Raw genomic sequence first — 113,379 nt, forward strand, 5'->3', positions numbered from 1 at the left:
GCTTTTCGTGGTTCTTGCGATGCACTTGCCATGGGATGCGATGATTAGCGGATTAAATGATACGAACAAGCAAGAAAACCGCGTGGGCACAGCTAAAAGCATGGTGCCGGGAAGCAAGAGCCTGTTTTGAGGAAACAACGTATTCCGGAACACCTTGAGCAGATCGCATTCTTCGGGAGAGCGCGATCTGCCTGAGTGGCAGCCTTTTATCGTTCCAGACGCGCCAGAAGCGAAGACGTATCCCAGCGATTGCCGCCCATGTCCTGCACATCTTTGTAGAACTGGTCGATCAGGGCCGTCACCGGCAGCTTTGCGCCATTCCGGTCGGCTTCATCGAGGCAGATCCCAAGGTCCTTGCGCATCCAGTCCACTGCAAAGCCAAAATCATATTTGCCTTCATTCATGGTCTTATGGCGATTTTCCATCTGCCACGAGCCTGCCGCGCCCTTAGAGATGACGTCGACCACCTTTTCGATGTCGAGACCGGCCTTCTTGCCGAAATGGATGCCTTCTGCCAGTCCCTGCACCAGTCCCGCAATCGCGATCTGATTGATCATCTTGGTGAGCTGGCCGGCGCCCGCCGGTCCCATCAGGCCAACCATTCGGGCGAAGGATTCGATCACCGGGCGAGCACGGTCGAAAGCGGCTTGCTCGCCGCCGACCATGACTGTCAGCACGCCATTTTCAGCGCCGGCCTGACCACCGGATACGGGAGCATCGAGAAAGGAAAAGCCGGCTTTTTCCGCGTGATCGGCGAGCTCGCGTGCCACCTGCGCCGACGCCGTGGTGTTGTCGATGAAAACAGCACCCTTCTTCATGCTCCGGAATGCGCCGTCGGGGCCGATCGTTACCGAACGGAGATCATCGTCATTGCCGACGCAGGAGAACACAAAATCCTTGTCGTGCGCGGCTTCGGCCGGTGTGGCGGCGAACCTGCCGCCATGCTCGGCCACCCAGCGCTCCGCTTTGGCCCCCGTGCGGTTGTAGACCGTGACGTCATGGCCTCCCTTGTTTTTCAGATGGGCGGCCATTGGATAGCCCATGACGCCCAGACCGAGGAAAGCCACTGTTGCCATTGTTCAATATCCTTTCATGCGAAGCGATGCCGTTCGCGGGCCGCGTCGATGCGTGGGAGAATCAGCGCTTGAGATGTCGTGTAATGCGTTTTTCGATCCATTCCACCGCGTGGCGCAATGTTTCAACGATCAGCAGATAGATGATCGCAGCCCAAAGATAAGACTGGAAATCGAAAGTACGCGAATAGACGAGACGGGTCACGCCCATGAGGTCGTACACGGTGATGATGGCGACGATGGCCGACCCTTTGATCATCAGGATCAGCTCGTTGCCGTAGGGACGCAGCGCAACGATCAGTGCCTGAGGCAGGATGATCTTGCGCAGCGTTACCAGCCGCGGCAGACCAAGAGAGTTCGCGCCTTCCCATTGGCCCTTCGGCACGCTGGCTATGGCGCCGCGCAGGATTTCCGCCTGATAGGCTGCGGTGTTGAGCGAAAAGGCGAACAGGGCGCAATTGAAGGCGTCGCGGAAGAAGAACCACAGGCCGACCGCCTCGAACTGCGCGCGGAAGGAGCCGAACCCGTAGTAGATCAGGAAGGCCTGTGCCAGCAGCGGCGTGCCGCGGAAGAAATAGACATAGGCATAGGCGAGGGCAGCGATGAACGGATTGCGCGAAGTGCGCGCATAGGCGATCGGCACCGACAGCACCGCGCCGATAACTACGGACAGTCCGACCAGTTTGAGCGTGACCCAGACGCCGGAGACATAGCTGGGTGCATAACGCCAGAACATGTCCGGTTTCCACGCAGACACCAGATACGCGATCAAGCCGATGAAAACCACGATCCACAGCGATACGAGCGCATAGCCGATGATGCGCTGCCGCGGCCATCCGCGTGCAGGCGGTGGCGGACGCAGAACTTCTTTGGTGCTCCTGCTCGTCATGATCATCGCTGCACCTCCTGGCGGCCGACACGACGCTCGATCAGGCCGATGCCGATGGAGGAGATGATGGCGAGGCCGAGATAGATCAGCGTCGCGAGACCGAAGAAGAGAAATGCCTGCTTGCTCACCCGCGCCGCGACGCCTGCCTGCCGCAATATGTCAGTAAGCCCGATGGCCGAAACCAGCGACGTATCTTTCAGCAGGATGAGCCAGAGATTGGCGAGGCCGGGCAGGGCAATGCGGATAAGCTGCGGCACAACGACAAGCCGCATGGTCTGGAACTTCGACAGGCCGATTGCATATCCGCCTTCATACTGGCCCTGAGGGATGGCCCTGAATGCGGAAAGGAAAACTTCGCTGGCATAGGAAGAAAACACCACGCCAAGCGCGATCATGCCGGATACGAAGCTGTTCACCTCCACGCTGGCGCCGGGGCTGAAGAACTTCACAACCTGCTGTATGCCGATCTGAGCACCGTAGAAGACCAGAAACAGCGTCAGCAGTTCGGGCAGGCCGCGGAAGATAGTCGTGTAGATGTTGGCTGCCAGCCTGAGCGAGCGCTCCTGAGACTGCTTGGCAACCGCGATCAGAAAACCGATCAGCAATCCGAGCGGCAGAGTGGCCAGAGCAAGGCTGACAGTGATGAAAACACCATAGGCAATCTCGTCCAGCCAGCCTTCCGGCCCCCAACTGAGCAGCGTCCAAACGCTTTGCATTATCCCGCCCGTGCCTGCTGTTTGAATGGTCTGTTATCATGCCAGCCGGATCGAAGCCGGCAAACATATCTCAAAGTGTCAGCAGGCTTGCCCGGTTTCCGTTTCAGGGAAGTGAGCACGCCTGCTGATGATGAAGCTCAATAAGCCGGATATAACAAGAGGAAACCAGCGGCGGGCCTGTCTACGACTGCCTGAAGCGTATTTCCGGCTGCTGCCGGACAGCTTTCGTCCGCTGAGGCCACCTGCACAGTTTCCATAAATCGCATAGTGTTCCCTGTCGTTATTGTGAATGCCTGTCCGGCATCTTCGCGTGGCTCTCGCGGCCGCTGGGTGGCAAGATATTCCCATTGTTTTTGCTGGAAAAGCAACCGCTAAAACCAGTGATGCAGATTGCAGCGCAACACGTTGAGGGGCGGATCGGAGACGTGCTGGAGGGAGGTAGGCGTCAAGGCTTCAGGCCGGTAACTTTCTCGATGAAGCTCGCGATGGCCGGGATGTCGTCGATGCCGAATACCGGCAGTGTCTCGCCGGGCTGGGGATGATCTGCGGCGATGGCCACGATGTTGGGATCGTTTACGGAAAGCGGCGTGTGTTCGCGCGCACCGCGTCGGCGTGCCTCGATCTTAAGCTGCGATTCGCGCTTGTAGCCCTCCACAAGCACGAGGTCGCATTCTGTCAGCCGTTCGAGAATGTCATCGAGCGATGGCTCCTCTTCTCCGGCCAGCTCGTGCATCAATGCCCAGCGCAGGCCCGATACGATGGCGACTTCACCTGCGCCGGCGGCGCGGTGGCGATAGCTGTCCGTCCCTTTCTTGTCGATGTCGAAGCCGTGATGTGCGTGCTTAATGGTGGAGACTTTCCAGCCGCGCCCGACGAGTTCCGCCACAAGCCGTTCCGTGAGGGTCGTTTTCCCGGAATTCTTCCATCCGGTAATACCCAAGACACGGTGTTTCATGCGCTGCCTTCTCCGACGATCCGTTCCGCCTCGGCAAGATTTTCCGGCGTATTGATGTTGAAGAAGGGATCGGTCCCGCCATCGGACTGGAAATCCACCGCAACGCTGGACCGCGCCTCAATGAAGCCGAACACCCTGCGCCCGCCCTGAAGCAGATAGGATCGCAGCGACGAGGCCATGGTCTTGGGCCAAAGGGCAAATGTCGGGTGATCACGCTCACCGGCGCGCGCAACGGCGATCGTATCTTCCGTGGTGTCGGCAGCGAGGGCGAGGCGGCTGACCAGATCACGTGGAAAGAACGGTGTATCGCCAGCGACAGTGACCAGCGCGCGGACCGAATCCTGCTTCTCTATCCAGTCGAGGCCGGCCAGAACGCCTGCCAGCGGCCCGACATAGCCCTCGATGGTGTCGGGCAATATGGGCAGGCCGATCTGAGAAAAACGGGTCGGATCGCCATTGGCGCTAAGGCCGAGCATGGCGACTTGCGGCCGGATCCGTTCAATCACATGGCGCAGAATTGGCTTGCCGGACAATTCCAGCAGGCATTTGTCGCCGCCGCCCATGCGGCTCGACAATCCACCAGCCAGAATGATGCCTGCAATGTTCTGCACCATGGTTTTCAGCTGTCCTATATGCCGTCGGGTCCCATGCTGGGGCCGGCGCTCTTGGCCGCGGTCTCGTATCGGCCGACCGTGCGCTCGCGGTAAAGCGTATAGAGGCCGGAGGCGACGATGATCGTTGCGCCGAGAATCATCAGCATATCCGGCAGTTCGGAAAAAATGATGATCCCAAGCAGGATGGATGACAAAAGCGAGGTGTAGCGGAAGGGAGATATGAACGACACATCGCCCACCCGCATGGCCATGATGATGAAATGATAACCGAACAGCAGGAGCATGGCGCCCAGCGCCATCAGTGCCAGATTGCGGGGTTCTATCGGCGTCCAGCCCCCCATCGGCGCGAGGAGAAGTGCGCCCGTGGCCATGACCACGATCGACGTGACCGTGGATACGAGCAGGGTCGGGATATTGTCGGGCAGCTTGCTGGTGGCCAGATCGCGCACCGTGCAGCAGAACACGCTGGCGAGCGCATAGAAGGAATAGGAGCTGAAGCCTTCATATCCGGGGCGGACGGTGATCACCACGCCTATGAAGCCGGCGCATATCGCTATCCAGCGCCTCCAGCCGACAGTTTGTCCGAACGCCAGCGCCGCCCCCATGGTCACCGCCAGCGGCAGCGCCTGCAGAATGGCTGACACATTTGCGATCGGCAATTGGGACAGCGCCATAAGAAAGGTGACGGTAGCTGCGACTTCACTGACGGCCCGCAGTGCGACCAGCGGCTGAAGCAGCAGGCGCATCTGTGAGAACGCACCGCTTCTCCAACTTATGAGCGTGATTGTCGTTGATGCGAAAATTCCGCGCACGAGCATAACTTGCGCCAGATTCATGGATTCTGACATCAGCTTGGTGACGGCGTCGTTGATGGTGAAGCCGATCATCGCGACGACCATGTAAAGCGCGCCACGCATGTTGTCAGAAAGATTCAAGAAACCGATCCCCTCATACTCCCGCGCCCACGCTAGCAGGCGTTGCCGGCACGGCAATGGCCCATGAGGGGGAAACTTACCGGTCAGCCACCGGTAACGCTCATGTGTCGGGAAACAGAGGGACGGTTGGTGCGGCGGTCGATGATGAAATCATGCCCCTTCGGCTTGCGGCCGATGGCTTCATCGATAGCGGCGGAAAGCAGCTCATTGCCCTCCGAAGCGCGAAGCGGTGCGCGCAAATCCGCTGCGTCGTCCTGACCGAGGCACATATAGAGGGTGCCGGTGCAGGTGAGGCGCACGCGGTTGCAGCTTTCGCAGAAATTATGGGTCATCGGCGTGATGAAGCCCAGCCTTCCGCCTGTTTCGGCCACCTCTACATAGCGGGCAGGGCCGCCGGTCTTGAATGGAATGTCGGTGAGCGTGAACTGCCGTTCAAGCTGCGCGCGCAGAACCGAAAGGGGCAGATACTGGTCAGTGCGGTCTGCCTCGATCTCGCCCATCGGCATGGTCTCGATGACGGTCATGTCCATGCCGCGCCCATGCGCCCAGCGCAGCATGCCAGGCATTTCGATGTCGTTGAAGCCACGCAACGCCACGGCGTTTATCTTGACCTTCAGGCCGGCAGCCTGCGCGGCATCTATGCCGGCCATGACCTTGTCCAGATGACCCCAGCGCGTGATCGCATGGAATTTTTCCGCGTCGAGCGTATCCAGCGACACGTTGATGCGGCGCACGCCGGCATCCGCCAGTTCACCGGCGAAGCGCGACAATTGCGAGCCGTTGGTCGTCAAAGTCAGTTCTTCAAGGGCGCCGCTTTTCAGATGTCGCGAAAGCTCGCGCACCAGATGCATGATGTTCTTGCGCACCAGCGGCTCGCCGCCGGTAAGTCGTAGCTTACGCACTCCCTTTTCGATGAAGACGGTGCAGAGCCGGTCCAGTTCCTCCAGCGACAGCAGATCCTTTCGCGGCAGGAATGCCATGTCCTCGGCCATGCAGTACACGCAGCGGAAATCGCAACGGTCTGTCACCGATATGCGAAGATAGCTGATATGGCGACCGAAGGGGTCGATCATGTCCATTGCGCATTCCCATCTTCCGCTCGCGCGGCAGTTCTCGTGGCCGGTGCAGGCGTTATATACTCCTATGTGATACGAAGCGGCTTGCCATTCAAGGTGAATTGGCTTGCCTGCGGGACTTAATCTTCAGCTGTGGCGGGCCGTACGCGGTTATTGTAGACGGATGCGTCCCAAAGGAGAGAGGCTGCCATGACCGCCCCATCGGAACTCAGGGTCTCGAAGGACCGCAAAACGCTGTTCGTGACATTTCCGGGCGCGGGGCCGATCGAGCTGCCAGCGGAGATGCTGCGGGTGCTGTCGCCTTCGGCCGAAGTGCAGGGACACTCGCCCGAGCAGCGTGTCACGGTTCCCGGCAAGCGCGAAGTGACAATCACCCGCATCGATCCTGTCGGCAACTATGCCGTCCGCATCACCTTCGACGATTTCCACGATACCGGGATCTTTACCTGGATCTACCTCGCCGAACTCGGGCGGGAAAAGGAAACCCGCTGGCAGGCTTATCTGGACGAACTCGCCGCGAAGGGGCTTTCTCGCGACAGAAGATAATCGAAATCATTGATTATCAGTATGTTGAGGATGACCCTTCACGTTTCAGGGAAGAGTTCAGCCTTCTCGGGCCTTATCCAGAACCTCGGTGATACGCCGCATCTGGTCGCCCATCATGTCGCAGTGTTCCGGCGAGGTTCCGGCCATCGCGATCTCGATGAGTCCCGTGTAGATCCTGAGCGATTCCATGAGCAGCGCCGTGCCGTCTTCGGTCAGGGAAAGGCGCAGGATGCGCTTGTCTTTCGGATCGCCCTCGCGCCGCACCAGACGGCGCTTTTCAAGCTGCGGCAACAGCATCGTGATGTTGGAGCGGCCGACGAGCAGCTTGCGCGCCAGATCGTGCTGCGACATGCCGGGATGGCGATAAAGGTTCATCAGCACGTCGAGCTGGGCGGGCTTCAGGTCGAGCGGGGCCAGCCGGGCAGCCAGCGTGCGTTCCAGCGCATGACACGCGCGTGCCACCGCCACCCAGTTGCGAAAGCGGGGGTTGTCCCAGGGAAGCTCTTGTTTATTGTTCATTCTTGAACTATCATTGTTCATCATTGAACCAGTTTTGGATTTTGCACTATGGCACCAATTCAGCCGAAGGTCATCCGGTGCATGTTCGGTATCGGTGAGAGAGTGGCTCCCGGTCTCACTGGCCGCGCCGCTTTTGCACTGTTTTCGAGAACACCCAACCCCGGCAAGCTGACCGCGGGTGAGAGCAGGGCAGTGAGCAGTGCCGCCGGGTTCATGCAGGAGGCGCGCCCCCATATGCTGGAAACGCGCACGGGGCGCGTCGCGGCTTATGAATTCAGCCCTCGGCTTTCATCGGCCGGACAGGATACGGTTCTGGTCGTGCACGGCTGGCGTTCGCGCACTGAATATATGCGATGGCTCATCGCCGGCTATCGCGATGCCGGTTACCGGGTGGTGTCGCTCGATCTGCCGGGGCATGGGCGGTCGGAAGGGCGCAAGCTTACCATGTTTAATGCGCTCGATACCGTAAGGGCGGCCTCCGACCGTTTGGGCCCGTTCGCCGCGGTTGTCGGCCATTCTTTTGGCGGGGCCGTTGCCCTGAATGCAATAGCCGGCTCCATTCCGGGCATTGCGCCTTTGTCGGTTAAGCGCCTTGTGCTGGTTGCCGCTCCGAATTCCATTCCCGCTGTGTTTGAAGGTTTTAGTCAGGCCCTCAATGTCGGACCGAGATCGCAAAGTGCGATGTCGCAGCGCCTGCACCGGATGGCAGGTCGCCCGCTCAGTGATTTCATCGGCGACCGGCAACTGGCGGAGTTACAGGTGCCCACGCTTGTCGTACATGCGCCGGATGATCGTGAGGTTCCCGCCGAACAGGCGCAGGCCTTCACGAAGGCCGGGCCGCATGTGCAGATCTACTGGGCGGAAGGACTGGGACACAGGCGGATCCTCGCCGATCCGTCAGTTGTCGAACGGTCGGTGGATTTCGTCGCCCGCGCGGAGCCCGTACCTGTCGCGCTGGCAAACTGACGCTCAGGTTCCGGCCTGATGATCAGGCTTTGGCCGGGGCCGGCTCGACCGGCAGTCCTGCCTTTTTCCATGCCCCGAAACCGCCTTCGATGTGCTTGACCGGCTCCAGTCCCATATCCTGCGCGGTCTTGGCCGCCAGAGCGGAGCGCCAGCCGCCGGCGCAGAAAAACACGAAGGTGTTTCCGGTTGCGAAGAATGGCTTGTGATACGGGCTTTCCGGATCGATCCAGAATTCCAGCATGCCGCGCGTGCAATGCCGCGCGCCGGGAATGTTGCCCTCCCGCTCGATCTCGCGGGGGTCGCGCAGGTCGACGAATGTGATTCCGTCCGACGATAGAAGCTCGGCGGCGGCCTCTGGCGAAATGGCTTCCACCTCGGCATTGGCCTCGTCCAGCAAGGCGCGGAAACCCTTCTTCATGCAAATCTCCTCCCGAATGTGCATCAGTCTGGATTGATGGCACAGCAAGCCGGTGCTGGCCACCCATGTCCGGATGCCAGATAAACAGGAATTTCAGATAAATTTAACCAAATCGCCGTGAATCATTATAGTCGCGAACAGGCGCCGGGCTGCTCTCGCAGTTTGGCGCCGCGGTGATGTTGTCAAAACAGGTGGTCATTCATGCAGCGATCGGGAACACGGATGCGGCTTGTTCCGGCATGTCTGGTCGGGGCCGGTCTTGTGCTGGGAGCCTCGCCGGCAAATGCCCAGAACCTGCTGGACATGCTGTTCGGAGGTCCGGCCAAACGCCATTCCGCCCCTTTAAAGGGTGAATTTCCGCCGCCGCCGAAACCCAGACAGGCGGCCCCGATCACCAAAATATCGAGCCCGGGCTACAACACCTACAAGGCCGACAAGCTGACGCGCGTGGATTTTTCCGCGCTGACCGAAGCGCCGCAAAAAGCCTCGTTCACGCCGGTAGCGGGAAAGGACGATTTTCGTCAGGCTCTTGCGGGCCTCGAAGGCTATAATCTGCTGGCCGAGCCGGCCATAGCGAAGGCCCTGATCGAGCATTACAACGCGCATCCGGATTTCATCTGGATCTCGAATGGCGCTATTGATGACAAAGCCCGCGAAGCCATCCGCGTGCTGAGCGAAGCGGAGAGCCATGGCTTCTCGTCTGCCGACTATTCCGTCGCGGTTCCGGTGGTGGAGGCCGGCGCCGACGAGGCCGCGCGGCGGGCCGATCTGATCCGTTTCGAGATGGCGCTGTCGGCAAGGGCGCTGCGATATGTGCGGGATGCACGACAGGGGCGTGTGCAACCGAACCGCATTTCCGGTTATTACGATTTTCCGGAAAAGCCTATAAATCTGAAGGGTGTACTCGGAATTCTTTCCAACACGCGCGAGGTGCGCGCCTATCTGGAATCACGGCATCCGCAAAATCCGGAATATGAGGCGCTGCGGGTCGAGCTTGAGACGCTTGAGGCGAGCGCGGAAAACGAGATCCTCGTCGATCCAGCATTGCTGTTGAAGCCGGGCCAGTCCAGTCCTGAACTGCCGAAGCTGCTGACGCTGATCGGGCGCGGGCATCTCACCGATGACATGCGCGCCAGCTATGGCGAGACGATCGCGCGGCTGGGCGGCGGCGAAACCTACGATCCCGAGCTCGTGCCGCTGTTCAGGGAAGTCCAGAAAAATGCGGGGCTGAAGCCGGATGGCGTCATCGGATCGCGCACCGTGGCTGCGCTGGCGGGCGAATCCAGGGCCAGCCGGCAGGAAAAAGTGCGGATCGCGATGGAGCAGATCCGCTGGCTGCCTTCCGATCTCGGCAGCCCGCGCGTGTTCATCAACCAGCCCGCATTCACGGCCAGCTATATCGAGGGCGGCGAGGAGAAGCTGAAGACGCGAACGGTCATTGGCGGAACCGGCAACCAGACCAGCTTCTTCTTCGACGAGATAAAGCAGGTGGACTACAATCCTTACTGGGGCGTGCCGCAGTCCATCATTGTCAATGAGATGCTGCCGAGGCTGCGCAACGATCCCGGCTACCTCGACCGCGCAGGCTACGAAGTCACCGATTCCAAGGGAAAGCGCATCCCTTCCTCTTCGATCAACTGGTCGCAATATGGCGGAAAGGTTCCGTTCAACGTGCGGCAGGCGCCCAGCGAGGCCAATGCGCTTGGCGAACTCAAGATCCTGTTTCCCAACAAGCACGCCATCTACATGCATGACACGCCGCAAAAATCCTACTTCGAGCGTGACATGCGCGCCCTGAGCCATGGCTGCGTGCGTTTGCAGGACCCGCGCGGCATGGCCGCCGCCGTGCTCGGCACCTCGGTGGAGCATGTGGCCGAAAAACTCGGCAAGGGGCATTCCACCGAGAAGGTGACGCGCAGGATTCCCGTCTATGTCGCGTACTTCACCGCATGGCCCGACATGGCTGGCAAGGTGGAATATTTCGGCGACGTCTATGGGCGGGATGCGCGATTGCGTCAGGCGATCGAAGCAACCGAGGCAGTGCGCGCGCCTGCCAGCTGATCGCTATGGCCAGCTAATCGCTATCCTTCTTCGCCGGACGCCCGGCCAGTATCCGGCGCATGGTTTTCAGCAGCGGCCACAGCGTCGGGCTCTGCTTGAGGCGTGTCTTGAGGCGGACCTTCTGCCTGTGGGCGAATGCATAGGCCTTGCCGGCGGCTGTCAGCGGGATCAGCGTTTCCAGATAACGGATTTCGGTATCGCACCATTGCCGCTTGTAGGGTTCGTCGCCGATGGAAAAATCATAGATCGTGAAACCCTGTTCGCTCGCTTCCCGGATATTGTCGAAGAACAGGAAGTTGCCGGGGCTCAGATGACGGAGCTCATCTTCCGAGATAGAGCCGAACTCGCAGATCAGTCGATTTCCGCAGCGGCTCGACCCGGTGATGGCGCGCAGCTTTCCGGCCACTTCGAGCCCGTGCAACACGAAAGGCGGGGAGGGCTCCCGAAGCGAATCGGCAAACAGGTTACGAAAGAACGCACGCACATCGGGCGGCGCAAACACATCGGTAATACCCATGCTGGCAAAGCGGGCCGCCTTCATCTCGAAAAAGGCGTCAAGAAGCCGGTCCACTTCCTCTGAATTCGTTGCTTCGAACCGCCGGCAGGTCCCCGCGGCCGCGAATTTGCGTGCCTGCGAGCGGTATCTCTTGTGTTTGCCCCGGCCTTCCGGGCTGGCGATCATCGCTTCGAAGCCGCCGGAGAGGTTCACGGCCAGTGAAATATCGGGGCTGTCGAACGGGCGAAGCGCACGCAGCGGATTGGGTCGGGACAGGGGCATTGCATCGCTTGCCGGGAGAAGCCGGTCGAGCAGCACCACGTCGATTGCCGGGCGGAAGCCGGCCAGCGCATCGAACAGCGCGGCAAATGCCGCGGGGCTCGCCTGATCGAGGAAGGCGGCGTCGGTCGCCGGAAAATTGCCATTAGCATGACAACCGCCCATGAATCTTGCAATCCGCAGCGGCCCGAGGGCGACCATCTCCAGAGCCAGCGCAAACACCGGGCGCCCGTCAACGTTCAGTGTTGCTATGATGCTGGTGTCCGGATGGTGCCGGCTCCAGTTCCGTACCCACAGCCGTCCCTGCGGCGGTGCATGAACAGCCACGTCGCAAAGTTGCTCATAATCGCGAAGAGCGCTCTGCGAGGCCAGCGAGACGGAAGCGGTTTCTCTCCGAGGCTGGCCATCCTTGCTGAATGGCGCTGCTGCGTCCATCAGTTCCCCGTCCCTGTTCGCGTCACCATTCTGCACGCAATGCAGGCAATCAATGCACGAAATGTTGAAGAACCGGGAAACCGGCTTGGCAAGCGGAGCAGCGAGGGATGAGCGTCAGCTCCGTTTGGGTTCGCTGACCATCCATTTTATGATGACCATTGCCGGCAGGATCCAGACGAGGCCACCGATCAGGAAGAACAAGAGATGTGCGACCGGGCCGGATTGCGAGAGCTGCGCGACCGCGATCATCGTGGCAAGCAGGGAATAGACCACGACGAGAAGCACCAGAAGAATCGTTCCGATCAGCTTTTTGAGGCGAACTGGCATCTGGTCGTCCTTTCCGTTGCATTCGCATAGGCCCTGCAGGAAGCTGACGCAAGATGAAGTGGCGCGACGGCGTGCCGCGCCGCCCGGTCTTGCCAGCCAACGCGCCATGGTCCACCAATCCGCCGCTCGGGCACGGTGATGCGCGTCGTCGTCGACACGCCACCAGAGCCCCGACGTTTTGACTGGCCATCGGAACAGGCTGGAAGCCGGTTCGATTTTCTGTCCGATGCGCTGAAACTGCTGGAGAGACGCAATGGCTGTCGACGCCGATTACGCATCTGCCTTGCCTGACCGGAAACGCCTCTTGCGAAACCGGGCGCAGGTGCGTTTCTGGCTCTACAGCATTCTGGTGGTGCTGTTCGCGCTGATCCTTGTCGGCGGCGCCACGCGCATGACGGGTTCCGGCCTGTCGATCACCGAATGGAAGCCCATCCATGGCGTCATTCCGCCGCTCAATGTGGAGGAGTGGCAGGAGGAGTTCCTGAAATACCAGCAGATTCCCCAATATGAGAAAATCAACCATGGCATGAGCCTCGATGAGTTCAAGACCATCTTCTGGTGGGAATGGGCGCACCGGCTTCTGGCCCGTGGCGTCGGCTTCCTATTCGCCATTCCGCTGATCTTCTTCTGGGCAACGCGGCGGGTGGAGCGCAGGCTGACGCCGAAGCTGATTGGCATACTCGCTCTGGGCGGACTTCAGGGCGCAATTGGCTGGTGGATGGTCGCGTCGGGACTGGTCGAGCGGGTCAATGTCAGCCAGTACAGGCTCGCCACGCATCTGACGCTGGCCTCGCTGATATTCATGGCCACGATGGTGGTGGCGCGCGGACTGGCACCGCATTCGCAGGGGGCTGCCGACCGCGGAACCAAGCGGATGGCCGGCATCCTCGTTCTGCTGATCATGGTGCAGATCTATCTCGGCGGTCTGGTCGCCGGGCTGCATGCGGGACTGAGCTACACGACATGGCCGCTGATGGACGGCAGGATCATCCCCGGCGACCTGCTGATCCTGGAGCCGGTGTGGCGCAATTTCTTTGAAAGCCCCAAGACCGTGCAGTTCGTGCACCGCATCGGCGCCTATACGCTGTTCGTGGTGGCGCTGTGGCACATGATCTCCACCGGGCGACGCCTTCCGGGCACTACGCATTCGCGTCGTGCGGTGTTCCTGTTCATTCTGGTCCTGATACAGGCCATCATCGGCATCGCCACGCTGGTTCTGGAAGTGCCGATGCATGCGGCCCTGACGCATCAGGGATTCGCGCTGGTGGTGCTGGGCTTCGCCGCCGCGCACTGGCGCGGCACTAAGGGCGCTTACCCGCTGCCCGGCGAGGTCAGAACCGTTTCCTGACCTCGCGGACCGCAGAGGCGACAGACAGTTCCCGGTTTTCGTCGGCCGCATTGTCGTCGCCATGATGCCATGCGGCCGAGAGGCAGCCATAGGCGAAGGCATGGTCGAGAAGCCGGCGGGGATCCTGCCGCATGGCCTGCGCAAGCTGGCCGGCCATGCGCCCGATGCGTTCGCGGTCGAGGCACAGATCGTCCCGTTCCAGCGGGTTGAAAAACAGGTTTGCGGCATCGAAGCCGGGTTCGCCCAACACGCCCTTCGGGTCTATGGCGAGCCAGCCGCGAGGCCCCTCCAGAATGTTTTCGTGATGCAGGTCGCCATGCAGAGGGCGCACGTCGCCTGCGGTGTCGAGAAGCCGCTGCGCCAGTTCCGCTGCCTGCGCATAGATCGAGTCGATGCCGGCTGCGCGATCCTGTTTTGCCCTAGTAAACAAGGCTTCATAACGCTCGGCCAGCGGCTGCAACTCCGGCGGAGCAGGGTGCGCGCCGGGTGTGTGCAGGCGGGCAATGATGTCGGCTGCGATGTCGGTGGCTGCCGCATCGCCCTGAGCGTCGAGCACATCGGTCAGATGCCGCTCGCCGGCATATTCGATCAGCATCCGATGCCCGTCCTGATCGATCAGGCGGACAAGCCCGACGCCATTGCGCCAGGCAAGCAGATGTGCGCCGCGCAACTCGTCGTCCACATCGTCAAAGGACTTGAGGTCCTTGACGACGGCAACCGAACCGTCGCCAGACGTGATCTTCCAGACGCGGCTGCTGAACGTATCCGCGATCAACCGCGCCGTTCCGATGTTCCAGCGATCGGGAAATGCCGGCGTCTGTGTCAAACGCCCTTGCCTGTCATCGGGCCGATCATCAGGTCGAGATTCTGCACGGCAGCACCCGACGCACCCTTGCCGAGATTGTCGTAGACGGCAATCAGAAGGGCCTGTGCGCGGTCGTCATTGGCGAAGACATAGACCTTCATCATGTTGGTGCCGTTGTAGCGCTCCGGATCGATGTCCGGAACGCGCTCGACCTGCTCGTAAGGCGCGACTTCCACCACGGAGCCCGGAATGGCCGCGTAGTGGTCGGCGATGGCTGCGTGCAGCTCTGCACCGCTCGGAATGTAATCCAGCGTTCCCAGCTGCAGCGGCACGACGGTGATCATGCCCTGAGCGAAATTGCCGATCGCCGGTTGCAGGATCGGATCGCGGCTGAGGCGGCCATAGGTCCTGATCTCGGGAATATGCTTGTGCTGAAGCGAAAGCCCATAGGGGAAGAATTCGCAGGCGCTTTCGCCCTTCGCCTCATAATCCTCGATCATGGTGCGGCCGCCGCCGGAATAGCCGGTGATGCCGTTGATGGTGACCGGGAAATCGGCGGGCAGGAGCTCTGCCTCCACCAGCGGCCGCAGCGTGGCGATGGGGCCCTGCGGCCAGCAGCCCGGATTGGCGACGCGCTTTGCCGTGGCGATGCGGGCTGGCTGGTCCTTGTTCAGTTCAGCGAAACCGTAGTCCCAGCCTTCGGCCACCCGGTGGGCGGTCGAGGCATCGATAACGCGCGTGGTGTCGTTGGCAATCAGCGACACGCTTTCGCGCGCCGCATCGTCCGGCAGGCACAGGATGGCGATGTCGGCGGCGTTGAGATACTCCGCGCGCGCTTCCTTTTCCTTGCGGCGTTCGGTGGGCACGGAAATGATGTCAAGATCGCCGCGCCCGGCCAACAGCGTGCGGATCTGGAGCCCGGTGGTGCCGTGTTCGCCGTCAATGAAGATTTTCGGTTTCATTCCTGTTTGCCTGCCCGTATCCGCCTGAATGCCGGCAGGACTAAATGTCCTGCCCGTGATGGATGTTGTTTGCGACGTTGTCCTGTTTTGCCTTCCGTTCCGCCAGCAGGCCGAGATAGTGCATGGCGATCATGGAACCGGCGATAGAGGTAATATCGGCATGGTCGTATGCCGGCGCAACCTCTACGACATCAGCACCCACGATGTCGACCTGTCCGAGCTTGCGCAGGGTGGAGAGCATGCGCGCGGAGGACGGGCCACCGGCGACCGGCGTTCCCGTCCCGGGCGCATAGGCCGGGTCGAGACAATCGATGTCGAACGTCAGATAGGTCTTGCGGCCGCCCGTGCGCTCCACGATCGCGTAGGCGATCTCGGCGGCGCGCATTTCCTCCACCTCATAGCCGTGCAGGATCTTGATGCCGAACGTTTCCGGCGCATGGGTGCGGATGCCGATCTGAATCGAGCGGTCCGGGTCGATGATGCCTTCTTTCACCGCGCGGCCGACGAAGGAACCGTGATCGATACGCTTGCCGTCATCCGGCCAGGTATCCTGATGCGCATCGAACTGCACCAGCGCCAGCGGGCCGTGAATGGCGGCATGCGCCTTCAGCAGCGGCCATGTGATGAAATGATCGCCGCCCAGCGTAAGCAGGAAGGCGCCCGATTTCAGGATTTTTGCGGCTTCGCGCTCGATTGTGGCCGGCGTTTTATTGTGGTTGCCGCTGTCCAGCAGGCAATCGCCATAGTCCACCACGGCGAGATCCTCGAACAGATCGCGCGAGAACGGATATTGCGGGTCGTTGTCGAGTATGGCCGAGGCGCGGCGGATGGCCTGCGGTCCGAATCGCGCCCCGGGGCGGTTGGTGACGGCGGCATCGAAGGGAATGCCCCACACCACCGCATCGGCGCCCGACACGTCCTTGGTGAATTTGCGGCGCATGAAGGACAGCGCGCCGGCATAGGTGGGATCGGAAGCGGCGCCCCGCCTGGTGCGCGCCGTGAAAGCGTGGTCGATTGTCCTCGAAGACATGCTTGCTCCTTGAACTTCTTTTTCGCAGTGCAACAACTACAGAAACGAAGTGCAACTTGCCAGCGCCTCGGTTGTTTAGGGTGCAGACACGATTTGTGAAAGATTGCCCCTCTACCCTTTGCCTGCCGCCCGCAGGCAGGCGCACGCACGGCGGGAAAAAACGGAACCCTGAAGCGATGACAAATCCCACAGCAGATATTTTGCGCGATGGTCCGGTTACGGAGGAAGCGGCGAAGATCGCTGCCCTGCGGCGCACGAAATTCGTGGCCGCAATGGCCCTGCTGTTTTGCGTGGCGCTGTTTGCCGTGGCGAAGCTTCTGCAACCGGCCTATCCGGCGATGGGCGTGGTTGCCGCTTTCGCTGAAGCGGCAACCATTGGCGGGCTGGCAGACTGGTATGCGGTGGTGGCTTTGTTCCGGCGGCCGCTTGGGCTGCCGATCCCGCACACGGCGATCATCCCTTCCAATCAGACCCGCATTGCCGACAATCTCGGCCGGTTCATCGAGGTCAATTTCCTGGCGCCCGGACCGGTTCGCGAGAAACTGAAGGAGGTGGATTTCGCGGAACTCGTCGCGGACTGGCTGGCGGACGAAAAACGCTCGGCCGGCCTGTCGCGATTTGTCGGCCGGCTGGTGCCGCAAATGCTCGCCGCCGTCGAGCAATCCGGACTGCGGGAATTCGTCGGCAAGCGCTTGATGAACGAACTGGAGAAGGTGAAGGTGGCGCCGCTCGCCGCAGACCTTCTGTCCGCCTTCACCCATGATCGGGGCCACCAGAAGCTGTTCGATGAACTGGTGCGGGCCGTTTCGGGCTTTCTCGCCGATGAGCGGGCGCTGGAAGCCATGCGCGAAAAGATCCGCGCGGAATTACCTACGCTTTTCAACCTCTTCCGCGCGGACGCTTATCTTCTGAAGAAGATCGTGGCTTCCGCGGTGACCCTTCTGGAGGATGTTCAGGCCGACCCGGCGCACCCGCTGCGCGACGAGTTCGACCGCTTCGTCGAGGGTTTCATCGTTCGTCTGAAAACGTCCGGGGACTATGCCGAGCGCGCGGAGAAGCTGAAGCGGGATCTGCTGGCGCGGCCGGAAATGCGCGGACTGATCTCCACCACGTGGGCCAGCCTGCGCGATTTCATCGAGCAGGGAGCGGATGGCAAGGGAGGGGCGATCCAGTCGCATCTCACCAACATGTTCGTGGAGATTGGGCGCCATCTGGCCGAAGATCCCAAGGTAAAGGCGGATATGAACGCAGGCTTCGTCGTGGCGCTCGCCGCATTCGTGGAAAGCCAGAAGAGTGGCGTGTCGACCTTCATTGCCGATCAGGTCAAGCGTTGGGATCTGGCGCAGCTTACCCGCCTGATCGAGATAAACATTGGCAGGGACCTGCAATATATCCGTTTCAACGGCATGATCGTCGGAGGTATTGCCGGCATAGCGCTTTATGTGTTCGAGAGTATTTTTCTTTCATAGGGCAACCAAATCCATCCGTATGGTTTTAGAAGAATCTGATTCTTCGGGAGTTCGATCCTCCGGAATGGATCGATAGATTCGATAGCGTTTCCAAAATTGCCACACTGAAGCGCTTATAGTAGCCATAACCGGATTTGATGAAGGCATATGCTGGAAAGGCGGAATGGACAGACGGCCACCGACATTCGATGAACTGAAGACCATGATCGGTCAGGAGCTTGGCGTTTCCGGCTGGACGGTTGTGGACCAGTCGCGGATCGACCAGTTCGCCGATTGCACGGGCGATCGCCAGTGGCTGCATACGGATCCCGAGCGCGCGAGGCGGGAAAGCCCGCTGCGCGTCACCATTGCCCATGGCTATCTCACGCTGTCGATCGTCGGAGCGCTTTGCCATGAACTCGGCGCGATCCCGGAAAACACGCAGGCGGCATTCAATTACGGGCTCGACGAGGTGCGTTTTCTTGCGCCGGTGCGGGTCGGCTCGCGTGTTCGCCTGCGCGCGACCTTGCTTTCCATGGAAGACAAGGCGCCGGGGCAGTATCTGATGAAGTTCCTCAACACCATCGATATCGAGGGCGAGGAAACACCGGCGCTGACCGCAGAAACGCTTGTGATGTTCTATGAGAGGCGCCGAAAGCCGCGCCGGCGTCCTTCATCGTAGCGGACGGCCTTTATCGCCGGGAGGCGATTTCCAGATCGACCACACCAATGTTTTCGATCTCGCCGCTGAGGCGGTCACCCGCAACGACAGGGCCGACGCCGGATGGCGTGCCGGTGAAGATCAGGTCTCCGGGCTGCAATTCCACTGCCTGACTGCAAATCGCCACGATATCCGGCACAGGCCAGATCATCTCGGCCAGATCTCCCTGCTGGCGCGTTTCTCCATTGACGGAAAGCCGGATCCGTCCGCTGTGCGGAATGCTGTCGCGAGCCGCCGGGATAAGTGGGCCGCAGGGGGCCGAATGATCGAACGCTTTCGCCCAGTCCCACGGCCTGCCGGCCTTCTTCGCCACATCCTGCAGGTCACGGCGGGTCAGGTCGATCCCGGCGCCATAACCCCAGATATGGTCGGCCGCAGCATCGTGGCCGATATTCACGCCTCCCTTGCCGATGGCGACCACCAGCTCGATTTCATGATGAAGGTTTTCTGTCGCAAGGGGGTAGGGGATCACGGTGCCGGAATCCACGACCGCGTCGGCCGGCTTGGTGAAGAAGAAGGGCGGGGCGCGCTCGTCATTGCCCATTTCGCGGATATGGGCGGCATAATTTCGCCCCACACAAAATATGCGCCGGACCGGAAAACGCTGCTGACTGTTCCTGATGGCGACGGAAGGAACGACAGGCAGGGGAAGCGGGAAATCAGTCATCTTTTGGTGCAGCTTTCTATTGCGAGGTGATTCTTTCAGGCGGGTATCGACCCTTGATAGATTTGTCCCGATTGCCCGGACGGGCAAGAAGTGATGGCGGGAATTGTGCCAATGCGCGAAAATTTGACCCGCTTGCAGGTCCCAAGCTTGAAACGTCTCCGGATGCGGTTTAGGCCCATGACACTTCACCAAGGAACGGCCTGCCATGCTTGACATCAAGTGGATTCGCGAGAACCCCAACGCTCTGGTTGAAGCGCTGAAGAAGCGCTCCTGGTCGCAGGCGGATGCGCAGTCGACAGTCGATGCGATCGTTGCCGGTGACGAGGCGCGCCGCACGCATGTGCTGAAGCTGCAGCAGGCGCAGGAACGCCGCAACGCCGCCTCTAAGGAAATCGGCAAGGCCATGGCCGCAAAGGACATGGAACTGGCCGGGAAGCTGAAAGCCGAGGTCGGCGACATCAAATCCTTCATTCAGGATGGCGAGGCGGAGGAGCGCCGTCTCGACAAGGCGCTCAACGACGCGCTGGCGGTGATCCCGAACCTGCCGCTGGACAATGTGCCGGTCGGCAAGGACGAGAACGACAATGTCGAGCTGCGCAAGGTCGGCAAGGTGCCGGTGCCTGCGAACTGGGCGCGCGAGCATTTCGACATCGGCGAAGGGCTCGGAATGATGGATTTCGAGCGCGCCGCGCGTCTTTCCGGTTCGCGCTTCACCGTGCTGAAGGGTCAGCTTGCGCGGCTGGAGCGTGCGCTTGGCCAGTTCATGCTGGATCTGCACACTACCGAGCACGGCTACACCGAGGTTCAGGTGCCGCTGCTGGTGCGCGATGACGCGCTGTTCGGAACCGGCAATCTGCCGAAGTTCGAGGAAGACCTGTTCTTCGTGCCACATGGCGATGGCAGGCTCGGCCTCATTCCCACCTCCGAGGTGCCGCTCACCAATCTGGTGCGCGAGGAGATCACGGCGCACGAAAAGCTGCCCCTGCGTTTCACCTCGCTGACGCCCTGCTTCCGTTCAGAAGCCGGGTCGGCCGGGCGTGACACCCGCGGCATGTTGCGCCAGCACCAGTTCTACAAGGTCGAGATGGTGTCGATCACCGATGCCGACAGCTCGATCGAGGAACATGAGCGCATGACGGCCTGCGCCGAGGATGTGCTGAAGCGGCTGGACCTGCCGTTCCGCACCGTGGTTCTGTGCACCGGCGACATGGGCTTTGGCGCACGCCGCACGCACGACATCGAGGTGTGGTTGCCGGGGCAGAAGACTTATCGTGAAATTTCGTCCTGCTCCGTCTGCGGGGACTTTCAGGCGCGCCGCATGAACGCCCGCTACAAGGACAAGGATGGCCAAGGCAACCTCTTTGTCCATACGCTCAATGGTTCGGGGGTGGCGGTGGGCCGTGCGCTTATCGCTGTCATGGAAAATTACCAGAACGAGGACGGCTCGGTCACTGTCCCTGACGTTCTGCGGCCCTATATGGGCGGCCTCGAAAAGATAGAAGTGAGATAGATGCGTATTCTGCTTACGAACGACGACGGTATCCACGCCGAGGGTCTTCAGTCACTGGAACGCGTCGCCCGCACATTGTCCGACGACGTGTGGGTGGTGGCACCTGAAAATGATCAGTCCGGCTACGCGCACTCGCTGTCGATTTCGGAACCGCTGCGCCTGCGCAAGATCGGCGAGAAGCGGTTTGCCGTGCGCGGCACCCCCACCGATTGCGTCATCATGGGCGCGCGCAAGGTGCTGCCGGGCCTGCCCGATCTTGTTCTGTCAGGCATCAATTCCGGCTCCAATATCGCTGATGACGTGACCTATTCGGGAACGGTGGCCGGTGCGATGGAGGGAACTTTGCTTGGCATCCGTTCGATCGCGCTCAGCCAGTCCTACACGCATGATGGCGAGGAGCGCGTCGTGCCGTATGAAACCGCCGAGGCGCTGGCTCCGGATCTTTTGAAGAAGCTGCTGGCGATGCCGCATCAGGAAGGTGTGCTCATCAACATCAACTTCCCAAAATGTGCCGCGCAGGATGTGAAGGGTACGCAGGTGACATCGCAGGGCAAGGTCGTCCACCGCCTGTGGATCGATGAGCGCCGCGATGGCCGGGGGCTCCCTTATTACTGGATGCGGTTCGGCAGGGGCGAAAGCAACGGCAAGACCGGTACCGACATTCATGCCATCGAGAATGATTATGTTTCGGTCACTCCGCTGCAGCTTGATTTCACCGCATATGAAATCCGCGATCAGCTGACCAAGGCGCTTGCATGACAGATGAGGATCGCGAGGGGTTCGCAGCCTTCCTGCTTCGCCTGCGTGGCAAGGGAACAGTCCCGAAAGCTCTGATTGCCGCGATAGAAGCCACACCTCGCCGTGGTTTTCTGGCTCCACAGTTCAGCAATGTCGCCTGGTCGGAACGCATGTTGCCGATCGAGTGCGGCGAGGCGATCGAAGGCGCGGACATACAGGCAGCCATCCTCGCGGCCATGGGGCTGGAGCCGGGCATGCGGATCATGGAGATCGGCACGGGCTCGGGCTACACGGCAGCCGTGATGTCCAGGCTGGCGGGCCGCATCATTACAGTCGAACGTTACAAGACGCTGGCCGAGCAGGCGCGGCAGCGTTTCGATGCGCTGGGCATTTCCAACGTCATCGTGCGCCACGCCGACGGTTCCAACGGTCTCCACAATGAAGGTCCTTTCGACCGCATCGTGGTGTGGGCTGCGTTCGAGAGCATCCCGCGTTTCCTGCTTGAACAATTGTCGAGCGGCGGGCTTGTCATAGCGCCGGTCGGGCCGGCGGAAGGCGAGCAGCTCGTCGCCAAACTCACCAAGGTGGGCAGCCGCTTCGAGCGCGAAGACATCGGCGTGGTGCGTCTGCAGCCGCTTATCCCCGGAATTGCCTCTGTCATCTGATCAGCGTTTTTTAGGAAAATTTTACGCTGAATTGAATGGCTTAACCGACCAGTAACATTAACGCGCTTTAATCGTACCCAGTTCGTTCCGGGTCAGCGCGGGTCAGTGTCATGCAATTCAGCATTTTGAAGGCAAAAAGGCGCAATCTGGCGCGCGGATGCGCCATGTTCTTGGTCGTCGCCGTCGTGTCGGGTTGCAGTTCGGGTGCCATGCGGTTTACCGATGGTCTCGACGGGATAACCACCGCATCCACACCGCAGGCCAATGTTGGCGGATATGGCAATGTTTCCCAGCCATATCCGGGCGATGTTGCCGCCCAGCAGCCCGTCTATACAGGCGGCGGCTACGGTTCCGGATCGGTCGGGCGTTCTTCGCTGCCACCGCCGTCGCAGCCCGCCGCAGTAGCACAGGCTCCGGCTCCTGCCGCAGTTCCCGCTGCGCCAGCTCCGGCGCAGGTTGCGACCGCGCCCCGCCTCGATACGACCACGACCGCTTCCGTGGCGCAGCAGCAGGTGCCGGTTCCTTCCAACAAGCCGTTCCAGACGGCAGGGCAGGAAGCGCAGCGTCTTGCCGACCGCACTACCCAGCCGGTTTCCCAGCCCCAGCAGGTCGCGGCAGTGCCGCAGCCGGCCAGCCCGGCCAAGCCCGCACCGGCAGTCGCTGCCGCAGCAGGAGCCTACACGGTTCAGCAGGGCGATACGCTTTCGGCAATATCGCGCAAGACCGGCGTCAGCGTCGCTGCCCTGCAGCAGGCGAACGGCCTTGCTGATGGCAATATTCGTATCGGTCAGAGCCTGAAGGTGCCGGGCGCGACAGCCGCCGCAACCACGGCTGTCGCTGCGGTGAAGACCCCGGCCAATGTCGATCCGGTAAAGACCGCCTCGACGCCGCCCGCTCCGCAGCAGACCGCGAGCGAGAAGGTCGCTTCCTACACACCGCCCAAACAGGCAACGAAGGCGCTCGATCAGGTTCAGGACGATGGTGCGCAAGCTCCTGATTCCACCGGAATCGGCAAGATGCGCTGGCCGGTCAAGGGTCGGGTGATTTCGGGCTTTGGCGGACCTGGCGGAGACGGTATCGATATTTCCGTTCCGAAGGGCACCCCTGTGAAGGCGGCAGAGAACGGTGTGGTGATCTACGCCGGCGACGGCCTCAAGGAATTCGGCAACACGGTTCTGGTGCGTCACGACAACGGCCTCGTGACTGTCTATGGCAATGCCAGCGAGCTGAACGTCAAGCGCGGCCAGACCGTCAAGCGCGGCGAGCAGATCGCGCTTTCGGGCATGAGCGGCAATGCGAATGCGCCGAAGCTGCACTTCGAGATCCGCAAGAATTCGGCCCCGGTCGACCCGTCAACCTATCTGGAATAGGCAACAGGAACTGTTGGCGGGTCTTCCTGACCTCCAGTCTGCCCCGCCACTTCACCCGCCCCTGCGATGGGGCGGGTTTTTCGTCTTTGGAAAGCGCATTTGCGAAACAGCGATTGCGTCAGCATTCACGCAGTTGCGGCGTGAATGCCGCGACAGGATCAGATCTTCGACAGAGGCTTGCCGATCCGGCCTGCCAGATCCTGAATGAACTGCCACGCCACGCGACCGGAGCGGCTTCCGCGGGTGGTTGCCCATTCAAGTGCCTCCGCACGCAGCGAGTCCTTGTCGGCATCCAGCCCGTAATGGCTGGCATAGCCGTCCACCATAGCCAGATAATCATCCTGCGAGCATTTGTGGAAACCGAGCCACAATCCGAATCGGTCGGAGAGGGAAACTTTTTCTTCGATCGCTTCGGACGGATTGATGGCCGTCGAGCGCTCATTGTCGATCATGTCGCGAGGCAGCAGATGGCGACGATTGGACGTGGCGTAGAAGATCACATTGTTCGGTCGTCCCTCGACGCCGCCTTCCAGCGCTGCTTTGAGAGATTTGTAGGACGTGTCGTCATGGTCGAACGACAGGTCGTCACAGAACAGGATGAATCGGTGCGGCGCTGCCTTTAACAGGCTCATCAGCTTTGGCAGCGTGTCTATGTCTTCGCGATGAATCTCGATGAGCTTGAGCGGCGAGGTGGCTTTGCCGGATGCGTTGACCGTAGCGTGCGCCGCCTTGACCAGCGATGATTTTCCCATGCCGCGTGCGCCCCACAGGAGCACATTGTTGGCCGGAAAGCCGGTTGCAAAGCGTTCGGTGTTGTCCACCAGAATGTCGCGCACCCGGTCGACTCCCTTGATGAGGTCGATGTCCACCCTGTTCACGCTGTGAACCGGCTCCAGAAACGACAGTTCTGCCTGCCACACGAAGCAATCGGCGGCATCGATGTCGCTTTTCGGAACCTCTGCGGGAGCCAGACGGCTTACCGCTTCAATCAGGCGATCGAGCTTGCTGTTCAGGGCATCGAGTGGAGTGTCGGTCATGGTTGGCGTATTTCTTCTGCTATCCAATGGGTTTGAGAAGGCTGTATCATGGGTCGATTGGCGCGAAAAGCGCGGGATTGGGCGCGCAGCGCGGTTGCAATGGCTGCTTGAGCGACTATATTCCGGCCGGATTTTCTGGCCGGAATACGGCTTTCCTTTTTATCCAGGAGTTATTCATGTTCGTGACCCCGGCATATGCGCAGGCCGCAGGCGGCGCACCCGATATGTTCATCAGCATATTGCCTTTCGTTCTTATTTTCGTGGTAATGTACTTTCTGATCATCCGCCCGCAGCGCGCGCAGATGAAGAAGCGTGGCGAGATGCTGCAGGCTATTCGTCGGGGCGATACCGTTGTCACCGGCGGTGGCTTCATCGGTAAAGTGACCAAGGTCATCGACGATAATGAGCTGGAAATCGACCTCGGCGGCATGAAAGTGACGGCGCTGCGTTCGACCATTGCTGACGTTCGCGTCAAGGGCGAGCCGGTCGCGAACCAGAACGCCAAGAAATAACCGTAATGGGGGCCGATGGCCCTCATCACATGGCCCACGGGCACGCCAACAGGTTTTCGACAGATGCTTTATTTTTCGCGCTGGAAGACGTTTTCGATCTGGGCCGTCGTCCTGCTGGGCGTGCTGTTTTCGCTACCCAACCTCTATCCGCAGTCTCTGCTGTCCTCGCTGCCGAACTGGTTTCCGACGCGGCAGATGACACTCGGGCTCGATCTGCAGGGTGGCTCGCACATCCTGCTCAAGATCGATACGAACGACCTGATCAAGGCGCAGCTCGAAAGTGCGCGTGATGAAATCAGGACGCAGCTTCGCGATGCCCGCATCGGCTACACCGGCCTGTCGGGCACCAGCAAAGTGGTGCAGGTGCGCATTCGCGACGCCGGACAGGTGCCGGCAGCGAAGGAAGCGCTGAAGTCGCTGACCACACCGGTTTCTTCCGGCCTGTTCGGTTCCGGAAGCGTGACCGAAATGTCGATGGACGAGCCGGAGCCCGGCCTGCTCCGCTTCACCATGACCGATTCCGGCATTCAGTACCGTACGGCGACTGCACTCAACCAGTCGATCGAGGTGGTTGGCCGCCGCGTCAACGAACTGGGCACGACCGAGCCAATCGTTCAGCGTCAGGGTGACGATCGCATTCTGGTTCAGGTTCCCGGACTTCAGGACCCTGAACGCCTGAAGGACATTCTGGGCCAGACGGCCAAGCTGACATTCCAGATGGTCGATCAGAGCGTTCCGGTTCAGGAAGCCATGGAAGGCCGTCCGCCTGCCGGTTCGACCGTGCTGTTCTCGCGCGACGATCCGCCTGTTCCTTACCTCATCGAAAACCGTGTGATCGTTTCCGGCGAAAGCCTCGTCGATGCGCAGGCCACCTTCGACCAGCGGACCAACGAGCCGGTGGTGTCTTTCCGCTTCGATTCGAAGGGCGCATCGCGCTTCGGTCAGGCCACGCAGCAGAATACCGGCAAGCTGTTCGCCATCATTCTCGACAATCAGGTGATTTCCGCCCCGCGCATCAACGAGCCGATCCTTGGTGGTTCGGGCCAGATTTCCGGGTCCTTCACACCACAGACCGCCAATGATCTGGCTGTTCTCCTGCGCGCCGGCGCTCTGCCCGCGACGCTGACGATCGTGGAGGAGCGCACGGTCGGTCCGAGCCTCGGTGCGGACTCCATCAACGCCGGCAAGTTCGCCTCGCTGGTGGGTGGCACGCTCGTCATCATCTGCATGTTGCTGGTCTATGGCAAACTCGGTCTTATCGCCAATCTGGCGCTGGCGGCCAACGTTGCCATGATGATCGCCATTCTGACGCTGCTTGGCTCGACGCTTACGCTGCCGGGTATCGCGGGTATCGTGCTGACAATGGGCATGGCCGTCGATTCCAACATCATCATCTTCGAGCGTGTGCGCGAGGAGAGGGCGTATGGAAAATCCATTGTCCAGTCGTTCGATCAGGGCTTCAAGCAGGCGCTGGCAACCGTTGTTGATGCCAACCTGACCACCTTCATCGTCGCCGTCATCCTGTTCTATGTCGGCACCGGCCCGGTTCGCGGTTTTGCGGTAACCCTCGGCATCGGCATCATCACCACCGTGTTCACCGCTTTCACGCTGACGCGCTGGATGGTGGCGTTCTGGATCAAGCGTTCCAAGCCGACCGAATATCCGAAGGGGCTTGTGCATTACCTGCCTCTTGAGCCTTCCCTTCCTTTCATGAAGCTGCGCAACTGGGCCTTCGCGTTGTCCGGTGTCGTGTCGATCGCCATTATCGGGATGATGTTCGTCAAGGACTTCAACTACGGCGTCGACTTCAAGGGTGGCTCGGTTATCGAGATACAGGCAAAGTCGCATCAGGCCGATGCGGCGGATGTCCGTTCGCGCCTTGAGCAGCTCAATCTGGGCGACGTTCAGGTTCAGGAATTCGGAGATCAGGGCGAACTGATGGTTCGCGTCGCCGCGCAGGATGCCGGCGACAATGCCGAACAGTCTGCTGTCGAGAAGATCAAGGGCGAATTCCTTGACGATTACGACTTCCGGCGTGTCGAGACCGTGGGTCCAACCGTTTCCAGCGAACTGGCACGCACAGGCACCCTGGGTATTCTCGCTTCGATGCTGGCGTTGCTGATCTACATCTGGTTCCGGTTCGAGTGGCAATTCGGCGTTGGCGCCGTGGTGTCGACGGCGCATGACGTGATCGTGATCGTGGGCATCTATGTCTTCTTCGGACTGGAGTTCAATCTGTCGTCCATTGCGGCGATCCTCACCGTGGTCGGCTACTCGATCAACGATACCGTCGTTATCTACGACCGCATCCGCGAGATGTTGCGGAAGTACAAGAAGATGCCGATCGAGCAGATCATCAATCTGGCTCTGAACCACACGCTGTCACGAACGCTGCTGACCGGCCTGACGGTGCTACTGGCGCTCCTTGCGCTCTATTTCTACGGTGGCGAGGTCATTTCCTCCTTCGTGTTCGCGATCATCATCGGCGTGTTTGTTGGCAGCTACTCGTCGGTGTTCATTGCCGGCCCCATGCTGATCCTGTTCAAGCTCCGGCCGGACATGTTCGAGAAGGAAGAGGGCACCAAGAAGAGCGCAGGCTCCGCTCCTGCGCCGGCGTCAGGGGCGTGAATGACGGGCGTGGCTGAATCCTTTGAGCAGCGGTGAGAGCCGATGGGACAGGGTATCGTCATGCGCAAGGCGCATTTCCCAGGCCGCGCTCCCATCGAGGCGTACGGCAATGGCGGTTTTCGCTTTGCCGACATGTCGCACAAAGGCTCGATCCTGTGCCTCCCATCCGGTATTTACGGGTGGGAGCCGGCTGATCCCCTGAGCCTGACGGTCGCAGACTTCGATCGACTGCTCGCTGAAGCTGCCGATGTGGAAGTTTTTCTGGTCGGTATGGGACCCGATCTGCGGCCGTTGCCCAAGCCGCTGCGGGAAGCGCTCAAACAAGCCGGAATAGCCTCGGACCCGATGTCGACCGGAGCGGCCGTGCGCACATACAATGTGCTGCTTGCGGATAATCGTGCAGTCGGCGCTGCCTTCATCGCTGTCGATTGACAGCCATGGATACCACCCATCCACTGGTTACGGAGGCTGTAAGAGAGGCCGACCATGACCGCTATCTGGCTGCACTTTATGCCCCGCCGGAGAAACGCGATGCGCTGATGGCGCTTTACGCGTTCAATGCAGAGGTGGCGGGTGTGCGGGATCGCATTCGAGAGGCTTTGCCCGGTGAAGTGCGCCTGCAGTGGTGGCGTGATGCTCTTGGCGCGCCCACAGGCAGCCCGGAAACGGGCCAGCCCATCGCAGATGCCCTGCGCGATGTGATCAGCACATACAATCTTCCGATCGATGCATTCGAGAATTATCTCGAGGCACGGATATTCGATCTCTATGACGATCCCATGCCCTCCCGCACGGATCTGGAAGGCTATTGCGGGGAGACTGCATCGGCACTGATCCAGCTTTCATCCATCATTCTGGATGCTGAGAAGGCGCCCGGCTTTAGCGAGCTGGCAGGCCATGCCGGTTGCGCGCAGGCGATAACGGGCCTGCTTCTGCTGCTGCCAAGGCACCGGGCGCGAGGGCAATGTTTCATTCCGGCGGATATTCTGGGCGCCGTAGGCACATCGGCCACGGAGTTCATCAAAGGGGAAAACCGGGAAAGTGCTGCCGGTGCCGTCGCGGCGATGATTGCGCTGGCGCGTGAGCATTTGCTTGCCTTTCGGAAAGGCGCGGTCTCGCTTCCTGTCTCACTGCGGCCCGCTTTTCTGCCGCTTGCCCTGACGGCCGGCCTGCTGCATCGCATGGAAGGCAGGGAGGTCGCCGTGCTGGAAGGGCGAGTTTCGCTCTCGCATCTGCGACGCCACTGGTTGTTGTGGCGCCATGCGATGAGAGGATGGCGGTAGTCACTCCACCGAAAGCGGCTACCATTTGGGGGCCAACGGCAGGCGAAAACCAAGCGATATCAGGCGCGCCGCCTGATTCTGCATAACGCGACTAATTTGGGTGCGCTATTCAGCGGCTGCGGCAGCCTTGGCCGTCTCAAGCCATGCGGCGCAATCCTGCAAGGCACGTGCCGACATTGCCTGCTTTTTGGCAATGGTCTTTTCCTTGCCGCGCAAACGCTTGCCCTCCACCTTCGGCACCTCCGCCAGAGGGAAAAGTCCGAAATTGATGTTCATCGGCTGGAAAGAACGCTTGCCGGGCTCATCATCCGACAGGATGTGTCCGCCGGTGATGTGATTGAGAAGCGCGCCAAAGGCTGTGGTAACGGGCGGTACGGAAAGCGGGCGGCCAAGACGCGCAGCAGCGGCAAACCTGCCTGCGAGCAGGCCGATGGCAGCGCTTTCCACATAACCCTCGCAGCCGGTGATCTGTCCCGCAAACCGCAAGCCGGGCCGGGCCCTGAGCTGCAGCGTGTCGTCCAGCAATTGAGGAGAGTTGATGTAGGTGTTGCGGTGCAGCCCACCCAGACGCGCGAATTCCGCATTCTCCAGCCCGGGAATCGTGCGGAAAATTCGCACCTGCTCGCCATGTTTCAGCTTCGTCTGGAAGCCGACCATGTTGTAGAGCGTGCCAAGCGCATTGTCCTGCCGCAACTGCACGACTGCGTAGGGCTTGACCGCGGGATTATGTGCATTGGTCAGCCCCATCGGCTTCATAGGGCCGTGGCGCAGGGTTTCGGGTCCGCGCTCGGCCATCACCTCGATCGGCAGGCAGCCGTCGAAATAGGGCGTACCTTCCCACTGCTTGAATTCTGTCTTGCCGCCGGCAATCAGCGCTTCGATGAAAGCGTCATATTGCGCCTTGTCCATTGGGCAGTTGATGTAATCCTTGCCCGTGCCGCCGGGACCAACCTTGTCATACCTCGACTGGAACCATGCCACGTTCATGTCGATGGTTTCGAAGTGGATGATCGGGGCAATGGCATCGAAGAATGCCAGCGCATCGGCGCCGGTCTTTTCGGCAATGGCAGCCGCGAGTTCGGCTGATGTCAGCGGGCCGGTGGCGATGATTGCCTGATCCCAGTCTTCGGGCGGCAATGCCGTCATTTCTTCCCGGGCGATGGTGATGAGCGGGTGTGCTTCCAGCTTTGCCGTCACGGCCTGCGAGAAGCCGTCGCGATCGACGGCAAGCGCGCCGCCCGCCGGCACCTGATTGGCATCGCCCGATTGCATGATGAGCGATCCGGCCAGCCGCATTTCGGCATGAAGAAGCCCGACCGCGTTGGTTGCGGCATCGTCGGAGCGAAATGAATTGGAACAGACCAGCTCGGCCAGCCCGTCGGTCTTGTGCGCGTCCGTGCCGCGAACCGGACGCATTTCGTGGAGGATGACCGGCACGCCGGCCTGCGCCACCTGCCATGCTGCTTCCGATCCGGCAAGACCGCCGCCGATGATGTGAATGGGCTTGATTGTCATGCCGCGCACTTAATCCGTTGCAGCGTGGAATGCAATGTTCGGGCTTGGGTCCCCACAAACGACAACACCCGCCGGGGGAGGAGGTCCGGCGGGTGTCGTTAGGGTGGTCGATCAAGGGAGGAGGAGAAGATCGACCAATCGTCGTCGCCCGGGAGGAGGTAGGCTTCGACGAAACTTCTTGCTCTTTGAAGAGCTGAATTCTTAACAACGCCCGCCGGGGGAGGAGGTCCGGCGGGCGCCGTTAGGGTGGTCAGCCTTATTGGGAGGAGGAGGGCTGACCTTATCCGTCGAAGCGGGGAGGAGGTCGCTTCGACGAAATTCCGTTTTAGAAAACCTTACGGCTCAGATACGCCAGTTCGTGACGCGCTATGCCAAGGTCTTCAAGCTGGCGATTGGAAAGGCGACCCAGTTCAATCACAGCGCTGCGGCATGCGCGCCATCTGCGAAAGTTTTGGATCAGCCTCATCGCCATATTCCCAGAATTTTCTTCGGGGTGAGATGATCACCCCGAAGAAATCAGACCGACTTGCGGGCGACGAAGTGGATGTCGCTGCGGCTGATGCCGAGATCGGTCAGTTCACGGTTGCTCAGGCGGCTCAGCTCGGAAACCGTTTCACGATAGCGGCGCCAGTTGCGGTAATTGCGGATCAGGTTCATGGTCGTTCTCTTTATTGTTCTTGCGAGTTCGTTCGTCTTGGTACACAGCCTAGATAGGATGACCCGTCCCGCTTTGAAAGAGCAGATGGCGCATGGCAGCAATGCAATTTGTGCAATGCAATATCTTGGCTCCTTCACGGGTCCGACATAAAAAGGTCAAATTCGAAAAAGCACGTTCGAACAACGCTTTGGAATGCATGCTTGGTAATCCCACTCTTTTAATGGAAAAAGCATATGGCGCGCTATGTCGTGCGGCTGCGACAGGATGTTGAGCGCTGGGTCTCGAATGGGCTGATCGATACCGGAACGGCCGGAAAACTGCTTGCCGACGCCGAGAGCCGTGACCGCCAGGGCTTCGGGTCGGGAACTGTCCTTGCGATGATGGCGGCGCTGCTCCTTGGTGCGGCAATCCTCATCTTCGTTGCCGCCAACTGGGAAGCCTTTCCCAGATTGCTGCGCGTCGGCGCGCTGTTTTCCGTGATAGCCGGCGGCTATGTGGGAGGCGCCACCTTCAGAAGCAGAGGGCACGGGGCAATCGGCGAGGCGCTGTGGATCGTCGCGGCTGCAGCCTTCGGCGGCTCCCTCGCCCTTATCGGCCAGATGTATCATATTTCCGGCGACGAATCCGCCGCTATGCTGACCTGGTGCGCGGCAACGGCTCTGGCGGCCATCGTCCTGCGTTCCGGTCCGCTTACCGTTGCCGCAGTCGGCATTATTGATGCGTGGCTTGCCGGTCTGCTCACGGGCGGCCTGTTCAGTTTCTCCCATGTGGCCACGCCGCATCTGTTCCTGCCGGTTGCAGCGGTTCTGTTCGCCATTTCCTACTGGACGCAAAGTGCCACGGCCCGCCACCTCATTTTGCTGTCGGTCATCGCCTATGCAAGCTGGCTGGTGGTGGACGGAAACATCATCGAGAACGGCTTTGTCATGGCCTGCGTTTCGGCTGGGTTGTTTGCCGTCGCACATGTCGCGCCGCGCGAGGTGGACAATGTCGTGCGTCTTGGCGGGCGTTTGCCTGTTCACGCACTTATCGGCTTTCTGGTCGCAATGGCCCTGCTTCAGATCGAACTTGAAGGCGAGGGCACTTTTGTCGTTGCCGCTGCGGTGACGCTGGCCGGCATCGTCGCAGCGATCGTTCTGCAGGGAAGGACCAGCCGTGGGCTTCGCTGGATTGCCTATCTCGCCTTTGCTCTCGAACTGTGCCTGATATATGGGGTCACCATGGGCACGATGCTGGGCACCGCCGGCTTCTTCCTGTTCGCCGCTGTGCTGCTGGGATTGCTCGCCGTAATCATCCTCAGGCTTGAAAAGCGGATGGGGCAGACCCGGACGGATGGGGGCCGGGCATGACCAGCGGCAGAAAGCTGATATTCGCCTCCGTTGGGCTGGCGCTTGTGCAGATCATATTTCTGGGCTGGATGATCGTGGACCGCGCTGCCGTGCTGCGGGATGGCCGCGAGGTGCTCCTGAAAGTCGAACCGGTCGATCCGCGCGATCTTTTGCGCGGCGACTATGTGATCCTCAGTTACGGCATCTCGCGCATTCCGCTTTCGATAATTGCGGATATCGATGAGCTTGACGAAGAGCTTGCAACGCGCACCACCATTACCGTGCGCCTGCACAAGGCGGGGGATGGATATTGGGAAGCTGCAAATGCATGGGTGAAGCCACCGCCAGCACCTGCTGACGCCGATGAAGTGGACATCGCGGGGCAGATACCTGCGCTGAACCGCGTTCATATGCAGGGAGAGGTTCGTGTGACCTACGGTATTGAGCGCTTTTATCTGCCCGAGGGCGAGGGGCGCGCTATCGAGCGGGACATGGGCACCCGTCCCTTCGCCGTGCGTGTCGCCGTTTCAAAGGCTGGAAAATCGCAGGTGAAGGCGCTGATGGATGGCGACCAGCTGCTGTTTCAGGAGCCTCTCTACTAAACCTCTGGGACCGTGCTCAACGACAGGATGGGGCAGCCGGACTGTCGGCCATGAAGCTTCGCACTCCGCGGATGAGCTGTGAGTGCAAAGGTTGCCGATCTCCTGCGCGGGAGTGTCTGAGGATCAGCCGCTTCCCTTTGCCAACACAAAGATGCCCGGTTGCCGCCACAATCGGTTAATACGCCGCTAAGAAATTCCTGCGCAAATGACTATGAGCGCAAGCAGGAAACCGTGCTCGGGATCGGCGCGAGCAGCGAGCGATCTCTTTTTTTGTGCCCTTCTTTGTTGTCGGTCAGGGGGTTGTGTTAAATGCAGGTCGTGACGCGCAGGGGCTTTCGCCGCACCCTTACCATCATGTCCTTTGCGGTTTCGGCCATTGCTCTTGCAGCATGCGGAACGCCACAGCCAAAGCAGCAAACCAAGCCGCGTTCAAAGGAATATTTTCCCGAATCCAAATATGGCGTTAAGGCCAGCCCGCGTGTGGCGCAGGGCTCCAAGATCAGGCGCGGCGGTGGTCGCGATCAGGTCGGCAAGCCCTATCAGGTGGCCGGCAAATGGTATCACCCCAAGGAAGACCCGAAATACTCGAAAACGGGAGCTGCTTCCTGGTATGGCGACGCCTTTCACGGGCGGCTGACTGCGAATGGCGAGGTTTACGACACCGAGCATCTGACCGCCGCTCATCCGACAATGCCGCTCCCGAGTTATGCCCGGGTCACCAATGTGGCCAATGGCAGTTCCGTGATCGTCCGCGTCAATGACCGCGGTCCTTATCACGGCAACCGCATCATCGACCTGTCGAAGCGCGCGGCCGATATGCTGGGTTACCGCACTGCCGGTACGGCCAACGTCAAGGTTGAGTATGTGGGGCGGGCGCCGCTGAATGGCGACGACGAGCCTTATCTGATGGCTTCTTATCAGCCCGGAAACGGCGCCCCCGATCCATCGGTTGGCCTGCCGACAGGCGTGATGATTGCGATGAACGGCTCGACCCCGAGCATGGGCGGTGCTTCACGGGGCGTGCCGTTCCCCGGCCGGAGTTCCGATGCGCAGCAGGCATTTGCCTTTGGAGACGGAAGTCTGCCGGAATACGGGCCAATCGTCCCGATACGCCCGGACAGCGGCATGCCTGCGGATTCGCCCTTCGCGCTTGCATCGCTTTCCTACGCGGACGAACGCATTCAATCTGCCGCCGGGGCCTTTTCCGCCGTCGATCGCGGTGCAATGACGCCGCGGGCGGTCGTGGATTCGTGGAAGCGCGCCAATCCGGCGCAGAACGTAGCGGGCGATTACATCGCCGCCGGCGCCTACCGCAGTGAAGCAGAGGCACGTCGCGTCGCGAAGCGTCTGTCCGGTTTGGGGAAGGTGGTCATCAAGCGCACAGAAGGCGAGGGAGCCGAATGGCATGCGCTAGAGATTTACACTGACGGTCATGCGGATCTCGACGCCATCCTGCAGGCGGCATGGGAAAATGGCGCGCCCGATGCTCTCGTCGTGCGCAACTGATGGCGACGGCCGCAATCGAAGCGCATGCACGGCTGTTGATCTGCCCGCCTGCGGCCTGATAGCCTGAAGTTCATTCCTTACGGGCAGGCGTCTTCATGTCATTTTTTCTGCGCGTTCCGCTCATTGCCCTGACGGTACTGGTTTGCCTGTGGTTTTCCGGCGCCGGCGCTTTCGCGCAACTGTTTGAAACAAAGGCCCCACAAGCCTTCATGATCGATGGCGAAACGGGAAGCGTGCTCTACGCCAAGGATGCCGACGCTGCCATTCAGCCGGCTTCTCTGGCCAAGCTGATGACGCTGGAGATGGCTTTCGACGCGGTGAAATCCGGCCGGCTGACGCTGGATGACACATTCGTGGTCAGCGAGAATGCATGGCGCACCGGCGGCGCGCCCTCGCGCACCTCCACCATGTTCGCGGCTGTCAGGTCCAGCATTCGCCTTGAGGACCTCATGCGCGGCATTGCCGTGCAGGCCGCCAATGACGGCTGCATCATCATTGCCGAGGGCGTCGCCGGATCGGAAAGCGGCTTTGCCCTCCAGATGACGGAGCGCGCCCGCAAGATCGGCCTGCAAAAGTCCGTTTTCGTCAATGCGACGGGACTGCCAGCGGATGGCCAGATGACCACGGTGCGCGAGCTGGTGCTGCTTGCCCGTCACCTTCAGCAGACCTACCCGGATCTTTACCGGCTGTTTTCGGAAACCGATTTCACCTGGAACAAGATCAACCAGCGCAACCGCAACCCGTTGCTGGCGATGGATATCGGTGCGGAGGGACTGGCCGTGGGCGCCAGCGAGCAGAACGGTTTTGCCATTGTCGGCGCGCTATCGCAGAACGGCCGGCGCGTGATTGCGGCGCTTGCCGGCCTCTCTTCCGATCGTGAGCGTGCGGAAGAATCGCGCAAGCTTCTGGAATGGGGGCTGCGCTCCTTCGAGAAAACCGAAATTTTCGCTGCGAATGAAACGGTGGGAACCGCGCAGGTCTATGGTGGCAGCAAGGGCGGTGTCGCGCTTACCGCAACAGGGGCGGTCGATCTGCTTTTGCCTGTCGCCAACCGCGACAAGCTGACGGCGCGGATCGTCTATCAGGGGCCGCTTCGGGCGCCCGTCGAGCAGGGGCAGGCGGTTGGCTCGCTGCGCATATGGATAGGCGACACGCTGAGCCAGGAAGTGCCTTTGCAGGCAGCGGAGACGGTCGAGGTTGGCAAACTCCACAACCGGGCCTTCGATGCGCTCAAGGAACTGGCCATAGGCTGGCTGCGCTGATAAGCGAAGGACTTGTCGCGACAACGGAACGAAACATCAGCCAGTGCGCCAGGGATTCTTCATAAGCTTCGAAGGCGGGGAGGGCGCCGGAAAGTCCACCCAGATCGAGCGGCTTGCGAGCAGGCTGCGCGCCAAGAAGTATGATGTCGTGGTCACGCGCGAGCCGGGCGGTTCACCCGGAGCAGAAGCCGTGCGCCACGTCATTCTTTCGGGCGCGGCAGAGGCATTGGGGCCCAAAATGGAGGCGATGCTGTTTGCTGCTGCCCGTTCCGATCATGTCGAGCAACTGATCAGGCCGGCAATCGAACGCGGTGCGATCGTGTTGTGCGACCGGTTTGTGGATTCGTCGCGTGTGTATCAGGGCGTGACGGGCGGGCTGCCCCCCGAATTCATGGAGACGCTGGAAAAGGTCACCGTGAATGGCATGATGCCCGACATGACGATCATCTTCGACATCGATCCGACTGAAGGCCTCAGGCGAGCCGATGCGCGGCGCTCCAACGGCGATGCGCCGGACCGTTTCGAGAAGGAAACCGTCGAGATGCACAGGCAGCGGCGGGAGGCCTTCCTCGCCATAGCCGAGGCGGAGCCCGACCGCTGCGTGGTGATCGATGCCGCATCCTCTCCTGACGACGTCGACAATGCGGTGACGGAAGCCGTGTTCAGCCGGCTGGAAGCGTGCGCGATCACGAACGGCAAGAAGCGCGAAGAGGTGCCATGATGTTCGAGCGTCTGGCACCCGAGCAGCATGACACTCTGGAAGGCGTGCCTGAACCGGCGGAAACGCCTGTGCTGGTCGGCCATGAAGAGGCCGCCGGCATGCTGATCAATGCCTACCGCTCGGGCAAGTTGCCCCATGCGCTGATGTTTGTCGGCCCGGTCGGGATAGGTAAGGCAACGCTGGCCTTTCATCTTGCCCATCATCTGCTGAAATATCCGCGCCATCAGGAAGCTCCTGCACAGCTTGCGGTGCCGGATCCTGCTTCACCGCTGTTCCGGCAGATCGCACAGGGTGCGCATCCTTCGGTGCTGCACCTGACACGGCCTCTCAACGAGCGCACCAAGGCCTACAAGTCTGTCGTCACCGTTGACGAGATTCGCAAGGTCAGCAGCTTCCTGTCCCTGACCTCGCATGATGGCGGCTACCGCGTGGTCATCGTCGATCCGGCTGACGACATGAATGCCAATGCGGCGAATGCTCTTCTGAAAAACCTTGAGGAGCCGCCGGCGCGCACGCTTTTCATCCTCATCGTGCATGCGCCGGGTTCGCTTTTGCCAACCATCCGCTCCCGCTGTCAGGTGGTGCGCCTGTCGCCGCTGGAGCCTCTGCAGCTTACCAGTGTTCTGGACGCCGTGGGGCAGTCTTCCGCCGGGGGCGAGGTGGCGAAGCGGGCAGGTGGCAGCGTGCGCAATGCCATCATGCTCGCCCAATATGGCGGGCTGGAAATAGCGCAGGCCCTCGATGATCTGGTGCATTCGCCACGCTATGAGGTAGGGAGCGCCCACAGGCTGGCGGATGTGGTCGCAGGCCGCGACGGGGCCGTGCCGTTCGACATATTCAATCGTCACGCGCTCGATCTGCTTTCCGGTCAAGCGCGGCAGGCCGCCCTTGGCGGAAACCTTGCCCGCGCCAAATCGCTCACCGATGCTTGGCAGGACGCGCGCAATGCGATAATCGAGATGGAAACCTATAACCTCGACAAGAAGCAGCACGCGCTTTCGATGATTGATCGCCTGAACTCTGCATTTCGAATGTGAAGCTCTGCCTTGCCGCGGGATGGCAATCGCCGTTCCGATGCTATATCCACCGCACATTCTTCCTTTGCAGACTTCGAGACGGTCCCTTCATGTCGCGCGATAGTTTCTACATCACCACTGCCATTTCCTATCCCAACGGCAAGCCGCATATCGGCCATGCCTATGAGCTGATCGCCACGGATGCGCTTGCGCGTTTCCAGCGCTGCGACGGCAAGGATGTTTTCTTCCTTACCGGAACGGACGAGCACGGCATCAAGATGCTGCAGACGGCGAAGAAGGAGGGCATTTCGCCGCGTGAACTGGCGGATCGAAATGCCGCCGCGTTCCAGCGCATGGCCGTGGCGCTGAATGCCTCCAACGACGATTTCATCCGCACCACCGAGGAGCGCCACTACAAGGCCTCGCAGGCGATCTGGAAGGCCATGGCCGACCGGGGCGACATCTACAAGGGCGGCTATGCTGGCTGGTATTCAGTGCGCGACGAAGCCTATTACGGCGAAGAGGAAACCGAAGTGCGCGAAGATGGCGTGCGCTACGGACCGCAGGGTACGCCCGTGGAATGGGTCGAGGAGGAAAGCTACTTCTTCCGCCTTTCCGCCTATCAGGACAAGCTGCTGGAGCTTTATGAAAGCCGTCCCGATTTCATCGGACCGGCTGAGCGCCGCAACGAAGTGACGAGCTTCGTTCGCTCGGGCCTGAAGGACCTGTCCATCTCCCGCACCACCTTCGACTGGGGCGTTCCGGTGCCGGGCGACGAAAAGCACGTCATGTATGTGTGGGTGGATGCGCTCACCAACTACATCACTGCGCTTGGCTATCCTGATGAAAATGAAGAGAAATGGAAATTCTGGCCGGCCGATGCGCACATCATCGGCAAGGACATTGTGCGCTTCCACGCCATCTACTGGCCGGCCTTTCTGATCTCGGCCGGCATCGAGCTTCCGAAGCGGGTGTTCGGCCACGGCTTCCTGTTCAACCGCGGTGAAAAGATGTCGAAGTCGCTCGGCAACGTCATCGATCCCTTCACCATGGTTGAGCATTACGGCCTCGATCAGGTGCGCTATTTCTTCCTGCGCGAAGTGCCGTTCGGGCAGGACGGCAGCTACAGCCACGAAGCCATCGTCAATCGCACCAACGCCGATCTTGCCAACGATCTTGGCAATCTGGCGCAACGCTCGCTGTCCATGATCGCCAAGAACTGCGGTGGCGTGGTGCCGGCGCGTGGCGAGCTGGCGGAAGCCGACAAGGCTATTCTGGCGCAGGCGGTGGATGCGCTGGCGACCGCGCGCAGGACCATGGCCGAGCAGGCTATCCATCAGGCGCTGGCCGCGATCTTTGGTGTTGTCGCCGAAGCAAACCGCTATTTCGCGGGGCAGGAGCCGTGGGCGCTGAAGAAGACCGATCCGGCGCGCATGGAAACGGTTCTGTGGACGACGGCCGAGATAATCCGGCGCGTCGGCATCCTGTGCCAGCCTTTCATTCCCGGTTCCGCCGCCAAACTGCTCGATCTTCTGGCCGTGGGCGAGGATCAGCGCGATTTCGGGCATGTCGACACACTCGACGCTCTGGTGCCCGGCACGCCACTGCCGGCGCCGCAGCCCGTGTTCCCGCGCTATGTGGAGCAGGAGCCTGCCGCCTGATGCTGGTCGACAGTCACTGCCATCTCGATTTCCCGGATTTCGCCGAGGAGCGGGATGCGATCATCGCCCGCGCCCGCGAAGCTGGCGTGAGGCGCATGGTGACGATTTCGACGCAGGTGCAGAAGTTTGACCGCATCCTTGAAGTCGCCGAGGCGTATGATGAGGTCTATTGTTCGGTCGGCACGCATCCGAACAGCGTGGCGCAGGAACCCGTTGTTTCTGCGGAAGACCTGATCAGGCTCAGCAGCCATCCCAGGGTGGTCGCCATCGGCGAGTCGGGTCTTGACTATCATTACGACTATGCCACGCCGCAGCTTCAGGCCGCGTGCTTCCGCAATCACATCGCAGCCGCACGCGAAACCGGCTTGCCGCTGGTCATCCATGCCCGTTCTGCCGATGATGACGTAGCGGCCATTCTGGAAGAGGAGATGGGGAAGGGGGCTTTCCGCTTCGTCCTGCATTGCTTTTCCTCCGGCAGGCGGTTGGCAGAGGTCGGCGTTGCGCTTGGCGGATATGTCTCCTTTTCCGGCATTCTGACATTCCGGAACTCGCAGGACATTCGTGACATCGCGGCTGCCGTGCCGCATGAGCGCTTGCTGGTGGAGACGGATGCGCCTTACCTCGCCCCGGTTCCACATCGCGGCAAGCGCAACGAGCCTGCCTTCGTGGCCCATACGGCAGCGGTTCTGGCCGAAACCATCGGCGTCGATGCCGAACAGGTGGCAAGGCTGACCACGGAAAATTTCTTTCGTCTTTTCAGTAAGATGCCTCGACCCGATGAAGTGGCGATAAAGGCGTGAGCGACCGGCTGCGCGTCACCATACTGGGGTGCGGCTCATCGCCCGGCGTGCCGCGCATCACCGGTGACTGGGGCGCCTGCGATCCCGCCAATCCGAAAAACCGACGCATGCGCGCCTCCGCCATGTTCGAGCGTATCAGGGTCGACGGGCGCCGGACTACAGTGGTGATCGACACCGGCCCGGATTTCCGCGCCCAGATGCTGATGGCGAAAGTCGGCCATATCGATGCCGTGCTTTATACGCATGCCCATGCCGATCATATCCATGGCATAGACGATTTGCGCGGCTATGTGCTCGAGCAGAAGCGCCTCATCGACATCTATGCCGACGCAGCGACCATGGTGCGCCTGCGCGAGGCTTTCGGTTATTGCTTCGAAACGCCGCCCGGCAGTTCCTATCCGCCGATCCTGTGGGCGCGCGGCATCGATCATGACCGGACGGTCACTGTGGACGGAGAGGGCGGTGCCCTCACCTTCGAGCCTCTGCCGCAAGTGCACGGCGACATCACCTCGCTCGGCTTCCGCGTTGAAAACATTGCCTATTGCCCCGACGTCAGCGGTATTCCGGAAACCACTGCATTGCGGCTGAACGGCCTTGAACTGCTGATCGTCGACGCCTTGCAATACCGCCGCCATCCCAGCCATTTTTCGCTCGGCGAGGCACTGGAATGGATCGACCGGCTGAAGCCCAGACAAGCCGTTCTGACCCATATGCACATACCGCTGGACTACGAGACGGTGCGGGCTGAAACGCCGGACAATGTTCAGCCGGCCTATGACGGACTGGTGCTGGAATTTCCACTCCAGCCGGCCTGATGCGCGCTGCACACTCATTCTGTGCGTGTGCATCTGGGATCACACGATAACGTCCGGGCTTCGATAAAGGCGCAAGTCGCGCACTACATTGCCGATATAGTTCCATAATCTATCTTATGCGACTAACTCACCGCAGTGAATGGAACGCAGCTACGCACATATTGATCCGGATGAACGCCGCAAGATCGCCCGCTGGCGCGCCGCAAACCTCTCCGTTGATATTATTGCCGAGAAACCTGGACGACATCGATAAACCGTTTTCCGCGAGTTGAAACGCAATCGATTTGTCGACGGTCAGATCACGGATCTAACCGGCTATTACGGCATGGTTGCCGATCAGAAATCCCGTGAACGTCGCTCGAAACAACGCAAGCTCATCCGGTTTGATCATTTGCGTCAATCCGTGATCAAGCACATCAGCGATGGATGGTCGCCGCAGCAAATTGCCGTGAGAATGCAGATGGAGCGCCACCCCATCGCTGTCAGTCATGAAACGATCTATCAGTTTTTTTATTCCGCCGACGGTCGAAAAGAAGGGCTTTGGGAGTATCTGCCTGAACGTCGTGCCAGACGACGTCCACGTCATGCCCGGCGCCGTCATGGAAATTGATTTCTGCCGGAACTGAGCATCTTACATTGCCCGGACATGATCGCCAGGCGCAAGCAGTTTGGACATTGGGAATGCGATGCCAATGTGACGTCTCTGGTTGAGCGGGTAAGCCGTTTCACAGTTGTGTTGCGCAACAATTATCGTCAGTCACGTGCGGTAATGGATGGTGTGATTTGCGTACTGCAACCCCTGCCCCAAATAGCCCGGCGCTCGATCACCTTTGATCGCGGCACTGAATTCACGGAATGGGCTTACCTGCAGGGCGGGATCAGAACAAAAGCATGGTTCTGTGATCCGCAGTCCCTCTGGCAAAAGGGAACGGTCGAAAACACCAACAGGCGAACAAGACGATGGCTCCCCAGAGACCTTGATCCGCTAACGTTGAGTGACCGAGATCTCGTATTCATCTTTCATCGCCTCAACAATACGCCGCGCAGATGTTCGGGGTACAAAACACCGGCGGAGATTTTCCGTCAGAAACTTGTCGCAAACAGACATCGCTATGAATAAACTCGAACTGTAAAAGTCGCGGTTCGGCCTGAACTCACACACCCAAAAAGCAGGCATGTCGCCCTGATTCACAACTGTACTTTCGTGTGTACAGCCAAAGAGGAAAAGCCTTTGCGGCCGTTGGAAATCAGAGGTCGTGGCGGAGGGAGTGGGATTCGAACCCACGGAGACATCACTGCCTCGCCGGTTTTCAAGACCGGTGCCTTAAACCGCTCGGCCATCCCTCCTGCCCGACTGCCGCCTCACAGTAAAGGCATGCAATACACGCACGGCTTTAGCGCCGAGCATGGTCGGCAGTCAACAGATGAGACGGTTGCTGCAATTCTTATTTCCTGAAGTGCGCTCAGGGTGTCCCACCGCTGGGCTTTCGCAGGTTGCAGGACGATGGAGACGACAACCCCTGACGGCCCAACAACCCTTGACTGCATTGCCGGCTTGGGCGTAGGCCTCCGGTGTTCCCACGACATGGATAGGCGATCTGGCGATGGAAATTTTTACCGCAGCTGGCTTCACTGCGCTCCTTCAGGTGATTTTCATCGATCTGGTTCTGGCCGGAGATAACGCCATCGTCATCGGTCTCGCGGCCGCTGGCTTGCCGGCTGACCAACGCAAGAAAGCGATCCTGATCGGGGTTCTGGCTGCAACCATTCTGCGTATCGTGTTTGCGGTGATAACCGTACATCTCCTTGCAATACTCGGCCTGCTTTTGGTTGGCGGCATCCTGTTGCTATGGGTTTGCTGGAAAATGTGGCGCGAGCTGCGCACCTCTCATGAGGATGAAGAGGAAGCCACGCGGGTTCTGGCCGATGGCGCGGAATCTTCTCCCTCGAAGGCCCCCCGCAAAACGCTTCTGCAGGCGGCGATCCAGATCGTCGTAGCCGACGTTTCCATGTCGCTCGACAATGTGCTTGCCGTAGCTGGTGCAGCGCGCGACCACTTCACCGTACTCGTCGTCGGCCTCGTCTTTTCTGTCGCCCTCATGGGACTTGCCGCGTCGCTGATTGCACGGCTTCTCCACCGTTATCGCTGGATCGCCTATATCGGCCTGCTGATCATCCTCTATGTCGCACTCGACATGATCTATCGGGGCGCCCTGGAAGTGTGGCCGCATGTCAGCGATTATCTGGTTTGAGGCACATCCAGCGCATTTTCTGAAAGGCGCACCCTCCCCCGAACAAGCAGAAAAAAGGGCGCCCGAAAGGCGCCCTTCTCTGCTTTCGCTCCGCTGACGATTACTGCGGAAGCTTGTCGTCGATGCCCTTCACATAGAAGTTCATGCCCAGAAGGGTCTGATCATCGGCAACCTCGCCGTCCTTCAGCCATTCCGTACCATCCTGTCTGGTGATCGGGCCGGTGTAGGGATTCCATCCGTCTGTGATTTTCTGAACGGTTGCCTTGGCAGCCTCTGCAACCTCATCCGGCACGTTGGTGTAGGGTGCCATATAGAGGATGTCGTCCTTGAAACCTTCCCACCGGCTTTCCGCCTTCCAGCTGCCATCAATGACAGCCTTGACGCGGTTCACATAATACGGGCCCCAGTTGTTCACTGCGGCGGTGAGCTGTGCCTTGGGAGCGAACTTGGACATGTCGGCCGCTTGACCGAAGCCGTGCATGCCGCGCTCTTCGGCAATCTGCAGCGGAGCCGTCGAATTGGTGTGCTGGGCAATGATGTCGGCACCCTGATCGAACAGCGCCTTGGCTGCGTCGGCTTCCTTGCCCGGATCGAACCAGGAGTTGATCCACACAACCTTCAGCTTGAAATCCGGATTGACGGACTGGGCGCCGAGCATGAAGGCGTTGATGCCCATCACGACTTCAGGAATGGGGAACGAAACGATGTAACCGGCCACACCGGTCTTCGACTGCCTGGCCGCGATCTGGCCGCTGACATAACGGCCTTCATAGAAGCGGATGTTGTAGACGCCCATGTTGTCGGATGTCTTGAAGCCGGTGGCGTGCTCGAACTTCACGTCGGGGAACTTGTTCGCCACTTCGAGTTCGGCATCCATGAAGCCGAAGGAGGTGCCGAAGATGATCTTGCACCCGTCACGCGCCATGCGCTCAAAGGAACGGGCAGCGTCCGGACCTTCCGAAACGTTTTCGAGGAAGGCGGTCTCGACCTGATCGCCAAGCTCCTTTTCCACCATCTGGCGGCCCTGATCGTGCTGGAAGGCAAAGCCGAAGTCGCCGATGGAACCTGTGTAGATCCAGCAGGCCTTCAGCTTGTCCTGCGCCTGAGCGGGCGCAGACAGGGCAAGAGCTGCCACCGCTGCCATGAGAGCTGTCATGGTTTTTTTCATATGAGTGTTCTCCATCTGAGGTTTAACATCTAACGCGCTGAATTTCTTAGCGTTCAGGCACGAAGGGCTGGGCCAGGGAAGCTGGCGTGTTCATCATGGTCAGGCGCTTGTTACGCGAAATCACAACCAGAACCAATATCGTCGCGAGATAGGGCAAGGACGACAGGAACTGGGATGGCAGGGACTTCAGCAGCGCCAGCGGCTGGTAGATCAGCCACGACGAATTGCTGAACGCCGACAGGTCGATGGCCTGCACATGCAACTGTCCTATCCAGATCGCGCCGAAGATGTAGGCGCCGGCCAGAACCCGCCATGGCCGCCACGAGGCGAACACCACCAGCGCCAGCGCGATCCAGCCGCGTCCGGCGCTCATGTTTTCCACCCATTGCGGCGTGTAGACGAGTGAAAGATGCGCGCCGGCAAGCCCGGCGCAGGCGCCGCCGAACATCACCGCCAGATAGCGGTAGCGGATAACGTGGATGCCGAGGGCATGGGCGGAGCCGTGGCTGTCGCCGATGGCACGCATGGTAAGCCCCGTACGGCTGCGGAACAGGAACCAGGCGACGGCAATGACCAGCACGATCGACAGGTAGAAGATCGGATCCTGCCCGAAGATCAGCTTTCCGACCACCGGCAGCGAGGTGAGGCCGGGAATGTCGAGATTCTGCAACCGTACGCCCGGCTGGCCGACAAAACTGGTTCCAATCATGCCTGAAAGGCCGAGCCCCAGAATGGTGAGGGAAAGCCCTGTCGCAACCTGATTGGTCGCCAGCGTGAGCGTCATGAAAGCGAAGAGCAGGGAAAACAGAACACCGATGATGATGGCAGCGAGCACGCCGATCCACGGAGATCCTGTCAGATATCCAGCCCCGAAACCGCCAACCGCGCCCATGATCATCATGCCCTCGACGCCAAGGTTCAGGACACCGGCGCGCTCGGCAACCAGTTCGCCGATTGCGGCGATGAGCAGCGGCGTGGCGGCAGTGGCGATGGTAAGAAGGATGCTGATCCAGATATCCATCAGTTTGCCCCTTCCTGTGCTGCAATCGTGTCAGCTGCCGGATTTGTCCTGCCGACAAAGCGAATGCGGTAATGAATCAGCGTGTCGCAGCCCAGCACGAAGAACAGCAACATGCCCTGGAACACGCGCGCCAGCTTGTCCGACACGCCAAGCGAGGATTGTGCCGCCTCGCCGCCGAGATAGGTCAGCCCCAGCACGAGACCTGCCGCGATAATGCCGAGCGGATTGAGCCTGCCCAGAAACGCGACGATGATGGCGGCAAAGCCGTAACCGGGTGAAATCGTCGGCTGAAGCCTGCCGATAGCGCCGGAAACCTCCGAAATGCCGGCCAATCCCGCCAGCGCACCGGAAAGCATGAAGGCGAAGAACACCATGCGGTTCATGCTGAAGCCGGCGAACCGCCCTGCCCGCGGGCTGGAACCCATCACCCGCACTTCAAACCCCTTGAGCATGCGGCTCATCATCAGCCAGATGAGCACAGCCGCAACGATCGAGAAGATGAAGCCCAGATTGGCCCGGCCGGAATCCAGCAGTTCGGGCAGGCGCGCGGCCCGGCTGAACTGAACCGTCTGCGGGAAATTATAGCCCATGGGATCACGCCACGGGCCTCGCACAACCCAGTCGAGAAACAGTTGCGAGACATAGACCAGCATCAGGCTGGTGAGGATTTCGTTGGTGTTGAATCGTGCCTTGAGAAAAGCAGGAATGCTCGCGAATGCCGCTCCGCCGATCATGCCCATCAGGAGCATCAGCGGGAGAAGGTATGCGCCCTGCAGATCAGGATAAAGAACGGGCAGAAGCGAGCCGGCAATGGCACCGACCGTAAACTGGCCTTCCGCACCGATGTTCCAGATGTTGGCGCGGAAGCAGACGGACAAGCCCACCGCAATCAGGATAAGGGGTGCGGCCTTGATCGCCAACTCGTGCAACTGCCAGACTTCGGTGAGCGGTGAGATGAAATAGGCGTAGAGCGCCCTGGCGGGGTTAACGCCCAGAACCGCAAACATGATCGCGCCCGTAATCACGGTCAGCGCGAAGGCGATGAAGGGAGAGAGCATCGAAAACAGCGCCGAGCGCTGCGGACGTTTGACGAGCTCGATGCGCATCATGCCACCTCCGCCGTTTCGGTTGCATGGGCTGTGGCGGCATGCCCCGGCTCGGCGCCGCCCATCAGCAGGCCGATCTTCTCGTACGTCGCTTCGGCTATAGGCAGTGCGGGTGACAATTCGCCATTGTGCATCACGGCAATGGCGTCCGACATTTCAAAAAGCTCGTCCAGATCCTGGCTGATCACCAGCACGGCGGAGCCATTCCGGGCAAGGCTGATGAGCGCCTGCCGGATATGAGCCGCAGCCCCGGCATCGACGCCCCATGTCGGCTGGTTGACGATCATCACCGAGGGATTGCGGTCGAGCTCGCGCCCGACGATGAATTTCTGCAGATTGCCGCCGGAGAGGGACGCAGCTTCCGGATCAGGCGCGCTCTTGCGCACATCCATGATCCCGATAATGCGCTGTGCGGTGTCGTAGATCGCCTTGCTTTCGATCACGCCGCCTTTGCCGACGAATTTTTTGCCGTCCGTGGCGTGCCGGGAAAGGAGAAGATTTTCCGACAGCGTCATGCGCGGTGCAGCACCATGGCCGAGGCGTTCCTCGGGAACGAAGGCAGCGCCCAGCAGACGCCGGCCCGTTATGTCGAGCCCGCCCACATCGGCGCCGCCAATGCGCACCGACGCCCGGTCCTGCTGAAGCACCTCACCAGACACAGCTTCGAAAAACTCTCCCTGCCCGTTACCGGCAACGCCGGCGATGCCGACGACCTCCCCTGCCCGAACGGAAAGATTGATGTTTTTCAAGGCAATGGCAAACGGTGTTGCCGGCTTTCGGTTGAGATTGACGATCTCCAGCAGCGGCCTGGCCTTTTCGATTCCCGCAGCCGGCGTGCGCTCGACCGCGCGAACCTCGGTGCCCACCATCATCCGGGCCAGAGAAGACGCCGTTTCCTCGCGCGGGTTGCAGTGTCCCACCACCTTGCCGTGACGCAGCACGGTGGCGCGGTCGCAAATGCGCTTCACCTCTTCGAGGCGATGCGAAATATAGAGGATCGACTTGCCCTCGGCCCGGAGCCGCTCCAGCGTTTCAAACAGTTTGTCGGCCTCCTGTGGTGTCAGAACCGACGTCGGCTCATCGAGAATGATGAGTTCAGGCGTCTGCAACAGGCAGCGGATGATCTCGATCCGCTGGCGCTCTCCAACCGACAGATCGCCCACCAGCGCATCCGGATCGAGCGGCAGGCCATAGCTGTAGGACAAGGCGCGGGCCTTGGCCGCAATAGTGCTTATCGGCGCGCCGTCATTGAGCGAAAGAGCAATGTTTTCGGCTGCGGTCAGCGCCTCGAACAGCGAAAAATGCTGAAACACCATGCCGATACCGAGTTTCTTCGCAACGCCCGGACTGGTGATGCGCACCGGCTGGCCGTTCCACAGAATTTCACCGGAATGTGGCTCAAGAGAGCCGAATAACATCTTGACCAACGTGGACTTTCCAGCCCCATTTTCTCCCAGAAGCGCATGTATTTCGCCTTTGGCAATGCCAAGGTCGATCGTGTCGCAAGCTTTCAGGGAGCCGAATATCTTGGTCAGGCCACGAACCTCGAGCAGGTCCGCAGCGCCTTGATTTAAACTCACAGTGCCTCCCATCTGTTTAACAGATATGTTCTGTGTTCCCGATGGCATCGTAGGCACTGGCGCGTTTCTGCGCAAACCGATGCTTACTTTGAAAGAGCTTCAATAATTTCGATGGCATTCGCAGCGATGATTCAGGGAACGAGAACGGTTGTTCCCGTGGTTTTGCGCCCCTCCAGATCGGAATGGGCACGCGCGGCATCCTTGAGGGCATAGCGCTGATTGACCATGATTTTCACGGCCCCCGACAGCACCACCTCGAACAAAGCCGCTGCCGACGCTTCAAGTTCCTCGCGCGTGACATTGTAGCTGAAAAGCGTCGGGCGGGTCAGGTACAGCGATCCTTTCCGGGCGAGAATGCCGATGTCGAAAGGTGGGATCGGACCTGAAGACTGACCGAATGAAACCAGTGTGCCGAGCCTCTTCAGGCAGTCCAGTGAGCCTGCAAACGTGTCGTTGCCAACCGAATCATAGACGACATCGCATTTCCTGCCGTCGGTGATGCGTGCCACTTCCTGCACGAAATCCTCCCGGCGATAGTCGATCACGTGATGGAACCCGTGGGCTCGCGCGAGTTCGGCCTTTTCCGGCGAGCCGGCCGTTCCGATGACGGTGGCGCCAAGATGATGCGCCCACTGACCGAAGATCAGTCCCACCCCGCCGGCCGCTGCGTGATAGAGCACGGTGTCGCCGGGCTTCACCCGGAAGGTACGGCGCACAAGATATTCCACCGTCATGCCCTTGAGCATCATGCCGGCAGCCTGATCATCGCTGATCCCATCGGGAATGCGAACGACCCGATCGGCACCTACAACGCGCTGCTCCGCATAGGCACCTAGTTGAACCACATAGGCGACACGGTCTCCCGCTGCCAGCCAGTCAACCCCCTCGCCCACTTCGAGAACCACGCCGGCAGCTTCTCCGCCTGGCGTGAAAGGCAAGCCGTTCGGTGCTGGATAGAGGCCGGTGCGATGGTAGACATCGATGAAATTCACGCCGATCGCGGTGTGGCGAACGAGAACTTCACCCGGAGCGGGACGGCCGGGATCCGCGTCCTCGAAAACCAGCACCTCGGGGCCCCCATGCTTGTGAATGCGGATTGCCTTGGACATGTGAATTCAGGCCTTCTTCGCGCCGAGACTTGGAAAAAGCTGCATGATACCGCCGATACAGAACAGATAAAGCCCCGTGACGGTGATGCCACCCTTGGTGAACAGACTGACGTTTTCCGCCAGAATGCCGATCTGGCTGTAGAATTCGGCAAGGGCGGATTCTGCCAGCGCCAGAACCCCAAACGCGCACCACAAAAGGGTGATGGCGAGATTGATCGGGCGCAGGCGCTTGACCCGCACCGGATGCAGGAAATTGATCGGCACGAAGGTCAGCAGTCCGCAGATCACCACCACGGCGAATGACACCCATTCTCCCGGCCCGACCACGAACAGCGTGAACACAACCATGTTCCAGACCACCGGGAACCCCTTGAAGAAGTTCTCCTTGGTCTTCATGCCGGTATCGGCATAGTAGATCGCGCTCGAAACGACGATGATGGCGGCGGCGATAAACGACAGCCCCTCGCCCATTAGTCCGAACTGATACAGCGCGAATGCAGGAATCAGCACATAGGTGACATAGTCGATGATGTTGTCGAGTAGTTCGCCCGACCATGTCGGCAGGATTTCCTTGACCTCCAGCTTGCGCGCGATCGGGCCGTCTATGCCGTCCACGAACAATGCCAGTCCCAGCCACCAGAACATCGCAGTCCAGCGCTCTTCGCTGGCCGCAACGAGAGAAACGAAAGCAAGGAAAGATCCGGACGCCGTCAGAAGATGGACGGAAAAGGCTCTTGCCTGTGGCCAGGTCACCTTCTTCCTCGGTCTGGGAATACGGTCCCTGATCTTCCTGCCGGTCGGTTTTTTATCCACGGCCACCAGTCCACCTTGCATGGCATCCATAATCCCTCTTGATCAACCACCTGTCCGCCGGGGTCAATGCGGGAGCGTGGATTAGACATAAGGCCACACAGGATTTCTTGTCCGTAACAGGCGCAAAAGCGTTGTTTTTCTTGCAGCGGCTGAAAGGTCGCGTTGATGGGCCAGTGGGGAAAGGCGTATAGCTCGGGCGACAAGGAGGCTCCGATATGCCAACGACCGCCATCCCTGCTGAAACCGAAGCAAAGATCCTCGTTGCCGGAACCGGCCCTGCCGGTCTGATCGCCGCGCTTTCCTTTGCCGGAGCACGCTTTGCGGTCACGCTGGTCGGTCCTGAGCCCAATATCGAGGACGGGCGCACCACGGCATTGATGAATCCCGCCCTCGAAACGCTGGAACGGATCGGCGTTCTGACAGCGCTGTCAGATCAGTCCGCCCCGCTGAAGATCATGCGTATCGTGGATGCGACGGACCGGCTGATCCGCAGCACGCCCGCAACTTTCCATGCCGGTGACATCGCTGAAGAGCGCTTCGGCCTCAACATACCCAACAAGGTGCTGGTGGCGACGCTGGCGCAGGCCGTGGCGGCAAACACGTCGATCGCCTGGAAGAAGACACTGGTGGAAAGCTGGAACCTCGGTTCCGACGAGGCTGTGGCGCGGCTTGCAGATGGCAGCGAAGTTTCAGGAAAACTGGTCGTCGCTGCGGATGGGCGCATGTCGCCGGCTCGCCAGGCCGCCGGCATTTCGGTATCATCGCATCCGTTTCCACAGGCGGCGCTGGTTCTGAATTTTGGCCACACGCTCGATCACAACTTCACCTCCACCGAATTCCACACCCAGACCGGGCCATTCACGCAGGTGCCGCTTCCCGGCGGCCGCAGATCGAGCCTTGTCTGCGTCGTGCGTCCTGAAACCGCCAGCGAACTGGCGGCACTGGACGACGATGCCCTGTCACTTCACATTGAGCGGCGCATGCAATCCATGCTGGGGCGAGTGGCGGTGGAGCCAAAGCGCCAGATCTATCCGCTGTCGACCTCCACACCGAAGCGCTTTGCACGGAACCGGGTGGCGCTGGTGGGCGAAGCGGCTCATGTGTTTCCGCCCATCGGCGCACAGGGGCTGAACCTCGGCATCAGGGATATCGTCGATCTCGTTGATGTTTCATCACAAAATCGATCCGATCCCGGATCGGACAAGGCAATGATCACTTACGATCTCCGGCGCAGGCCCGACGTCGTGGCCCGCACCAGCGCGGTCAATCTCCTCAACCGGTCGCTGCTGTCGAATATGCTTCCTGCCCAGATCGCCCGCAGCGCCACGCTCGGGCTGCTCGGGCGCTTTGCGCCGCTGCGTGCTTTCTTCATGCGTGAAGGGCTGCATCCCGGTAGCGGTTTTTCCGCACTGGGCAGCGCGTTACGGGAACAGATCCAGCGGTAGGATCCCGGCCCGGATCATGTAAAGCAGGCCGGTGACGGTCATGATCGAGGCGCAGGTCGTGACCAGTATCGTGGCCGAAGCCCGCTCGACCCACACCCCATATTGCTGGGCAATGACGAAGACATTGGTGGCTGTGGGCAGAGCCGCCAGCAGAACGGCGGAAAAGAGCCAGACCTCTGAAAAATCTCCCATCAGGCTCAGCATCACGTAGCAAAGCAGCGGATGCACTATGAGCTTGAGCAGGCTGATCGGCACGATTTCGACAGGTATGCGCCGCAGCGGCCGCAGGGCAAGCGTCACCCCCATGGCGAACAGGGCGCAGGGAGCGGCCGCGTTCGCGAGATAGCCGAGCAAACGGTCGAGCGGCAGTGGCGGGCTCCATTCGAAATAAGCCGCCAGAACGCCAAGCGCAGTCGCGATGATGAAGGGGTGCAGCACAATGCGGCTGACGATGCCTGTCACAAGCTGCGGCCATGACCTGCGGTCGTCACCGCCAAGCGCCATCATCATCGGGGCAATGGTGAAATGCATGACGTTTTCGAAACAGAAGATCAGAGCGACGGGCACAGCGGCCTTCTCTCCGAAGGCGAGCACCGCCAGCCCCGGCCCCATATAGCCGATATTGCCGTAAGCAGCCGCCAGCCCCTTCACGGTGGATTCCGCGATATTGCCGGCTACCAGCAATGAGCCCGCGAACATCATCATGAAAATCAGAAAGGTGGAGAACACCGATCCAAAGATGAAGCCCCATTCCGTCAGCTCTTCAAACGGCGTTCTGGCCAGAAGCTGGAAGAACAGGGCCGGCAGCGCGACATAGATGATGAAGGTGTTCAGCCAGCCAAGCGCTTCGAGAGGCTGGCGCGTGATGCGTGCGACGGCGAACCCGACGAAGATCAGCCCGAAGAACGGAAGAACGAGGCCGGCAATATCGGACATGATCGTTTCGTCTCTTAACCGGCCAGCAGCCTTGCGCGCGGCGCACAGCCAGCTTTCAGATTCGCCCCCTGAACTTCAACCCGCTGTGAGAGATTTCGGATTTCCCTTCAGCCCTGCGGCCCAACCCGCAAACAGGCTCACATGGCTGTGTAACCTGTTCAGCATTGAATTAACCGGTGTGATGAGCCAAATAAGAAGCATGGACAGACTGGCGATCAAAAAAGCAAAGTTTTCAATCGGACAGGTTGTGCGCCATCGGCTTTTTCCGTTTCGCGGGATCATTTTCGATGTCGACCCGGAGTTTGCCAATACCGATGAATGGTATGAGGCAATTCCTGTTGGCGTTCGCCCCAGCAAGGACCAGCCTTTCTACCATCTTCTGGCTGAAAACTCCGAAACCGACTACATCGCCTATGTTTCCGAGCAAAATCTGGTTGAAGATGTTTCAGATGAGCCTGTGCGTCATCCGCAGATCAGAGAATTGTTCCTGAAGACACCAGATGGACATTACGAACCCAGATATCAGGTTCGTCATTAGAGCAATTCCTGCAAAAGTGCGCAGCTGTTTTGCGCTCGTAATTGCGTAGAAAAGAGCGCTTCTGCCTTTACCCGAAATCACACAAAGAAAAGCCCCGCACGCTTCATAAGCGGCGGGGCTTTTCTGTAGCCTGATCGCTCAGGCTTCCTTTTTCTGCGGCATAACGCGCAGTTCCAGTTCGCGCAGCTGCTGCGGCGTAGCCGGCGCTGGCGCCCCCATGAGCAGATCGAAGGCCTGCTGGTTCATCGGGAACATGGTGACCTCGCGCAGGTTCTTCGCACCGACGAGCAGCATGACCACACGGTCGATGCCGGCCGCCATGCCGCCATGCGGCGGCGCGCCATACTGGAACGCGCGATAAAGACCGCCAAAGCGCTCTTCCACCGTCTGCCGGTCCAGTCCCGCGATCTCGAAGGCCTTGACCATGGTTTCGGGAAGATGGTTGCGGATACCACCGGAAGCGATCTCGAAGCCGTTGCAGACCATGTCGTACTGGTAGGCCTTGAGGCTCAGCGGGTCCTGACCGCTCAGCGCCTCGATGCCACCCTGCGGCATCGAGAACGGATTGTGGGCGAAATCCACCTTCTTCTCGTCTTCGTTCCACTCGTAGAACGGGAAGTCGACAATCCAGCACAGTTCGAACCGCTCACGATCGACGAGGTTCAGTTCCTCACCGGCACGGGTGCGCGCGGCACCGGCGAAAGCAACGAACTTCTTTGGATCGCCCGCAACGAAGAAGGCAGCATCGCCATCTTCAAGCCCCAGTTGCTGGCGCACGGCCTCCGTACGCTCCTCGCCGATGTTCTTGGCGATCGGTCCGGCGCCTTCGAGCCTGTCGCCTTCCTTGCGCCAGAAAATGTAGCCCAGACCCGGCTGCCCCTCGCCCTGCGCCCATGAATTCATGCGGTCGCAGAATGCGCGCGAGCCACCGGTCTTCGCCGGAATGGCCCACACTTCGGCCTTGGGATCGTTGGCGAGGATGTTGGCGAAAACCTTGAAGCCGGAACCGCTGAAATGCTCGGACACGTCCTGCATCTCGATGGGGTTGCGCAGGTCCGGCTTGTCGGACCCGTATTTGCGCATGGCTTCGTCATAAGGAATGCGGCGGAACTCCTGCGTCACAGGCTTGCCGTCGGCAAACGCCTCGAACACGCCGCGCATCACCGGCTCCATGGTGGCCAGCACATCGTTCTGCTCGACAAAGCTCATTTCGAGGTCGAGCTGATAGAATTCGCCCGGCAGGCGGTCGGCGCGCGGATCCTCATCGCGGAAGCAGGGCGCGATCTGGAAATAGCGATCGAAGCCCGACACCATGATGAGCTGCTTGTACTGCTGCGGAGCCTGCGGCAGCGCGTAGAAAGTGCCCGGATGGATGCGCGACGGAACCAGGAAGTCGCGCGCGCCCTCGGGCGACGACGCGGTCAGGATGGGGGTGGAATATTCGGTGAAACCCACCTCGCCCATGCGCTTGCGCATCTCGGCGATGATCTTCGTGCGCATCACGATGTTTCTGTGCAGCGTTTCGCGGCGCAGATCGAGGAAGCGATACTTCAGGCGGATATCTTCCGGATAGTCCGGCTCGCCGAAAACCGGCAGCGGCAGTTCCTTCGCTGCGGAAAGCACTTCTATCTCAGTGGCGAAAACCTCGATCTCACCGGTTTCGAGATTGGGGTTCACGGCATCGGCTGCGCGCGCCTTGACCTCGCCGTCGACGCGAATGACCCATTCGCCACGTACGGTTTCAGCCGTCTTGAAAGCCGGCGAATCCGGATCCGCCACGATTTGCGTCAGCCCGTAATGGTCGCGCAGGTCGATGAACAGCAGGCCGCCATGATCGCGAACGCGATGCACCCAGCCCGAAATACGGATATTGGAGCCGACATCGGCCTTTCTCAACTGCGCGCAGGTGTGGCTGCGATAACGATGCATTGCCTGATTTTCCGCCTAACAATGGTTCAATGGGGCCGAAGCACTTGCCCGACCGCAAAATTGGCGCGAAAAGCGCATGGGCAGGCCCTTTTGTCAAGGCAAGAGGGCCGTAAGCCGCCTTTCGGGGCCCGTCTTGCCACCCGTTTCACATCCGATGGCTTGACGCGCCGGTCTGCGGCTGGAATTGAGAAACGAGTTTGATCTGAAAAGCGATTTGATGAACCTTATTACCACGCAGAGCGAACTCGAGAGCGCCATTGAAAGACTCGAGCAATCGGACTTTGTCACCGTTGACACGGAGTTCATTCGGGAAACAACGTTTTGGCCGGTGTTGTGCCTGATCCAGATGGCGGTTCCGGGCTTTACCGCGCTTGTTGATCCGCTGGCGCCCGGCCTCGACCTGAAACCCTTCTTCAGGCTCATGGCCAATGAGAATGTGGTCAAGGTCTTCCACGCAGCGCGGCAGGATATCGAGATCATCGTTCATCAGGGCGATCTGGTGCCCTCCCCGATTTTCGACACGCAGGTGGCTGCGATGGTGTGCGGGTTCGGTGATGCCGTCTCCTATGATCAGCTCGTCCAGAAGATCACCGATGTCAGGCTCGACAAATCCTCCCGCTTTACCGACTGGCGCTATCGCCCGCTTTCGGAAAAGCAGCTGGAATATGCCCTCGCGGACGTCACACACCTGATCGACGTCTACAAGCATCTGACGGCCCAGCTTGAGCGCGAGGACCGCGCACACTGGCTGAAGGAAGAGATGCAGGTTCTGACCTCGCGCGAGACCTATGATCCGCATCCGGACGATGCCTGGAAGCGCCTGAAGATGCGCGTGCGCAAGCCGCAGGAACTGGCGATCCTGAAATCGGTCGCCGCATGGCGCGAGCGCGAAGCGCGCGAACGCGACGTGCCGCGCGGCCGGATCATCAAGGATGACGCCATTTACGAGATCGCCCAGCAGGCCCCGCGCGACAGTGATGCGCTCGGTCGCCTGCGGACCATTCCCAAGGGCTGGGAACGCTCGTCGACCGCCGTGGCTTTGCTGGCAGCGGTGAATGCCGCCCTTGCCGTGCCGAAGGATGAATTGCCAAAGCTGCCGAAACAGCAGCAGCAGCCGGAGGGCACCAATGCCGCGGCCGAATTGCTGAAAGTGCTTCTGAAGATCATCGCCGAACAACAAGGCGTTGCCGCCAAGGTGCTGGCGTCGAGCGATGACATCGACCAGATCGCCGCTCATGGTGAGAAAGCGCAGGTACCAGCTCTGCAGGGCTGGCGGCGGGCAGTGTTCGGCGATAAGGCGCTGCGTCTCGTGCGTGGCGAAATCGCCATCAAGTTCGAAAAGCGCAAGATCGTGCTGCTGGAAGTCTGAGCCGGATACTGCCGGATCAGGATACGGTGGTCTGAACTCTCTCAGACTGCTCCGGCCAGATGCAGGGCAAACCACGCCCACAAAAGCACCAGCACCAGAAAGCCGCCGCCGAACAGCATGCCGCGCCGCGAAACGCGGTTGCTGGTTACATGCTCGAACGCGTGCGCGTAGCGCAGCAGCACGAACAGCCAGGCCAGTATCACGGCAATCCATGACACGCCCGCCGTCACATAAAGCGCCAGACAGACGGCATGGAACAGAACCGGAAGCTCGAACTGGTTCATGATGTTGTTCGACACGGCGGCGCTGACTTCCGGCTCGCCGCCGGAGCGCAGCTTCCACTGGCCGCGTGCCACTGAACCGTTCAGCATCGCCTGCCGGCGGCGCATGCCCAGCAACGCATACATGATCGCCACCAGCGCGAAATGCGCCACCATCGGCCACAGAATTGCGATCGGGTTCATGTCGTCAAATCCACGTTGCGGGCCGCGCCCGGCTGGCATGCCCAGTGTCAGGATAATTCAGTTTGCCTTCTCACATCTAATCACAGCTCACCGGATTATAAAAGAAATCCTCATTCATCCTTCGGAGCGTTGTACTCCGCCGATTTTGATAAAGACGGATTTTAAATTAAAACAAATATTGTTCATGTATATATAATTACTAATGATATTTTTAATGCAAAAATGAATGAAAATTACGCGAAAATCCCAATGATAACCGATTTCTGATTTTAAAATTTTATATGTTGTTCTGAAATATGGAGTTGGCGGCAGATCAAGAGACATTCTTGCATCGACGACACACCGTATAGCTCTGTCATGGGAGTGTTATCTCGCGGCGTTAGGTGCCGTTGCAGCGTAACTGCCAGCCTAAAGCGAGCCCCATGACCATCCTTCAACGACGCCAGTTTATTGCCGGTACGGCAGCGGCTCTCATGGCCCCTGCGGTCTTTGTGAACCGCACCGCCGCTCAAACGCCTGCGGCGTCCTTCTTTCCGTTTTCGGTGGCCAGCGGTGATCCGACCGCCAACAGCGTGGTGCTATGGACGAAACTGGCCAGAGCCGCCGATGATCTCGAACTCCTCTCCGGACTGCCGATCGATGTGGAATGGATTGTGGCCGAGGACGAGCGCCTGTCGACGGTCGTTCGCAGCGGTACAGGCAGCGCATTGCCGGAATATGGGCATTCGGTCCATGTCGATGTTCAGGGTCTGCGCCCCGATCGCTGGTATTGGTATGCGTTTCGCATTGGCGGTGAGATGAGCCCCATCGGCCGGACGCGCACATTGCCGGCCGCGGATGCGCTGGTGTCACGGTTTCGGTTCAACGTCGTCTCCTGCCAGCACTGGGAAAACGGCTTCTTCGACGCCTATGACGGCATGGCCGACGACGATTCTTCGCTGGTGCTGCATCTGGGCGATTACATCTACGAAGTCGGCCGTGGTGGCGTACGTACGCACGAGACCGACAAGCCGCTCAGAACGCTCGACGACTATCGCCGTCGTCATGCGCTCTACAAGACCGATGCGGCTCTGCGGCGCGCGCACGAGCGATTGCCGTTCATGGTCACGCTCGACAACCACGATGCGCTGACCGAAGACTCCAGCGACGCCGGGGAACTGGCGCGTCGCGCCGCCGCGTATCATGCCTGGTACGAGTTCCAGCCGGTGCGCCATGCGCCTGCCCTGCACTCTCCGACCATGCCTGTCTTGCGGGGTCTCAATATTGGCGACCTGCTGCGGGTCAGTATTCCGGATACCCGCCAGTTTCGTGATTCCGAAAGTGTCTGCGCTGCCGGATCCGACAAGGATTTCGCCTTTGGCGTGTTCCAGAAGCCGTGCGAGGCAGCCGAAGATCCGCAACGTTCCATGCTGGGCGTCGCGCAGGAAAACTGGCTGGATGCGCGCCTTTCGGGTTCGCAGGCGAAATGGAACGCCATCGCGTCAACCGTGATGATGAGCACCTTCGACATGGATCACGAAGGCGAGCTGTATCGCTATTTGCAGTCGTGGGACGGCTATCCGGCCGCCCGGCAACGCATTCTGGATCGCATTGAAGGTTCCAGGGTCTCAAATCCGGTTTCGATCGCAGGTGACATTCATTCAACGCTGGTTTCGGAAGTCACCCGCCGCGCGGGCGAGGAGCCCGGCAGGTCGCTGATGACGGAATTCGTCGGCACCTCGATCAGCTCGCTCTGGCCGGAACCTCTGGCCAGGCCGATGCATGATGCCCTGCCCGCCAATCCTCAGGTTCGCTACTATGAGAGCCAGAAGCGCGGCTACATGCATTTCGACGTAACGCCGGAAAGCCTGAACGTACAGATGCGCGCAATCGACCGCACCGACCAGCCCGGCGGCACCGTCCATACCGACAGGACATTTGTTGTCGAGAATGGGCAGGTGGGCGCAAAGTCTTAAAGCGCGCGGCAATGGAGCTGGCAGTGCGTACTACCGCGCCAGCCAGCGCTCATAGTCCGAAACCAGAAGGTGAACCGGCTCTACATCTTCCTCGATCTCGGAAAACCGGCCGATAGGGTCGCGGAAGATGTTGTCGGTGAGGTCGTCGTTGACGGTGGAGACCTCGCCGATCAGAATGTCGCCGCCCTCGCCCCAGAACGCGTGCCATACGCCCGGCAGCAGGGTCACGCTCTCACCGGGATCGAGCTTCAGAAGACCGCCGGGGGGAAGCCTGCGAATGGTGCCGTCGACGGGAACGGACACTTCGGCATGTGCATCTATCCCACCCTCGGTGTCGGGCATGAACAACTCCAGCACGAGCTTGCCGCCGCCGCGGTTGATGATGTCCTCCGCCTTGATGACATGGCGGTGCATGGGTGAGATCTGGTCCCTGCGCGAGATCATGATCTTTTCGGCATAGAGCATGCCGGCACCCTTGCTCATATCCTCGAAGCAGCCATTGCGGACCGTGAACAGGAAGAGCCCTAGCTCGTCGAATTTCCCCTGTCCGTAATCGGTGATGTCCCAGCCCAGCCGGGCATCGAAGACACCAGCAGATTCCGCCCCGCGCCGCTTCATTTCTTCGGGGGACCAATAGGCGAACGGCGGCAGGACATAACCGAAGGAGCGGATGAAGGCGTCGCCCTCACGGATGATTTCATTCACTCCAGAGCGCTTCATGATCCCTCCCCGTCAGTGTTTTTTGCCAGCGTCCCGAAGGTCAGCGCTCTCCGCGAGCAGCCAGCCTTCGCATGGAAGCGATACGCCGTCGGCTGATCTCGGTGCGCATGGCCATCATGTGCAGTGTGAAGAAAAGCAGCGTGAAGCCGATCGCCATGATCAGAAGGGGCCTCAGCAGGCTCCCGTCAATGGTCGGCCCGTCGACACGGAACACGGAAGCCGGCTGATGCAGCGTGTTCCACCAGTCCACCGAGAACTTGATGATCGGAATGTTGACGAACCCGATCAATGTGATGATCGCCGCCGACCATGCCGCCTTGCCCGAATCTTCCAGCGCGCGCGTCAGCGCGATGATGCCGAGATACATCAGGAACAGCACGAATACGGAGGTCAGGCGCGCATCCCACACCCACCATGTGCCCCACATGGGCTTGCCCCAGATGGACCCGGTAATGAGCGCCAGCGCGGTGAAGCACGCACCGATGGGCGCTGCCGACTTCAGAGAGACATCGGCGAGCGGGTGGCGCCATACCAGCGTGCCTATCGCGGAGGCAGCCATGAGCGCGTAGCACATCATGGAAAGCCAGGCGAACGGCACGTGAATGTACATGATGCGCACCGTCGTGCCCTGCTGGTAATCCTCGGGTGCGGCAAAGCTCATGTAGAGGCCGATCGCCAGAACAAGGCATGCTGCACCCGCCAGCCATGGAACAGCTCTGTTCGCAAAGCTGACGAAACGCGTCGGATTGGCGAGGTCCATCCAGCTGGCAATGCGGGTGCGTGAAACTGTCATGACAAGCTACATAACCTTGCCCTGCGCCGCGGGCAACTGCGACGCAAAGGCCGGTGCTTCGTCAGGCAGCAGCGTCCTCCTTCACCGGCGATATCCGGGACAGACGACGCACCTCCTCGTCATTGAGCAGTCCGCCTGCCCGCAGCAACGAAGCGAAGCGGCCATTGCGCAGGGACAATTCCGCAAAGCCGCCCATCTCGACGACCCTGCCCTTGTCCATGAACACCACAAGATCGGCATCCCTGACGGTGGTCAGGCGGTGGGCGATGATGAAGGTGGTGCGGTCACGGCGCAACTCGTCGATCGCCTGCTTCACACGCTCTTCCGTTTCCACGTCAAGCGCGCTGGTGGCTTCGTCCAGAACGAGGATCGGCGCATTTTTCAGCACAGCCCGGGCAATGGCGATGCGCTGGCGTTCGCCGCCCGACAATTGCCCGCCGCGCTCGCCGACAATGGTGTCGTAACCTTCGGCCTTGGAAAGAATGAAATCCTGTGCCGCCGCTGCCTCTGCCGCCGCGTGGATTTCCTGATAGGTGGCGTCAGCCTGCCCGATGCGGATGTTGTCCTCGATCGAGCGGTTGAGCATGCCGGCATCCTGAAAAACCGTGGCGATGCAGTTTCTGAGCGACGACGTGGAGACGCTTCGCGTGTCGATGCCATCGATCAGGATGCGACCTCGCTGCGGCGTGAACACGCGCTGCAGCATATTGATGAGCGTGGTCTTGCCCGCACCGGTCGGCCCGACGATCGCGACTGTCTGGCCGGCGCCCACCTCGAAGGTGACATTGTCCAGCCCCTGCCCCGAATTCGGAAACTCGAAGCCGACATTCTCGAAACGGACATGACCGGAAACCCTGCCGATATCACGCAGGCCTTCCGGCTCGCGGATTTCAAACGCTGAATCCTCCATGCCATAAAAATCCTCGAGCTTGGCGCGAGCCTCCGAGATCTGGTTCACGAAAGTGGAAACCTGATCGAGACGGGCAATGAGCAACGTAGCGAAGCCGGTGAAGGCGATGACGTCGCCGATCCGCAACTGGCCGTTCATGACCAGAAACGAACCAATCAACAGCACAACCATCATCGAGATCGTGGACGAGAGGCGATGCAGCGCGCTGGCCAGGGCCCACCAGTCCAGAACCGGATACTGGGCGTCGAGGAGCTCGCCGACAAACCGCTTCAGGGCTGCCGTTTCGTGGCCGATACGGTTGTAGCTCTGCAGCACCGCAACGTTGCTGACCGAATCGGACACATGCGCGAACACCTTGTGGTAGTGGCGTTCGACGCTCGCCTGCCCTTCGCGGGTCTTGCGCATGACCAGACGGCCGACGCCGTAATACACCACGCCAAGCACCAGCAGGACCATCGACATGCGCACATCGAGCGACAAAGCGGTGGGCACGAGCAGCATCAGAGCCACCGCAGTGGACAGATGCTGGCGCATGAATTCCAGCCACAGCGAAAACAGCGTTTCCACTGCGCGCAGCAGCGTATGCAGCGAATTGGACGTGCCACGCGTGTGGTGCCAGGCCAGCGGCATATTGATGATGCGCTCGAACGACTGCGAAAGCACTTCGCCGCGCAGCTTGTGAGCCATGCGATCGGCGCCGCGCGCCACGAGAACGAATGCAACGATGTTGAAGGCGCCAAGGCCGGCCCAGATCACCAGTGGCGGGACCACGTTCACGCGCTCGGAAATCGCATCAATGACGCGACCGAACATGATGGGCTCAAGGATAGCGACGATAGCCAGGGTGACATTGGCGGCACAAATAAGCGCAACGCGCTTCCTGTCTGCCGCCATATAGCCGAGCGCTCTCCAGTAGACTTGCAGAAGGGACACTCGTTTACTCCGCGAAACCGTTCATTGTGCGATGCACCATTTCTGGAAACATATGAACCGATGTGAACCAGAACAATGTTCCCTTAACGCGGGAGTTCCCGTTTCGCGAACAAAACATAGCTACGAAACGAAATCTGGCGTGATCGACTAACGGTTTGAGATCAAACGTAAAATGTCCTTCTGAAGGCGAAATTGCGGCAATCCCGCAAGGAGACTGCCGCAATTTTAGCGGGAAAGCACATGTCACTGGCAGGACAGCGGGCAGGCCGCCCTTATTTAAGGCTTCTTACTGACGCCCACACGCGGCTGAGCACCATTAGCCGGCAAGGTTACGACAACTTCTGTCTGGCCTTGCGACAGCGGAAATGTGGTGCCGTCCAGCTTCCTGCCGTTTACCTCCAGCGAAATCGCTTTTGCAGCCCGGTTGCGCACGACCCGGATGGTCTGGGAGCCGCCGCCCAGAGCCAGTCTGGCCGTATAGCCGTCCCAGTGCGCGGGAATGCGCGGGGTGATCTCGATCGCGTCACCACGCCTGTTTATGCCGAGTATGGCTTCGACAGCCGCGCGGTAAAGCCATCCGGCAGAGCCCGTATACCATGTCCATCCGCCCCGGCCTGCCTTGTCGGCCGCATAGACATCGGCGGCCACGACATAAGGTTCGACCCGGTAATGTTCGGCAGAGGCCTCGTCCGTGGAATGGCTGACGGGATTGAGCATGGAGAAGCATTTATAGGCTTCCTCGACGCGCCCCATTTCGGCCAGCGCAATGACGAACCACGTCGCCGCATGGGTGTACTGGCCGCCATTCTCTCGGACGCCGGGCGGATAGCTCTTGATGTAACCGGGATCCTTGTCCCAGTTTGCGAAGGGCGGCGTGAACAGCTTGAGTATGCCGTGCTCCTCGTCGACCAGCATTTCTCCCGCGTTGTCCATGGCCGTACGGGAGCGGGCCGGATCGTCCTCGCCTGAAATCACGCTCCAGGACTGGGCAATGGAGTCGATCTTGCACTCCTGCGACTCGCGGGAGCCCAGCGGTGTTCCATCGTCAAATGTTCCGCGGCGATACCACTGGCCGTCCCAGCCACTGTTTTCGAGCGCGCGCTTGAGCACATCCGCATGGGCCTGCCACGCCTTTGTACGCTTTGCATCACCCTGTTCACTGGCGATCGGAATGAAATCGTTAAGCGTCCTGAGCAGGAACCAGCCGAGCCAGACGCTCTCGCCCCTTCCCTCGTCACCCACGCTGTTCATGCCGTCGTTCCAGTCACCGCCAAGGATAAGCGGCAAGCCCGAGGGACTGCTGCGCTTCACCGCAAGGTCCAGCGCGCGGGCACAATGCTCGTAAAGCGGGACAATTTCGGCGGAAGGCTCCGGAGTGAAGAAGGCATCGTGCTCGCCCTCCCCAAGCTGCGACCCCTGAAGGAAGGGCAGCATTTCGTGCAGAATGGCCCGATCGCCTGAAACCTCGATGTAGTAGGCGGCGGCATGGGCGAGCCACACAACGTCGTCCGATATCATGGTGCGAACGCCTGCACCCGTGCGCGGAAGCCACCAATGCTGCACGTCGCCCTCGGCAAACTGACGTCCGGCCGCATTCAGTATCTGCGCCCGGGCAAGACCGGGATCATGGGCCATCAGCGACAGCGTATCCTGCAACTGGTCGCGGAAGCCGAAAGCGCCACTTGCCTGATAGAACGCGGAGCGTGCGCGGATGCGGCAGGAAAGGCTCTGATAAGGGAGCCAGTGATTGACCATGAAATCGAGCGTCTTGTCGGGCGTCTCTACCTGAATGGTGTCCAGGAAATCACGCCATCCAGCCTCGGTTTGTGCAAGGCGGCCATCGAAATCGACGTTGCGGTGTCGCTCGATAAGTGCGGCTGCTTCCTGTGGGCTTTCAGCATCGCCAAGCAGCCACAGGAGCGTGACCTCGCCATCGGCGACGAGTTCGACATCGCGGGAGAGCGCCGCGCAGGGATCATCGCCTGCCTCGATACGGCCCGAAAGCGGGCTGCCGGCGAGCACGGCGACGGGCTTCTCGCTCGAACCTCCCCTGCCTATGAATTCGCCGCGATCGGCTGTGACCGAGTCCGGCCTTTGATCACCGGCAAGGAAGGCGACCCGCCCGCCAAAATCGAGATTGTACGGGTTGGTTGCGAGCATGGCGCCCGTCGCGGCGTCCTGCGAGGGAATGATGGTGCCGGCGGTTCTGGAACGATGAGTGCCGAGAACCCACTCGGCATAGGCATAGACACGCAGACGCGCCGTGCCGGCCCCCGTGTTGCGGATGCGCAGGCGCGATATCCGCACTGGATCTGCAGGGTCGACAACGTGGGTAAGCTCCATGTCGAACGCCCCACGTCTGGCGCGGAAGGTCGTAAAGCCCTGCCCGTGGCATGTCTCGTAAAGCACGCCCGGATCGCGCACCACCGCTGCCAATGGCGAAAATGAAGCGCCGCTGTCGAGGTCATGAACGTAGATGCCCTCACCCGGCCGGTTGGTGACCGGATCGTTCGACCATGGGGTGAGCTGATAATCGCGACTGTTGCGGCTCCAGCTGAAGGCCGCGCCTTCAGCGGAGGTGTGGAAGCCGAAAGCGTCGTTCGAGATCACGTTGATCCATGGCTGCGGCGTAACCGTACGCCCCGCCAGCCGCACCACATAGCGGCGGCCATCGCCCTCGAAACCGCCAAAACCGTTCCAGTTGGACAGCCCTTTGCCATCAGCCGTCTTCGGCTTGAGCGGGACGCTCGGCTCCGGTGCTGCCGTCGCCACCGCGCCGATGGCGACACCGCTGGCGGTTTCGCGTGCCTGAAGCGCTGTTATTTCCGCGCGTTCGATCTGGTCGCTGATCGTACCGTTGCGCGTATGCAGAACCACGCGCGCCGAGGCCAGCAGCGTGCGATAGGTCGGCTCGTCCATCAGATCGCGGCGCACCGCGAAAATATGCTGGCGCGGGCCAAGCTCGGAACCGCGAAGGCGGCTGTTTTCGCACAGATAGTCGATGGCCTGCTGCAGATCCTGCACATAGGATGAGGACTGCTCGTTGACGATGACCAGATCGGCGGTCAGTCCGCGTGCGCGCATATATTCCTGATAGCGCAGGCCCTGCGCCACGATCTCCAGATCGGCAAGATCGTCGATGCGGATGGCGAAGATCGGATAATCACCCGAAATGCTGGTCGGCCACAGGCTGGACTGCTTGCCGAGACCTGCCGAAATCGCCTCCGACGGTAAGCGCATATTGGCGTCGGGATAGATCAGATAACGCGCCAGGCTTTGCCCGATAGCGGCTTCGGCGAGGCTGAGGCCGAGATGGCGGGTCTGCACCTGCGACCGGGTCCACGACAACATGGCCTGACGGGCGAAGCTTTCGGGATGATCGAGGCGGTTGATGGCGTCGTCCAGCTCTTCCCGGTTGGCTCCCACGCAGGTCCAGAAGGTGAGCGACACCTTCTTGTTCGCCGGCACGCGCACTTTCCGGCGCAGCGCGGCGATGGGGTCTAGCGTGAAGCCGGCTTTGCCTTCCAGACGTGCCCCTGTATCCATCGCGGCAGGATCGGCGATGGTGCGCCCGCGCCCGATGAAGGCGCGCCTGTCGGTTTCGGCTTCCGTATCGCGGGCAAGGCCGGTCGGGTCGGTCACGAAATGCACGGCGACGATGTCAGCCTCGCGCTGATCGCGCTTGCGCCGCTTCGCGAAGATCGCGCCATTGTCGTCGGCGATCTCGGTTTCCACGAACATCTTGGAGAAAGCCGGATGCGCATTGTCCGAGACTTCGGGTGCCAGAACCAGTTCCGCAAACGATGTCACTTCGATGTAGCGATCGCTCGAACCGTCATTGTGAAGCGTGACGCGGCGGCCCTCGCCGTGGCCTTCGGAAATGACGATGCATTCCACTTCCGAGCGCAGCGACTGCACGACCTTGGCAAAAGTGGCCTTGTCGTCGGAGAAGTAAGTCTGTGACACCTCGCCGGGCGCCTGCTTCGGCTCCGCCGTGGCGGACCACCAGTCTCCCGTATCGACGTCGCGCAGGAAGATGTAGGAACCCATGCGGTCTTCCACCGGATCCGGCTGCCATCGCGTGACCGCCAGATCGCCCCAGCGGCTGTAGCCGGAGCCAGTCGCCGTCACCATCATGGAATAGCGCCCGTTTGACATCAGGCTGGTCGCGCGCAGCGCGTTGGCGGGGTCTGGTACGATGCGGGTGTCGAGGCTCTGGACTTCCTGCTCGTCGAGCAGCGGCCGTTCCTCCGCCTCTGTGCGGACCGTATCGGCCGGAATTTCGCGCGGTGCCTTTTCCTGAAGCAGAAGCTCGGCCGATTCGATCACTGGGTCGGAGTGGAACCGGTCCCGCAGGCGACCCTCGAACACGACGTTCGCCACGGCGGCAATGGTCATGCCGGAATGGTGCGCATAGTAGTTCAGCACCACGGCATGGTTGGCGCCTTCAGGCACACGCTGCGGCGTGAAGTCCACGGCGTCATGATAGCCATAACGCCCCAGCGCACCGATGCTTCTCAGGCGCTTCAAATTCTCAACCGCTTCGCGCGGCATGAACTGGGCGGCGAGAATGGTCGCATAAGGGGCGATGACGAGATTCTGCGCGAGGCCCCGCTTCAGGCCAAGGCCTGGCACGCCGAAATTGGTGTACTGGTAGGTGAGCTCACGGTCGCGCGCATTGTATGCCGCTTCCGAAATGCCCCACGGCACGTTTCTTGAGCGACCATACTGTATCTGGCGCTTGATGATCAGATTGCTGGTCTGGTTGAGCAGGCTGCCGTGCGGCTCCTTCATCACCAGCGGCGGCATCAGATACTCGAACATCGAGCCTGACCATGACATCAGGGCACCACGGAAGCCGATCTCGACAATCGGGCGGCCGAGCTTGAACCAGTGCTCAGTCGGCAGATCGCCCTTGGCGATGCCGAACAGGGAGGTCATGCGCGCTTCGGAGGCCAGAAGATCATAGCAGCTCTCGTCCAGCTGATGCTCATCGACGCGATAGCCAATGGAGAGCAGCTTGCGCTCGTTACGCATCAGGAACGAGAAATCCATTTCGAACGCGTAACGGCGCGCCCTTTCCCGCAACTTGAGCAGACGGGTCCGCAATTCCTCGACCGTGCGATCGTCGGCATGGGAATCGTGGACATGCGCTTCGCAGGTGGCTTCGAGCCTTGCCGCCCAGTCGACCAGGATTTCGGAACGGGCGGAGCCCACTTCGGTATGCATGGCGACCGCAAGCTTGCGGATTTCGCCCGACAGCACCGACAGGTTGATGGTGCGGATGGACGCCATCTCGGGCTGTTCCTTGATGGTCAGAACAGCGCGGCGCATACCATCCAGCCGGTCGGCCAGACGCTGGCGCAGCGGCCGCAACTGGCGCCTGTCGTCGGGCAATTCGTCGAGGCTTTCATCGATGATCGCCACAACGTCGAGCACGCCTTCGAAATCGCCGTGCAAGTGAACCGAAGGCGCTTCCGCCCACTCGGCGCAGGCCGCGGCCACGGTTACGAGGTGGCCGGCGAGATTGCCGCTGTCCACGCTGGAAATGTAGAGCGGGTGCAGGGGGGCCAGCGTTCTGGTGTCATACCAGTTGAAGAGGTGTCCCCTCTCGCGCGGCATGATCTCGATGGTTGAAAGCGTGACTTCGATCCGCGAGACGGCATCCGCCATACTGATCCAGCCGAAATCCCGGGCTGAAACCACCGAAAGCAGATAGACGCCCACATTGGTCGGCGATGTGCGGGGCGCCACCACCGGTGCGGGGCTTTCCTGAAAATTGTCTGGCGGAAGATGATGGTGCTCTTCGGTGACGAAATTTTCGAAATAGTGCCAGGTCCGCCGCGCGGCGATCCGCAGTTCGTGCATGTCGCGCGGTGCGAGGCGAAGCCGGTCCTCGGTTTCGGCCGAGCGGCTGATCAGCCAGGCGAAAGCCGGCGAGCCAACCCAGAAAAGAGCAAAGAAGAATGCAACGAAAGCGCCGGTCGAATCGTTGAAAACGGGAATGGCAAGGCCGACGACGCCGATGATGACGGCCCCGTACATGGCCGAATAGTACGAGCCGAGATCGTTGGCTCCGCTCTTATGGGCCTGCGAGGCAGTTCGCCATTCGAGCAGGTTCTTTCGTGAAACGAAGAGCCTGTAGAGCGTGCGGATGATCGCGTCGCCCATCATCCATGCGGAATGGGCCATCAGCACCACGCGCAGCGCTACATTGGCCGTACCAAAAGCGATGTCCCGCGCCAGTGCGGAAAAATGGCCGCGCGGCGTGGTGTCCAGGCTCTTGGGGAAAAGACCGTTCACGATGTTGAAGGTAGGCGCCATGAACAGCGTCAGGATCAGCAGCGCCTGCCACTGGGCGGCTTGCGTGAAGGGTAGCAGCGTCCAGCCGGCAATGGCCGCCATGACCCAGAAGATGGGTGTCAGCGTGCGCCTGAGATTGTCCACCATCTTCCAGCGCGACAGCGCCGGCACGCCCGAAAGCGGATTGAGGATGAAGCGCAGAAGTTGCCAGTCGCCCCTCGCCCAGCGGTGCTGGCGCGAGGCGTCGACGGAATAACGGGTGGGATAATCCTCGACCAGTTCAACATCCGTGACCAGCGCGGAGCGCGCGAACGAGCCTTCGAGGAGGTCATGGCTGAGGATGGCGTTCTCGTCGAAGCGGTCCTTGAGCGCGGCTTCAAAAGCATCGATGTGATAGAGGCCCTTGCCGGTAAAAGTGCCGTCGCCGAAGACATCCTGATAGAGATCGGAAACCGCGAAGACGTAAGGGTCGAGCCCCCTGTCGGACGAGAACACACGTTGCAGGAATGACGCCTCCTCGCCGGTGGTGAGCGACGGTGTGATGCGCGGCTGCAGAATCGTGTAGCCGGCGCTCACCTTCTTGGTCGCCGCATCGAAATGCGGGCGGTTGAGCGGATGGGCAAGCTTGCCGATGAGCTTGGAAACCGCATCACGTGTCGTGCGGGTATCCGCGTCCAGCGTCATCACATAGACGACGCCTTCGGGAAGCGGTGCGTCCAGCGGCAGAAATGTCGTGTCGCCGTCGCCGCGCAGCAGCAGATTAAGCTCGTGCAGCTTGCCGCGCTTGCGCTCCCAGCCCATCCAGACACCCTGAGACGGGTTGTAGAGGCGGCGGCGGTGAAGGAGGTGGAAGCGGGGCGTGCCCTGCGAGGGGTAACGCTGGTTGAGGCGGTTGATCTCGGCTCTGGCGAAATCAAGGATTTCCGTGTCGGACTGGCTCAGCTCCCTGTCGCTGTCCGGCCAGTCGGATAAAAGCGCGAAATAGAGTTCATCGGAAACATTGGCGAGATGATGCACCTCGATGTTGCGGATGTTTTCTTCCACATCATCGCGCGAGCCAATCAGTGAAGGTACGACGACAAGCGTGCGCGATGCGGCAGGTATTTCTTCCTTGTAGTCATAGCCGATCAGCCGCGTAGGCTTCAGGAACAGCAGCACTACCGTGTTGAAGAACCCGAGAGCGCCTTCGCTCGCTGGTACAGCGAACAGGATCAGCATGATCGCGAGCGCCCAGCCGGACAGACCAAGGGCGGCGAGCGCATTGCCACTCATGTAAAGCAATAAGGCGGTGAGGGCGAAGACGGGAACCGCTATGCCGGGCCAGCCCGCCTTGCGGAAGGAACGCTTCAGCGACAGGCCGAATGAGGGACGAAAACCAATCTCCCGCTCCAGCACCTCGCGGCGCGGCCCAACCAGATAAAAACCCACATCTGCTGTTTCGCCGGCCGATTTTTCCGCCAGTGCCACTGCGGTCTCGGCAACGTCATATTCCGACCGGCCCGAGCGACGGGCCAGTTCCTCGATGGCCGTCCGGTACTGGTCGCGTGAGGCAAAATCGAGCGCTGCGTAATCGCCACGCTGGCGAAGCAGTTCGTCAATGCGGCTGACTTCCTCGAACCACACCGTCCAGTCGACATCATTGATAAGGCGCAGGCCCCTGATGATGTTGCCGGTAGTGACATTACCGGCCGACAGCGTCTGATGCTCGGCCATGATGATCTGTTCGGCGTCGGAGCCGGATTTCTCAAGCTCTCCTTCAAGCCACAGAAGCGCCCTGCCCGCATTCTGCGATCCGTCGCGGAGGCGATACAGAAGCTGGGTGGCGAAGGTCGTGTCGCGGGCATAGACGCCGTAACGGTCAATGGTCTGCTCACGCTCGCTGCCATCGGCAGAGGCGAGAGCCGTATCGGCAACCTCGTTCGCCACCAGACGCATCTTCCTTGCGCGCTCCACGCGCACCGCAAGACGTCTGAGGTTTTCGATGAGCACGAAACGAAGCAGCGAAGGCAGCGCCCATATCTCGCCGATCTTCATCGGCTCGACAGCCTGAAAGCCCTCCACGATTGCCTTGAATGTCTGGGCGGAAACAGAACTGTCGGAATGCGCCACATAGGCCCAGGCGATCGCCAGCGCGCGCGGCACGGTTGTCCCGTCTTTTAGCGGCAGCGTGGGAAGCTGCTGATAAAAGCGGCGCGGCAGGTCGCGCTTGATCTGATAGATCGTTTCTTCGACCAGATAGTTGTTATCGAGCAGCCACTGGGCTGCTGGCGTGATCGTCTCGCCTTTCGCCTGAGCGGCATTGGTTGAACGGTACACTTCCAGAATTTTGGCCGCACTTTCGCGAATGCGGTTCTGGAAGTCGAAAGCGCCGAGCCCCGCAAGACTGTGCGTATCGCCCTCGGCCATCTGCCGTCCGAGCAGCCTGAGCCTGTCTTCCTGATAAAATTGCGACCTTATCGGTTCCTCCGCAGCCGAAGGAATGGATGCTGGCTCGATTGTCAGTTTATCCGGGCTGGTCTGAATATTCATAAAAAATCCGCAAGGCCAAAAAGAACCGTGGCTCGATCATGAGCAGTTCAATTGTAAACCGTTTTAAATGCAAATGGTTGCATCCGGCAGCAAATCCGGTTTTCCGAAGATCGTACCGCAGCACACACGAGCCAGCCTCCCCCCAATTCCGGTTGCAGTGACCGGAGCGAAAGGAGAGAAATCAGGCTTTTTCGTGTTTTGCGAGCAATGGGGCGGTGCTGGCGACGCAGCTCCAATAAAGCTTTGCGACAGACCTTAACAAAGCTGCCGAATGGCGTGATGCGGATGCATCCGGTATCGCTGCGCGCCCTCTCTGCAGGTGGCGCGCAAGCGACGTGTCACGTCAGATCGCGGCGGTAACGATCATTTCGACCTTGTACTGGGGCGTGGCAAGTTTTGCCTCGCCGGTGGCGCGGGCAGGCGTGTGGCCCTGCGGAACCCACTCGTCCCAGACCTTGTTCATCTCGCTAAATGTCGACATGTCCGACAGCCAGATGATGGTCTGGAGGATCTTCGTCTTGTCCGAGCCCACCTCGGCGAGCAGCTTGTCGACCGTGGCCAGAATATCGCGCGTCTGCGCCTCAACGGTCTCGCCTTCGCCTACCTGACCGGCGAGATAAACCGTGTTGCCGTGCACGACGATGTCGCTCATGCGCGGACCCACTCCAATTCGACGAATGCTCATTCTGTCTCCATTCCTGAAATTCTGACCGCCCATTATGGGCGGTAACTGTGTAGATAGCACATCAGATCCGGGCAAGCCTGAGAAATGCCGGAAGCCGTCGGTTGCGTAAAAAGCTGGCCGAAGGGTGGTCCATATCTTGTCCGCGAACTTCAGCTTTGGCATGAAGGTCCGGACGCCGCAGATCCCGCGGCATATTCTGCACAGAGGTAGCCATGGAAATCCGCCAGATCAGCGAAGACTATTCGGTAACCGGCCAGATTGCGCCAGAAGATATAAAACAGATCAGTGACGCCGGCTTCAAAAGCGTGATCTGCAACCGGCCCGATGGCGAGCAGCCCGACCAGCCGGGCAATGACGCCGTGCGCAACGCCGTTGAAGCGGCAGGACTGACTTTCCGCTACATTCCCGTCATCAGCGGCCAGATGACTGCGGAAAATGTCGCGGAACAGGCCAGTGCTCTGGCGGAACTGCCCTCCCCGGTTCTTGCCTACTGCCGTTCCGGAACCCGCTGCACCAATCTCTTCATTGCCATTCAGCAATCAAAGGGCTGAGTTTCGCCCAGTCCCGTTTCCCGCTGGATGGCTATTCAGCGGGAGCGGCAAAGCATTCCAGTTCGCTTAGCCGCCAGCCGTTGGTCTTTGATGCAATGTCGGAGATTTTCCAGCTTCCGCCGACCTTCTGCAAGGTCCAGACCATCTCGCGCGAACCGTCTTCTTCATCGGCAAACAGCCTGAAGGTGGCCGTCACTTCGGCGCGATCGCCGCTGACGCTTTCCGACAGTTTCAGGGTGCGGGCAAGTTCCTCATCATCGAAATCCTGCGCATCCAGCGCGGGATCGGAATCAATGCAGGGAACGCCGTCTTCGCTGTCCAGCGCCGCGTCATTCTGGTCAAACAATGTCTTGACGGGCTCGATGAACCTGTCGCGATAGTCGGTATCTCCGACAAAACGGCCCTGCGTGTAGAAGAATTTCACGGCATCGGAAGCCGGCCCTGCCATCGCGACGGAGGGAACGAGAGCAGTAAGTGCAGCGGCAAGCAAAGGCAGTTTCATTGCGATCCTCCAGCGATGAACGGTCCCGTCAATATCACGCATTTATCCGCTCGTCGTGGGGTCGGGCAATGAATTCAGAGATTATCCGCATTGGCATTCGCACCGATTTGGCTGGGGGTGGAAGGGCTGGATCGCTTTCGCTGCAGGGAAGAATCCGGCTATCATGCGGGCATGCGCATTCATCAGCTCCCCGAAACCATGATCAACCAGATCGCTGCCGGCGAGGTGATCGAACGCCCTGCCTCGGTGGTCAAGGAACTCGTTGAAAACGCACTCGACGCGGGTGCTGCCCGTATCGAGATCGTCACCGGTGGCGGCGGGCTCAACCTGATCCGCGTCACCGATGACGGATCGGGCATGAGCGAGCAGGAACTGCCTCTGGCCATCGGCCGCCACTGCACCTCCAAGCTTGCCGACGACATCCATGACATCCGCTCGCTGGGCTTCCGGGGCGAGGCGCTGCCCTCCATCGGATCGGTGGCCCGGCTTTCGATCCGCTCGCGGGCACAAGACAGCGAAAGCGGCGCGGAAATCGCAGTCGAAGGCGGCCGCATCGCTCCGGTGCGCCCGGCCCCGGCCAATCGCGGCACCACGGTGGAAGTACGGGACCTGTTCTTCGCCACCCCTGCCCGGCTCAAATTCATGAAGACCGAGCGCGCGGAAAGTTCCGCGACGAGCGACATCATCCGGCGCATTTCCATTGCCTTTCCTGCCGTGCGCTTCACACTGGCAGGCGCTGACCGCTCGACGCTCGACCTGCCGGCCACCGGCGATACGCTAGAGGGCCGGCTGGAGCGTATCGCGCAGGTGATGGGGCGTGAGTTCGCAGAGAACGCCATTCCCATCGATGCCATGCGCGAGGGCGTGCATCTTCAGGGCTATGTTTCCATACCCTCCTACAGCCGGGCCAACGCGCTCCAGCAATATGCCTATGTGAACGGGCGCCCGATCCGCGACAAGCTGTTTGCAGGTGCGATACGCGGTGCCTATGCCGATGTTCTGCCACGCGACCGACACGCCGTGACCGTGCTTTTCCTCAGCGTCGATCCCGCCACAGTGGACGTTAATGTTCATCCCGCGAAGGCCGATGTGCGCTTCCGCGATCCCGGCCTCGTGCGTGGCCTGATCGTGGGATCGATCCGTCAGGCGCTGGCGGAAGCAGGTGTTCGGGCGGCGACAACGGGAGCCGCCGGCATGATGGCGGCCTTTCGTTCCGGCCCCGCACCCTCGACCGGAGCCGGCCCGGCTTTCTCCTTTGGCGGACAGGCGCCCACGCACAGGGCGGCGAATTTCGATCTGCGGGGCTCTCCTCATCGTCCGCTCGATTCCAACAGCCGGTTTTCCGAGAGCGATCAGGCGAGCTTTACGCCGATGACGGCAGCGAGTGCCGATGCGCGCGCAGGCCTTGCCGAGGCAGATGAAGCGCTGGAAGCAACCGCTCTGGGCGCGGCGCGGGCGCAGGTTCACGAAAATTACATCGTCGCCCAGACGCAGGATTCGCTGATCATCGTGGACCAGCACGCAGCGCATGAGCGGCTGGTCTATGAAGCGCTGAAAAATGCGCTGCATTCGCGGGCAGTGCCCTCCCAGATGCTGCTTTTGCCGGAGATCGTCGATCTGCCGCAGGACGACGCAGAGCGGCTCGCTGTCCATGCCCCAACTCTGGAGCGCTTCGGGCTGAGGCTGGAGCGCTTTGGCCCCGGCGCGGTTGCGGTACGGGAAACCCCTTCCATGCTGGGTGAAGTCGACGTGCAGCAACTGGTCCGTGATCTGGCGGATGAAATCGCCGATCACGACACCACCGAAACACTCACGGAGCGGCTTCATCACATCGCAGCGACCATGGCCTGCCACGGCTCGGTGCGCTCCGGGCGCCGGCTCAAACCCGAGGAAATGAACGCCCTGTTGCGGCAGATGGAAGCCACGCCCGGTTCCGGCACCTGCAATCATGGCCGGCCGACCTATATCGAACTGAAGCTTGCCGATATCGAGCGGTTGTTCGGCCGGCGATAAAGAGCGCGAACTTGACCTTGCCACTTTTTGCGGCGATGAAAGATCAATTCAACTGGCAGATTTCCATGATGAACCGTTTTGAAGGGCCCGGCAGCCGCGAGGCCCGCATCCGCTATCTGGATGGCGACTTTCAGGTCACCAGCCCCGGCTCGTTCGTTCGCTGCGCTGTCACCGGCGAAAACATCACGCTCGACGAGCTGAGATACTGGAGCGTCGAGCGGCAGGAACCTTATGTGAGCGCAAAAGTGTCTTTCGAGCGCGAACTTGAGATGAACCCGCAACTGCGCGATCGCTCAAAGTAACACCGCTATCCGGCAAGTCGCCGTAATTTCCAGGCTTCCACCGTTTCGTTGATGATGCGAACCGGCGTATGCGGCTGGTCGAACACCGTGGCGACCTCCAGGACATTCAGCTTGTCCAGAAATTCCGGCCCCACCGCGCCATGGCGGAGCCGCACCGCATCCTTCGCCGTTGTGATCAGCTCAAGACCTTCGGCCTTCGCCGAGGACAACAGCCCGGCCAGTTCATCGGCATCATAGAAATGGTGATCGGGAAACGGGCGGGCCTGCACGACCGTCGCCCCTGCCCTCATTACCGTGTCGAAGAATTTTTCCGGGTGACCGATGCCTGCGAAGGCGAGAAAGCGGCGTCCCGCGAACCGTTCGCCATCGAGCGGCTGCAAGCCGGCATCGAAAACCGGCTTTCCGGCTCGTGCCACCTGACGCACAACGCCATCAGCGGCGCTGCCATCGCCCATTCGCAACAGGGCATCCGTATAGACGAGCTGATCGACAACCTTTGCCCGCAGCGGTCCGGCGGGAATGACCTTGCCATTGCCCAATCCGCGACGGGAATCGACCACCAATAGCGCATAATCGATGTGGATGCGGGCGCTCTGGAAACCATCATCCATGATGAGGAAGTTGCAGCCCTCCTGCTCCAGCAGAAGATGGGCGCCGGCGGCGCGGTTAGCGGTTACTGCAACAGGTGCATGCGCGGCCAGAAGCAATGGTTCGTCGCCCACATGCTTCGCCGCGTCGTGATGGGGGTCGACCACATGCGGGGTTGAAAATCCGCCGCCATGCCCGCGCGACAGAATGCCGGGCGCAAAGCCCATGGCGCGGGCCTGTTCGGCGAAAGCGATCGCGACAGGGGTCTTGCCGGTGCCGCCGACAGTGAAATTGCCGATGCACAGCACAGGTGCAGGCATTTTTTCGCGGCGTGCATTGCGCAGCTTGCGGCCTGCAACGAAGCTATAGGTAGCAGCCAGCGGCGAAAGCGCCACAGCGCGCCAGTCCGGTTTTTCCCACCAGAAAGGCGGTGCTTCGCTGGCCATGTGTCAGCCCTTGCCTGCCCGGTGCAATCTCGACTGCACGATCAGAGGATGAATGAACGGCTCCAGTGCCTTCATCGTGGCGGCCAGTGCCCCACGCATGTTCTGCACTGTCGTCGCTGCGGCAACCATCATGCCCTGTCTGGCATCCGGATTTGCCAGCAGATAATTGACGGCCCCTGCAAGCATGTTGCGATCACGCACGAGCTTGGCACCGCCGGCATCGATCAGATTCTTGTAGGCTTCGCGGAAGTTCTGGACGTCGCGTCCCGCCAGTATCGCCGTGTCCAGCATCGCCGGCTCCAGCGGGTTTTGCCCTCCTGTGGAAGACAGCGAACGGCCGACGAAGGCAATTTCCGTCAGCCGAAGATAAAGCCCCATCTCGCCGATCGTGTCGCCCAGCAGAATATCGGTATCGGCCGCGACGGGCTCGCCGGAACTGCGCCGCACCAGCCGCAGGCCCATGGCGCCGATCTCCTGCGCCAGCTCATCGGCTCTGGCCGGATGACGCGGCACCACGATCGTCAGCAGGCCAGGATGGCGCTTGCGCAGCGCGGCATGAATTTCGGCCGCCATCTTTTCCTCGCCGTCATGGGTGGAAACCGCGGCCCAGGTCGGCCGCGCACCAATCTGGCGCTGGAGAACCAGCAGTGCTTTTTCATCGACCGGCGGCGGCGGCGTATCCACCTTGAGGTTGCCCGACACGCTCACCGGACGTGCGCCCAGCGTGCGGAAGCGTTCGCCGTCGATCTCGGACTGCGCCACCACATGCGAAAAATTCTCGAACAGAGCCTCGGCAAGACTTGCACGCTTGGTCCATGATGCGAACGACTTGTCCGACATGCGTCCGTTGACCAGCACCTGCGGAATGTTGCGCGCACCGAGTTCGAGTATGGTCATGGGCCAGATCTCGGATTCCGCAATGATCGCGAGGTCAGGGTGCCAGTGATTGAGGAAGCGGCTGACGGCCGGCTTGATATCCAGAGGCACATACTGGTGAATGACGCTGTCACCCAGCCTTTCGCGCACAACTTTGGCGGATGTTACTGTGCCTGTCGTCAGCACGATATTGACGCCATAGCTCAGGATCGTCTGCACGAGCGGCACGATGGCGATGGTTTCGCCGACGCTGGCGGCATGGAACCAGATCAGGGGACCATCCGGGCGCTGCTGTCCTGCAATGCCATAGCGCTCTTTTGAGCGGCCCTTGTCTTCCTTGCCATTCGAGGCACGCCAGGCAACATAAGGTCCCATCAGGGGAAACGCGGCAGCACCCGCATATCGGTAGAGCGTCAACAGGGTTCGGGCCGCACGTTCGCTCATTGCGCTGTATCCACCAGGGCGTAGGCTTTTGCCGTAGCTTCGTTGAGCGATGCCGTCAGTTCCTGACGCTTGCGTTCCATTTCAGCATCATCCGCATCCTTGGTAACGAAGACAGGCGTGCCGATCACGAAGGACGATCTTCCAAAAGGCAGATTGATGGTGGTCTTGTCCCAGCTTTTTTCCAGCACCTTGCGGCGGCTGGTGGTCATGGCGGCCGGCAGGATCGGGCGCCCGGAAAGACGCGCCAGCAAAATGACACCCAGCCCTGCGTCGCGCGGGGTGCCGTGTGGAATGTCTGCAATCATGGCCACATTCTTGCCAGCTACCAGCGACTTTTTGAGGGCAATAAGAGCCTTGGCGCCGCCCTTGTCGAGATGGCGGGTGTTGTCGCGGCCGCCTGAGCCGCGAACGGCTTCGATCCCGAATTTTTCGACCACAAGCGCATTCAGCTCGGCGTCGGCACTGCGTGACACCATGGCGACCAGCGGGCGTCCTTTCGGATAGAAAACCGGCGCCATCAGGTGCTGGCCATGCCACAATGCGATAATTCCCGGCTGCAGATGCTCATATTCGCCATCGGCAACGACGGTAGAGCCGCGGGTCAAAGGATTGGTCAGCCTGACCAGACGCAGAAACCAGGAAAGGAGACTGGTCAGCACAGCCTTGGTAAAGCGCGACCGTGCGAGCGGCTGACGAATGCGACGCCACAGCCGCTTCAACGCCGTCTGGCGCTTTCCAGGCACAGCAGGCGCTTGCGCCTCAGCCGGTGCGGCGTCCTGCTCCATGCTCAGGCGTCGGCCTTGTTATCGGGATCGAGCAGCCTGTGCAGATGCACCACGAAATAACGCATGTGTGCGTTGTCCACGCTCGCCTGCGCCTTGGATTTCCATGCTGCCTGAGCAGCCTGATAATTTGGGTAAACTCCCACAATATCCAACGCATTGAGGTCACGGAATTCATTGCTTCCGAGTTCCTTCAGTTCGCCGCCGAACACCAGATGCAGAAGCTGCCTGTCATCACCGCTGCTCATATCCGTCCTCTTACTGAAAAACACCGCGCCCGGTCTAATCCAAACCGGCCGACAATTAAACCTTTAGCGATGCCTAAACCGGGAAATGTGGTGCGCGACCTTCCGGTTTGGCGATCACGGCATAAAGCTCGTCAAGAAGCTCGTTGCTGCCAGCGACCAGCGCGCCATGCCGGATCATCTCATCGGCGAATCGTGGCGGCAATCCATCTTCGGCAATAAGCTTGCCGCCAGCCTCTTCAAGAATGAGCGCGGCCGCGGCGAGGTCCCAGTCATGAGAGTCGGGTTTGACGAAGCTGGCATCGATGCGGCCGGCGGCAATCATGGCGATACGGTAGGCCAGAGACGGCACATAGCCGACCTTGCTGGCGCGCGCGATCAGATCCTTCGGAAGCTCATCGATCATGTCTTTGGGACCGGCTATTTCCGGCGATGAGCCAGCCGTCCTGACGGCAATGCGCTTGCCGTCAAGGAAAGCGCCGCCGCTGGTTGTGGCGGAAAAGATTTCACCCTTGGCGGGACAGTCGAGCACGCCTGCCAGCGACCGGCCCTCTTCAACCACCGCGATGCTGACGCACCATGTCGGATTTCCGGCGATGAAGGCGCGGGTGCCGTCGATGGGATCCACCACGAAAGTGCGCGGAGCATCCAGCCGCTTCAGATCATCGGCGGTTTCCTCCGAAAGCCAGCCATATCCCGGCCGCGCATTCAGAAGCGTCTCACGCAGGTATCTGTCGGCGGCGTAATCAGCCTCGCTGACCGGTGAAGACCCTTCCTTGATCCAGACCTGTGGGTCCTTACCGAAATAGCCCATGGCAATCTCACCGGCTTCCCGTGCCGCTTCCAGAAGCAGCGTCAGATCCTCCTGGGGGTCTGGAAGGTCGCGTTTGTCAGCTTCCGGCAAGGGTCATCCCTTCGATCAGCAATGTCGGCGCGGCCGTCCCGAAATTGCGGTCCAGATCGCTGGCCGGAACCATGTTCATGAACATGTCTTTCAGGTTGGAAGCGATCGTCACCTCGGAAACGGGATAAGCCAGTTCGCCGTTCTCGATCCAGAAACCGGAGGCGCCGCGGCTGTATTCGCCGGTCACCATATTCACGCCCTGCCCAAACACTTCCGTGACATAAAATCCGGATTTCAGGCTGGCGATCAAATCCTGCGGCGACGCCGCCCCTGCTTCGATCGCGAAATTGCTGGACGAGGGAGAGACCGAAGAGCCGCTGCGGGAACCCCGCCCGTTGGTGGTGAGGCCGAGCTCCGCTGCAGTGGAGAGCGAAAGCAGCCAATGGTTGAGAACGCCGTTGTCCACCATCACCAGCTTCTCGCCACACACGCCCTCGCCGTCGAAAGGACGGGAGGACTGGCCCCGCCGGCGCAGGGGATCATCGGTCACGGTGATCGCGGCATTGGCAATCTTTTGCCCCATCATGTCACGCAGAAAGCTGGTCTTTCGGGCAACCGCAGCCCCGTTGATCGCCCCGGCCAGATGACCGGCGATGCCGCGCGCCACGCGCGGGTCAAAGATCACATTCACCGTGCCGGTGGTGGCCTTGCGTGCGCCCAGTCGCCGGACTGCGCGTTCCCCGGCCTTGCGGCCGATATCTTGCGGAGACTCCAGATCCTCAAAATGCTGACGGGAAGAGAATTCATAGTCCCGCTCCATGCCGGTGCCCTCCCCGGCGATCACGCTTGTGGAGCGGGAGAAGCGGGTTACGGCATAGTGGCCGACAAAGCCGTTGGAGGCGGCCAGAACCAGCCCGCCCATGCCCGCACCGGCGCTGCTGCCGGAGGAGTTGCTCACCCCGCTGACGGCAAGTGCCGCTGCTTCCGCAGCCAGAGCATCCTCCTTCAGCCGGTCGGGAGAAATCTCGGTCGCATCGAACAGGTCGAGATCGGCAGGGTGGCGAACCAGAAGTGCGGGATCGGCAAGACCCTGATAAGGGTCCTCCGGCGAAACCTTCGCCATGGATACGGCTCTTTCAGCCAACGTGGCGGGATCCGATTCGGCAGTTGCAGAAACGCTTGCGACGCGCTTGCCGACGAAGACGCGCAGCGACACATCCTCGCTTTCCGATGCGCCGGTTTCCTCGACTTTGCCAAGCCGCACCGAAACGCCCGTCGACCTGCTCAGAATGGCGACCGCATCGGCTGCATCCGCACCGGCCTTTCTGGCCGCTTCCACCAGCGCCGAAACACGGTCTGTCAGCTTCGCGGCGTCGATCTTGTCAGTCATATCGAGATGATCCCATGAAGGGTGAGATGGCGACTTTCGAGCTTCCATCTATTGTCGGCACCGTGCTTTCGCAATGGCGAAGGCAGTTCGGCCGGCTTTTTCATGGGCATCAATGCTTTTTGGGCTCGTAACGCGCCTTCAGGGCCTCGTCGATCCTGCGCTTGGTCTCTTCCTTGATGGAAGCCGTTTCCTTCATCACCGCATCGAATTTGAGGAAATCGAGCACACGGAACCTGGAAACCGGCGGGCATATGATAACGTCGGGACGCACCTGCGTCAGCTTGTTGTCGATGATCGACTGCATCAGCAATTGCGTCGCACCGAACATCAGGTCGACCGAGGTCGGGCGTCGCGATCCGTTTTCGACCGGCACGCCAATGACGTCGACAGCCACGACGATGTCCGCTTCATGACTGATCAGATCGAACGGGATGGGGTTGTAGATGCCACCGTCGATCAGCAACCGCCCGTCGCGGATGACCGGCCTGAACAGAGCGGGTATGGCTGCGGATGCAGCGATCGCCGACAGAAGATCGCCATCCTCCAGCACCGCCAGGCTATGACCGTAATAATCGGTAGCTGTGATTTTCAGCGGAATCTGCAATCCGCCAAAGTTATCGGGGATAGATGCCGGCAGAAATGCCTTCAGGATCCGCTCGATGTTGAACTGGCTGACATGCAGCCCGCCCTTCATGAGCTCGGCAAGGCTGCCAGGGCGTGACTGCCATATGCGGCTGGCCACTTCCGAGCGTTTCGACAGGATGGAGCGGCAATAGTCGCGGATTTCCTTTCCGGTCATGCCGGAAGCCATGGCAGCGCCGATGATCGCCCCTATGGACGATCCGGCGATAGAAACCGGTCTGATCCCCAGTTCATCGAAGGCCTCGACGATATGGATGTGGGCCAGGCCTCTGGCACCGCCACCGCCAAATGCGATGCCGAAGGTGGGGCTCATTCAGCCTGTACTTTCTCGACATCCGGCCCCACCACCATGACAGCTGGTTCGCCCGAAAGCAGTTTGGCCGCAACCTTTTTGACATCGGCAACGGTGACCGCTTCCAGAAGGGCCGATCGGCGTTCGATGTAATCCCTGCCAAGTCCGGTCACCTGCAGTTCCACCAGAGTGGAGGCGATCGCCCCGGAAGAATTGAGATTGTTGATCGCATAGGCGCCAATCAGATATTTGCGGGCGGCCTCAAGTTCAGCCTCCGTCGGTCCCTCCTGCGCCATCTGCCGGATCACGCTGCGGATGACTTCCACGGTTTCAGCGGCGCGGTCCGATCTCGTCGCCGTGCTGATGCCCAGCGTTTCCGAATAGCGACGATTTGAAAGCATGGAGCCGACCGAATAAGCCAGCCCACGCTTCTCGCGTACTTCCTTGAACAGGCGCGACGTGAATGTTCCGCCGCCCAGGATTTCGTTCATCAGAACGGCAGCGAAGAAGTCTGGCTCGGTGCGTTCAAGCCCCGGAAAAGCCATCTGGATCGATGTCTGGGGAAGATCGTAGGCGACCTTCAGTTGCTGGTCGAGTTTGGGCTGGACACGCGCGACCGGAACGGACTTCTGCTTTTCCGGCAAATTGCCGAACAGCTGGTCGAGATCGCGCTTCAGGGTTTCGGCGTCGATTGCTCCAACAACCGCGACATACAAGCCATCACGGGCGAACTGGCTGTCGTGAAAGGCATGCAGATCATCGGTCGACAGGCCCGCAAGGCTTTCCTTCGTGCCTTCGTCCGGGCGGGCGTATGGGTGCTCGCCATAGACGGCACGCGCCCATTGCTTTCTGGCCTGATCGTTCGGGTCACGCTCGGCAGCATCGATGCCTGTCAGCAACTGGCTACGGATGCGGTCGACAGGACCCTGGTCGAAACGCGGCTTCTCGATGGCCAGACGCAGCAGATCGAAAGCCGCATCCTTGTCCTCGGCCAGAACGCGAACGGTGCCATAAATGCCGTCGCGGGTGCTCGAAAAGCGCATTTCAGCACCGACGTCATCGAGCTTTTCCTGAAAAGCATTGCTGTCGAGATCGCCGGCGCCCTCATCGAACAAACCGCTCATCAGGTTGGCGAGGCCTTCCTTGCCGACAGGATCCTGACTGCTGCCGCCCTGAAAGACGAAGCGCGTGGTGACGATCGGGACGGTGTAGTCTTCCACCAGCCAGGCAGTGACGCCTTTTTCCGAGCGGACTTCCTGAATCTTCACGTCCGCCTGTACGGGCAGCACGACAAGAGACAACAAGAACAATGTGCCAGCGACGAGCGCGCCGGCCTGCCTGAGAGAAATCGAAAGCTTTTGCATGCGCTTAATTCCCGGCTTTGATAGTCGGCAGAAGATATCCGGTGGTGGAAATCGATGGCTGGAGATAGCGCACCGCAGCGGCACTGACCTCCTCTGCCGTCACCTTGCCGATTCGATCCGGCCATTCCTGCAAATCCTGCACGGTTGCCCCGGTTGCCAGAGCGCTGCCATACATGTTGGCCATGCTGATCTGGCGATCCCTTGCAAAGATGGTTGCCCGGACAAAGCGCTTCTTGGCCTTTTCCAGTTCGTCGTCGGTAACGCCATCCTTTGCGATACGCTCGATCTGCTTGTTTATCGCCTGTTCGACCTGCTCCAGCGTCGCCTCTCCGCGTGGAGTGCCGTAAACGGTAAAGCTCGTGGCATCGAGCATGGTGCCGTTGTAGGACGCGCCGGCGCTTGCCGCGATGCCCTGCTTCACCACCAGTTCCTGATAGAGACGGCTGCGCAGACCGCCGCCCAGTATCTCTGAAAGGAGGTCGAGCGCTTCGGCCTCGCCGGGTTTTGCCGTGTTGTAGGAAGGCACGACCCATTGCGAGGAAAAGCTTGGAACGCTCACCCTTTCGTCGGTCAGCGTCACCGTACGCTTGGTGTTCTGCTCGGGTTCGACCGGGCGAACGCGCGCGGGCAGATCGGGGCCCCGTTCGATCTTGCCATAGGTCCGTTCGGCCATGGCTTTCACGGTTTCGGCATCGAGATCGCTGGCAACCACCAGAACCGCGTTGTTGGGCGTGTAATAGCGATCATAGAACTCGCGCGCATCCTTGCGGTTCAGCTCTTCCATCTCCTGCATCCAGCCAATGACCGGAATGCGATAAGGCTGGTTCTGCCAAAGGGTTGCACTGACTTCCTCGTCCAGCAATGCACTTGGATCGTTGTCGATACGCGAGCGGCGCTCTTCCAGCACCACGTCACGCTCGGTAGCCACTACCTCGTCGTTGAGCACGAGATTGCGCATGCGGTCGGCCTCATAGCCCATCATGCTCTCAAGCGCGTCGGAAGGTACGGTTTCGAAATAGGCAGTGTAGTCGTAGGAGGTGAAAGCGTTGTTGTTGCCGCCGATCTCGGCGATGGCGTGGTCGAACTCTCCGGCCTTGTGGTTGCTGGTGCCCTTGAACATCAGATGCTCGAAGAAATGGGCTATGCCGGATTTTCCGGGGGGCTCGTCGGCGCTTCCGACCTTGTACCACACCATATGGGTGGTGATCGGCGCGCGGCCATCGGGAATGACGACGACCTCCATGCCATTTTCAAGCGTGAAATGGGAAACCGCCCATTCCTTCTTTTCTGGCGTGTCTGCGAAGGCGGTGGAACTGAATATCCCGAGTGAAAGAGCCAGAAGCGCTGAACGAAGGCGGTTCGGGTCTGATCTCATGGCAGTCTCCGGTTGTTCGCAGTCCGAATCTCAAGGATTGCGGGTGGTGTGAAGGCCGAACGCGGCAGAAGTCAGGCAGCGACGATGAAGCGGATCACGGTCTCGCCATAACCGCGTTCATCGATGATCGAAAAATCCGGGCCGGGATCGAACGGAATGGAGGCGACCTCCTCCACAACGCACAACGAGCCGGGTTGCAGCCAGCCGCCTTCGCGCACGCTGCGCAGCGCGCGTTCGCCAAGTCCCTTGCCATAGGGCGGATCGGCGAACACCAGCCCGAACGGTGACAAGGTGCCGATGTTGCCGATGGCCGTGGCATCGCGCCGGAAGATTTTGGTCCTGCCGGTCAGGCCGAATGCTTCGACATTGGTGCGGATCAGACCCCGCCCCTCTGCAGACTCCTCGATAAAAACTGCATGCGAGGCGCCCCGCGACAGAGCCTCCAGACCGAGCGCGCCGGTACCGGCGAAGAGGTCCAGAACACGGGCCCCCTCAAGCTTGTCAGGGAAACGATGCGCGAGAACGTTGAACACGGCCTCGCGCGTGCGGTCTGTCGTGGGTCTGATGGAATCGGAATGAGGCGTGACCAGTGGCCGTCCCCGAAACTCGCCACCAACGATACGCATGCCTATGACCTCTTCGGACCCTTGCCCGGTCCGCCGCGGCCACCGGCCTGCGGCTTGCGAGGCCCTCGGTCCGGGCGCCCATCCTGGGGACGCCCACCGTCGGAGCGCTTGTCGACGGGTGAATCCTGATCGCGCTCACGCTGCGGACGTGCGCCAGGCGCCATCCACACATTGGCCCTGCGCTGGCCGGGCGGATCCAGTGGTGGGCGCTCCTTGTTGCGGGAGCCTTCCCTGCCACCTTCCGCCTTGCGCGGCGGCTTGCCGCCGAAGCCCTGACCTCCCCCCGGCCCCGGCCGGGTGGAGAGCTTGCCGAGTGCTTCGTCGCGGCTGCCTTCGCGCATCTTGCGGCGCTTGATCAGCCCGCCCTCGCCGATATCGAGGCGCGACGACTTCTTCGCCGCAGGACGCGCTTCATCAAAATCGCCATCCCGACGCTCTTCGCGTTTGACCGGCTTGTTGGAGAAGGGCTTTACGATGTCGGCATCGAAATTGGCGCCGGATTCCTCGACCAGGCGCTCACCCAGTTGGTCACGCAGCGTGCGTCCCTTGATCTCCAGCACATGACCTTCCGGCAGTTCGCCAAGCTGGAAGGGGCCGTAGGAGATACGGATCAGGCGGTTGACCTCAAGGCCGAGCGCGCCAAGAATGTTACGCACCTCACGGTTCTTGCCTTCGCGCAGGCCGATGTTGATCCAGGCATTGCTGCCCTGCACACGTTCAAGGCTTGCTTCCGCCCCGCCGTAGAATACGCCATCGACGGCGATACCGTTCTTGAGGTCGGCCAGCGCCTGCTCATCGACCTTGCCGTGGACGCGCACCCGGTAACGCCTCAGCCAGCCGGTGGCCGGCAATTCCAGCGCCCGCGCCAGCCCGCCGTCATTGGTCAGCAGCAACAGGCCTTCCGTGTTGATGTCGAGACGCCCGACGGTCATCAGACGCGGAAGCTCCGCCGGCAACACGTCGAATACGGTCTTTCGTCCTTCGGGATCGCGATTGGTCGTGACCACGCCCGCAGGCTTGTGGAACAGGAACAGCCGCGTGCGCTCAATCGGCGGGATGGTGACACCGTCGAGTTGAATCACATCACTGGCCTGAACATTGAAGGCCGGCGAGGTAAGCACAACGCCATTGACGCGGACACGGCCGGCCCCAATCAGTTCTTCAGCGTCGCGGCGCGAGGCAATGCCGGCTCGCGCCAGCCGCTTGGCTATGCGCTCCCCGCTCTCCTGCTCCTCGGCTGCAGGACGCGGCCGCGGTCTGAACTGGCCGCCCGCGGGTTTGCGATCGTCCGCGAAATCGCGCTTGGGCCGATCGCTCCGGTTGAATCCGCCGGAACGCTCGCCGCGCGGGGCAAAAGGCTTGTCACTCCCGTCCCGCTTCACAAAAGGCCTGGTGCCATCGCGCTTGGCGAAAGGTTTACCGTCCCCCTCCCGCTTCGCGAAAGGTTTGCCCTCGGAGCGTGGACCTCTGGCAAACCTGCTGTCGCTGCTGCTCTGGTCGCCCTCTTCGCGTGGGCGTCGGTCTGGACGAAAATCGCGTTGCGGTCTGTCGCCCCGTTCGTTTCTGCGCTGATCCCCGTCGCGAGCGGCGAACGGACGTTCACCATCCCCGCGCTTTCGGAACGGCGGCTTGCCATCAGGGCGCGGCCCCTTGCGGAAGGGGCGCTCGGCACCGGCATCCGCTGCTTGCGGACGGTCGGAGCGCCTGAAATCGCGAGCCGGACGTTCATCGCCTCCAAAATCGCGCTTCGGGCGATCCCGGCCCTCGAATTTCTTGGTGCCATCGCCACTATTTGCAGCGTCGAACTTGCGCTTCGGGCCTCCGGAGCGCGAATCCGCGCCGGGACGCTTGGCAAAGCTCTTGCCCGCTGCCGGTTTTCCAGCCCCTTTTCCGGCCGACGGCCCGCGCGGCTTCTGTCCGCCGGGCTTCGCTCCGGGTCTGCGTTTTGATCTGTCGTCTTCGGTCATGTGGTGTTTGCTCTTTTGGCGGGCTAGATAGCAGGACAGGCCCCCGCTTGCGAGGGGATAATAGCGGGAGATCGTATTGAATGAAGCGACCGGACTTCATGGCCCTGGCGCTTGAGCAGGCAAAGGATGCGGCGTTACGCGGCGAAGTGCCGATCGGGGCGGTTCTGGTAGCCGATGGCGTCGTCGTCGCTCAGGCCGGTAACCGCACCCGTGAACTTGCCGATCCTACCGCCCATGCGGAGATTCTGGTCATTCGCGAAGCGGCGGCGAAGCTCTCGGCCGAGCGATTGGGTGGATGCGATCTTTATGTCACTCTGGAGCCATGCACGATGTGCGCGGCCGCGATTTCTTTCGCCCGCCTGCGCAGGCTCTATTTCGCGGCGACGGATGAAAAAGGAGGGGCTGTCGTTTCAGGCGTGCGCTTTTTTGCGCAGCCAACCTGCCATCACACGCCCGACGTCTATTCCGGTCTCGGCGAAACCGAAGCGGCCACGATTCTGAAGGATTTCTTCAGGGCGCGCCGCTAGACGCCGGCGAAATCAGACCGGAAAGCCAGTTTACCAGGGCAGCCAGTCGAACATGCCGCCCTTCTTGGAGGCCGCACGCTTGAGCCGGCGCTCCTTGACATATTCGTCCTCGCCAAGCTCATCCTGCGGCGCGTTGGCGGAAGCGACGCGGTAATCCAGCGGCGGCTCGCTCAGATAACGGCGCGTGTTGGGGCTGCCCTGCTTGGATTGGGCAAGGCGCTTCTTCACCTCAGGGCTTTGCTCCCTTGCCATACGGGCATTTTCACGCGGATCGAACTTGTCTGAAACGAAGGTGTTCGCGGAAGCCGACGTTTGAGTCGGCAGATCGTTGATCACTTCCGGCTCATAGAATCGGTTGTCCTGATTGGCCGTGGCACTGGCGCGGATGCGCGCGCGGCGCTGTTCGGGCGATTCGGGCCACTGTGCGCTGGCGGTCGTGACGACATTGTCCTGGGGGGCGGGAAGATTGGCCTTCTGGGCAGCGGAAGGTTTCACCAGTTCGGGGCGCGGCTGATAGTCGATCTTTTCGCGCTTCGGGGGGGCAAATGTCAGCGCACTGGTAAGATCGGTCGCCAGTTGCTCGGATGCGGTCTTGTCAGTGCCATAGGTTGGCGAGGAAACACAGCCAGCGAGCAGAAGACCGGAAGCGGACAACGAAGCCAGCAACGCCACGCGACCACGGTTTTTGTCAGTCATGCCGAAAAAACTCACTTAGAGCGGCCCCCTGATTGATGCCGGCCGGACATTGTCGAAATTCCAACATGTCCTTGTAATGGTAAATCCGGCGACAATTTGTCGTCGGGAAACGTGGTCTTTACCTTAAGCTGTGTGCGAGGGCAACGCGTAGCCGGTACGCGCTGCCCTCAGCCACAATCAGATGCGCCCCTGCGCCTGCAGTTCATGCAGCACTTTGGCATCCCGCGCCGACACATCCGGGAAAGCGGGATCGCTGCCGACATCGTCCGTATAACGCCAGGAACGGGCACATTTGCGCAGGTTCCGGTCAACAGCCTTGCCGATCACCACGGCAACGCCGGGAATTTCGCGCAGGCTGAAAGCACCGGCAGGCGCCTCGTCAGACGAAATCACCAGATCGCTGGTGATGCTGATCTCGGCCAGATCGACATCGTTCACAACCTGCCGGAGCCCTTCGTCTGTCACGTAGACGACGGGAACGGCCTCAAGAGACGACCCGATGGTCTTGTTGGCCCGCTCCAGTTCGAGCGCCCCGGTGATGACGCTGCGCACCTGCCGCACCTTACGCCATTTGGCGGCCAGTTCGTCATTGCGCCATTCGGAAGGCACCTTGGGGAACTGGGCAAGATGCACGGAGCGTTCCTGCGGATAGCGATCGCCCCATGCCTCTTCCGTCGTGAACGGCAGCATGGGAGCAAGCCACTTCACCAGGCAGTCGAACAGATGGCGCACCACCTGTACCGCCGCTCTGCGCTTCACGCTGGAAGGCGCTTCACAATAGAGCGCGTCCTTGCGGACGTCGAAATAGAATGCCGACAGCTCGACCACCATGAAATCGAGCAGCGCACGGGTGATCCGCTTGAACTCGAAGCCGTCATAGCCGGAACGCACGATCTCATCGAGCTCGGCCAGCCGGTGCAGCATCAGCCGCTCCAGTTCCGGCATGTCCGCCAGCGGCACGTCCTCGCCATCGTCATGGGCAAGCGTGCCCAGCATCCAGCGGATGGTGTTGCGCAGCTTGCGGTAGGCGTCGATATTGGTCTGCAGCACGTTCTTGCCGAGGCGCTGGTCTTCCCAATAGTCGGTGGTCATCACCCACAGACGCAGAATGTCGGCGCCGGACTTGGACATGACTTCCTGAGGCACGACCACGTTGCCGAGCGACTTCGACATCTTGCGGCCATCCTCGTCCATGGTGAAGCCATGGGTGACGACGGCATCGTAAGGCGCCCTGCCCCGCGTTCCGCAGCTTTCCAGCAGCGAGGAATGGAACCAGCCGCGATGCTGGTCCGAGCCTTCCAGATAGACGTCAGCCGGCCATTTGAGGTCGGGACGATCTTCCAGCGTGAAGGTATGCGTGGAGCCTGAATCAAACCACACATCGAGAATGTCGGAAACCATCTTCCACGGCTCGTTGCCGCGCTCGCCAAGGAAACGCTCACGCGCACCTTCCGCGAACCATGCATCCGCGCCTTCCTGCTCGAAAGCTTCGAGAATGCGGGCATTGACGGCTTCGTCCTTCAGGACATTGCCGTCCTCGTCGGCGAACACGCAGATCGGCACACCCCATGCGCGCTGGCGCGACAGCACCCAGTCGGGACGGTCCTCGATCATCGCGCGCAGACGCGTCTGGCCGGCAGCCGGCACGAAGCGCGTGGCGTCGATAGCGTTGAGCGCGCGCGAGCGCAGCGTGGTGCCGTCGCCGAGCTCCTTGTCCATATAAACGAACCATTGCGGCGTGTTGCGGAAGATCACCGGCTTCTTGGAACGCCACGAATGCGGATAGGAATGCTTGAGGCGTCCCCGCGCGAACAGCATGCTTCTGCCGATCAGCGCTTCGATCACGGCCTTGTTGGCATCGCCCTTCTTGCCGTTGTCGTCGATAACACGTGCGGCACCGCCCTCGCGGCCCGGCCCGAAACCCGGAGCGTCCCTGGTGAAGAAGCCGGCATCGTCGACGGTGAACGGGATTGCGGTGTCGATGCCGCGCCCTGCGAGATCACGCGATGCATCCATCCACGCGTCAAAGTCCTCGCGGCCATGGCCGGGAGCGGTGTGCACGAAACCTGTGCCGGCATCGTCGGTGACATGGTCGCCGGGAAGCATGGGAACCGTGAACTCATACCCGCCGCCGAGACCCTTGAGCGGGTGAGCCAGCGCGATCGACGCCATTTGATCGGCGCTTACATCGCTCAGGCGGCGGAACTGCAATTTGGCCTTGGTGAAGCAGTCTTCGGCCAGCGCATCCGCGAAGATCAGCTTTTCGCCGGCCTGTGGCCCGAAATCGTTTTCGGCTGCGGTAACTTCGTACAAACCGTAGGCGATGCGCGGCGAGTAAGCGACGGCACGGTTGCCGGGGATGGTCCACGGCGTGGTCGTCCAGATGACAACCGACGCGCCATCAAGATCGGAGGCGCCAGCGGCCACCGGGAACTTCACCCAGATCGTGTCGCTCTCATAGTCCTGATACTCGACCTCGGCCTCGGCCAGCGCCGTGCGTTCGACGACCGACCACATCACCGGCTTGGAGCCGCGGTAGAGCTGGCCCGACATGGCGAATTTCAGGAGTTCACCTGCAATGCGTGCCTCGGCGTGGAAATTCATCGTCGTGTACGGCTTCTTGAAGTCGCCGATCACGCCGAGCCGGAGGAACTCCTTCGTCTGCACGTCGATCCACGATTGCGCGAACTCGCGGCATTCCTGCCGGAATTCGTTGATAGGCACCTCGTCCTTGTTCTTGCCGGCGGCGCGGTATTTTTCCTCGATCTTCCATTCGATCGGCAGGCCGTGGCAATCCCATCCCGGAACATAGTTCGAGTCATAGCCGCGCATCTGGAACGAGCGGGTGATGACGTCCTTGAGGATCTTGTTCAGCGCATGGCCGATATGGATCGTGCCGTTGGCATAGGGCGGGCCGTCATGCAGGACATATTTGGGGCGGCCGGCGGCATCCTCGCGCAACTGCCTGTAGAGGTCCATCTCCTCCCAGCGGGCCACGATCTGTGGCTCTTTCTCGGGCAGGCCGCCACGCATGGGGAAATTCGTCTGCGGCAGATAGAGTGTTTTGGAATAATCGATCGGTTCGACAGTATCGGTCATGGGTTCGCCATATGGATTGCCCGGCCGGTTTCGACACAGGGCCTGAAATTCGTGATTTCTGGAATATGCGCGAAGCGCGCGCACCGCAATTCCCGGCGGCTCCGGCAGGCGAGTTGCATCTCAGCCCGCCCGGAGCACCGGGCTGGTAATTCGTATCGCAAAGGCGACATGGTGCGGCTGGCGTATCATGGCCGCGCTTCTAACCTATGCAGACCCAGGAATAAAGGGCGCTACATGGTAAAGTCGAAGCGGTATGTGGCCGAAACACCCATCGTGAACTGATTGCGGGAACCGCGCTCACGCACGATGCTGGAATCCGCGGCAGGTCCCATGAGGCGCGAGTATTCACCGAAGACGCTGGTGGTGACAGGATCGGACACTTTCCATGTTACCGCACCGCCGACGCCAAGCGAGCGAACACCGCCACCCGGATTGTATTCGCTGAGGCCAGAGCGGAAGCTTTCATCTGCGGTGACGCCATAGTAAGCGTCGAAGTATTTCGATGATGCGAACGATGCGCGGGGTCCGCCGGAAATCCGGATTTCCGGAGTGACGTCGTGGAAGGCATCGACCGCGATATCGCCGACCACGCCCTTGTGAGCGCGGATGCCCTGACGGACTTCAGCCCTCATGCGCACCCAGTCCAGCGGATAGAATTCAAAGAAACCGCCTATTTCACCGCCCCAGCGCATCGGGTCCAGTCCGCGAATGGCGTCTTCGTCATTGTCGCGCTTCCACAGGAACTTGCCCGTCACACCGGCGCGAAAATCGCCCTGATCGGTCAGCGCCAGAGATATGTTGTCGTTACGCGATGAGAAGCGCACGGGATTGCCGGCCTTGCCGAGCGAGATGATCGGCGTCGCACCCAGCATGTATTTCTTGCTGCCCTCGAAGTCGGGCGCCACCAGCACTGTTGCACCGACGGTGAGATACCAGTCCCCGGACAGCCATCCGCCGATGCCATCGGCGGCATGGACAATCGTGGGAACGCCAAGAGAAAACATTGCCGACAACGCGGCCGCAGGCTTCAAAACAGACATGTCTCACCGTTTACGCAATACAAGTGGGAGTTGAAGCGATTGTTGCAGTCAGTTTGGTAAAATTTGTTTTAAATCCGTAATGTTATGATGCGCCGGCCTACTGGACGCTTCGAAGCGGCGGCACTAGCTTAGTCGTGTGGAGGGGTGGGTTAGCAGGAGAGGCAACATGACTTTTGAGAACAATTCAATCCGCAGCATCACCGACGAAGTGCGCTCCAAATGGGGCTGGTTCGTAGCACTCGGGGTTCTGCTGCTCATTCTGGGCGGCGTCGCGTTCGGTAATCTGTTCATCGCGACAATTGCATCTGTCTATTTTGTCGGCTGGCTGATGCTTTTTGCCGGCGTCATCGAAATCATTCACGCTTTCGGAGTGCAGACTTGGGGCCGGTTCTTCCTGTGGCTTGCGAGCGGCCTGCTCTATGCGCTGGCAGGCATTTTCGCCTTCTATAACCCGATTTTGGCGTCGGCAGTCCTGACCTTCCTGCTTGCCGTCTCACTGGTTGCGTCCGGGGTGCTACGCGCTTGGGTAGGCTACCAGAACTGGGATCAGAAAGGTTCCGGCTGGATCGTCACGGCCGGCGTTCTCACTATTCTTGCCGGCATCGTCATCGCTATCGGCTGGCCGGTGAACAGCCTGCAGATCCTCGGACTGTTCCTGGCAGTCGACCTGATCTTTCAGGGCTGGAGTTTTATTGCGTTCGGACTGGCGCTGAAGAAGTAAAGGTCAGAAGCTGATTTCGGCGTCCAGCGCAGAAAGGCTCCGGACACCACTCAGCACAGCCCTCGCCTCCTGCTCGTCGCGCTTCATCTGTGCGACGAGTGCGTCGAGTCCGTCGAATTTTTCTTCGCCGCGCAGATACGCGAAAAACGAAACATCGCAGACTTCGCCATAGAGATCGCCGGAGAAATCGAACACGAAGGTTTCGAGCAGCGGCGCTCCGTTGACATTGACCGTGGGGCGGCGGCCGAAACTGGCAACGCCATCATGAAGGCTTCCGTCTGCGCGCCGGAACCGCACCGCATAGATACCTTCGCGCAGTTCCACATCTTCCGGCAAACACATATTGGCCGTTGGAAACCCTAGCGTGCGACCGAGTTGCTGACCGCCGATGACCTCGCTTTGCACGGTGAAGCGGTAGCCGAGCAGTCCCGCCGCCTGCGACACATCTCCTGCGGCCAGCAGCTCTCTTATACGGCTGGAGGAGATGACCTGCGCGCCTTCGTCGCGAAAGGCGTCCACTAACGTCACGCCAAAGCCGTGACGCTCTCCGGCATTCATCAGATAGGCCGGGCCGCCCTGGCGGTCCTTGCCGAAGTGAAAGTTGAAGCCGGTGATGGCATGACTGATGCCAAGATTTTCCTGAAGGATTCCGGCCACGAAATCCTCCGCCGACTGTGCCGCAAACTGTTCCGTGAAGGCCTGCTCCACAACCGCTGAAAAACCCAGTTCTTCGAGAAGACGCGCTTTCATTGCTGGCGGCGTCAGCACGAAAAGCGGGACCTGCGGCCGGAAGAATTTGCGCGGGTGGGGCTCGAAGGTGAGGACAAGGGCGGGAACGCCACGCTTCCCGGCCTCTTCCAGCGCACGCCCCAGCACAGCCTGATGGCCGCGATGAACGCCGTCGAAATTTCCGATCGCCACGACACCACCGCGCAGATGCGCAGGCAGTTGCTCATTTCCGGCAATGCGCGCCAGCATGGGAAGTCCTACTGCAGTCGCGGCATGACGGCCACGGGGGCGTAGCCATGCTTTTCCAGAAAACCGGCAAGCTGTTTCGGATCCGGATTCAGGGCATCGCCATAATCGCGGGCATGGATGCCCCCCGAAATGTAAAGCGCATCGACACCATTGTCGGCCGCGCCCTTTATGTCGGTCATGATTCCGTCGCCGATTGCGAGCACTTCGCGACGATCCAGATCGCGCCCGACAATGTCGGCGGCAGCCCTGAGGGCAGCCTTGTAGATCGGTGCATGGGGTTTTCCGGCAATCAGCGTGCGCCCGCCCATCTGGCCGTAGTCACGCGCGATCGCGCCCGCGCACCAGATCAGCCTGTCCCCGCGCTCAACCACAATATCGGGGTTGGCGCAGATGAAGGGTAGATTGCGTGAACGCAGCCTCGTCAGCAACTCCTGATAATCCTCAGGCGTTTCGGTTTCATCATCGAACGGACCGGTGCATACGACTGCCTGCGCCTCGAAATCCTCAACCAGCTCGACATCGAGCCCATCATAGATATTGGTGTCGCGATCGGGGCCGATATGGAAAATCCGGCGTGGCGCCTCGGCGATCAGATCGCGCGTGACATCGCCGGAACTGACAAGCTTGTCATAGGTGCCGTCCGGAACGCCGATCGTGCGCATCTGGGTCACGACATCGGCTCCGAGCCTTGGCGAATTGGTGATCATAACGACTGCCACGCCCCTCGCCCGTGCTTCTGCCAGCGCGGAGACCGCCTGCGGGAAATGCTCCACCCCGTTATGGACCACGCCCCATACATCGCACAGCAAGGCGGCATAGTTACCCGAGATCGTTTCGAGAGAATTGATGATAGGAGAATGAACCGTCATGTCGGCAGGCACGTCCGTATCTCGAAGATTGTCAGGCCTGATGGCCTTGCGGGCTCCCGGATTAACCGATGCGGCCCTGACTGTCACCAGCTTTCCTGCCTTGCCCGTCCGGTTGCTGGTTAACGTGCTTTGAATGAAAGAGAGCAATTTTAGACAATTGCGCAAACCCGAAATTTAAAGGTTTCAGCGATAGTGCCTCCGACCAGTCAGAATTGGCAGCGGGGGCTAGAGCCAGATGCTTCGGAAATTCCTTGCCGACACGCGCGGCAATTATGCCATGATCACCGGGTTGCTGATGGCGCCCCTGTTCGGCGCTGTCGCGCTGGCTGTCGACTATTCGGAAATGTCCCGCCAGCGGCTCGATACACGCAATGCGCTGGACGCGGCCAACATTGCCACTGCCCGCGAGATTCAGTCCCAGATCAGCGACGCCGACGCCATCGCTTACGCCAACAATTTCTACTACGCCAATCTGCGGCATGTGGCACCGGCGAAATCCACGCTTCAGGTTACGCTGCCAAGTCAGGTCGTAGGCGGTGGCTCGATGACGATGTGCGCCACGCTGAACTATTCGCCGATTTTCTTCCCCGCAGCCGCCGCACTGGTTGGAAAAGAATCGGAGGATTATGACTTCCTGACATGCTCTGAGGTTCGCCTCAAGAACACGCTGGAAGTGGCGCTGGTGCTGGATAATTCTGGCTCGATGAAAGAAAAAGGACAAGGTTCTTCCTACACGCGGATGGAGCTGCTGAAAAAAGCTGCCGAAGAACTCATCAGCACGATGGAAAAACAGGCCGACAGCGTCAAGCAGGTGGAAAGGCCCATTCAGTTTGCGCTCGTGCCCTTTGCTGCTTCGGTAAATATCGGCAAAGAGAACGAAGGCAAGCGCTGGATGGATATGGATGGCGCCTCATCTATCCATCATGAAAATTTCAACTGGAGTACAGCCAAATTCGGAGATTCCAACCGTAGAATCGAGAAAATCAATGGCGTCTACCTCAAGAAGGGTTCCGATTGGGGGACTGAAGAAAATAACGTGGTGACACGCTTCACTCTGTTTGAGGAACTGAAATACTATACAGACAGCAAACAGACAAAGACGGACAGGTATGCCGAATGGGAGGGATGTGTTGAGCAACGTCCCTACCCTTACGATCTGAACGATGCACCAGCGGCCCCGTCCGTCCCTGATACTCTGTTCGTCCCGATGTTTTATCCTGACGATTCAGCCAATGGCTACAATGACTGGATCACGGTCAACGACTATCCTTCAGCCCCCGAAAGGAACAGCAAGTTCTGGGACCCCTCGGATCGAAACATGCCCTCGTCAAATCGTTCGTCCAATAACGTCAGCAAGTATTTCGACGTCAAGCTTAAAGACGGCAGGCAATATGGGTATGTCGCGCCTTATGGATCCCGTAAGATGGGCATGGGTAATGGACCTAATGCCAACTGCACAACCCAGCCGATCACCCCTCTGGTCGATGTGACCAAACCGGAGGGAATGACAAAGATTAAGAACGCGATTGCAGCGATGGAACCTTTGGGCGGCACAAGTGTCGGCAGTGGTCTTGCATGGGGCTGGCGGGTTCTTTCCAGCGGCGAACCTTTCACGGAAGGCCGGCCTGAAACCGATCGTGGCAACGATAAGGTGGTGATCGTCCTGACTGATGGTGCCAACACCTACTACCGGGCGGATAAGGTTCGCAAACTGAATGGCTCGACAGCGGCTGCGGCAGACAATGATAGGGTCGAGTCGATCTACGGTGACTATGGGTTCCTCAAGCCGTTGCACAGCTTGCTCAACTATGGGCGGCTTTTTCTCGGCCCGAACAAGACCTACAGCAAAACCGCCTTCACCAATGAAAACTACTCCAAGGCGATGAACGAAAAACTGCAGGAGCTTTGTGCGAATGCGAAGGCCGCCAACGTCATGATCATGACGGTCGGTCTGGATCTTGAGGCGGAAGCAAAAAAAGACGCAAAGGTCAAAGAACAGATCACCGGGCTGAAGACCTGTTCCTCGGACTCGCGCAACCGGCGCGATGCAACGGACCCCAGCAAGCCGGCAAAGCTGTTCTGGAACGCGGCTGGCAACGATCTGTCCAATGCGTTCCGCGAGATCGCGGACGAGTTGTCCAACCTGCGTGTGACCAGGTAAGATTCTGCCGGGCAGGCTTCGAATTTCAGACGCCTGCCCGGCAAAAGCCATGATCATTGGCCTTACAGGCGTCATGACTTTTGTTCTGCCTGCCAATCGCCATGAAATTTCATTCAGCCCTGCCCGCCGGAACCTGATGTCTGGCGCCGGCGCGCTGGTTCTCACAGCGCTGGCCGGTTGCGGTTCCCTGCCCCGGCATGGTCCCGGAGGCGGTGCATCTACCGCTTCCCGCCAGACGATGGATGGCATTCGCACGGCCGAAGGGCTGGCGCTCGTCTCACCCGATCACCAACTGGAGCAGGCAGCCCTGCAACAGGCGCAGTATATGGCCGCCTCGGGCAGGATGAACCATACGACCGGCTTCGGAAAAGATTTTCAGGCGCGGGTCAAAAGCAACGGCATCAGGGGTGCTGCGGCCGAGAATATTGCCGAAGGGCGCATGGATGCCGCCCGCGCCATCGACATGTGGATGAATTCGCCGCCCCATCGCCGCAACATGCTGGACGGGCGTTTTCGCCGCTTTGGCCTTGCCTGGGCAACCCGGCCGGAACGCCCCGAATGGCGCTACTGGGCCATCATTCTGGCAAGCTGACCGACGCCGCCCTTTCCTGATCGCAGAGAAACGGCTCTCGCTTCTTGACACCGTCCGGAGGGCTGACTATCTCATGGCTCGTTAGCACTCTCCGAAAGCGAGTGCTAACAGGTCCGGTCAAGCCGGACGGAGGAATTCTTTCTCATCATTGTGACCGAGGAAATCAAATGGCAAAGACGAAGTTCCGCCCGCTTCATGACCGTGTGGTCGTTCGCCGGGTCGAGTCCGAAGAGAAGACGGCTGGCGGCATCATCATCCCCGATACCGCCAAGGAAAAGCCGCAGGAAGGCGAAGTCGTGGCTGTGGGCTCGGGCGCCCGCGATGAAAGCGGCAAGCTCGTCGCCCTCGACGTCAAGGCCGGCGACCGCGTCCTGTTCGGCAAGTGGTCGGGCACCGAAGTCAAGCTCAATGGCGAAGACCTTCTGATCATGAAGGAATCCGACATCATGGGCATCATCGGCTGATCTGGCCGTTCCCATTCTTCAACAATCACTGCAATCCGAATTTCGGACCAAAGGTCCAGGAGTAAGCAATGGCTGCCAAAGACGTAAAATTCTCCCGTGACGCCCGCGAGCGTATGCTGCGCGGTGTCAACATCCTCGCCGACGCGGTGAAGGTCACCCTCGGTCCCAAGGGCCGCAACGTCGTCATCGACAAGTCCTTCGGCGCTCCGCGCATCACCAAGGACGGCGTTTCCGTCGCCAAGGAAATCGAACTGGAAGACAAGTTCGAGAACATGGGCGCCCAGCTCGTTCGCGAAGTCGCCTCCAAGACCAACGACAAGGCCGGTGACGGCACCACCACCGCGACCGTTCTGGCGCAGGCCATCGTTCAGGAAGGCCACAAGGCCGTTGCCGCCGGCATGAACCCGATGGACCTGAAGCGCGGTATCGATCTGGCTGTCACCGAGGTCGTCGCTGACCTCGTCAAGAAGGCCAAGAAGATCAAGACTTCCGAGGAAGTCGCACAGGTCGGCACCATCTCGGCCAATGGCGAGAAGGAAATCGGCGAGATGATCGCCGAGGCCATGCAGAAGGTCGGCAACGAGGGTGTCATCACCGTCGAGGAAGCCAAGACCGCCGAGACCGAGCTGGAAGTCGTCGAAGGCATGCAGTTCGACCGCGGCTACCTGTCGCCTTACTTCATCACCAACCCCGACAAGATGGTTGCTGAGCTGGAAGATGCCTACATTCTTCTCCACGAGAAGAAGCTCTCCAACCTTCAGGCAATGCTGCCGGTGCTCGAGGCTGTCGTTCAGACCTCCAAGCCGCTGGTCATCATCGCCGAGGACGTCGAGGGCGAGGCTCTGGCCACGCTGGTCGTCAACAAGCTGCGCGGCGGCCTGAAGATTGCTGCCGTCAAGGCTCCGGGCTTCGGCGATCGCCGCAAGGCCATGCTGGAAGACATCGCCATCCTCACCGGTGGTCAGGTCATCTCCGAAGACCTCGGCATCAAGCTTGAGAACGTTGGTATCGACATGCTCGGCCGCGCCAAGAAGGTGCGCATCGAGAAGGAAAACACCACCATCGTCGACGGCGCCGGCAAGAAGGCCGAGATTCAGGGCCGCGTTGCCCAGATCAAGGCTCAGATCGAGGAAACCACTTCCGATTACGACCGCGAGAAGCTCCAGGAGCGTCTTGCCAAGCTGGCTGGTGGCGTTGCCGTCATCCGCGTTGGCGGCTCGACCGAGGTCGAGGTCAAGGAGAAGAAGGATCGCGTTGACGACGCTCTGAACGCCACCCGCGCTGCGGTTGAGGAAGGCATCGTCCCCGGCGGCGGCGTCGCTCTTCTGCGCGCTACCCAGGCGATCAAGGCGGAAGGTGCCAACGCCGACCAGGCTGCCGGCATCAACATCGTCCGTCGCGCTCTGCAGGCTCCAGCCCGTCAGATCGCTACCAATGCCGGTGCGGAAGCTTCGATCATCGTGGGCAAGATCCTCGACAACAAGAGCGCGACCTACGGCTACAACGCTGCCAAGGACGAATATGGCGACCTGATCCAGCTCGGCATCGTCGACCCGGTCAAGGTGGTTCGCACCGCTCTGCAGGACGCCGCTTCGGTTGCCGGCCTGCTGGTCACCACCGAGGCCATGATCGCCGACGCTCCGAAGAAGGAAGCTGCTGCTCCGGCCATGCCCGGCGGCATGGGCGGCATGGGTGGCATGGACTTCTAAGAAAGTCCGGCTTCGCATTGGAAAGGGCGGCTTTGGCCGCCCTTTTCTTTTGTCTGCTGGAACAAACCCGCCAGCGCTCCGTTGATACGCGCAAGTTCAACTCAGGAGATGCGATCATGGTGAACAAGGATCAGGTGTCGGGTGTTGCAAAGCAGGCCAAGGGTGCGGTGACGGAAGCCGCCGGCAAGCTTACGGGCAACAAGAAGACTGAACTGAAGGGCAAGGCCGAAAAAGTCGAAGGCAAGGTCCAGAAAGCCGCCGGCGACATCAAGGAAAAGGTGCGCAAGGCCCACTGAGCACTTCCGACACAAGCTTTCAGGCAAAAAAGGCGGCTGTATCAGCCGCCTTTTTCTCATTCGCCAGCTCACCGTAAGGCGGCCCTGGATGCTTGTCGACAGTTCAAACGATTAGGCCATCGGGCTTCGGAAATCTTCCCTTGAAGCCGGAGAGGCAAAGCGTTAGGCCGGTGCGATCTCAATCCGCTTGTTCAGGAGACTGGCCCGTGAGCACAAAGAACACCAGAACCGAAACAGATACGTTCGGCCCGATCGAGGTCGCTTCCGATCGTTACTGGGGTGCTCAGGCGCAGCGGTCTCTCGGCAATTTCCGTATCGGCTGGGAAAAGCAGCCGGCTTCCATCGTGCGGGCGCTCGGCATCGTCAAGCGCGCCGCCGCCGAAGCCAACATGGAACTGGGCAGGCTCGACCCCACGCTCGGCGCGGCCATCATCGAAGCGGCACAGGAGGTGATCGACGGCAAGCTCGATGACCACTTCCCGCTGGTGGTCTGGCAGACCGGTTCGGGCACCCAGTCCAACATGAACAGCAATGAAGTGATATCCAACCGCGCCATCGAAAAGCTGGGCGGTGAAATGGGCTCCAAGAAGCCCGTTCATCCCAACGATCACGTCAACATGAGCCAGTCGTCGAACGACACCTATCCCACGGCCATGCACATCGCCTGCGCCGAGCGCATCGTTCACGACCTGCTGCCAGCTCTCAAGCATCTGCACGGCGCGCTGGAAGCAAAGGTTAAGGCGTTCGACCATATCGTGAAGATCGGCCGTACCCACACGCAGGATGCAACGCCCCTCACCCTCGGCCAGGAGTTTTCCGGTTACGCCACCCAGGTGAAGAACGGTATCGAGCGCATCGAGATGACCCTGCCCGCGCTGATGCAGCTTGCGCAGGGCGGCACCGCTGTCGGCACCGGGCTGAATGCACCCGTCGGCTTTGCCGAAAAGGTTGCCGAGAAGATCGCCGCCATCACCGGCCTCGGCTTCACCTCGGCGCCGAACAAATTCGAGGCGCTTGCCGCGCATGACGCCATGGTGTTCTCGCACGGCGCCATCAACACGGTTGCGGCCTCGCTGTTCAAGATCGCCAACGACATCCGCTTCCTTGGCTCCGGTCCCCGCGCCGGCCTTGGCGAACTTGCCCTGCCGGAAAACGAACCCGGCTCGTCGATCATGCCCGGCAAGGTGAACCCCACCCAGTGCGAGGCGCTGACGCAGGTTTGCGTGCAGGTGTTCGGCAACAATGCCGCGCTGACCTTCGCCGGCAGCCAGGGCCATTTCGAGCTGAACGTCTACAACCCGCTGATGGCCTACAATTTCCTTCAGTCTGTGAAGCTGCTGGCCGACGCATCGGTGTCCTTCACAGACAATTGCGTCGTCGGAATCGAGGCGCGTGAGGATAACATCAAGGCCTCGCTGGAGCGTTCGCTGATGCTGGTTACCGCGCTCGCGCCGACCATTGGCTATGATGCGGCTGCAAAGATTGCCAAAACGGCGCACAAGAACGGCACCACTTTGCGAGAGGAGGCTCTTGCGACCGGCCTCGTCAGCGCGGCGGACTATGATCGTCTGGTGCGCCCGGAAGACATGACCCATCCGGGTTGATGGCATCTGGCCGCAGCGAGCTGTTTCAGCTAAGTTGCGGCCATGCGCTATGTCATCCTCTTTGTCACCATTGCAGGTTTTTTGATCTGGGACGGCCTCTATAATGGAGGCCGTTACATGGATATGGTGGTCAAATCCGTGGACCACCTGCTGCGCATGGTCTCCGGCTGAGCTTTCCCGGCCATTTCCTGCCGCGACATCGCGCCGGTTGACGCGACTCAGCCTTCCGGATCAAAAGGGGGCGTCAGACGAATGCGCGTCCCGGACAGCTATGTGTGACCACCCTTCCACCACGACCCTTCAGGAGGCCGAATTGATCCGGCACATCGTGTTCTTTACCATCAAGCCAGACATGGATGTCGAGACAGTGCGCGAAGGGCTCATGAATCTCGGCCGCATCCCCCACTCGTCCCATTTCGAGGTTTCGGTGAACCGCAAGGTCGATCTGTATGAAAACCAGATCGATATCGTTGTGTATGCGGAGTTCGAGAACGAAGCCGCCCTGCATGCTTTCAAGGCGGATCCGATCTACTCGCAGACCACTGAAAAAGTGCGCCCCATGCGCGATCTGCGCTTTTCGGCGGATGTCGTTTCAGGCAACTGATCCCACATTCCCGACGCGCTTTCTGAACTGCATCCACGCTCCGGAATGCCGTGGAACAAACCCGCACAAGCGACAGAAGCGGGGCATCGCAGGTGCTGCCCCACTCTTGAAAAGATCATATTTTCAGTTCGTTATGACGATCAGATGATGAAGTTCGCCAGCGTTTCGTCGTCGGTTATGTCCTGATACTGCACGCCTTCGGCATCGAATTTTGCGCGCAGCAGTCCAAAATTGCGTTTGTCGCGGGTTTCGATGCCAATCAGCACCGAACCGAAATTGCGCGCCGATTTCTTGAGATATTCGAAGCGCGCCACGTCATCTTCAGGCCCAAACATCTGCAGGAAGTCGCGCAGCGCGCCCGGGCGTTGCGGCAGACGTATGATGAAGTATTTTTTGAGCCCCTCGAAGCGGAGCGACCTTTCCTTGACGTCGGGAAGGCGCTCGAAATCGAAGTTTCCGCCGGACACCACCGCAACGATGGTCTTTCCGCGAATGTCCTTTTTCACGAAATCCTTCAGCGCATCGATAGCCAGAGCGCCGGCGGGCTCCAGCACCACGCCCTCGACATTAAGCATCTCGATCATGGTCGCGCAGAGCCGGTTTTCCGGCACCAGACGTGTCGATGTCGCGGGGAAATCCCTGAGCAGGCGGAAGTTCTCCTTGCCGATTTCGGCAACGGCAGCGCCGTCGACGAAATTGTCCACCACAGGCAGTTTCACGCGTTTTCCTTCGGCAAGACTGCGCGACAGGCTTGGCGCGCCAGCCGGTTCGCAGAATATGAACTGCGGCCTCTGCTCTATGGCCTGGAAATATTGCGTCACGCCGGCTGCAAGCCCGCCTCCGCCCACAGGCAGCATGACGATGTCGGGGGCCGTGCCCCCCAGTTGCTCGACGATTTCGCGGGCGACGGTTGCCTGCCCCTCGATGATGTCGCGGCTGTCGAATGGGGGCACCATGTGTGCGCCATTGCTCTGCGTGAAGTCGATGGCCGCCTGATAGCATTCGTCAAAGAAGTCGCCGACCAGCTTGATCTGGACGAATTCGCCGCCGAACATGCGCGTCTTGTCGATTTTCTGCTGCGGCGTGGTCACCGGCATGAAAATCACGCCCTTGCGGCCGAAATTCCGGCACACGAAAGCAAAGCCCTGCGCGTGATTACCGGCCGAGGCGCAGACAAAAAGGCTGGCATTGTTGCCGGCAGCAAGCGTCTTGCGGAAGAAATTCAGCGCGCCGCGAATTTTGTAGGAACGTACCGGCGTCAGGTCCTCGCGCTTCAGATAAATGCGTGCGCCGTATTTGCGCGACAGGTAGTCGTTCTTTTGCAGCGGCGTTATCGGGAAAATCTCCCGTATGGCTTCCGCAGCGGTTGCGACCCTGTCGGCGAAGCTTGTCATGTCGTGTTTCCGGTATCGTGATTGAGCATCCGTTCCTGACGCGATTTTGGCATTTACGCAACACTGAAGATGTCGCAAACGGACAAGTACGGACTTCTGCGGCTGTGGACTTACTTCCGCCGCACTCTGCAGGTGGGAAAGGCTCTGACTGTGGGCATGAAGATCGCCCGTGGCGTGACTGACGGAAAACCAAGTGAACCTGAAGCCCCTGCTCGCCCTTGTGCTTTCGCTGGCTGTCGCCGGCTGCACCACGAACAAGACCGACGCGATTCTCGGCAGCGCACTGGTGCCGGCATCGGTAACGGATATCGCCGGAAATCACTCGATTTTCATCGCCACGACACGGAAGCGTTCCGACGATCCTTCCAGGGTGTTCGATGGCGAGCGTTCCGCCACTCTCAATTTCGCCCGCATCAATGTGACGGTGCCGCGCGAGCATAAGGTCGGGCAGATCGAGCGCCGCAAGCGCGGCAAATCCGACGCCCCCTCCAAATATTTCATGGCTTCCGAAGCGGTTGGCTACGATACCGGGCCGCAGTTCTCGCAGGCGCTGAGCGCCGATGTCGCCGCTCGTGGCGGCCGTGTCATGGTCTTTGTTCATGGCTACAACACAGGTTTCGATGCCGGTGTTTACCGTGCCACGCAGATTGCGCATGATTCCGGGTATCCCGGCACGCCGGTGCTGTTCTCATGGGCTTCCGGCGGTTCGACCACCAGCTATGTCTACGACAAGGAAAGCGCCAGCGTCGCCCGCGACCAGTTGGAGGTCACCCTGCGGCTGCTGGCCCAGAGTGGCGCGCGGCGCATCGATATCGTGGCGCATTCGATGGGCACCTGGGTGACCATGGAAGCGCTGCGACAGCTGGCCATCACCGGAGACCGCAATCTCAGCGGCAAGCTGGGAGATGTTGTTCTGGCGTCGCCGGATATCGATGTCGACGTGTTCAAGAGCCAGATGCGCCGCTACGGCAAACCAGAAAAGCCGTTCATCCTGCTTCTGTCGCAGGACGACCGCGCGTTGCGTCTTTCGGGCATGCTGGCCGGTTCGCGGCCACGGGTCGGCGACTATGCGGATGCGGGCAAGGAACTTGCCGATTACGGCGTCACCGTTGTCGATCTGTCGAAGCAGAAAGGCGCGGATTCCTTCAACCACACGAAATTCGCCGACAATCCCGTCATGGTGCGCATGCTGGGCCAGAGATTGCGCGAGGATGACGGCTTCGCCACCGATCGTGAGATCACGGACCGCATTCGTCAGGTAACGCAGCAGGCCGGAGCGGGTCTGCTGTAGTAACTCCCGGCGGAGGGCTGGACCCGACCGGTTTCTGCCTATATTCGGAAACGGCTCCTGCGGCTTTGTAGTCGTGTCGGAGACTGGACACTGTGGAGCTTTGGTGCCGTGCGATTGAAGGCTTTATGGATTGTCGCGCTGATCGCGCTGGTCAGCGGGTGTGCAGGTCCCGGCCGGCATGAACTTCTCAACATCTCCTCGTTTCCGGCAAAGGCTGCGGATATTTCGGCGGAGCATGAGATTTTCGTGGCCACGACCCGGCGCCAGTCCATCGATCAGCCGCGCACCGTCTATGGTGGTGACCGCTCTGCCAATGTCGCCTATGCAAGTGTCGACATAACGGTTCCCCGCATTCATGAGACGGGCCGCATCGAAAGGGCGAAAGGCCGGGCGCCTGCAGACCCCGCCAAGCATTTCACGGCGCGCAGCGTCAGCTTCTACAAGGAGCCGGAACAGTTCGCCCGCGCCATCGATACCAGTATCGTCGAAAATAAGGACCGCAGGGTTCTTGTCTTCGTCCATGGTTTTAACAATGGTTTCGACGACGGTGTGTATCGCATTACGCAGATCGTGAATGATGCGCAGTACAGCGGAACACCTGTACTGTTCTCATGGGCATCGAGTGCCAGGACGACCGGCTATCTGTATGACAAGGAAAGCGCCAACGCAGCTCGTGACGATCTTGAAGCGACGCTGCGCATGCTGGCCAAAAGCAAAGCCACAAGCATCGATATCCTTGCGCACTCCATGGGCACATGGGTGACCATGGAAACCCTGCGTCAACTCGCAATCAGGGGTGATCGCGACCTTGGGGGCAAGCTCGGCAATGTGGTTCTGGCTTCCCCGGATATTGACGTCGACGTGTTCAAGAAGCAGATGTTGCGCTACGGGACGCCGAAGAGACCGTTTGTCGTACTGCTCTCCGACGATGATCGCGCGCTTCGGCTTTCAACATTCATATCTGGCGATAAGCCGCGCGTTGGTGATTATGCGGACGCGGCCGATCTTGCCAGCTATGGCGTGATCGTTGCGGACCTTACTCAGGCCCGCTCCGGCGACAGGCTCAATCACGCCAAATTCGCGGACAATCCCTTCCTCGTGCAGCTTCTGGGTGAAGGCCTGCGGTCCAACGCGGGGCTGGCCGCAGCCGAAAGCGGGGATTTAGGCAATCCGATGAGCACCATCGGCAAGGACATTGGTCAGGCCGTGGGGTCGGTGGCCGATATCGTCATCACCACGCCGTTCAAGGTGCTGTCGATCGCGACTGGCGGATAAGATTGCGACCAAGCGCACTACAGCGTGTCCGTCGCTTTCGAGGTCAAAGCGCACGGTTCCAACTGGATTTCCGCTCTCCAAAAGCAGAAACGGGATATGCTCGCTGCGATATTCATCCGGGTGCTTGTCATCGTATCCTTGCACGCTTGATATACTGAAGCCTCAGCTCTCGCGCGCCGCGGCGATGGCGTTGAGCAACGCCTACTTGTCCATCGCGCCGTGAAAGGTCCGGGTTCCGACTATGAAGGCGGGCGTGCCCCCGAACCCGAAGGCATTGGTCTGGTCCAGTTGCGCGCGAGGATTCCGTCAACACGACTTATATCCTTCCGGAACGCTTCCCACAGCGCCTTCGGGTCGAGACCCGCGCCTGCGATGGTGGCGTTGACATCATCCTTGTCGAGCCTGCCTGGCGTGGCCATCACCGCGTTCAGGGCTTTCTCGTAATTCTCGCCAGCGGCAAGCATGAGGCTCGACGCCCGCTGTCGCCCGATCAGATTCGGCGGCCTGTCAACGAAACTCGAAGCGAGACCTAAATGTGGTACCCGGGAATCCTGCAGGCCGTTCGATGGATTTGTCGATCGAATCCTGCGCGCGACAGTGGGGCAAAGTCCAATCCTTCGCATCTGAAAACATTGAGGAATTTCGACGCCCCACTTTCTTCTAACCCATTGACAAAAAGGGAAATAACCGTCCCTCTGTGATCGCCATCCTTTCGGCCCTTCCAATCCAGAAATCTCACCCATTCATAAGGCGTGAGACCGGTGCCAGCCGAGGCCCCCTGTCTTTTAGCTATGAGCTTTCATACCGACCAGCGGACTTTCAGACCATTCCAGCTTTGCGAGCCTCTGGCCCTTCCCGGTTCTGAAACTGATCGTGCTTGATTCTCCTTCCAGCGCGATGTCACCATATCGACGCCGTTCCCTGCCGTTGTTGAGCCGGTTTCTGTGCCGCCCAGGGTTGAGAGCTTCAAGATTCCACAGCTCTCAATATTTGAGTGACAAAGCGCTCCGCCCTGCTCACAGGGGATTTTTGATCTTTCCAGAGAGGAATGTCGAACTAAGGTAGGAAACCGGCACTGCAAGGCTAAGGTTGTGCCTGGAAGTCAACAACAGCCGCCTCAGGACGATGAGGTGGAAGACGTTGTGGCGTGAAATATTCTTAAGGAGGGATCGTGAAGGCTCTTATCGTGATCGACATGCTGAACGACTTCGTGACGGGCATACTCAACAACGAAGCCGATGCAGCAAAAATCATCCCTCCGATTAAGCGGCTGATCAAGCATGCACGCGCAGATCCCGACTGGCTTGTTGTGTATTCGAACGATGCGCACCGTTCAGATGACAGGGAGATCAGCGTCTGGGGCCGCCATGCTATGGCCGGCACATACGGTGCCGCGGTTGTTGACGAACTTGCACCTGTCGGAGCGGAGCGGGAAATCGTTTCGCCAAAACGCTTCTATGGCGCTTTCGACGGCACTGATCTGGAAGAAGTTTTCAGAAAATACGGGGTAAGTGAGGTCATTCTGACCGGTCAGCATACCCATTGCTGCGTGCGCCATACCGCCTATGGCGCATTTGTTCGCGACTATAAAATTCGGGTCCCCGCTGATGCGGTTTGTGTCTTTCCCGGAGTAGATGGCGATGCGGCACTCGATTATCTGAAAACCGTCTATGGAGCAGAGATCACAACCACATCCGCGGTAATGCTGCCCAACAGCTGATTCCATGCCAGTCTTGGCGAGCAGTTGGCCCTACAAGAAGATTTATCCCCTCTGCCCGAGGCAGCAGCGCCGGGCAGAGGGTGATCACGTTATCTGACCAAAGCGCGGCACAACGTCGGCGCTCCGCCTTCTTGGCCGGCTCATTGTCTCGCAGATGCCCAGTGGCGCGGCAAACGTAGAATAAAAATGCCTGATGATGGTGAGCCGGGAGGGGATCGAACCCTCGACCACATGATTAAAAGTCACGTGCTCTACCGCTGAGCTACCGGCCCATCATTGAAATGCGGGATGTTCCGGGAAATCTCCGGAACCTGACTTCAGACGATGCCTCTCCGGCACCTTCCGACCACCGCATTATCCGCAGCAGTTCGCTGCCCCGGAATTGGGCCGGAACATAGGGAGCGACACAGAGCCGGTCAACAGTAAAAAGAGCGTCCCGACAGCCTTTCCAGATTAACTTCGACAGAAGTCAAACAGGGGCATAAAACCTCCGTCGAACTCCGTCGAACTCCGTCATCGAACGGCAGTTTCTGTTGTCGTTGGAACAATTTCGCCGCTAATCTGTTTCAGACACAAAGGGACGCTATCGCAGATCAGGAGAATCTTATGAAACGCATCGTTGCAGGTCTGCTTGCATCGGCCGTATCGCTGTCGTTTCTGGCGGCGGACATCTCGCTTGCCAGCGCGGCACCGATCTATGTCGCACCTAGTCAAACCATGACGAGCGACATCCAGCAGATCGATCACAGGCCGGGACACCATCCGCGCGCAAATCCCCGTTACAAGCGACCGGATCGACGCCCCGGGCCACGCCCCGATGGAAGGCACGAATATCGCCGTCCTCATAACAATGATGTCTACTGGCGCGGCCATCGTGGCTATCGCGAACCAAGACCCGGCTACAAGCGCCATGGCGATTACTGGTTCCCGCTGGCTGCGTTCGCAACGGGCATGATCATCAGCGGCGCCATAGCCAACAGCGCACCGCCGCCTCCCGCGCCTGCCTATCGCGGCAGCGGCAATGCTCATGTGAACTGGTGCTACAATCAATATCGCAGCTATCGTGCATCGGACAACACGTTCCAGCCCTATAACGGGCCGCGCAAGCAGTGCGTATCGCCCTATTACTGAGGGTTCCCCGAACACAGGAAAGCCCGCACAATGTGCGGGCTTTTTTTATTAAATCCAGAAGCTTATGCTTTTTTTTTGAAAATCAGATTCAACGCTTTCAGGCTTTGCCTGAGGAAGATGACGTGGTCAGCGTGCGCCGCACCGCATCGCGCCAGCCTTTCAGCTTCGCCGACCGTGCGGCTTCATCAAGCTCGGGATTGAATTGCTTGTCGAGCGCCCAGCTCCTGGCAAACTCCTCCATACCTGGCCACACCCCTGCCCTTGAGCCAGCAAGCCACGCGGCACCTAGAGCCGTCGTTTCAAGTATGGTCGGCCGGTCGACAGGAGCGTCCAGAATATCCGAAAGACGCTGCATGGCCCAATCGGAAGCGACCATGCCGCCGTCCACGCGCAGCACCGTGTCGGCCCCATTCGCCTTCCAGTCCTTGTGCATGGCATCGAGCAGATCGCGGGTCTGATAGGCCACCGATTCCAGCGCTGCATGGGCGAATTCCGCCGGCCCCGTGTTGCGCGTAATGCCATAGATGGCCCCCCGCGCCTCGGCATCCCAATGCGGTGCTCCAAGGCCGACGAAGGCCGGAACCAGATAGACCGACTGCGACGGATCTGCCTGTCGCGCCAGAGGCCCCGTTTCGTCGGCACGGCTGACGATCTTCAGCCCGTCGCGCAGCCATTGCACCGCGGCGCCGGCGATGAAGATCGATCCTTCCAGCGCATAGGTCGTCTTGTCGTCGAGGCGGTAGGCGATGGTGGTGAGCAACCGGTTCTTTGAGCGCACCAGATCGCTGCCGGTATTGAGCAGCGCGAAACAGCCGGTGCCATAGGTGGATTTCATCATTCCCGGCTGAAAACAGGCCTGCCCGATCGTTGCCGCCTGCTGATCACCTGCGACCCCCAGAATGGGAATGGCAGCGCCAAACAGCTTTTCGTCCGTCGCGCCGTAATCGTCGGCGCAATCCTTCACCTCCGGCAGAAGCGAGGCCGGAATGTCGAGGATGCGCAGAAGCTCCTCGTCCCATGCGTTCTTCTCGATGTTGTAGACGAGCGTGCGCGAAGCGTTGGTAGCATCGGTGGCGTGAACCTTGCCGCCTGTGAGGCGCCAGATCAGAAAGCTGTCGATGGTGCCTGCCAGCAACTCGCCTTTCTCGGCGCGCTTGCGCGCACCCTTCACCTTGTCCAGCATCCAGGCGATCTTGGTTCCTGAAAAATAGGGATCGAGGAGGAGGCCTGTCTTGCGGGTAAACTTCTTCTCCAGCCCCTGCTTCTTCAGTTTCGCGCACATCTGCGCGGTCCGGCGATCCTGCCAGACAATGGCGTTGTGGATGGGCTTTCCGGTTTCCTTGTCCCAGATGACGATGGTTTCACGCTGGTTGGTGATGCCGATGGCGGCCACATCGCCGGCCGCGCATTTCGCCTTTTTCAGCGCCTGTCTGACGGTTTCCAGAACGCCAGACCAGATTTCCTCTGGATCGTGCTCGACCCAGCCGGACGCCGGATAATGCTGGGTGAATTCTTTCTGACCGACACCGACGACGTTCCTGTCCTTATCGAACACGATAGCCCGGCTCGACGTGGTGCCCTGGTCGATAGCAAGGATGAAGCCGTTCACGGTTTTCTCTTGTCGCTGATGCAGTTCAATACGGCATCCTTCCGCATTTGGCGGATGGGATGCAAGGCTTTGAATGATTTATCAAAGTAAGGACGGGGACGGCCGAAGCCGCCCCCGCCGCAGTCGTCTGGAGGATTATTCCTGCCAGCTCTTGACCAGCTCGTCATAATTGACGGTGAGAGGCTTTTCCTTCTCGTTCTCGATCTTGAGCTGAGGCGCGAGGTTGCCCTTCGCCACCGCATCCTTGTTCCAGTATTCAAGGTCATGCTGCTCGGCCATCTTCGGACCGATGTCGCCCTGAACGCCGGAACGCTCGATACGCTCCATCACCTTTTCCTGCTCTGCGCACAGCGAGTCCATCGCTTCCTGAGCGGTCTTTGCGCCGGAGGATGCATCGCCGATGGCCTGCCACCACAGCTGCGCCAGCTTCGGATAGTCAGGAACGTTGGTGCCCGTGGGCGACCACTGCACGCGGGCCGGCGAGCGGTAGAACTCGATCAGGCCGCCCAGCTTCGGTGCACGCTCGGTGAAGCTCTCGTGACGGATCGTGCTCTCACGGATGAAGGTGAGGCCGACATGCGCCTTCTTCACGTCCACGGTCTTGGAGGTGACGAACTGCGCGTAGAGCCATGCGGCCTTGGCGCGGTCATCGGGGGTCGACTTCATAAGCGTCCACGAACCGACGTCCTGATAGCCGAGCTTCATGCCTTCCTTCCAGTAGACGCCATGCGGCGACGGGGCGAAACGCCACTTCGGCGTACCGTCCTCGTTCACGACCGGCAGGCCTTCCTTGACCAGATCAGCCGTGAAGCCGGTGTACATGAACATCTGCTGGGCAACCTCGCCCTGTCCCGGCACCGGGCCGGATTCGGAGAAGGTCATGCCCTGCGCGGCGGGCGGAGCGTAGGCCTTCAGCCAGTCCAGATACTTCTGGATGGCGTAGACCGCGGCCGGACCGTTGGTGTCGCCGCCACGGGCAACGCACGAACCGACCGGACGGCTGTTCTCGTCAACCTTGATGCCCCATTCGTCGACCGGAAGGCCGTTGGGCAGGCCTTTGTCGCCATTGCCGGCCATGGAGAGCCAGGCATCGGTGAAGCGCCAGCCGAGCGACGGATCCTTCTTGCCGTAGTCCATGTGGCCATAAACCTTCTGGCCGTTGACATCACGGCCGGTGAAGAATTCGGCAATGTCCTCATAGGCCGACCAGTTGACCGGAACGCCGAGGTCGTAGCCATACTTCTCCTTGAAGTCGGCCTTGTTCTTCTCGTCGTTGAACCAGTCGTACCGGAACCAGTAGACATTGGCGAACTGCTGGTCAGGAAGCTGGTAGAGCTTCTTGTCCGGAGCGGTCGTGAAAGAAAGGCCGATGAAGTCGTCAAGGTCGAGATTCGGGTTGGTGACGTCCTTGCCTTCATTGGCCATGAAGTCGGTAAGGTTGCGCACCTGCTGGTAGCGCCAGTGGGTGCCGATCAGGTCGGAGTCGTTGACCCAGCCGTCATAGAGGTTCTGGCCGGTCTGCATCTGGGTCTGAATCTTTTCAACGACATCGCCCTCCTGGATGATGTCATGCGTGACCTTGATGCCGGTGATGGCCGCGAATGCGGGTGCCAGCACCTCGGATTCGTAGGAGTGGGTGGTCATAGCTTCCGAAACCACCTTGATCTCCATGCCCGCAAAAGGCTTGGAAGCATCAATGAACCACTGCATCTCGGCTTCCTGGTCGGCACGCGAGAGCGACGAGACGTCACCGATCTCTTTGTCCAGGAATGCCTTTGCCTCGTCCATGCCCGCATAGGCGCTGCCGGCGCCAAGCAGAAGGACGAGCGCTGTCGTCGATGTTAAGATCTGCCGTCGCATGAAATTTCCTCCACTGTTAAGGTTTATGCGTAAGCCCGACGCAGCCGTCCTCAGACGGATGCGCCAACCGTTCCCTCCCTAAACGTAGCGAAACACCAGAATGGCGTAGACTACGGACAGAGCGAGAGCCCACCACAGGCCGGGGCCGACAAGCCCCAGCCACGCGAGATGGATGAATGCGCTGCCAAGCAGCGATATGAACAGGCGATCGCCGCGCGTCGTCTCGAAATGCAGAACGCCCACACGCGGATTTCCACCCGGCGAAACATATTCCCAGACCCCCATGCTGAAGATCAGCAGAGCGATGACGATGAAGAAGGTGGCAGTCGGCCACGTCCACGCCATCCATGACATATCGATGCCCATGATCAGACCCTCCCCAGGGCAAAGCCCTTGGCGATGTAGTTGCGGACGAACCAGATGACGAGCGCGCCGGGGATCAGCGTCAGCACGCCGGCGGCGGCGAGCAGCCCCCAGTCCATGCCGGCCGCCGACACGGTGCGCGTCATGGTGGCGGCGATCGGCTTGGCGTCGGTGGTCGTCAGGGTGCGTGCGATCAGCAGTTCCACCCATGAGAACATGAAGCAGAAGAAGCAGGCCACACCGATGCCGGAGGCAATCAGCGGCATGAAGATCTTCACGAAGAAGCGCGGGAATGAATAGCCATCGATATAGGCGGTTTCATCGATCTCCTTCGGCACGCCGGACATGAAGCCTTCGAGAATCCAGACGGCCAGCGGCACGTTGAACAGACAATGCGCCAATGCCACGGCGATGTGCGTGTCGATCAGGCCGAAGGCCGAATAAAGCTGGAAGAACGGCAGGGCGAACACTGCCGGCGGCGCCATGCGATTGGTCAGCAGCCAGAAGAACAGATGCTTGTCGCCAAGGAATCGGTAGCGCGAGAACGCATAGGCCGCGGGCAAAGCTACAGCAACCGAAATCACCATGTTTATAACCACATAGATGATCGAGTTGATGTAACCCGAATACCATGAGGGATCGGTGAATATGATCCG

The 113,379-nt window shown here is 60.3% G+C and carries 102 protein-coding genes, 2 tRNA genes and 1 pseudogene (2 of these 105 only partly in view); 46 read left to right on the forward strand and 59 right to left on the reverse strand.

What is annotated here, in order from left to right; all coding sequences use genetic code 11:
* From AC5XE7_RS01915 to moaA, 8 genes are all read right to left on the reverse strand, one after another.
* Positions 1–32, reverse strand: partial view of an Lrp/AsnC family transcriptional regulator gene (locus AC5XE7_RS01915; protein ID WP_183829922.1) — the start only. The gene continues 472 nt to the left of window position 1, outside the view; 32 of the gene's 504 nt are visible here — the first part of the coding sequence; its start codon is at positions 30–32; its stop codon lies off the left edge, out of view.
* A gap of 174 nt (positions 33–206) precedes the next feature.
* The gene (locus tag AC5XE7_RS01920; RefSeq protein ID WP_495364376.1) at positions 207–1,076 is read right to left on the reverse strand and encodes an NAD(P)-dependent oxidoreductase; all 870 of its coding nucleotides are present in this window, start codon (positions 1,074–1,076) and stop codon (positions 207–209) included.
* A gap of 61 nt (positions 1,077–1,137) precedes the next feature.
* Positions 1,138–1,962, reverse strand: a complete 825-nt coding sequence (locus AC5XE7_RS01925) for an ABC transporter permease (protein ID WP_495364652.1) — start codon at positions 1,960–1,962, stop codon at positions 1,138–1,140.
* A 2-nt stretch (positions 1,963–1,964) separates the two neighbouring features.
* Positions 1,965–2,678, reverse strand: a complete 714-nt coding sequence (locus AC5XE7_RS01930) for an ABC transporter permease (RefSeq protein ID WP_183829930.1) — start codon at positions 2,676–2,678, stop codon at positions 1,965–1,967.
* A gap of 445 nt (positions 2,679–3,123) precedes the next feature.
* On the reverse strand, positions 3,124–3,633 hold the full coding sequence (mobB, locus tag AC5XE7_RS01935) for a molybdopterin-guanine dinucleotide biosynthesis protein B (protein WP_495364375.1): 510 nt from the start codon (positions 3,631–3,633) through the stop codon (positions 3,124–3,126).
* Positions 3,630–4,247, reverse strand: coding sequence for a molybdenum cofactor guanylyltransferase MobA (mobA, locus tag AC5XE7_RS01940; protein ID WP_495364374.1), 618 nt, complete (start codon positions 4,245–4,247; stop codon positions 3,630–3,632). The genes mobB and mobA overlap by 4 nt, the downstream gene beginning before the upstream one ends.
* A gap of 14 nt (positions 4,248–4,261) precedes the next feature.
* Entirely contained in the window at positions 4,262–5,182 is a 921-nt protein-coding gene (locus AC5XE7_RS01945; RefSeq protein ID WP_495364373.1) for a DMT family transporter, read from the reverse strand.
* 83 nt (positions 5,183–5,265) lie between these two features.
* Entirely contained in the window at positions 5,266–6,261 is a 996-nt protein-coding gene (moaA, locus tag AC5XE7_RS01950; RefSeq protein WP_495364372.1) for a GTP 3',8-cyclase MoaA, read from the reverse strand.
* Between the two features lie 186 nt (positions 6,262–6,447).
* On the opposite strand from moaA, the gene AC5XE7_RS01955 reads away from it, so the two are divergent.
* On the forward strand, positions 6,448–6,804 hold the full coding sequence (locus AC5XE7_RS01955; RefSeq protein ID WP_495364371.1) for a gamma-butyrobetaine hydroxylase family protein: 357 nt from the start codon (positions 6,448–6,450) through the stop codon (positions 6,802–6,804).
* Between the two features lie 57 nt (positions 6,805–6,861).
* Here the strand turns inward: AC5XE7_RS01955 and AC5XE7_RS01960 are convergent, their stop codons facing one another.
* Positions 6,862–7,323 carry a MarR family winged helix-turn-helix transcriptional regulator gene (locus tag AC5XE7_RS01960; protein WP_239798695.1) on the reverse strand — a complete coding sequence of 154 codons (462 nt, stop codon included), beginning with the start codon at positions 7,321–7,323 and terminating at the stop codon, positions 6,862–6,864.
* A gap of 48 nt (positions 7,324–7,371) precedes the next feature.
* Between AC5XE7_RS01960 and AC5XE7_RS01965 the strand changes: the two genes are divergently transcribed.
* Complete coding sequence (locus AC5XE7_RS01965) at positions 7,372–8,289, forward strand: alpha/beta fold hydrolase (protein ID WP_495364370.1); 918 nt, start codon at positions 7,372–7,374, stop codon at positions 8,287–8,289.
* A gap of 22 nt (positions 8,290–8,311) precedes the next feature.
* On the opposite strand, the gene AC5XE7_RS01970 is transcribed toward AC5XE7_RS01965, so the two are convergent.
* Complete coding sequence (locus AC5XE7_RS01970) at positions 8,312–8,707, reverse strand: rhodanese-like domain-containing protein (protein ID WP_495364369.1); 396 nt, start codon at positions 8,705–8,707, stop codon at positions 8,312–8,314.
* Between the two features lie 201 nt (positions 8,708–8,908).
* Here AC5XE7_RS01970 and AC5XE7_RS01975 point away from each other — a divergent pair, with 201 nt between their 5' ends.
* Positions 8,909–10,768 carry a L,D-transpeptidase family protein gene (locus AC5XE7_RS01975; RefSeq protein ID WP_495364368.1) on the forward strand — a complete coding sequence of 620 codons (1,860 nt, stop codon included), beginning with the start codon at positions 8,909–8,911 and terminating at the stop codon, positions 10,766–10,768.
* Between the two features lie 13 nt (positions 10,769–10,781).
* On the opposite strand, the gene AC5XE7_RS01980 is transcribed toward AC5XE7_RS01975, so the two are convergent.
* Entirely contained in the window at positions 10,782–11,978 is a 1,197-nt protein-coding gene (locus tag AC5XE7_RS01980) for a GNAT family N-acetyltransferase (RefSeq protein ID WP_495364367.1), read from the reverse strand.
* Positions 11,979–12,092: 114 nt separating this feature from the next.
* On the reverse strand, positions 12,093–12,305 hold the full coding sequence (locus AC5XE7_RS01985) for a DUF2842 domain-containing protein (protein WP_239801005.1): 213 nt from the start codon (positions 12,303–12,305) through the stop codon (positions 12,093–12,095).
* Between the two features lie 253 nt (positions 12,306–12,558).
* On the opposite strand from AC5XE7_RS01985, the gene AC5XE7_RS01990 reads away from it, so the two are divergent.
* Positions 12,559–13,653, forward strand: coding sequence for a COX15/CtaA family protein (locus AC5XE7_RS01990; RefSeq protein WP_495364366.1), 1,095 nt, complete (start codon positions 12,559–12,561; stop codon positions 13,651–13,653).
* Here the strand turns inward: AC5XE7_RS01990 and AC5XE7_RS01995 are convergent.
* The 3 genes from AC5XE7_RS01995 to speB are packed head-to-tail and all read right to left on the reverse strand — an operon-like array spanning position 13,637 to position 16,450.
* Positions 13,637–14,479 (reverse strand): aminoglycoside phosphotransferase family protein, encoded by an 843-nt coding sequence (locus AC5XE7_RS01995; RefSeq protein WP_495364365.1) that lies wholly within the window; start codon positions 14,477–14,479, stop codon positions 13,637–13,639. The genes AC5XE7_RS01990 and AC5XE7_RS01995 overlap by 17 nt on opposite strands.
* A complete protein-coding gene (gene argC / locus AC5XE7_RS02000) occupies positions 14,476–15,420 on the reverse strand; it encodes an N-acetyl-gamma-glutamyl-phosphate reductase (RefSeq protein ID WP_495364364.1) in 945 nt (314 codons plus the stop codon). Before argC ends, AC5XE7_RS01995 begins: the two co-directional genes overlap by 4 nt.
* 40 nt (positions 15,421–15,460) lie before the next feature.
* Positions 15,461–16,450 (reverse strand): agmatinase, encoded by a 990-nt coding sequence (gene speB / locus AC5XE7_RS02005; RefSeq protein WP_495364363.1) that lies wholly within the window; start codon positions 16,448–16,450, stop codon positions 15,461–15,463.
* A gap of 176 nt (positions 16,451–16,626) precedes the next feature.
* On the opposite strand from speB, the gene AC5XE7_RS02010 reads away from it, so the two are divergent.
* Positions 16,627–17,919: a DUF445 domain-containing protein gene (locus AC5XE7_RS02010; protein WP_495364362.1), complete on the forward strand. Its 1,293-nt coding sequence runs from the start codon at positions 16,627–16,629 to the stop codon at positions 17,917–17,919.
* A gap of 163 nt (positions 17,920–18,082) precedes the next feature.
* On the forward strand, positions 18,083–18,580 hold the full coding sequence (locus AC5XE7_RS02015) for a MaoC family dehydratase (RefSeq protein WP_495364361.1): 498 nt from the start codon (positions 18,083–18,085) through the stop codon (positions 18,578–18,580).
* Between the two features lie 10 nt (positions 18,581–18,590).
* On the opposite strand, the gene AC5XE7_RS02020 is transcribed toward AC5XE7_RS02015, so the two are convergent.
* The gene (locus AC5XE7_RS02020; protein ID WP_495364651.1) at positions 18,591–19,286 is read right to left on the reverse strand and encodes a fumarylacetoacetate hydrolase family protein; all 696 of its coding nucleotides are present in this window, start codon (positions 19,284–19,286) and stop codon (positions 18,591–18,593) included.
* 205 nt (positions 19,287–19,491) lie between these two features.
* On the opposite strand from AC5XE7_RS02020, the gene serS reads away from it, so the two are divergent.
* The 4 genes from serS (at position 19,492) to AC5XE7_RS02040 (ending at position 23,569) form a co-directional block, all read left to right on the forward strand.
* The gene (gene serS / locus AC5XE7_RS02025) at positions 19,492–20,796 is read left to right on the forward strand and encodes a serine--tRNA ligase (protein WP_495364360.1); all 1,305 of its coding nucleotides are present in this window, start codon (positions 19,492–19,494) and stop codon (positions 20,794–20,796) included.
* A complete protein-coding gene (surE, locus tag AC5XE7_RS02030) occupies positions 20,797–21,555 on the forward strand; it encodes a 5'/3'-nucleotidase SurE (RefSeq protein ID WP_183829985.1) in 759 nt (252 codons plus the stop codon).
* Positions 21,552–22,199: a protein-L-isoaspartate(D-aspartate) O-methyltransferase gene (locus AC5XE7_RS02035; protein ID WP_280197349.1), complete on the forward strand. Its 648-nt coding sequence runs from the start codon at positions 21,552–21,554 to the stop codon at positions 22,197–22,199. Before surE ends, AC5XE7_RS02035 begins: the two co-directional genes overlap by 4 nt.
* Before the next feature lie 164 nt (positions 22,200–22,363).
* Positions 22,364–23,569, forward strand: a complete 1,206-nt coding sequence (locus AC5XE7_RS02040) for a peptidoglycan DD-metalloendopeptidase family protein (RefSeq protein WP_425291439.1) — start codon at positions 22,364–22,366, stop codon at positions 23,567–23,569.
* Between the two features lie 158 nt (positions 23,570–23,727).
* On the opposite strand, the gene AC5XE7_RS02045 is transcribed toward AC5XE7_RS02040, so the two are convergent.
* Positions 23,728–24,606, reverse strand: a complete 879-nt coding sequence (locus AC5XE7_RS02045) for an ATP-binding protein (protein WP_495364359.1) — start codon at positions 24,604–24,606, stop codon at positions 23,728–23,730.
* A gap of 176 nt (positions 24,607–24,782) precedes the next feature.
* Here AC5XE7_RS02045 and yajC point away from each other — a divergent pair, with 176 nt between their 5' ends.
* The 4 genes from yajC to AC5XE7_RS02065 all read left to right on the forward strand — a co-directional run bounded on the left by yajC (position 24,783) and on the right by AC5XE7_RS02065 (position 29,029).
* Positions 24,783–25,118 carry a preprotein translocase subunit YajC gene (gene yajC / locus AC5XE7_RS02050; protein ID WP_239801007.1) on the forward strand — a complete coding sequence of 112 codons (336 nt, stop codon included), beginning with the start codon at positions 24,783–24,785 and terminating at the stop codon, positions 25,116–25,118.
* 63 nt (positions 25,119–25,181) lie between these two features.
* Positions 25,182–27,746: a protein translocase subunit SecDF gene (gene secDF / locus AC5XE7_RS02055; RefSeq protein WP_495364358.1), complete on the forward strand. Its 2,565-nt coding sequence runs from the start codon at positions 25,182–25,184 to the stop codon at positions 27,744–27,746.
* Between the two features lie 42 nt (positions 27,747–27,788).
* Positions 27,789–28,178 carry an Mth938-like domain-containing protein gene (locus AC5XE7_RS02060; RefSeq protein WP_287946753.1) on the forward strand — a complete coding sequence of 130 codons (390 nt, stop codon included), beginning with the start codon at positions 27,789–27,791 and terminating at the stop codon, positions 28,176–28,178.
* Positions 28,179–28,183: 5 nt separating this feature from the next.
* Positions 28,184–29,029: a phytoene/squalene synthase family protein gene (locus AC5XE7_RS02065; protein ID WP_495364357.1), complete on the forward strand. Its 846-nt coding sequence runs from the start codon at positions 28,184–28,186 to the stop codon at positions 29,027–29,029.
* A gap of 105 nt (positions 29,030–29,134) precedes the next feature.
* Here the strand turns inward: AC5XE7_RS02065 and trmFO are convergent, their stop codons facing one another.
* From trmFO to AC5XE7_RS02080, 3 genes are all read right to left on the reverse strand, one after another.
* Positions 29,135–30,544 (reverse strand): methylenetetrahydrofolate--tRNA-(uracil(54)-C(5))-methyltransferase (FADH(2)-oxidizing) TrmFO, encoded by a 1,410-nt coding sequence (trmFO, locus tag AC5XE7_RS02070; RefSeq protein WP_495364356.1) that lies wholly within the window; start codon positions 30,542–30,544, stop codon positions 29,135–29,137.
* Positions 30,545–30,869: 325 nt separating this feature from the next.
* Positions 30,870–31,016, reverse strand: coding sequence for a DUF1127 domain-containing protein (locus AC5XE7_RS02075; protein WP_495917613.1), 147 nt, complete (start codon positions 31,014–31,016; stop codon positions 30,870–30,872).
* Positions 31,017–31,060: 44 nt separating this feature from the next.
* Positions 31,061–31,201, reverse strand: coding sequence for a DUF1127 domain-containing protein (locus AC5XE7_RS02080; RefSeq protein ID WP_183830007.1), 141 nt, complete (start codon positions 31,199–31,201; stop codon positions 31,061–31,063).
* Positions 31,202–31,435: 234 nt separating this feature from the next.
* Between AC5XE7_RS02080 and AC5XE7_RS02085 the strand changes: the two genes are divergently transcribed.
* The 10 genes and pseudogenes from AC5XE7_RS02085 to AC5XE7_RS02130 all read left to right on the forward strand — a co-directional run bounded on the left by AC5XE7_RS02085 (position 31,436) and on the right by AC5XE7_RS02130 (position 42,033).
* Positions 31,436–32,551 carry a DUF2157 domain-containing protein gene (locus AC5XE7_RS02085; protein WP_495364355.1) on the forward strand — a complete coding sequence of 372 codons (1,116 nt, stop codon included), beginning with the start codon at positions 31,436–31,438 and terminating at the stop codon, positions 32,549–32,551.
* Positions 32,548–33,132, forward strand: a complete 585-nt coding sequence (locus tag AC5XE7_RS02090; RefSeq protein ID WP_495364354.1) for a GDYXXLXY domain-containing protein — start codon at positions 32,548–32,550, stop codon at positions 33,130–33,132. Before AC5XE7_RS02085 ends, AC5XE7_RS02090 begins: the two co-directional genes overlap by 4 nt.
* A 309-nt stretch (positions 33,133–33,441) precedes the next feature.
* On the forward strand, positions 33,442–34,638 hold the full coding sequence (locus tag AC5XE7_RS02095) for a septal ring lytic transglycosylase RlpA family protein (protein WP_495364353.1): 1,197 nt from the start codon (positions 33,442–33,444) through the stop codon (positions 34,636–34,638).
* A gap of 95 nt (positions 34,639–34,733) precedes the next feature.
* Positions 34,734–35,900 (forward strand): D-alanyl-D-alanine carboxypeptidase family protein, encoded by a 1,167-nt coding sequence (locus tag AC5XE7_RS02100; RefSeq protein ID WP_495364352.1) that lies wholly within the window; start codon positions 34,734–34,736, stop codon positions 35,898–35,900.
* 43 nt (positions 35,901–35,943) lie between these two features.
* Complete coding sequence (tmk, locus tag AC5XE7_RS02105) at positions 35,944–36,621, forward strand: dTMP kinase (protein WP_495364351.1); 678 nt, start codon at positions 35,944–35,946, stop codon at positions 36,619–36,621.
* Positions 36,618–37,658, forward strand: coding sequence for a DNA polymerase III subunit delta' (locus tag AC5XE7_RS02110; protein ID WP_495364350.1), 1,041 nt, complete (start codon positions 36,618–36,620; stop codon positions 37,656–37,658). The genes tmk and AC5XE7_RS02110 overlap by 4 nt, the downstream gene beginning before the upstream one ends.
* 89 nt (positions 37,659–37,747) lie before the next feature.
* A complete protein-coding gene (metG, locus tag AC5XE7_RS02115; protein ID WP_495364349.1) occupies positions 37,748–39,298 on the forward strand; it encodes a methionine--tRNA ligase in 1,551 nt (516 codons plus the stop codon).
* A complete protein-coding gene (locus AC5XE7_RS02120; protein ID WP_495364348.1) occupies positions 39,298–40,098 on the forward strand; it encodes a TatD family hydrolase in 801 nt (266 codons plus the stop codon). Before metG ends, AC5XE7_RS02120 begins: the two co-directional genes overlap by 1 nt.
* Positions 40,095–40,913, forward strand: a complete 819-nt coding sequence (locus AC5XE7_RS02125; protein WP_495364347.1) for an MBL fold metallo-hydrolase — start codon at positions 40,095–40,097, stop codon at positions 40,911–40,913. Before AC5XE7_RS02120 ends, AC5XE7_RS02125 begins: the two co-directional genes overlap by 4 nt.
* Positions 40,914–41,052: 139 nt before the next feature.
* Positions 41,053–42,033 (forward strand): annotated as a pseudogene (locus AC5XE7_RS02130) (IS30 family transposase).
* Positions 42,034–42,170: 137 nt separating this feature from the next.
* Here AC5XE7_RS02130 and AC5XE7_RS02135 read toward each other — a convergent pair.
* Positions 42,171–42,260 (reverse strand) — tRNA-Ser (locus tag AC5XE7_RS02135).
* 257 nt (positions 42,261–42,517) lie between these two features.
* Here AC5XE7_RS02135 and AC5XE7_RS02140 point away from each other — a divergent pair.
* On the forward strand, positions 42,518–43,165 hold the full coding sequence (locus AC5XE7_RS02140; protein WP_495364346.1) for a TerC family protein: 648 nt from the start codon (positions 42,518–42,520) through the stop codon (positions 43,163–43,165).
* A 100-nt stretch (positions 43,166–43,265) separates the two neighbouring features.
* Here AC5XE7_RS02140 and AC5XE7_RS02145 read toward each other — a convergent pair whose 3' ends face one another.
* The 6 genes from AC5XE7_RS02145 to pcsA form a co-directional block, all read right to left on the reverse strand.
* Positions 43,266–44,333, reverse strand: a complete 1,068-nt coding sequence (locus AC5XE7_RS02145) for a BMP family ABC transporter substrate-binding protein (RefSeq protein WP_495364345.1) — start codon at positions 44,331–44,333, stop codon at positions 43,266–43,268.
* Between the two features lie 46 nt (positions 44,334–44,379).
* On the reverse strand, positions 44,380–45,354 hold the full coding sequence (locus AC5XE7_RS02150) for an ABC transporter permease (RefSeq protein ID WP_495364344.1): 975 nt from the start codon (positions 45,352–45,354) through the stop codon (positions 44,380–44,382).
* Positions 45,354–46,463, reverse strand: a complete 1,110-nt coding sequence (locus tag AC5XE7_RS02155; RefSeq protein ID WP_495364343.1) for an ABC transporter permease — start codon at positions 46,461–46,463, stop codon at positions 45,354–45,356. Before AC5XE7_RS02155 ends, AC5XE7_RS02150 begins: the two co-directional genes overlap by 1 nt.
* Positions 46,460–48,052 (reverse strand): ABC transporter ATP-binding protein, encoded by a 1,593-nt coding sequence (locus AC5XE7_RS02160; protein ID WP_495364341.1) that lies wholly within the window; start codon positions 48,050–48,052, stop codon positions 46,460–46,462. Before AC5XE7_RS02160 ends, AC5XE7_RS02155 begins: the two co-directional genes overlap by 4 nt.
* A gap of 119 nt (positions 48,053–48,171) precedes the next feature.
* Positions 48,172–49,149 (reverse strand): quinone oxidoreductase family protein, encoded by a 978-nt coding sequence (locus AC5XE7_RS02165; RefSeq protein WP_495364340.1) that lies wholly within the window; start codon positions 49,147–49,149, stop codon positions 48,172–48,174.
* A gap of 6 nt (positions 49,150–49,155) precedes the next feature.
* The gene (pcsA, locus tag AC5XE7_RS02170) at positions 49,156–49,992 is read right to left on the reverse strand and encodes a phosphatidylcholine synthase (protein WP_495364339.1); all 837 of its coding nucleotides are present in this window, start codon (positions 49,990–49,992) and stop codon (positions 49,156–49,158) included.
* A gap of 185 nt (positions 49,993–50,177) precedes the next feature.
* Here pcsA and AC5XE7_RS02175 point away from each other — a divergent pair, with 185 nt between their 5' ends.
* Positions 50,178–51,407, forward strand: coding sequence for a UbiH/UbiF family hydroxylase (locus tag AC5XE7_RS02175; protein ID WP_495364338.1), 1,230 nt, complete (start codon positions 50,178–50,180; stop codon positions 51,405–51,407).
* Here AC5XE7_RS02175 and AC5XE7_RS02180 read toward each other — a convergent pair.
* Positions 51,384–52,343, reverse strand: a complete 960-nt coding sequence (locus AC5XE7_RS02180) for an AEC family transporter (protein ID WP_495364337.1) — start codon at positions 52,341–52,343, stop codon at positions 51,384–51,386. The two genes, AC5XE7_RS02175 and AC5XE7_RS02180, sit on opposite strands and share 24 nt — an antisense overlap.
* 214 nt (positions 52,344–52,557) lie before the next feature.
* On the opposite strand from AC5XE7_RS02180, the gene hspQ reads away from it, so the two are divergent.
* Positions 52,558–52,881 carry a heat shock protein HspQ gene (gene hspQ, locus AC5XE7_RS02185; RefSeq protein ID WP_183831550.1) on the forward strand — a complete coding sequence of 108 codons (324 nt, stop codon included), beginning with the start codon at positions 52,558–52,560 and terminating at the stop codon, positions 52,879–52,881.
* 138 nt (positions 52,882–53,019) lie between these two features.
* Here the strand turns inward: hspQ and aspS are convergent, their stop codons facing one another.
* Positions 53,020–54,810 (reverse strand): aspartate--tRNA ligase, encoded by a 1,791-nt coding sequence (gene aspS, locus AC5XE7_RS02190; protein ID WP_495364336.1) that lies wholly within the window; start codon positions 54,808–54,810, stop codon positions 53,020–53,022.
* A 217-nt stretch (positions 54,811–55,027) separates the two neighbouring features.
* On the opposite strand from aspS, the gene rnd reads away from it, so the two are divergent.
* A complete protein-coding gene (rnd, locus tag AC5XE7_RS02195) occupies positions 55,028–56,179 on the forward strand; it encodes a ribonuclease D (protein ID WP_495364335.1) in 1,152 nt (383 codons plus the stop codon).
* Positions 56,180–56,220: 41 nt separating this feature from the next.
* Here rnd and AC5XE7_RS02200 read toward each other — a convergent pair whose 3' ends face one another.
* Positions 56,221–56,643, reverse strand: a complete 423-nt coding sequence (locus AC5XE7_RS02200) for an MAPEG family protein (protein ID WP_183830059.1) — start codon at positions 56,641–56,643, stop codon at positions 56,221–56,223.
* 422 nt (positions 56,644–57,065) lie between these two features.
* Here AC5XE7_RS02200 and AC5XE7_RS02205 point away from each other — a divergent pair, with 422 nt between their 5' ends.
* Positions 57,066–58,598, forward strand: a complete 1,533-nt coding sequence (locus tag AC5XE7_RS02205; protein ID WP_495364334.1) for an alkaline phosphatase D family protein — start codon at positions 57,066–57,068, stop codon at positions 58,596–58,598.
* Positions 58,599–58,628: 30 nt separating this feature from the next.
* Here the strand turns inward: AC5XE7_RS02205 and AC5XE7_RS02210 are convergent, their stop codons facing one another.
* The 5 genes from AC5XE7_RS02210 to AC5XE7_RS02230 all read right to left on the reverse strand — a co-directional run bounded on the left by AC5XE7_RS02210 (position 58,629) and on the right by AC5XE7_RS02230 (position 71,471).
* Positions 58,629–59,318, reverse strand: a complete 690-nt coding sequence (locus AC5XE7_RS02210) for a D-lyxose/D-mannose family sugar isomerase (protein WP_495364333.1) — start codon at positions 59,316–59,318, stop codon at positions 58,629–58,631.
* Between the two features lie 40 nt (positions 59,319–59,358).
* A complete protein-coding gene (locus AC5XE7_RS02215) occupies positions 59,359–60,111 on the reverse strand; it encodes a heme ABC transporter permease (RefSeq protein WP_183830068.1) in 753 nt (250 codons plus the stop codon).
* A 61-nt stretch (positions 60,112–60,172) separates the two neighbouring features.
* Positions 60,173–61,954, reverse strand: coding sequence for a glucan ABC transporter ATP-binding protein/ permease (locus tag AC5XE7_RS02220; protein ID WP_495364331.1), 1,782 nt, complete (start codon positions 61,952–61,954; stop codon positions 60,173–60,175).
* 276 nt (positions 61,955–62,230) lie between these two features.
* The gene (locus AC5XE7_RS02225; RefSeq protein WP_495364330.1) at positions 62,231–70,786 is read right to left on the reverse strand and encodes a glycoside hydrolase family 94 protein; all 8,556 of its coding nucleotides are present in this window, start codon (positions 70,784–70,786) and stop codon (positions 62,231–62,233) included.
* A gap of 343 nt (positions 70,787–71,129) precedes the next feature.
* Entirely contained in the window at positions 71,130–71,471 is a 342-nt protein-coding gene (locus AC5XE7_RS02230) for a RidA family protein (protein WP_495364329.1), read from the reverse strand.
* A gap of 212 nt (positions 71,472–71,683) precedes the next feature.
* Here AC5XE7_RS02230 and AC5XE7_RS02235 point away from each other — a divergent pair, with 212 nt between their 5' ends.
* Positions 71,684–72,022 (forward strand): protein tyrosine phosphatase family protein, encoded by a 339-nt coding sequence (locus tag AC5XE7_RS02235; protein WP_495364328.1) that lies wholly within the window; start codon positions 71,684–71,686, stop codon positions 72,020–72,022.
* 31 nt (positions 72,023–72,053) lie between these two features.
* On the opposite strand, the gene AC5XE7_RS02240 is transcribed toward AC5XE7_RS02235, so the two are convergent.
* Positions 72,054–72,524: a DUF3828 domain-containing protein gene (locus tag AC5XE7_RS02240; RefSeq protein WP_495364327.1), complete on the reverse strand. Its 471-nt coding sequence runs from the start codon at positions 72,522–72,524 to the stop codon at positions 72,054–72,056.
* 171 nt (positions 72,525–72,695) lie between these two features.
* On the opposite strand from AC5XE7_RS02240, the gene mutL reads away from it, so the two are divergent.
* Both mutL and AC5XE7_RS02250 read left to right on the forward strand, forming a co-directional pair.
* A complete protein-coding gene (gene mutL / locus AC5XE7_RS02245) occupies positions 72,696–74,537 on the forward strand; it encodes a DNA mismatch repair endonuclease MutL (RefSeq protein WP_495364650.1) in 1,842 nt (613 codons plus the stop codon).
* A gap of 65 nt (positions 74,538–74,602) precedes the next feature.
* Positions 74,603–74,839, forward strand: a complete 237-nt coding sequence (locus tag AC5XE7_RS02250; protein ID WP_183830088.1) for a DUF2093 domain-containing protein — start codon at positions 74,603–74,605, stop codon at positions 74,837–74,839.
* Positions 74,840–74,844: 5 nt separating this feature from the next.
* Here the strand turns inward: AC5XE7_RS02250 and lpxK are convergent, their stop codons facing one another.
* From lpxK to AC5XE7_RS02305, 11 genes are all read right to left on the reverse strand, one after another.
* On the reverse strand, positions 74,845–75,873 hold the full coding sequence (gene lpxK / locus AC5XE7_RS02255) for a tetraacyldisaccharide 4'-kinase (protein ID WP_495364325.1): 1,029 nt from the start codon (positions 75,871–75,873) through the stop codon (positions 74,845–74,847).
* Between the two features lie 3 nt (positions 75,874–75,876).
* On the reverse strand, positions 75,877–77,193 hold the full coding sequence (gene waaA, locus AC5XE7_RS02260; protein WP_495364324.1) for a lipid IV(A) 3-deoxy-D-manno-octulosonic acid transferase: 1,317 nt from the start codon (positions 77,191–77,193) through the stop codon (positions 75,877–75,879).
* The gene (locus tag AC5XE7_RS02265; protein ID WP_495364323.1) at positions 77,190–77,978 is read right to left on the reverse strand and encodes a lysophospholipid acyltransferase family protein; all 789 of its coding nucleotides are present in this window, start codon (positions 77,976–77,978) and stop codon (positions 77,190–77,192) included. The genes waaA and AC5XE7_RS02265 overlap by 4 nt, the downstream gene beginning before the upstream one ends.
* A gap of 2 nt (positions 77,979–77,980) precedes the next feature.
* Positions 77,981–78,223, reverse strand: a complete 243-nt coding sequence (locus AC5XE7_RS02270) for a DUF4170 domain-containing protein (protein ID WP_495364322.1) — start codon at positions 78,221–78,223, stop codon at positions 77,981–77,983.
* Positions 78,224–78,296: 73 nt separating this feature from the next.
* Entirely contained in the window at positions 78,297–79,124 is an 828-nt protein-coding gene (locus AC5XE7_RS02275; protein WP_495364321.1) for a 3'(2'),5'-bisphosphate nucleotidase CysQ, read from the reverse strand.
* Positions 79,111–80,454 (reverse strand): TldD/PmbA family protein, encoded by a 1,344-nt coding sequence (locus tag AC5XE7_RS02280; protein ID WP_495364320.1) that lies wholly within the window; start codon positions 80,452–80,454, stop codon positions 79,111–79,113. The genes AC5XE7_RS02275 and AC5XE7_RS02280 overlap by 14 nt, the downstream gene beginning before the upstream one ends.
* Positions 80,455–80,563: 109 nt before the next feature.
* Entirely contained in the window at positions 80,564–81,409 is an 846-nt protein-coding gene (locus AC5XE7_RS02285) for a patatin-like phospholipase family protein (RefSeq protein WP_495364319.1), read from the reverse strand.
* Entirely contained in the window at positions 81,406–82,752 is a 1,347-nt protein-coding gene (locus AC5XE7_RS02290) for a M16 family metallopeptidase (RefSeq protein ID WP_495364318.1), read from the reverse strand. Before AC5XE7_RS02290 ends, AC5XE7_RS02285 begins: the two co-directional genes overlap by 4 nt.
* 4 nt (positions 82,753–82,756) lie before the next feature.
* Positions 82,757–84,127 (reverse strand): M16 family metallopeptidase, encoded by a 1,371-nt coding sequence (locus AC5XE7_RS02295; RefSeq protein WP_495364317.1) that lies wholly within the window; start codon positions 84,125–84,127, stop codon positions 82,757–82,759.
* A 71-nt stretch (positions 84,128–84,198) separates the two neighbouring features.
* Positions 84,199–84,753 carry a 16S rRNA (guanine(966)-N(2))-methyltransferase RsmD gene (rsmD, locus tag AC5XE7_RS02300; protein ID WP_495364316.1) on the reverse strand — a complete coding sequence of 185 codons (555 nt, stop codon included), beginning with the start codon at positions 84,751–84,753 and terminating at the stop codon, positions 84,199–84,201.
* Between the two features lie 2 nt (positions 84,754–84,755).
* Positions 84,756–86,720 carry a pseudouridine synthase gene (locus AC5XE7_RS02305; RefSeq protein ID WP_495364315.1) on the reverse strand — a complete coding sequence of 655 codons (1,965 nt, stop codon included), beginning with the start codon at positions 86,718–86,720 and terminating at the stop codon, positions 84,756–84,758.
* Positions 86,721–86,800: 80 nt separating this feature from the next.
* On the opposite strand from AC5XE7_RS02305, the gene AC5XE7_RS02310 reads away from it, so the two are divergent.
* Positions 86,801–87,247: a nucleoside deaminase gene (locus tag AC5XE7_RS02310; RefSeq protein WP_495364314.1), complete on the forward strand. Its 447-nt coding sequence runs from the start codon at positions 86,801–86,803 to the stop codon at positions 87,245–87,247.
* A 30-nt stretch (positions 87,248–87,277) separates the two neighbouring features.
* Here AC5XE7_RS02310 and AC5XE7_RS02315 read toward each other — a convergent pair whose 3' ends face one another.
* From AC5XE7_RS02315 to AC5XE7_RS02325, 3 genes are all read right to left on the reverse strand, one after another.
* Entirely contained in the window at positions 87,278–87,943 is a 666-nt protein-coding gene (locus tag AC5XE7_RS02315) for a hypothetical protein (RefSeq protein ID WP_495364313.1), read from the reverse strand.
* Between the two features lie 177 nt (positions 87,944–88,120).
* Positions 88,121–91,042, reverse strand: coding sequence for an isoleucine--tRNA ligase (gene ileS / locus AC5XE7_RS02320; protein WP_495364312.1), 2,922 nt, complete (start codon positions 91,040–91,042; stop codon positions 88,121–88,123).
* Positions 91,043–91,272: 230 nt separating this feature from the next.
* Entirely contained in the window at positions 91,273–92,046 is a 774-nt protein-coding gene (locus AC5XE7_RS02325; protein WP_495364649.1) for a MipA/OmpV family protein, read from the reverse strand.
* Between the two features lie 202 nt (positions 92,047–92,248).
* Between AC5XE7_RS02325 and AC5XE7_RS02330 the strand changes: the two genes are divergently transcribed.
* A complete protein-coding gene (locus AC5XE7_RS02330; RefSeq protein ID WP_495364311.1) occupies positions 92,249–92,803 on the forward strand; it encodes an HdeD family acid-resistance protein in 555 nt (184 codons plus the stop codon).
* A 3-nt stretch (positions 92,804–92,806) separates the two neighbouring features.
* On the opposite strand, the gene AC5XE7_RS02335 is transcribed toward AC5XE7_RS02330, so the two are convergent.
* Both AC5XE7_RS02335 and AC5XE7_RS02340 read right to left on the reverse strand, forming a co-directional pair.
* Positions 92,807–93,781 carry a bifunctional riboflavin kinase/FAD synthetase gene (locus AC5XE7_RS02335; RefSeq protein WP_495364310.1) on the reverse strand — a complete coding sequence of 325 codons (975 nt, stop codon included), beginning with the start codon at positions 93,779–93,781 and terminating at the stop codon, positions 92,807–92,809.
* 8 nt (positions 93,782–93,789) lie between these two features.
* The gene (locus tag AC5XE7_RS02340; RefSeq protein ID WP_495364648.1) at positions 93,790–94,650 is read right to left on the reverse strand and encodes a TIGR01459 family HAD-type hydrolase; all 861 of its coding nucleotides are present in this window, start codon (positions 94,648–94,650) and stop codon (positions 93,790–93,792) included.
* A 235-nt stretch (positions 94,651–94,885) separates the two neighbouring features.
* On the opposite strand from AC5XE7_RS02340, the gene AC5XE7_RS02345 reads away from it, so the two are divergent.
* The 8 genes from AC5XE7_RS02345 to AC5XE7_RS02380 all read left to right on the forward strand — a co-directional run bounded on the left by AC5XE7_RS02345 (position 94,886) and on the right by AC5XE7_RS02380 (position 102,080).
* A complete protein-coding gene (locus tag AC5XE7_RS02345; protein WP_495364309.1) occupies positions 94,886–96,811 on the forward strand; it encodes a TadE/TadG family type IV pilus assembly protein in 1,926 nt (641 codons plus the stop codon).
* 136 nt (positions 96,812–96,947) lie between these two features.
* Complete coding sequence (locus AC5XE7_RS02350) at positions 96,948–97,403, forward strand: CAP domain-containing protein (protein WP_495364308.1); 456 nt, start codon at positions 96,948–96,950, stop codon at positions 97,401–97,403.
* A 167-nt stretch (positions 97,404–97,570) separates the two neighbouring features.
* Positions 97,571–97,867, forward strand: coding sequence for a co-chaperone GroES (groES, locus tag AC5XE7_RS02355; RefSeq protein WP_183830146.1), 297 nt, complete (start codon positions 97,571–97,573; stop codon positions 97,865–97,867).
* Positions 97,868–97,935: 68 nt separating this feature from the next.
* Positions 97,936–99,576 carry a chaperonin GroEL gene (gene groL / locus AC5XE7_RS02360; RefSeq protein ID WP_495364307.1) on the forward strand — a complete coding sequence of 547 codons (1,641 nt, stop codon included), beginning with the start codon at positions 97,936–97,938 and terminating at the stop codon, positions 99,574–99,576.
* A gap of 116 nt (positions 99,577–99,692) precedes the next feature.
* A complete protein-coding gene (locus AC5XE7_RS02365; protein ID WP_183830151.1) occupies positions 99,693–99,872 on the forward strand; it encodes a CsbD family protein in 180 nt (59 codons plus the stop codon).
* Positions 99,873–100,078: 206 nt separating this feature from the next.
* Positions 100,079–101,476: a class II fumarate hydratase gene (fumC, locus tag AC5XE7_RS02370; protein WP_495364306.1), complete on the forward strand. Its 1,398-nt coding sequence runs from the start codon at positions 100,079–100,081 to the stop codon at positions 101,474–101,476.
* Between the two features lie 42 nt (positions 101,477–101,518).
* Positions 101,519–101,647, forward strand: a complete 129-nt coding sequence (locus tag AC5XE7_RS02375) for a hypothetical protein (RefSeq protein ID WP_495364305.1) — start codon at positions 101,519–101,521, stop codon at positions 101,645–101,647.
* 142 nt (positions 101,648–101,789) lie between these two features.
* Positions 101,790–102,080, forward strand: coding sequence for a Dabb family protein (locus tag AC5XE7_RS02380; RefSeq protein ID WP_495364304.1), 291 nt, complete (start codon positions 101,790–101,792; stop codon positions 102,078–102,080).
* Positions 102,081–102,220: 140 nt separating this feature from the next.
* On the opposite strand, the gene ilvA is transcribed toward AC5XE7_RS02380, so the two are convergent.
* Positions 102,221–103,474: a threonine ammonia-lyase IlvA gene (gene ilvA / locus AC5XE7_RS02385; protein WP_495364303.1), complete on the reverse strand. Its 1,254-nt coding sequence runs from the start codon at positions 103,472–103,474 to the stop codon at positions 102,221–102,223.
* A 193-nt stretch (positions 103,475–103,667) separates the two neighbouring features.
* Here ilvA and AC5XE7_RS02390 point away from each other — a divergent pair, with 193 nt between their 5' ends.
* Both AC5XE7_RS02390 and AC5XE7_RS02395 read left to right on the forward strand, forming a co-directional pair.
* Positions 103,668–104,765 carry an alpha/beta hydrolase gene (locus tag AC5XE7_RS02390; protein ID WP_495364302.1) on the forward strand — a complete coding sequence of 366 codons (1,098 nt, stop codon included), beginning with the start codon at positions 103,668–103,670 and terminating at the stop codon, positions 104,763–104,765.
* Positions 104,766–104,873: 108 nt separating this feature from the next.
* Positions 104,874–106,040, forward strand: a complete 1,167-nt coding sequence (locus AC5XE7_RS02395) for an alpha/beta hydrolase (RefSeq protein WP_495364301.1) — start codon at positions 104,874–104,876, stop codon at positions 106,038–106,040.
* Between the two features lie 239 nt (positions 106,041–106,279).
* Here AC5XE7_RS02395 and AC5XE7_RS02400 read toward each other — a convergent pair whose 3' ends face one another.
* On the reverse strand, positions 106,280–106,504 hold the full coding sequence (locus AC5XE7_RS02400) for a thioredoxin domain-containing protein (RefSeq protein ID WP_495364300.1): 225 nt from the start codon (positions 106,502–106,504) through the stop codon (positions 106,280–106,282).
* Between the two features lie 707 nt (positions 106,505–107,211).
* On the opposite strand from AC5XE7_RS02400, the gene AC5XE7_RS02405 reads away from it, so the two are divergent.
* On the forward strand, positions 107,212–107,760 hold the full coding sequence (locus AC5XE7_RS02405; RefSeq protein ID WP_495364299.1) for a cysteine hydrolase family protein: 549 nt from the start codon (positions 107,212–107,214) through the stop codon (positions 107,758–107,760).
* Positions 107,761–107,957: 197 nt separating this feature from the next.
* Here AC5XE7_RS02405 and AC5XE7_RS02410 read toward each other — a convergent pair.
* Positions 107,958–108,032: transfer RNA gene (locus AC5XE7_RS02410), tRNA-Lys, on the reverse strand.
* Positions 108,033–108,366: 334 nt separating this feature from the next.
* Between AC5XE7_RS02410 and AC5XE7_RS02415 the strand changes: the two genes are divergently transcribed.
* Positions 108,367–108,891, forward strand: coding sequence for a BA14K family protein (locus AC5XE7_RS02415; RefSeq protein WP_239798667.1), 525 nt, complete (start codon positions 108,367–108,369; stop codon positions 108,889–108,891).
* A gap of 97 nt (positions 108,892–108,988) precedes the next feature.
* On the opposite strand, the gene glpK is transcribed toward AC5XE7_RS02415, so the two are convergent.
* The 4 genes from glpK to AC5XE7_RS02435 all read right to left on the reverse strand — a co-directional run.
* Positions 108,989–110,500, reverse strand: a complete 1,512-nt coding sequence (gene glpK / locus AC5XE7_RS02420) for a glycerol kinase GlpK (protein WP_495364298.1) — start codon at positions 110,498–110,500, stop codon at positions 108,989–108,991.
* 135 nt (positions 110,501–110,635) lie between these two features.
* Positions 110,636–112,360 carry an ABC transporter substrate-binding protein gene (locus AC5XE7_RS02425; RefSeq protein WP_495364297.1) on the reverse strand — a complete coding sequence of 575 codons (1,725 nt, stop codon included), beginning with the start codon at positions 112,358–112,360 and terminating at the stop codon, positions 110,636–110,638.
* Positions 112,361–112,438: 78 nt separating this feature from the next.
* Complete coding sequence (locus tag AC5XE7_RS02430; RefSeq protein ID WP_495364296.1) at positions 112,439–112,726, reverse strand: DUF2160 domain-containing protein; 288 nt, start codon at positions 112,724–112,726, stop codon at positions 112,439–112,441.
* A gap of 2 nt (positions 112,727–112,728) precedes the next feature.
* On the reverse strand, positions 112,729–113,379 hold the 3' portion of the coding sequence (locus tag AC5XE7_RS02435) for a carbohydrate ABC transporter permease (RefSeq protein WP_183829880.1). Its footprint extends 261 nt past the window's final position; only the last 651 of its 912 coding nucleotides appear in the window; its start codon lies off the right edge, out of view; the stop codon is at positions 112,729–112,731.

The sequence above is a fragment of the Aquamicrobium sp. YD-1-mutant5 genome (assembly GCF_059509755.1).

What these genes read in the sequence shown, in the direction of transcription:
- AC5XE7_RS02285 (WP_495364319.1), bottom strand. Translation starts at nt 81,409, where the DNA reads ATGAGCCCCACCTTCGGCATCGCATTTGGCGGTGGCGGTGCCAGAGGC.
- AC5XE7_RS02010 (WP_495364362.1), top strand. Translation starts at nt 16,627, where the DNA reads ATGACAAATCCCACAGCAGATATTTTGCGCGATGGTCCGGTTACGGAG.
- AC5XE7_RS02015 (WP_495364361.1), top strand. Translation starts at nt 18,083, where the DNA reads ATGGACAGACGGCCACCGACATTCGATGAACTGAAGACCATGATCGGT.
- AC5XE7_RS02085 (WP_495364355.1), top strand. Translation starts at nt 31,436, where the DNA reads ATGGCGCGCTATGTCGTGCGGCTGCGACAGGATGTTGAGCGCTGGGTC.
- AC5XE7_RS02060 (WP_287946753.1), top strand. Translation starts at nt 27,789, where the DNA reads ATGGGACAGGGTATCGTCATGCGCAAGGCGCATTTCCCAGGCCGCGCT.
- AC5XE7_RS02210 (WP_495364333.1), bottom strand. Translation starts at nt 59,318, where the DNA reads ATGAAGCGCTCTGGAGTGAATGAAATCATCCGTGAGGGCGACGCCTTC.
- AC5XE7_RS01980 (WP_495364367.1), bottom strand. Translation starts at nt 11,978, where the DNA reads ATGGACGCAGCAGCGCCATTCAGCAAGGATGGCCAGCCTCGGAGAGAA.
- AC5XE7_RS02240 (WP_495364327.1), bottom strand. Translation starts at nt 72,524, where the DNA reads ATGAAACTGCCTTTGCTTGCCGCTGCACTTACTGCTCTCGTTCCCTCC.
- AC5XE7_RS02325 (WP_495364649.1), bottom strand. Translation starts at nt 92,046, where the DNA reads ATGTTTTCTCTTGGCGTTCCCACGATTGTCCATGCCGCCGATGGCATC.
- AC5XE7_RS02040 (WP_425291439.1), top strand. Translation starts at nt 22,364, where the DNA reads ATGTTCTTGGTCGTCGCCGTCGTGTCGGGTTGCAGTTCGGGTGCCATG.
- AC5XE7_RS01925 (WP_495364652.1), bottom strand. Translation starts at nt 1,962, where the DNA reads ATGACGAGCAGGAGCACCAAAGAAGTTCTGCGTCCGCCACCGCCTGCA.
- AC5XE7_RS02290 (WP_495364318.1), bottom strand. Translation starts at nt 82,752, where the DNA reads ATGCAAAAGCTTTCGATTTCTCTCAGGCAGGCCGGCGCGCTCGTCGCT.
- groES (WP_183830146.1), top strand. Translation starts at nt 97,571, where the DNA reads ATGGCAAAGACGAAGTTCCGCCCGCTTCATGACCGTGTGGTCGTTCGC.
- AC5XE7_RS02375 (WP_495364305.1), top strand. Translation starts at nt 101,519, where the DNA reads ATGCGCTATGTCATCCTCTTTGTCACCATTGCAGGTTTTTTGATCTGG.
- mobB (WP_495364375.1), bottom strand. Translation starts at nt 3,633, where the DNA reads ATGAAACACCGTGTCTTGGGTATTACCGGATGGAAGAATTCCGGGAAA.
- AC5XE7_RS02425 (WP_495364297.1), bottom strand. Translation starts at nt 112,360, where the DNA reads ATGCGACGGCAGATCTTAACATCGACGACAGCGCTCGTCCTTCTGCTT.
- AC5XE7_RS02175 (WP_495364338.1), top strand. Translation starts at nt 50,178, where the DNA reads ATGCCAACGACCGCCATCCCTGCTGAAACCGAAGCAAAGATCCTCGTT.
- AC5XE7_RS02430 (WP_495364296.1), bottom strand. Translation starts at nt 112,726, where the DNA reads ATGGGCATCGATATGTCATGGATGGCGTGGACGTGGCCGACTGCCACC.
- AC5XE7_RS01975 (WP_495364368.1), top strand. Translation starts at nt 8,909, where the DNA reads ATGCAGCGATCGGGAACACGGATGCGGCTTGTTCCGGCATGTCTGGTC.
- AC5XE7_RS01920 (WP_495364376.1), bottom strand. Translation starts at nt 1,076, where the DNA reads ATGGCAACAGTGGCTTTCCTCGGTCTGGGCGTCATGGGCTATCCAATG.
- AC5XE7_RS02310 (WP_495364314.1), top strand. Translation starts at nt 86,801, where the DNA reads ATGAAGCGACCGGACTTCATGGCCCTGGCGCTTGAGCAGGCAAAGGAT.
- lpxK (WP_495364325.1), bottom strand. Translation starts at nt 75,873, where the DNA reads ATGGCCAGCGAAGCACCGCCTTTCTGGTGGGAAAAACCGGACTGGCGC.
- AC5XE7_RS01960 (WP_239798695.1), bottom strand. Translation starts at nt 7,323, where the DNA reads ATGAACAATAAACAAGAGCTTCCCTGGGACAACCCCCGCTTTCGCAAC.
- ileS (WP_495364312.1), bottom strand. Translation starts at nt 91,042, where the DNA reads ATGACCGATACTGTCGAACCGATCGATTATTCCAAAACACTCTATCTG.
- AC5XE7_RS02305 (WP_495364315.1), bottom strand. Translation starts at nt 86,720, where the DNA reads ATGACCGAAGACGACAGATCAAAACGCAGACCCGGAGCGAAGCCCGGC.
- AC5XE7_RS01955 (WP_495364371.1), top strand. Translation starts at nt 6,448, where the DNA reads ATGACCGCCCCATCGGAACTCAGGGTCTCGAAGGACCGCAAAACGCTG.
- AC5XE7_RS02075 (WP_495917613.1), bottom strand. Translation starts at nt 31,016, where the DNA reads ATGGCGATGAGGCTGATCCAAAACTTTCGCAGATGGCGCGCATGCCGC.
- AC5XE7_RS02180 (WP_495364337.1), bottom strand. Translation starts at nt 52,343, where the DNA reads ATGTCCGATATTGCCGGCCTCGTTCTTCCGTTCTTCGGGCTGATCTTC.
- AC5XE7_RS02080 (WP_183830007.1), bottom strand. Translation starts at nt 31,201, where the DNA reads ATGAACCTGATCCGCAATTACCGCAACTGGCGCCGCTATCGTGAAACG.
- AC5XE7_RS02280 (WP_495364320.1), bottom strand. Translation starts at nt 80,454, where the DNA reads ATGACTGACAAGATCGACGCCGCGAAGCTGACAGACCGTGTTTCGGCG.
- AC5XE7_RS02230 (WP_495364329.1), bottom strand. Translation starts at nt 71,471, where the DNA reads ATGAGCATTCGTCGAATTGGAGTGGGTCCGCGCATGAGCGACATCGTC.
- pcsA (WP_495364339.1), bottom strand. Translation starts at nt 49,992, where the DNA reads ATGGATGCCATGCAAGGTGGACTGGTGGCCGTGGATAAAAAACCGACC.
- mutL (WP_495364650.1), top strand. Translation starts at nt 72,696, where the DNA reads ATGCGCATTCATCAGCTCCCCGAAACCATGATCAACCAGATCGCTGCC.
- AC5XE7_RS02345 (WP_495364309.1), top strand. Translation starts at nt 94,886, where the DNA reads ATGCTTCGGAAATTCCTTGCCGACACGCGCGGCAATTATGCCATGATC.
- AC5XE7_RS02110 (WP_495364350.1), top strand. Translation starts at nt 36,618, where the DNA reads ATGATGTTCGAGCGTCTGGCACCCGAGCAGCATGACACTCTGGAAGGC.
- AC5XE7_RS02155 (WP_495364343.1), bottom strand. Translation starts at nt 46,463, where the DNA reads ATGATGCGCATCGAGCTCGTCAAACGTCCGCAGCGCTCGGCGCTGTTT.
- AC5XE7_RS02020 (WP_495364651.1), bottom strand. Translation starts at nt 19,286, where the DNA reads ATGACTGATTTCCCGCTTCCCCTGCCTGTCGTTCCTTCCGTCGCCATC.
- serS (WP_495364360.1), top strand. Translation starts at nt 19,492, where the DNA reads ATGCTTGACATCAAGTGGATTCGCGAGAACCCCAACGCTCTGGTTGAA.
- AC5XE7_RS02200 (WP_183830059.1), bottom strand. Translation starts at nt 56,643, where the DNA reads ATGAACCCGATCGCAATTCTGTGGCCGATGGTGGCGCATTTCGCGCTG.
- AC5XE7_RS01990 (WP_495364366.1), top strand. Translation starts at nt 12,559, where the DNA reads ATGGCTGTCGACGCCGATTACGCATCTGCCTTGCCTGACCGGAAACGC.
- AC5XE7_RS02335 (WP_495364310.1), bottom strand. Translation starts at nt 93,781, where the DNA reads ATGCTGGCGCGCATTGCCGGAAATGAGCAACTGCCTGCGCATCTGCGC.
- AC5XE7_RS02120 (WP_495364348.1), top strand. Translation starts at nt 39,298, where the DNA reads ATGCTGGTCGACAGTCACTGCCATCTCGATTTCCCGGATTTCGCCGAG.
- AC5XE7_RS01930 (WP_183829930.1), bottom strand. Translation starts at nt 2,678, where the DNA reads ATGCAAAGCGTTTGGACGCTGCTCAGTTGGGGGCCGGAAGGCTGGCTG.
- AC5XE7_RS01970 (WP_495364369.1), bottom strand. Translation starts at nt 8,707, where the DNA reads ATGAAGAAGGGTTTCCGCGCCTTGCTGGACGAGGCCAATGCCGAGGTG.
- AC5XE7_RS02150 (WP_495364344.1), bottom strand. Translation starts at nt 45,354, where the DNA reads ATGGATATCTGGATCAGCATCCTTCTTACCATCGCCACTGCCGCCACG.
- AC5XE7_RS02140 (WP_495364346.1), top strand. Translation starts at nt 42,518, where the DNA reads ATGGAAATTTTTACCGCAGCTGGCTTCACTGCGCTCCTTCAGGTGATT.
- AC5XE7_RS01985 (WP_239801005.1), bottom strand. Translation starts at nt 12,305, where the DNA reads ATGCCAGTTCGCCTCAAAAAGCTGATCGGAACGATTCTTCTGGTGCTT.
- AC5XE7_RS02035 (WP_280197349.1), top strand. Translation starts at nt 21,552, where the DNA reads ATGACAGATGAGGATCGCGAGGGGTTCGCAGCCTTCCTGCTTCGCCTG.
- AC5XE7_RS02330 (WP_495364311.1), top strand. Translation starts at nt 92,249, where the DNA reads ATGACTTTTGAGAACAATTCAATCCGCAGCATCACCGACGAAGTGCGC.
- AC5XE7_RS02265 (WP_495364323.1), bottom strand. Translation starts at nt 77,978, where the DNA reads ATGGAGCAGGACGCCGCACCGGCTGAGGCGCAAGCGCCTGCTGTGCCT.
- AC5XE7_RS02225 (WP_495364330.1), bottom strand. Translation starts at nt 70,786, where the DNA reads ATGAATATTCAGACCAGCCCGGATAAACTGACAATCGAGCCAGCATCC.
- argC (WP_495364364.1), bottom strand. Translation starts at nt 15,420, where the DNA reads ATGAAACCGAAAATCTTCATTGACGGCGAACACGGCACCACCGGGCTC.
- AC5XE7_RS02415 (WP_239798667.1), top strand. Translation starts at nt 108,367, where the DNA reads ATGAAACGCATCGTTGCAGGTCTGCTTGCATCGGCCGTATCGCTGTCG.
- speB (WP_495364363.1), bottom strand. Translation starts at nt 16,450, where the DNA reads ATGTCTTCGAGGACAATCGACCACGCTTTCACGGCGCGCACCAGGCGG.
- rnd (WP_495364335.1), top strand. Translation starts at nt 55,028, where the DNA reads ATGAACCTTATTACCACGCAGAGCGAACTCGAGAGCGCCATTGAAAGA.
- AC5XE7_RS02065 (WP_495364357.1), top strand. Translation starts at nt 28,184, where the DNA reads ATGGATACCACCCATCCACTGGTTACGGAGGCTGTAAGAGAGGCCGAC.
- yajC (WP_239801007.1), top strand. Translation starts at nt 24,783, where the DNA reads ATGTTCGTGACCCCGGCATATGCGCAGGCCGCAGGCGGCGCACCCGAT.
- AC5XE7_RS02045 (WP_495364359.1), bottom strand. Translation starts at nt 24,606, where the DNA reads ATGACCGACACTCCACTCGATGCCCTGAACAGCAAGCTCGATCGCCTG.
- AC5XE7_RS02350 (WP_495364308.1), top strand. Translation starts at nt 96,948, where the DNA reads ATGTCTGGCGCCGGCGCGCTGGTTCTCACAGCGCTGGCCGGTTGCGGT.
- metG (WP_495364349.1), top strand. Translation starts at nt 37,748, where the DNA reads ATGTCGCGCGATAGTTTCTACATCACCACTGCCATTTCCTATCCCAAC.
- AC5XE7_RS02365 (WP_183830151.1), top strand. Translation starts at nt 99,693, where the DNA reads ATGGTGAACAAGGATCAGGTGTCGGGTGTTGCAAAGCAGGCCAAGGGT.
- AC5XE7_RS02400 (WP_495364300.1), bottom strand. Translation starts at nt 106,504, where the DNA reads ATGCTTGCCGCTGGCGAGAATTACGAGAAAGCCCTGAACGCGGTGATG.
- AC5XE7_RS02340 (WP_495364648.1), bottom strand. Translation starts at nt 94,650, where the DNA reads ATGACGGTTCATTCTCCTATCATCAATTCTCTCGAAACGATCTCGGGT.
- AC5XE7_RS02165 (WP_495364340.1), bottom strand. Translation starts at nt 49,149, where the DNA reads ATGTCCAAGGCAATCCGCATTCACAAGCATGGGGGCCCCGAGGTGCTG.
- AC5XE7_RS02160 (WP_495364341.1), bottom strand. Translation starts at nt 48,052, where the DNA reads ATGGGAGGCACTGTGAGTTTAAATCAAGGCGCTGCGGACCTGCTCGAG.
- groL (WP_495364307.1), top strand. Translation starts at nt 97,936, where the DNA reads ATGGCTGCCAAAGACGTAAAATTCTCCCGTGACGCCCGCGAGCGTATG.
- AC5XE7_RS02235 (WP_495364328.1), top strand. Translation starts at nt 71,684, where the DNA reads ATGGAAATCCGCCAGATCAGCGAAGACTATTCGGTAACCGGCCAGATT.
- secDF (WP_495364358.1), top strand. Translation starts at nt 25,182, where the DNA reads ATGCTTTATTTTTCGCGCTGGAAGACGTTTTCGATCTGGGCCGTCGTC.
- waaA (WP_495364324.1), bottom strand. Translation starts at nt 77,193, where the DNA reads ATGAGCGAACGTGCGGCCCGAACCCTGTTGACGCTCTACCGATATGCG.
- trmFO (WP_495364356.1), bottom strand. Translation starts at nt 30,544, where the DNA reads ATGACAATCAAGCCCATTCACATCATCGGCGGCGGTCTTGCCGGATCG.
- rsmD (WP_495364316.1), bottom strand. Translation starts at nt 84,753, where the DNA reads ATGCGTATCGTTGGTGGCGAGTTTCGGGGACGGCCACTGGTCACGCCT.
- AC5XE7_RS02205 (WP_495364334.1), top strand. Translation starts at nt 57,066, where the DNA reads ATGACCATCCTTCAACGACGCCAGTTTATTGCCGGTACGGCAGCGGCT.
- AC5XE7_RS02145 (WP_495364345.1), bottom strand. Translation starts at nt 44,333, where the DNA reads ATGAAAAAAACCATGACAGCTCTCATGGCAGCGGTGGCAGCTCTTGCC.
- AC5XE7_RS02270 (WP_495364322.1), bottom strand. Translation starts at nt 78,223, where the DNA reads ATGAGCAGCGGTGATGACAGGCAGCTTCTGCATCTGGTGTTCGGCGGC.
- AC5XE7_RS02250 (WP_183830088.1), top strand. Translation starts at nt 74,603, where the DNA reads ATGATGAACCGTTTTGAAGGGCCCGGCAGCCGCGAGGCCCGCATCCGC.
- surE (WP_183829985.1), top strand. Translation starts at nt 20,797, where the DNA reads ATGCGTATTCTGCTTACGAACGACGACGGTATCCACGCCGAGGGTCTT.
- AC5XE7_RS02215 (WP_183830068.1), bottom strand. Translation starts at nt 60,111, where the DNA reads ATGACAGTTTCACGCACCCGCATTGCCAGCTGGATGGACCTCGCCAAT.
- AC5XE7_RS02100 (WP_495364352.1), top strand. Translation starts at nt 34,734, where the DNA reads ATGTCATTTTTTCTGCGCGTTCCGCTCATTGCCCTGACGGTACTGGTT.
- mobA (WP_495364374.1), bottom strand. Translation starts at nt 4,247, where the DNA reads ATGGTGCAGAACATTGCAGGCATCATTCTGGCTGGTGGATTGTCGAGC.
- moaA (WP_495364372.1), bottom strand. Translation starts at nt 6,261, where the DNA reads ATGGACATGATCGACCCCTTCGGTCGCCATATCAGCTATCTTCGCATA.
- AC5XE7_RS01965 (WP_495364370.1), top strand. Translation starts at nt 7,372, where the DNA reads ATGGCACCAATTCAGCCGAAGGTCATCCGGTGCATGTTCGGTATCGGT.
- ilvA (WP_495364303.1), bottom strand. Translation starts at nt 103,474, where the DNA reads ATGACAAGCTTCGCCGACAGGGTCGCAACCGCTGCGGAAGCCATACGG.
- AC5XE7_RS02090 (WP_495364354.1), top strand. Translation starts at nt 32,548, where the DNA reads ATGACCAGCGGCAGAAAGCTGATATTCGCCTCCGTTGGGCTGGCGCTT.
- AC5XE7_RS02315 (WP_495364313.1), bottom strand. Translation starts at nt 87,943, where the DNA reads ATGACTGACAAAAACCGTGGTCGCGTGGCGTTGCTGGCTTCGTTGTCC.
- aspS (WP_495364336.1), bottom strand. Translation starts at nt 54,810, where the DNA reads ATGCATCGTTATCGCAGCCACACCTGCGCGCAGTTGAGAAAGGCCGAT.
- AC5XE7_RS02095 (WP_495364353.1), top strand. Translation starts at nt 33,442, where the DNA reads ATGCAGGTCGTGACGCGCAGGGGCTTTCGCCGCACCCTTACCATCATG.
- AC5XE7_RS02295 (WP_495364317.1), bottom strand. Translation starts at nt 84,127, where the DNA reads ATGAGATCAGACCCGAACCGCCTTCGTTCAGCGCTTCTGGCTCTTTCA.